At 63.9% G+C, this 98,262-nt stretch carries 96 protein-coding genes and 1 tRNA gene (1 of these 97 cut by a window edge); 47 read left to right on the top strand and 50 right to left on the bottom strand.

The genetic code is table 11. From position 1 onward, the window contains the following. Window positions 1-334: 334 nt before the first annotated feature. Both B2P87_RS05180 and B2P87_RS05175 read left to right on the top strand, forming a co-directional pair. Window positions 335-718, top strand: a complete 384-nt coding sequence (locus B2P87_RS05180) for a hypothetical protein (protein ID WP_141890459.1) — start codon at window positions 335-337, stop codon at window positions 716-718. 126 nt (window positions 719-844) lie between these two features. Continuing rightward, window positions 845-1,036 (top strand): hypothetical protein, encoded by a 192-nt coding sequence (locus tag B2P87_RS05175; RefSeq protein WP_286852090.1) that lies wholly within the window; start codon window positions 845-847, stop codon window positions 1,034-1,036. A 96-nt stretch (window positions 1,037-1,132) separates the two neighbouring features. On the opposite strand, the gene B2P87_RS05170 is transcribed toward B2P87_RS05175, so the two are convergent. Continuing rightward, window positions 1,133-1,474, bottom strand: a complete 342-nt coding sequence (locus B2P87_RS05170; RefSeq protein WP_141890460.1) for a hypothetical protein — start codon at window positions 1,472-1,474, stop codon at window positions 1,133-1,135. A gap of 43 nt (window positions 1,475-1,517) precedes the next feature. Then, window positions 1,518-1,697: a peptidoglycan-binding domain-containing protein gene (locus tag B2P87_RS20040; protein WP_414671957.1), complete on the bottom strand. Its 180-nt coding sequence runs from the start codon at window positions 1,695-1,697 to the stop codon at window positions 1,518-1,520. On the opposite strand from B2P87_RS20040, the gene B2P87_RS05165 reads away from it, so the two are divergent. From B2P87_RS05165 to B2P87_RS05155, 3 genes are all read left to right on the top strand, one after another. After that, on the top strand, window positions 1,623-2,453 hold the full coding sequence (locus B2P87_RS05165; RefSeq protein ID WP_244940813.1) for a DUF2303 family protein: 831 nt from the start codon (window positions 1,623-1,625) through the stop codon (window positions 2,451-2,453). The genes B2P87_RS20040 and B2P87_RS05165 overlap by 75 nt on opposite strands. A 71-nt stretch (window positions 2,454-2,524) precedes the next feature. Then, complete coding sequence (locus B2P87_RS05160) at window positions 2,525-2,728, top strand: helix-turn-helix transcriptional regulator (protein WP_141890462.1); 204 nt, start codon at window positions 2,525-2,527, stop codon at window positions 2,726-2,728. Beyond that, window positions 2,722-3,732 carry a site-specific integrase gene (locus B2P87_RS05155; RefSeq protein WP_141890463.1) on the top strand — a complete coding sequence of 337 codons (1,011 nt, stop codon included), beginning with the start codon at window positions 2,722-2,724 and terminating at the stop codon, window positions 3,730-3,732. Before B2P87_RS05160 ends, B2P87_RS05155 begins: the two co-directional genes overlap by 7 nt. A gap of 96 nt (window positions 3,733-3,828) precedes the next feature. On the opposite strand, the gene B2P87_RS05150 is transcribed toward B2P87_RS05155, so the two are convergent. Then, a tRNA-Leu gene (locus B2P87_RS05150) sits at window positions 3,829-3,913 on the bottom strand. Between the two features lie 219 nt (window positions 3,914-4,132). Here B2P87_RS05150 and B2P87_RS05145 point away from each other — a divergent pair. Further along, window positions 4,133-4,660, top strand: a complete 528-nt coding sequence (locus B2P87_RS05145; RefSeq protein ID WP_141890464.1) for a Hint domain-containing protein — start codon at window positions 4,133-4,135, stop codon at window positions 4,658-4,660. Between the two features lie 3 nt (window positions 4,661-4,663). On the opposite strand, the gene B2P87_RS05140 is transcribed toward B2P87_RS05145, so the two are convergent. After that, a complete protein-coding gene (locus B2P87_RS05140) occupies window positions 4,664-6,316 on the bottom strand; it encodes an NAD(P)H-hydrate dehydratase (protein ID WP_141890465.1) in 1,653 nt (550 codons plus the stop codon). 171 nt (window positions 6,317-6,487) lie between these two features. On the opposite strand from B2P87_RS05140, the gene B2P87_RS05135 reads away from it, so the two are divergent. Both B2P87_RS05135 and glnA read left to right on the top strand, forming a co-directional pair. After that, the gene (locus B2P87_RS05135) at window positions 6,488-6,826 is read left to right on the top strand and encodes a P-II family nitrogen regulator (RefSeq protein WP_008554830.1); all 339 of its coding nucleotides are present in this window, start codon (window positions 6,488-6,490) and stop codon (window positions 6,824-6,826) included. Window positions 6,827-6,872: 46 nt separating this feature from the next. Next, window positions 6,873-8,279, top strand: coding sequence for a type I glutamate--ammonia ligase (gene glnA / locus B2P87_RS05130; RefSeq protein WP_141890466.1), 1,407 nt, complete (start codon window positions 6,873-6,875; stop codon window positions 8,277-8,279). Between the two features lie 81 nt (window positions 8,280-8,360). Here the strand turns inward: glnA and B2P87_RS05125 are convergent, their stop codons facing one another. Further along, window positions 8,361-9,836, bottom strand: a complete 1,476-nt coding sequence (locus B2P87_RS05125; RefSeq protein WP_141890467.1) for a globin-coupled sensor protein — start codon at window positions 9,834-9,836, stop codon at window positions 8,361-8,363. Between the two features lie 229 nt (window positions 9,837-10,065). Here B2P87_RS05125 and B2P87_RS05120 point away from each other — a divergent pair, with 229 nt between their 5' ends. From B2P87_RS05120 to B2P87_RS05110, 3 genes are all read left to right on the top strand, one after another. Further along, the gene (locus B2P87_RS05120; protein ID WP_141890468.1) at window positions 10,066-11,313 is read left to right on the top strand and encodes an Hsp70 family protein; all 1,248 of its coding nucleotides are present in this window, start codon (window positions 10,066-10,068) and stop codon (window positions 11,311-11,313) included. A 94-nt stretch (window positions 11,314-11,407) separates the two neighbouring features. Further along, window positions 11,408-12,202: a lytic murein transglycosylase gene (locus tag B2P87_RS05115; protein ID WP_141890469.1), complete on the top strand. Its 795-nt coding sequence runs from the start codon at window positions 11,408-11,410 to the stop codon at window positions 12,200-12,202. Window positions 12,203-12,648: 446 nt separating this feature from the next. After that, complete coding sequence (locus B2P87_RS05110) at window positions 12,649-13,410, top strand: hypothetical protein (protein WP_286852073.1); 762 nt, start codon at window positions 12,649-12,651, stop codon at window positions 13,408-13,410. On the opposite strand, the gene B2P87_RS05105 is transcribed toward B2P87_RS05110, so the two are convergent. Beyond that, entirely contained in the window at window positions 13,407-14,180 is a 774-nt protein-coding gene (locus tag B2P87_RS05105; RefSeq protein WP_141890471.1) for a heme-dependent oxidative N-demethylase family protein, read from the bottom strand. The two genes, B2P87_RS05110 and B2P87_RS05105, sit on opposite strands and share 4 nt — an antisense overlap. Before the next feature lie 149 nt (window positions 14,181-14,329). On the opposite strand from B2P87_RS05105, the gene dddP reads away from it, so the two are divergent. Then, on the top strand, window positions 14,330-15,673 hold the full coding sequence (gene dddP, locus B2P87_RS05100) for a dimethylsulfonioproprionate lyase DddP (protein ID WP_141890472.1): 1,344 nt from the start codon (window positions 14,330-14,332) through the stop codon (window positions 15,671-15,673). Between the two features lie 54 nt (window positions 15,674-15,727). Here the strand turns inward: dddP and B2P87_RS05095 are convergent, their stop codons facing one another. Then, window positions 15,728-16,276: an NUDIX hydrolase gene (locus tag B2P87_RS05095; protein ID WP_141890473.1), complete on the bottom strand. Its 549-nt coding sequence runs from the start codon at window positions 16,274-16,276 to the stop codon at window positions 15,728-15,730. A gap of 95 nt (window positions 16,277-16,371) precedes the next feature. Here B2P87_RS05095 and B2P87_RS05090 point away from each other — a divergent pair, with 95 nt between their 5' ends. The 6 genes from B2P87_RS05090 to B2P87_RS05065 all read left to right on the top strand — a co-directional run bounded on the left by B2P87_RS05090 (window position 16,372) and on the right by B2P87_RS05065 (window position 22,668). Beyond that, complete coding sequence (locus tag B2P87_RS05090) at window positions 16,372-17,604, top strand: bifunctional alpha/beta hydrolase/OsmC family protein (protein ID WP_141890474.1); 1,233 nt, start codon at window positions 16,372-16,374, stop codon at window positions 17,602-17,604. A gap of 248 nt (window positions 17,605-17,852) precedes the next feature. After that, window positions 17,853-18,110, top strand: a complete 258-nt coding sequence (locus tag B2P87_RS05085; RefSeq protein ID WP_141890475.1) for a DUF6455 family protein — start codon at window positions 17,853-17,855, stop codon at window positions 18,108-18,110. A 341-nt stretch (window positions 18,111-18,451) separates the two neighbouring features. Next, a complete protein-coding gene (gene purB, locus B2P87_RS05080) occupies window positions 18,452-19,756 on the top strand; it encodes an adenylosuccinate lyase (protein WP_008554435.1) in 1,305 nt (434 codons plus the stop codon). Between the two features lie 155 nt (window positions 19,757-19,911). Further along, the gene (locus tag B2P87_RS05075; RefSeq protein ID WP_141890476.1) at window positions 19,912-20,445 is read left to right on the top strand and encodes a tetratricopeptide repeat protein; all 534 of its coding nucleotides are present in this window, start codon (window positions 19,912-19,914) and stop codon (window positions 20,443-20,445) included. Window positions 20,446-20,520: 75 nt separating this feature from the next. Further along, the gene (locus B2P87_RS05070) at window positions 20,521-21,630 is read left to right on the top strand and encodes a flagellar motor switch protein FliG (RefSeq protein ID WP_058287081.1); all 1,110 of its coding nucleotides are present in this window, start codon (window positions 20,521-20,523) and stop codon (window positions 21,628-21,630) included. Window positions 21,631-21,783: 153 nt separating this feature from the next. Continuing rightward, window positions 21,784-22,668, top strand: coding sequence for a lysophospholipid acyltransferase family protein (locus B2P87_RS05065; protein ID WP_141890477.1), 885 nt, complete (start codon window positions 21,784-21,786; stop codon window positions 22,666-22,668). Between the two features lie 39 nt (window positions 22,669-22,707). Here the strand turns inward: B2P87_RS05065 and B2P87_RS05060 are convergent, their stop codons facing one another. Further along, entirely contained in the window at window positions 22,708-23,409 is a 702-nt protein-coding gene (locus B2P87_RS05060; protein ID WP_141890478.1) for a DUF1223 domain-containing protein, read from the bottom strand. Window positions 23,410-23,631: 222 nt separating this feature from the next. Here B2P87_RS05060 and acnA point away from each other — a divergent pair, with 222 nt between their 5' ends. Continuing rightward, window positions 23,632-26,406 (top strand): aconitate hydratase AcnA, encoded by a 2,775-nt coding sequence (acnA, locus tag B2P87_RS05055; protein ID WP_141890479.1) that lies wholly within the window; start codon window positions 23,632-23,634, stop codon window positions 26,404-26,406. Between the two features lie 98 nt (window positions 26,407-26,504). On the opposite strand, the gene B2P87_RS05050 is transcribed toward acnA, so the two are convergent. Continuing rightward, window positions 26,505-27,290, bottom strand: a complete 786-nt coding sequence (locus tag B2P87_RS05050) for a substrate-binding periplasmic protein (protein ID WP_141890480.1) — start codon at window positions 27,288-27,290, stop codon at window positions 26,505-26,507. Window positions 27,291-27,554: 264 nt separating this feature from the next. Between B2P87_RS05050 and B2P87_RS05045 the strand changes: the two genes are divergently transcribed. The 3 genes from B2P87_RS05045 to B2P87_RS05035 all read left to right on the top strand — a co-directional run bounded on the left by B2P87_RS05045 (window position 27,555) and on the right by B2P87_RS05035 (window position 28,639). Next, the gene (locus tag B2P87_RS05045; protein WP_141890481.1) at window positions 27,555-27,839 is read left to right on the top strand and encodes an antibiotic biosynthesis monooxygenase; all 285 of its coding nucleotides are present in this window, start codon (window positions 27,555-27,557) and stop codon (window positions 27,837-27,839) included. 88 nt (window positions 27,840-27,927) lie between these two features. Then, a complete protein-coding gene (locus tag B2P87_RS05040) occupies window positions 27,928-28,266 on the top strand; it encodes a DOPA 4,5-dioxygenase family protein (protein WP_141890482.1) in 339 nt (112 codons plus the stop codon). 73 nt (window positions 28,267-28,339) lie between these two features. Continuing rightward, a complete protein-coding gene (locus tag B2P87_RS05035) occupies window positions 28,340-28,639 on the top strand; it encodes a putative quinol monooxygenase (RefSeq protein WP_141890483.1) in 300 nt (99 codons plus the stop codon). A 14-nt stretch (window positions 28,640-28,653) separates the two neighbouring features. Here B2P87_RS05035 and B2P87_RS05030 read toward each other — a convergent pair whose 3' ends face one another. The 10 genes from B2P87_RS05030 to yajC form a co-directional block, all read right to left on the bottom strand. Beyond that, window positions 28,654-29,193, bottom strand: a complete 540-nt coding sequence (locus tag B2P87_RS05030; RefSeq protein WP_141890484.1) for a DsbE family thiol:disulfide interchange protein — start codon at window positions 29,191-29,193, stop codon at window positions 28,654-28,656. Continuing rightward, the gene (ccmD, locus tag B2P87_RS05025; RefSeq protein WP_008556119.1) at window positions 29,186-29,341 is read right to left on the bottom strand and encodes a heme exporter protein CcmD; all 156 of its coding nucleotides are present in this window, start codon (window positions 29,339-29,341) and stop codon (window positions 29,186-29,188) included. The genes B2P87_RS05030 and ccmD overlap by 8 nt, the downstream gene beginning before the upstream one ends. Further along, window positions 29,341-30,072: a heme ABC transporter permease gene (locus B2P87_RS05020; protein ID WP_008554610.1), complete on the bottom strand. Its 732-nt coding sequence runs from the start codon at window positions 30,070-30,072 to the stop codon at window positions 29,341-29,343. Before B2P87_RS05020 ends, ccmD begins: the two co-directional genes overlap by 1 nt. A gap of 46 nt (window positions 30,073-30,118) precedes the next feature. Continuing rightward, window positions 30,119-30,775, bottom strand: coding sequence for a heme exporter protein CcmB (gene ccmB, locus B2P87_RS05015; RefSeq protein WP_058287090.1), 657 nt, complete (start codon window positions 30,773-30,775; stop codon window positions 30,119-30,121). Next, complete coding sequence (gene ccmA, locus B2P87_RS05010; protein WP_141890485.1) at window positions 30,772-31,386, bottom strand: heme ABC exporter ATP-binding protein CcmA; 615 nt, start codon at window positions 31,384-31,386, stop codon at window positions 30,772-30,774. The genes ccmB and ccmA overlap by 4 nt, the downstream gene beginning before the upstream one ends. 88 nt (window positions 31,387-31,474) lie before the next feature. Further along, window positions 31,475-31,828, bottom strand: a complete 354-nt coding sequence (locus B2P87_RS05005) for an Mth938-like domain-containing protein (RefSeq protein WP_141890486.1) — start codon at window positions 31,826-31,828, stop codon at window positions 31,475-31,477. An 11-nt stretch (window positions 31,829-31,839) separates the two neighbouring features. Then, the gene (locus B2P87_RS05000) at window positions 31,840-32,592 is read right to left on the bottom strand and encodes a TSUP family transporter (protein ID WP_141890487.1); all 753 of its coding nucleotides are present in this window, start codon (window positions 32,590-32,592) and stop codon (window positions 31,840-31,842) included. Beyond that, window positions 32,585-33,553, bottom strand: coding sequence for a protein translocase subunit SecF (gene secF / locus B2P87_RS04995; protein WP_058287094.1), 969 nt, complete (start codon window positions 33,551-33,553; stop codon window positions 32,585-32,587). Before secF ends, B2P87_RS05000 begins: the two co-directional genes overlap by 8 nt. 1 nt (window position 33,554) lies before the next feature. Then, a complete protein-coding gene (gene secD, locus B2P87_RS04990) occupies window positions 33,555-35,216 on the bottom strand; it encodes a protein translocase subunit SecD (RefSeq protein WP_141890488.1) in 1,662 nt (553 codons plus the stop codon). Window positions 35,217-35,249: 33 nt separating this feature from the next. Continuing rightward, entirely contained in the window at window positions 35,250-35,534 is a 285-nt protein-coding gene (gene yajC / locus B2P87_RS04985) for a preprotein translocase subunit YajC (protein WP_058287096.1), read from the bottom strand. Between the two features lie 312 nt (window positions 35,535-35,846). On the opposite strand from yajC, the gene B2P87_RS04980 reads away from it, so the two are divergent. Together B2P87_RS04980 and serS are read left to right on the top strand one after the other, a co-directional pair. Continuing rightward, window positions 35,847-36,263, top strand: a complete 417-nt coding sequence (locus B2P87_RS04980) for an SET domain-containing protein (RefSeq protein ID WP_141890489.1) — start codon at window positions 35,847-35,849, stop codon at window positions 36,261-36,263. Window positions 36,264-36,433: 170 nt separating this feature from the next. Continuing rightward, a complete protein-coding gene (gene serS / locus B2P87_RS04975; protein WP_141890490.1) occupies window positions 36,434-37,726 on the top strand; it encodes a serine--tRNA ligase in 1,293 nt (430 codons plus the stop codon). A gap of 72 nt (window positions 37,727-37,798) precedes the next feature. Here serS and B2P87_RS04970 read toward each other — a convergent pair whose 3' ends face one another. The 5 genes from B2P87_RS04970 to B2P87_RS04950 form a co-directional block, all read right to left on the bottom strand. Beyond that, window positions 37,799-38,362: a helix-hairpin-helix domain-containing protein gene (locus tag B2P87_RS04970; RefSeq protein WP_141890491.1), complete on the bottom strand. Its 564-nt coding sequence runs from the start codon at window positions 38,360-38,362 to the stop codon at window positions 37,799-37,801. Window positions 38,363-38,431: 69 nt separating this feature from the next. Continuing rightward, window positions 38,432-39,385 carry a fatty acid desaturase gene (locus tag B2P87_RS04965; protein WP_141890492.1) on the bottom strand — a complete coding sequence of 318 codons (954 nt, stop codon included), beginning with the start codon at window positions 39,383-39,385 and terminating at the stop codon, window positions 38,432-38,434. Between the two features lie 312 nt (window positions 39,386-39,697). After that, complete coding sequence (der, locus tag B2P87_RS04960) at window positions 39,698-41,161, bottom strand: ribosome biogenesis GTPase Der (protein WP_058287101.1); 1,464 nt, start codon at window positions 41,159-41,161, stop codon at window positions 39,698-39,700. 72 nt (window positions 41,162-41,233) lie between these two features. Further along, a complete protein-coding gene (locus B2P87_RS04955) occupies window positions 41,234-42,556 on the bottom strand; it encodes a PQQ-like beta-propeller repeat protein (protein ID WP_141890493.1) in 1,323 nt (440 codons plus the stop codon). A gap of 52 nt (window positions 42,557-42,608) precedes the next feature. Continuing rightward, on the bottom strand, window positions 42,609-43,280 hold the full coding sequence (locus tag B2P87_RS04950; RefSeq protein WP_141890494.1) for a hypothetical protein: 672 nt from the start codon (window positions 43,278-43,280) through the stop codon (window positions 42,609-42,611). 290 nt (window positions 43,281-43,570) lie between these two features. Between B2P87_RS04950 and B2P87_RS04945 the strand changes: the two genes are divergently transcribed. From B2P87_RS04945 to B2P87_RS04935, 3 genes are all read left to right on the top strand, one after another. Continuing rightward, window positions 43,571-44,686 carry an efflux RND transporter periplasmic adaptor subunit gene (locus B2P87_RS04945; protein ID WP_141890495.1) on the top strand — a complete coding sequence of 372 codons (1,116 nt, stop codon included), beginning with the start codon at window positions 43,571-43,573 and terminating at the stop codon, window positions 44,684-44,686. Continuing rightward, on the top strand, window positions 44,683-48,519 hold the full coding sequence (locus B2P87_RS04940; protein WP_141890496.1) for an efflux RND transporter permease subunit: 3,837 nt from the start codon (window positions 44,683-44,685) through the stop codon (window positions 48,517-48,519). Before B2P87_RS04945 ends, B2P87_RS04940 begins: the two co-directional genes overlap by 4 nt. A 450-nt stretch (window positions 48,520-48,969) precedes the next feature. Beyond that, window positions 48,970-51,138 (top strand): methyl-accepting chemotaxis protein, encoded by a 2,169-nt coding sequence (locus B2P87_RS04935; protein WP_141890497.1) that lies wholly within the window; start codon window positions 48,970-48,972, stop codon window positions 51,136-51,138. 86 nt (window positions 51,139-51,224) lie between these two features. Here B2P87_RS04935 and B2P87_RS04930 read toward each other — a convergent pair whose 3' ends face one another. Both B2P87_RS04930 and B2P87_RS04925 read right to left on the bottom strand, forming a co-directional pair. Continuing rightward, window positions 51,225-53,054 (bottom strand): ABCB family ABC transporter ATP-binding protein/permease, encoded by a 1,830-nt coding sequence (locus tag B2P87_RS04930; protein ID WP_058287107.1) that lies wholly within the window; start codon window positions 53,052-53,054, stop codon window positions 51,225-51,227. 97 nt (window positions 53,055-53,151) lie between these two features. Then, complete coding sequence (locus B2P87_RS04925; RefSeq protein ID WP_244940814.1) at window positions 53,152-54,756, bottom strand: LysM peptidoglycan-binding domain-containing protein; 1,605 nt, start codon at window positions 54,754-54,756, stop codon at window positions 53,152-53,154. Between the two features lie 124 nt (window positions 54,757-54,880). Between B2P87_RS04925 and B2P87_RS04920 the strand changes: the two genes are divergently transcribed. After that, a complete protein-coding gene (locus B2P87_RS04920; RefSeq protein ID WP_141890498.1) occupies window positions 54,881-55,432 on the top strand; it encodes a TIGR00730 family Rossman fold protein in 552 nt (183 codons plus the stop codon). Here B2P87_RS04920 and rarD read toward each other — a convergent pair. The 11 genes from rarD to B2P87_RS04865 form a co-directional block, all read right to left on the bottom strand. Then, window positions 55,369-56,280, bottom strand: coding sequence for an EamA family transporter RarD (gene rarD / locus B2P87_RS04915; protein ID WP_141890499.1), 912 nt, complete (start codon window positions 56,278-56,280; stop codon window positions 55,369-55,371). The genes B2P87_RS04920 and rarD overlap by 64 nt on opposite strands. A gap of 71 nt (window positions 56,281-56,351) precedes the next feature. Beyond that, window positions 56,352-56,807 (bottom strand): host attachment family protein, encoded by a 456-nt coding sequence (locus B2P87_RS04910; protein WP_058287111.1) that lies wholly within the window; start codon window positions 56,805-56,807, stop codon window positions 56,352-56,354. 4 nt (window positions 56,808-56,811) lie between these two features. Continuing rightward, a complete protein-coding gene (locus B2P87_RS04905; protein ID WP_058287291.1) occupies window positions 56,812-57,006 on the bottom strand; it encodes a hypothetical protein in 195 nt (64 codons plus the stop codon). Window positions 57,007-57,161: 155 nt separating this feature from the next. After that, complete coding sequence (locus tag B2P87_RS04900; RefSeq protein ID WP_058287112.1) at window positions 57,162-57,764, bottom strand: superoxide dismutase; 603 nt, start codon at window positions 57,762-57,764, stop codon at window positions 57,162-57,164. A 171-nt stretch (window positions 57,765-57,935) separates the two neighbouring features. Continuing rightward, window positions 57,936-58,424 carry a hypothetical protein gene (locus B2P87_RS04895; protein ID WP_141890500.1) on the bottom strand — a complete coding sequence of 163 codons (489 nt, stop codon included), beginning with the start codon at window positions 58,422-58,424 and terminating at the stop codon, window positions 57,936-57,938. Between the two features lie 46 nt (window positions 58,425-58,470). Continuing rightward, a complete protein-coding gene (locus B2P87_RS04890) occupies window positions 58,471-58,887 on the bottom strand; it encodes a hypothetical protein (RefSeq protein WP_141890501.1) in 417 nt (138 codons plus the stop codon). 156 nt (window positions 58,888-59,043) lie between these two features. Beyond that, entirely contained in the window at window positions 59,044-59,373 is a 330-nt protein-coding gene (locus B2P87_RS04885) for a hypothetical protein (protein WP_259965484.1), read from the bottom strand. A gap of 304 nt (window positions 59,374-59,677) precedes the next feature. Continuing rightward, on the bottom strand, window positions 59,678-60,244 hold the full coding sequence (locus tag B2P87_RS04880) for a sarcosine oxidase subunit gamma (protein WP_141890503.1): 567 nt from the start codon (window positions 60,242-60,244) through the stop codon (window positions 59,678-59,680). Further along, window positions 60,237-63,269 carry a sarcosine oxidase subunit alpha family protein gene (locus B2P87_RS04875; RefSeq protein WP_141890504.1) on the bottom strand — a complete coding sequence of 1,011 codons (3,033 nt, stop codon included), beginning with the start codon at window positions 63,267-63,269 and terminating at the stop codon, window positions 60,237-60,239. The genes B2P87_RS04880 and B2P87_RS04875 overlap by 8 nt, the downstream gene beginning before the upstream one ends. A 49-nt stretch (window positions 63,270-63,318) precedes the next feature. After that, on the bottom strand, window positions 63,319-63,660 hold the full coding sequence (locus B2P87_RS04870; protein ID WP_039169867.1) for a sarcosine oxidase subunit delta: 342 nt from the start codon (window positions 63,658-63,660) through the stop codon (window positions 63,319-63,321). A 33-nt stretch (window positions 63,661-63,693) separates the two neighbouring features. After that, complete coding sequence (locus tag B2P87_RS04865) at window positions 63,694-64,938, bottom strand: sarcosine oxidase subunit beta family protein (RefSeq protein WP_141890505.1); 1,245 nt, start codon at window positions 64,936-64,938, stop codon at window positions 63,694-63,696. A 188-nt stretch (window positions 64,939-65,126) separates the two neighbouring features. Here B2P87_RS04865 and ccmI point away from each other — a divergent pair, with 188 nt between their 5' ends. Genes ccmI through B2P87_RS04850 form a run of 3 tightly spaced genes read left to right on the top strand, consistent with a single transcriptional unit; the run spans window position 65,127 to window position 67,073 of the window. After that, window positions 65,127-66,365 carry a c-type cytochrome biogenesis protein CcmI gene (gene ccmI, locus B2P87_RS04860; protein WP_141890506.1) on the top strand — a complete coding sequence of 413 codons (1,239 nt, stop codon included), beginning with the start codon at window positions 65,127-65,129 and terminating at the stop codon, window positions 66,363-66,365. Then, window positions 66,362-66,835 (top strand): Holliday junction resolvase RuvX, encoded by a 474-nt coding sequence (ruvX, locus tag B2P87_RS04855; protein WP_141890507.1) that lies wholly within the window; start codon window positions 66,362-66,364, stop codon window positions 66,833-66,835. The genes ccmI and ruvX overlap by 4 nt, the downstream gene beginning before the upstream one ends. A gap of 4 nt (window positions 66,836-66,839) precedes the next feature. Then, a complete protein-coding gene (locus tag B2P87_RS04850; protein WP_141890508.1) occupies window positions 66,840-67,073 on the top strand; it encodes a DUF1289 domain-containing protein in 234 nt (77 codons plus the stop codon). Window positions 67,074-67,308: 235 nt separating this feature from the next. Here B2P87_RS04850 and B2P87_RS04845 read toward each other — a convergent pair whose 3' ends face one another. From B2P87_RS04845 to dusA, 3 genes are all read right to left on the bottom strand, one after another. Beyond that, the gene (locus tag B2P87_RS04845; RefSeq protein ID WP_141890509.1) at window positions 67,309-68,106 is read right to left on the bottom strand and encodes a hypothetical protein; all 798 of its coding nucleotides are present in this window, start codon (window positions 68,104-68,106) and stop codon (window positions 67,309-67,311) included. A 10-nt stretch (window positions 68,107-68,116) separates the two neighbouring features. Then, on the bottom strand, window positions 68,117-68,971 hold the full coding sequence (locus tag B2P87_RS04840) for a sulfite exporter TauE/SafE family protein (protein WP_141890510.1): 855 nt from the start codon (window positions 68,969-68,971) through the stop codon (window positions 68,117-68,119). A gap of 86 nt (window positions 68,972-69,057) precedes the next feature. Then, window positions 69,058-70,083: a tRNA dihydrouridine(20/20a) synthase DusA gene (gene dusA, locus B2P87_RS04835; RefSeq protein WP_141890511.1), complete on the bottom strand. Its 1,026-nt coding sequence runs from the start codon at window positions 70,081-70,083 to the stop codon at window positions 69,058-69,060. Between the two features lie 300 nt (window positions 70,084-70,383). Here dusA and B2P87_RS04830 point away from each other — a divergent pair, with 300 nt between their 5' ends. The 7 genes from B2P87_RS04830 to B2P87_RS04800 are packed head-to-tail and all read left to right on the top strand — an operon-like array spanning window position 70,384 to window position 76,208. Next, a complete protein-coding gene (locus B2P87_RS04830) occupies window positions 70,384-71,262 on the top strand; it encodes a MurR/RpiR family transcriptional regulator (protein WP_141890512.1) in 879 nt (292 codons plus the stop codon). A 31-nt stretch (window positions 71,263-71,293) separates the two neighbouring features. Continuing rightward, window positions 71,294-72,070, top strand: coding sequence for an ABC transporter substrate-binding protein (locus B2P87_RS04825; protein WP_141890513.1), 777 nt, complete (start codon window positions 71,294-71,296; stop codon window positions 72,068-72,070). A 33-nt stretch (window positions 72,071-72,103) separates the two neighbouring features. After that, a complete protein-coding gene (locus tag B2P87_RS04820; RefSeq protein ID WP_141890514.1) occupies window positions 72,104-72,811 on the top strand; it encodes an ABC transporter permease in 708 nt (235 codons plus the stop codon). A gap of 1 nt (window position 72,812) precedes the next feature. Next, entirely contained in the window at window positions 72,813-73,547 is a 735-nt protein-coding gene (locus B2P87_RS04815) for an ABC transporter permease (protein WP_141890515.1), read from the top strand. Continuing rightward, window positions 73,544-74,302, top strand: a complete 759-nt coding sequence (locus B2P87_RS04810; protein ID WP_141890516.1) for an ABC transporter ATP-binding protein — start codon at window positions 73,544-73,546, stop codon at window positions 74,300-74,302. The genes B2P87_RS04815 and B2P87_RS04810 overlap by 4 nt, the downstream gene beginning before the upstream one ends. 44 nt (window positions 74,303-74,346) lie before the next feature. Beyond that, window positions 74,347-75,480, top strand: a complete 1,134-nt coding sequence (gene menC, locus B2P87_RS04805; RefSeq protein WP_141892077.1) for an o-succinylbenzoate synthase — start codon at window positions 74,347-74,349, stop codon at window positions 75,478-75,480. Then, the gene (locus tag B2P87_RS04800; RefSeq protein WP_141890517.1) at window positions 75,477-76,208 is read left to right on the top strand and encodes a GNAT family N-acetyltransferase; all 732 of its coding nucleotides are present in this window, start codon (window positions 75,477-75,479) and stop codon (window positions 76,206-76,208) included. Before menC ends, B2P87_RS04800 begins: the two co-directional genes overlap by 4 nt. Window positions 76,209-76,420: 212 nt before the next feature. On the opposite strand, the gene B2P87_RS04795 is transcribed toward B2P87_RS04800, so the two are convergent. The 3 genes from B2P87_RS04795 to B2P87_RS04785 form a co-directional block, all read right to left on the bottom strand. Next, window positions 76,421-77,824: a TRAP transporter large permease gene (locus tag B2P87_RS04795; RefSeq protein WP_058287151.1), complete on the bottom strand. Its 1,404-nt coding sequence runs from the start codon at window positions 77,822-77,824 to the stop codon at window positions 76,421-76,423. 5 nt (window positions 77,825-77,829) lie between these two features. After that, window positions 77,830-78,495, bottom strand: coding sequence for a TRAP transporter small permease subunit (locus B2P87_RS04790; RefSeq protein ID WP_058287152.1), 666 nt, complete (start codon window positions 78,493-78,495; stop codon window positions 77,830-77,832). Window positions 78,496-78,575: 80 nt separating this feature from the next. Next, entirely contained in the window at window positions 78,576-79,592 is a 1,017-nt protein-coding gene (locus B2P87_RS04785) for a C4-dicarboxylate TRAP transporter substrate-binding protein (protein ID WP_058287153.1), read from the bottom strand. A gap of 503 nt (window positions 79,593-80,095) precedes the next feature. Between B2P87_RS04785 and acs the strand changes: the two genes are divergently transcribed. The 8 genes from acs to B2P87_RS04745 all read left to right on the top strand — a co-directional run bounded on the left by acs (window position 80,096) and on the right by B2P87_RS04745 (window position 89,539). Continuing rightward, the gene (acs, locus tag B2P87_RS04780) at window positions 80,096-82,057 is read left to right on the top strand and encodes an acetate--CoA ligase (protein ID WP_141890518.1); all 1,962 of its coding nucleotides are present in this window, start codon (window positions 80,096-80,098) and stop codon (window positions 82,055-82,057) included. A gap of 7 nt (window positions 82,058-82,064) precedes the next feature. Next, the gene (locus B2P87_RS04775) at window positions 82,065-82,748 is read left to right on the top strand and encodes an adenylate kinase (RefSeq protein WP_141890519.1); all 684 of its coding nucleotides are present in this window, start codon (window positions 82,065-82,067) and stop codon (window positions 82,746-82,748) included. 182 nt (window positions 82,749-82,930) lie between these two features. After that, window positions 82,931-83,215, top strand: a complete 285-nt coding sequence (locus B2P87_RS04770; protein WP_141890520.1) for a DUF4212 domain-containing protein — start codon at window positions 82,931-82,933, stop codon at window positions 83,213-83,215. A gap of 1 nt (window position 83,216) precedes the next feature. Further along, a complete protein-coding gene (locus B2P87_RS04765) occupies window positions 83,217-85,001 on the top strand; it encodes a sodium:solute symporter family protein (RefSeq protein ID WP_141890521.1) in 1,785 nt (594 codons plus the stop codon). Between the two features lie 107 nt (window positions 85,002-85,108). Beyond that, window positions 85,109-86,932, top strand: coding sequence for a DUF294 nucleotidyltransferase-like domain-containing protein (locus B2P87_RS04760; protein WP_141890522.1), 1,824 nt, complete (start codon window positions 85,109-85,111; stop codon window positions 86,930-86,932). A 76-nt stretch (window positions 86,933-87,008) separates the two neighbouring features. After that, on the top strand, window positions 87,009-87,527 hold the full coding sequence (locus B2P87_RS04755) for a hypothetical protein (RefSeq protein ID WP_141890523.1): 519 nt from the start codon (window positions 87,009-87,011) through the stop codon (window positions 87,525-87,527). Window positions 87,528-87,529: 2 nt separating this feature from the next. Beyond that, entirely contained in the window at window positions 87,530-88,939 is a 1,410-nt protein-coding gene (locus B2P87_RS04750; protein WP_058287160.1) for a 3'-5' exonuclease, read from the top strand. Window positions 88,940-89,038: 99 nt separating this feature from the next. After that, entirely contained in the window at window positions 89,039-89,539 is a 501-nt protein-coding gene (locus B2P87_RS04745; RefSeq protein WP_141892078.1) for a flavin reductase family protein, read from the top strand. A 30-nt stretch (window positions 89,540-89,569) separates the two neighbouring features. Here B2P87_RS04745 and B2P87_RS04740 read toward each other — a convergent pair whose 3' ends face one another. The 7 genes from B2P87_RS04740 to B2P87_RS04710 form a co-directional block, all read right to left on the bottom strand. Continuing rightward, a complete protein-coding gene (locus tag B2P87_RS04740) occupies window positions 89,570-90,406 on the bottom strand; it encodes a 4Fe-4S binding protein (RefSeq protein ID WP_244940816.1) in 837 nt (278 codons plus the stop codon). A 295-nt stretch (window positions 90,407-90,701) separates the two neighbouring features. Continuing rightward, window positions 90,702-91,688 (bottom strand): ABC transporter substrate-binding protein, encoded by a 987-nt coding sequence (locus B2P87_RS04735; RefSeq protein WP_027244121.1) that lies wholly within the window; start codon window positions 91,686-91,688, stop codon window positions 90,702-90,704. A 149-nt stretch (window positions 91,689-91,837) separates the two neighbouring features. Next, on the bottom strand, window positions 91,838-92,683 hold the full coding sequence (locus tag B2P87_RS04730) for an ABC transporter permease (RefSeq protein WP_141890524.1): 846 nt from the start codon (window positions 92,681-92,683) through the stop codon (window positions 91,838-91,840). An 85-nt stretch (window positions 92,684-92,768) separates the two neighbouring features. After that, on the bottom strand, window positions 92,769-93,686 hold the full coding sequence (locus tag B2P87_RS04725; RefSeq protein WP_058287163.1) for an ABC transporter permease: 918 nt from the start codon (window positions 93,684-93,686) through the stop codon (window positions 92,769-92,771). A gap of 99 nt (window positions 93,687-93,785) precedes the next feature. Further along, on the bottom strand, window positions 93,786-94,625 hold the full coding sequence (locus tag B2P87_RS04720; RefSeq protein WP_141890525.1) for an ABC transporter ATP-binding protein: 840 nt from the start codon (window positions 94,623-94,625) through the stop codon (window positions 93,786-93,788). 60 nt (window positions 94,626-94,685) lie between these two features. Continuing rightward, window positions 94,686-96,140, bottom strand: a complete 1,455-nt coding sequence (gene hydA, locus B2P87_RS04715) for a dihydropyrimidinase (protein WP_141890526.1) — start codon at window positions 96,138-96,140, stop codon at window positions 94,686-94,688. Window positions 96,141-96,271: 131 nt separating this feature from the next. Next, window positions 96,272-97,522 carry a Zn-dependent hydrolase gene (locus B2P87_RS04710; protein ID WP_141890527.1) on the bottom strand — a complete coding sequence of 417 codons (1,251 nt, stop codon included), beginning with the start codon at window positions 97,520-97,522 and terminating at the stop codon, window positions 96,272-96,274. A gap of 270 nt (window positions 97,523-97,792) precedes the next feature. On the opposite strand from B2P87_RS04710, the gene B2P87_RS04705 reads away from it, so the two are divergent. Beyond that, a protein-coding gene (locus B2P87_RS04705) for a TetR family transcriptional regulator C-terminal domain-containing protein (RefSeq protein ID WP_058287167.1) crosses the window boundary here: on the top strand, window positions 97,793-98,262 show its 5' portion. Its footprint extends 145 nt past the window's final position; the window shows 470 of its 615 coding nt (coding positions 1-470); it begins with the start codon at window positions 97,793-97,795; the stop codon falls past the right edge of the window.

Below are 98,262 nucleotides of genomic sequence, written 5' to 3'. Positions count from 1 at the left end.
GACCAGCGGGGGGCAGGTCACAGCCATTCCTACCTATCCCCGATTGTCTTCTGTTTGCTGCCGTTTCAGACCGCACTGCGTTTGCATAGGCTTCTTTATCTCCGACGATGAGTGAATTGTCACGGGCTGGAAATATGCACTGCAGCCTAAGCGGCCGGAAGTCCTACGACCGTCACGTCGGAACTTGCAGGACGTCGGACGGTCGCGATGTGGGTTCGGTACTGATCGCTGAGGGTGTCTGTCAGCACTGGCGATAGTCGTGCAGAAACCGCCGAGTTTTTGTGGTATACTTGGGCGTCTACTCAGTATTTCGATTACAACAGGAGGAATAGTGATGAAAATTCACGTAGCGCTTTTGGTGTCGTTGGTTCTGTCTGCGCCCAGCCTTCCGGTTTACTCACAGGAACACACAGACGAAGAGCGTGCAGAGTTTTATAAGCAGTGTCTTCTAGGCCCGGAAAACAACGATTTTTATGTAGCAAATTGCTGCGATCACTTGACCGTTGCCGCAGCAGAGTTGGTCTGCGCCTGCGCTTCCTCTTGTGCTGCTCCGAAGCGTAAAAAGGCTTATAAAGAATGTGTCTTTTGGAGAAACAAGGCAAACAAAAGGGATGCACAAGACGGCAACAAACTGCCGTCATGGACTACGGCTTGTTGCGATCATCTTACCGACGGTGACGCACAATCTCTAGGAGTGTGCCGTTACGGGTCAGGCTGAACACAAAGTGTTTGAACTTTTGATGATATGGCTTCCCGGGTCAGCGATCGATCATTACCGGGCTTTACTATGGACCAATTGCACCGCGTTTCGCCTTGGTTTCGGTCACTTGCCCCGGACGCCGGAATGATCGAATACAGACGTTACGGCGATGATGGGCACCTTCATGCTGCGACACCGGCTCTTAACCGTATCATTTTGACGCAGCGCGCCTGCGCTGCTCGAAGCCCAGTCGATAGCTGCGGCAGCCTCATTTCCACCATGGACCACATGGCCAAGGCGATGCGGGCGCACACCCCGGCCGTGCTTATGAACTGAATACACACTATCGCGGCAGCTGATCCAACAAATGCCCTAAAAAAAGAAGGCCCCGGCGGTCGCCGGGGCCCCTCTCTTTCTGCCTGTACGCAAGCTCTACTCCCGGGCATGCCGCACGGCCTCGGCAATCTTACCGCGCGCCAGGCGCTGCAGGACGGGCACCGAGGGGTTGAGCGCCCTGAAGGCATCAGGCACGGATTCGAGGGCGTGTTTGATCGCCTCATCAATCAGAACGTCCGTGGCAGCCTCCCTGCCATCTTCCAGTGCAGCCTTGATACCGCTCATCAGGGCGCGGTGCAGATCATCCTGCAGCGCCTTGCCAATCTGGACGCCAAAGTGCTTCCGCACAGTCAGAGCTGCAGCGCCAATCAGCGATGACAGGACCAGCGCCAGGGCTTGTATCAGCAACGGCGTCAGATCCGGCAGAATTCCGGTCAAGTTCATAAGTCAGTCCTTTCAGTTGGAGAAAGGCTCCGGCAGCTCAGCGAGCTACCAGAACCAGGAAGCGGCGAAACCAATGCGGCAGCCGCGAAACAGGTTCAGGCATCTGAGGCCGGGAGATTGGCGGCAGGGAGCACAGCGCCTTGTGCATAGCTACGCGCGTGTTAGGTCCGAACCGCCCGTCAGCTTCCAAGCCGGAAGCGCGCTGAAACGCCCGCACACCGCTGACCGGATAATCACCGGCGCTGACGGACGGCAGCACGCTTTCATCCCCGAGGGTTTCGACCTCAAGGATATTTCCGACCCGAACCGCCTGCCCGAGCACATCAGCCAGGCCGTTATCCTCGACGACCGGGAATCCCTGACCAACTACGTCAACCGGTTCAGCGATGGCCGATCAATCCTGATCGCGGACTATGACGCCGGGCTGATCCGTGCGCACCTGGACTGGCACAATGACAACAGCACCGACTTGCAGCGCCAGCACGCATCCCACACAGCAACGCTGAAACTGCGCAACAGCGAGGAATACGACCGCTGGAACAAGATGGAAGGCGAAATGCACTCGCAAGAGTCATTCGCCCTGTTCATCGAAGAGAACGTTGCGGATATCAGCGACCCGGATCATTTGGTGATGCTGGAAATCTGCCGCGACCTCGAAGCCACTCAGGACGTTTCTTTCAAGAGCGGCATCCGGCTGGAAAACGGCGACCGCACCTTTGTCTACGAGGATGAAACCAAGGTCAAAGGCGACATGACCGTACCCACGGAAATCGGCCTCTGCATCCCGCTCTACCAGGGCGAGGAACCGACAGATATCCGCGCCAAGTTCCGCTTCCGGCCCACCGCCAGCGGCCTGATGCTGGGCTTCCGCTGGCACCGCGTCGAATACATGCGCCAGGCCACCTTTGCTGCGATGGCCCATCAGACAGCCGAGAACACCGGCCGCCCCTATTACTTCGGCCGCACGTCCTAACCCCATCGGGTTTCTCTTTCTGCCCCCTCATCGATCGAGGGGGCATTGACGGAAATCAGGAGGCGAATTTCGTGGCCACAGCAAACCCAATCCTAGCGCGCGAAAGCACAGCAGCTAAGATGCTGGATATGCCGCTTAAGGAATTCCGCGCTCTGGTGGCAGCGGGCAGCCTGCCCAAGCCGGTCAAGATCGGTGGCAAGGTTGAACGATGGTCCGTGAAACAGCTTGAAGCGATTAGCTCAGGCGCCATGCTGAGCGAAGATTTCGAATGGTAAAGAAGAACTCAAAACCCTACTTGGCCCGCATCGCGCGCGGCGGAAAAGACTACTGGTATTTTCGGAAGGGAAAGACCCTGATCCGCCTGCCCGACGATCCAGACAGCGAAGAATTTGACCGGGAGTATTGGACCATCAGGTCCGGCCGGCACCAGGGGACTCTCAAAACTACCTTTGACGCCCTGATTACCAGCTACTACCAGACACCGCGCTTCAAAGGACTGAAAGCAAGCACCAAAGCCGAGTACCGCCGTACGCTGGAACTACTCCGCGAAAAGAACGGCCCAAAGGACTTCACCAAACTGCGCCGCAAGCACGTTATCGCAGCGCGGGACAAATATGCAGACCAATGGCGCAAGGCAAATGCCATGGTCGAACAGCTTTCAATTCTGGCCCGTCACGCGATTGATCTGGAATGGATCACCGCCAACCCTGCCCAGGGGGTCGAGAAACTGAAAGGCGGCAGCTATGAAGCCTGGCCGGAACCAAAGCTGGCGGCATTTGAGCGCTACTGCGAGCAGCATGGCTTGACGATTGAGCGCGCGATCTATGAACTCTGCATAGGCACCGGACAGCGCATAGGCGATGTGGTTGCCATGGAATGGGCGCACTTCCAGGGCGGCTATATGGAGGTTGTGCAGGAGAAAACCGGCGCCCGGCTTTCAATCTTCTGCCCGGAGCGGCTGCAATCCTTCCTTGAGCTCCTGCCGCGCACTGGGAAACACATCCTGGCCAAAAACCTGACCCAGCACCTCAGTAAAAGGCGCGCTCAGAGCCTTGTGGCCGAGGTCCGCAAGAAGATCGAGGCCGAGGACTTTGTTATCCACGGCTGGCGCTACACCGCCGCGAAAGAGCTGGCAGAGGCCGGTTGTTCCGACACAGAAATTCAGTCTGTGACCGGCCACAAGTCGCTGGAGATGGTCAAAAAGTACCGCCAGCAAGCCAGGCAAAAGCAGCTGTCCAAAACGGCCCAGCTGCGCCGGAACAGAACAAAAACAGAATAAGAACAGAACCAAGAGTGTAAAACGAAGAGTAAAACGCTCTGGTTCACCCGCCGCATTCCGCGTGATACAACCCAAGTTTTTCTTTTAAAATCAAGTTGGTGCGGGTGAAGGGACTTGAACCCCCACGCCTTGCGGCGCCAGAACCTAAATCTGGTGCGTCTACCAATTCCGCCACACCCGCACGGCACAAAGGTCTGCCCCTCGTGTGACGCGCTGAATAGCAAAGCTTGGCGGCGGATGCGAGCGGAAATCGCGCCGCCGCGGCCGTTGTGCAAAACAGCAACAATCCATCCGGAATATCGCAACGATGAGCGGGTTTCTGCGCAATAAGGCTGGGCCTGGAATCCGGTTGTGCCGTAGTTTGGCAGAAAAGTCTGAGGCAGACAAAGCGAGCAACAACATGAAACCGTTTGGAAATGCGGCCCTGCGCGCGCAATTGGCGATGCGCGGGCAGGCACAGCCCCGGCGGCTGTTTCAGGGCAGCCAGAACATCAGCCTCTTGCGCGGCACCGCTGTGCTGACCCGCGAGGGGGAGCGCGCAGCAGAAGACATCACGGCAGGCGACAGCCTGATCACCCGCACCCAGGGCATGGCCCGGGTCGAGGCCGTCCGCAGCCGCCGCGCGATGCTGCAGGCGGTCTGCATTGCTGCCGGTTCTCTGGGCGATACCGGGGGCGAAGGCGGCCTCACCGTGCCGTGGGACCAGCGCATTCTGGTGCGCGACTGGCGCGCCAAGGCGATGTTCGGCCAGCCGCAGGCGGTGGTGCCGGCCTATGAGCTGGTGGACGGCGAGTTCATCCGCGACCTCGGCCTGCAGATGATGGATCTGACGGTGCTGGAGTTCTCCCGCCCGCATGTGATCTACGCAGGCGGTCTGGAGCTGGCCGCGGCCGCCGCGCCGCAAGAGGACCTGCGCCCGGCGGCCTGATCCTTAAAGCCCCAGTTTTCGGAACACCGCGGGGATCTGCTCCGGCAGGTCCTCGGCAATCAGGCCGGGGCCGAATTCCAGCGCGCATTCGACATGGATATAGGCGGCGGTCTCGGACGCCTGCATCGGGGAAAACCCGCGCGCCAGCAGCCCGGTGATAAAGCCCGCCAGCACGTCCCCCGACCCGGCGGTGGCCAGCCAAGGCGCGGACCGCTCGTAATGGGCGGAGTTCACGGAACAGCGCCCGTCCGGCGCGGCGATCACCGTATCCGGCCCCTTGAACAGCACCACGCAGCCTGCGCGTTTGGCGGCCTCGCGGGTGGCGTCGACCTTGGAATAGGCGGGGCCGGTGGTGGCGGGCGCGTTCAGTTTTTCAGCCAAGTCCGGGAACAGCCTGGCAAATTCACCGCCATGCGGGGTGAGCACGCAGTTTTCGTGAAGGGCCTCGAACAGCGCCTCCGGCTTCAGCTCAAACCGGGTGAGCGCATCGGCATCCAGAACGGTTGGCCGCTTTTCCTTCAGCGCCGCAAAGACCATCGCCTGAGTGTCCGCGCCGCGGCCCATGCCCGGCCCAAGGCAGAGAGCGCTGAGGCGGTCGTCTTCCAGCAGTTCCGCAAGCCCATGCGCGCCGTCGATCTGGCGCAGCATGATGGCGGTCAGGTTGGCAGCGTTTTCGAACATCGCCGAGCGCGGCGAGCCGACAGTAACCAGCCCCGCCCCGATCCGCAGGGCGCCGCGGGCGGCAAGGCGCGCTGCTCCGGTTTTGCCGTAACCGCCGGAGAGGATGAGGGCGTGGCCGTGGGCGTATTTGTGGTTTTCCCTGTTTTTCGGCAGAGAAGTTGTCTGCCGGACGTCATCAACAAGCCTAACTAAACCCTCACCGTCCTTTCCTCCGCCTCCATTCGATTCTGGGAAATTGCCAAGCCAAGGCTGTGTCACATTGCCATTTTTCAACCCGGCCAACCCAATATCTATGGTTCGCAAGTTCCCGCAGTAGCCCGGCCCTTCATCTACGAAATGCCCGATTCGAGGCCTGTGAAAGGTGACTGTAAGCCAGCTCCAATTACCACCATATTCCTGGCACAGAGCGCGTCCGCTGTTCATGCAAAGGCCCGTAGGTGCGTCAACCGCTACCATCCGGCCAAAAGTTCTGCCCTCAGTGTACAATTTGGTCAGCGGTTCAAGAATGTCGCTCTCCGGCGCACGTGATAATCCGGCACCAAAGATTGCGTCCACAAAAAGGTGCCCCTCCGCGTTGCCAACAGCGGTTTTGCTCCATGTCTGCACTGCGCCTGACCCCAACCGCTCATAGTTCACCTTCGCATCTGGCGGCAGCTTGTCCGGGTCGCCGTAAAGGAACACCTCCACCGCCCAGCCGCGCTCTTTCAAGAGCCGCGCCACCACAAAGCCGTCGCCGCCATTGTTGCCAGGCCCGCACAGGACCACCGCCCGGCGCGGCGTTTCATCTTTCCCCAAATACTCCGGGGGTGCGGGGGCCGGCCCCCGCTCATCCGCCAGTTCCGGCCATTGCTCGAAAATGGCCTCGACCACCCCCTGCCCGGCCCGTTCCATCAGTTCCAGCCCGGTGACTTCCCCGGACTCGATGGCGGTCTGCTCAATCGCCCGCATCTGGGCTGCGGTCAGCAGTTCGGTCATGTTTTGCCCTTCCCCGATTCAATTCTGCGCATTTTCCGGGCGCAGTGCTTAATTTTTAGGCAGCTACGATCAAATCCTGCCTGCAATTGCCGCAGCGGCCCAAGCGCGCATTGCTGCCCTCATTTAGAAGTGAAATGACATCCCCAACAAGCTTGCGAGGAGCCTAAGCCGATGAAAAAGATCGAAGCCATCATCAAGCCTTTTAAACTGGATGAGGTGAAGGAAGCGTTGCAGGACGTTGGCGTCCAAGGCCTCTCCGTGATCGAGGTCAAGGGCTTCGGCCGCCAGAAGGGCCACACCGAGCTCTACCGCGGTGCCGAATATGTGGTCGACTTCCTGCCCAAGGTGAAGGTCGAGGTTGTGCTGGACGACGATCAGGTCGACCAGGCAATCGAGGCCATCGTCGATGCCGCCAAGACCGACAAGATCGGCGACGGCAAGATCTTTGTCTCGCCCGTCGAGCAAGCGATCCGCATCCGTACCGGCGAGACCGGCCCGGACGCACTCTAAGACACCAACGAAAATCCTTACATCTCTGCAAAAAAGGACCGAGGGAATGAGCGTAGACGCAGTTCTCAAGACACTTAAAGACGAGGACGTCGCCTATGTCGACATCCGCTTCACCGATGTGCGCGGCAAGCTGCAGCACGTGACCGTGGACGTGGACCTGGTCGACGAAGACTTCCTGGAAGAAGGCTTCATGTTCGACGGCTCGTCGATCGCCGGCTGGAAGTCGATCGAAAACTCCGACATGAAACTGATGGCGGACACCAACTCCGCTTACATCGACCCGTTCTATGCGGAAAAAACCCTGTGCCTGCACTGCTCCATCGTTGAGCCGGACACCGGCGAAGCCTATGAGCGCGACCCGCGCGGCACCGCCCAGAAAGCCGAGGCTTACCTCAAGTCCTCCGGCATCGGCGACGTGGCCTATATGGGCCCGGAAGCGGAATTCTTCCTGTTTGACGACGTGCGTTACTCCAACACCATCAACAAGGTGTCCTACGAAGTTGACGCAACCGACGGCTCCTGGAACACCGACGCCGAGTTCGAAATGGGCAACATGGGCCACCGCCCGGGCCTGAAGGGCGGCTACTTCCCGGTCAACCCGACCGATGAAGCGCAGGACCTGCGGTCCGAAATGCTTTCGACCATGAAGCGTCTGGGCATGAAAGTGGACAAGCACCACCACGAGGTCGCGTCCTGCCAGCACGAGCTGGGCCTGATCTTCGACAGCCTGACCAAACAGGCCGACGAGATCCAGAAGTACAAATATGTGATCCACAACGTGGCGCACGCCTATGGCAAGTCGGCAACCTTCATGCCGAAGCCGATCTATGGCGACAACGGCTCTGGCATGCACGTGAACATGTCGATCTGGAAAGACGGCAAGCCTCTGTTTGCAGGCGACAAATACGCCGACCTGTCCCAGGAAGCGCTGTATTTCATCGGCGGCATCCTGAAGCACGCCAAGACCCTGAACGCCTTCACCAACCCGGGCACCAACTCCTACAAGCGCCTGATCCCGGGCTTCGAGGCCCCGGTTCTGCGCGCATACTCCGCCCGCAACCGCTCCGGCTGCGTCCGGATCCCGTGGACCGAAAGCCCGAAAGCGAAGCGCGTCGAGGCCCGTTTCCCCGATCCGAGCGCAAACCCCTACCTGTGCTTTGCCGCGCTGCTGATGGCCGGCCTGGACGGCATCCGCAACAAGATCGATCCGGGCGAAGCCATGGACAAGAACCTGTACGACCTGCCGGCCGAGGAGCTGGAAGGCATCCCGACCGTCTGCGGCTCGCTGCGCGAAGCGGTTGACGCGCTGGCCGCCGACCACGACTTCCTGCTGCAGGGCGATGTGTTCACCAAGGATCAGATCGACGGCTACATCGCGCTGAAGATGGAAGAGGTCCACAAGTACGAGCACACCCCGCACCCGGTTGAGTTCGGCATGTACTACAGCTGCTAACAGCTGGAAATTCAAAGGAAAAGGCGCCCTTCGCGGCGCCTTTTTCTGTTTTCCGACCGGTGGCAGTGGCGGTTCAGCGCGTCAGCCGGCCAGGCGCAGGCTGCCGCCTCTCTCCGCGCCGGGCGCCCTAACCGGGGCGGTTGTTTGGGCAACTTTGAACGATTTGACCAGATCGGCCAGCGCCTGCGCATCCTGGCGCATGGTGACCGTGGCGGCCGTCGTCTGCTCGACCATGGCCGCGTTCTGCTGGGTGACCCCGTCCAGATGCGAAACACCGGTGTTGATCTCCGTCAGGCCGGTGGTCTGCTCGCTTGTGGAGGCGGAGACCGACGCCGACAGCTCCGACACCCGTTTCACATCGGTCACGATCCGGGTCAGCACTTCGCCGGCCCGGTCGACAAGCGAGACGCCTTCGTCCACATGGCCTGAGCTGATGTTGATCAGTTCCTTGATTTCCTTGGCGGACACGGCGGCCCGCTGAGCCAGCCCGCGCACTTCGGAGGCGACAACCGCAAAGCCGCGCCCGGCTTCGCCGGCGCGCGCTGCCTCCACCCCGGCGTTCAGCGCCAGCAGGTTGGTCTGGAAGGAAATATCGTCAATCACGCCGATGATCTGGGAGATCCGGTCAGACGAGTCGGCGATTTCCTTCATCTTGCTCACCGCGTCCGTGACCACTGCAAAGCCGTCCTCGGCGCAGGCTTGCGCGGTTGCGGCAACGGTGCTGGTTTCCTTGGTCGCTTCCGAAGAAGACCGCATGCTGGAGGTGATTTCCTCAACCGCCGCCGCCGTTTCCTCCAGCGTTGCAGCCTGGGTTTCGGTGCGCTGCGACAACTCCTGCGCGGCGTCGGAGATTTCGCCGGCGGTGCTGTTCAGGCCCTCGGCGGAGTCCTGGATGCTGCCGATCACGCCGGCCAGGCTGCCCATCAGCCGGTTGAACGTGACCCGCACCGCGTCGTAACGCGCGGGGTAGTCGCTTTCGCCGGGGGCCGGGATTATCTGGGAGAGATCGCGGGCTTCCATCCGCTCAATCCCGGACGTGATATAGTCAAAGGCGGTGTCCTGCTCCGCGCGCTGCGCCGCGAAGTAGGCGTCGATCACGAAATAGGTGTCCATCGCGAACACCCGGTTCAGCGCCCCTAGCATGGCAAACAGCTTGCGCCGCCCGCCTGGGGTGACTGCAGCACCGAACCTGTCGCCAAGAACCTGCTGAATGTGGGAGGTCGCCCGAGCATAGGCAGACAGGTAAAGCTCGAAGGGGAGCTGGATCTTGAAGTGGACCGCGCCGACGCGCTCTGCCGACGCAAAGTATTCCTCCGGGAAATCGCCTCTCAGCAGCAGTTCCCAATGCCGCTTTTGCGACGTTCTGGCGTGGGTGAGGATTTCCTCATTGGTGAAGAACTTGCTTGCTTCCCGGTCGGACTGGGCAAAGGCATAGAACTTGTCGAGGATCACATCGAAGTAAGGCGCCAGCAGGGAACTTGCGCGCATCAGGTCCTTTTGATGGTCTCCATCAAGCGCAAATTTCGAGATGATGCGCTGGTTATCAGTTTTACTCATCTTCCAAACTCCAAAGACCCTGCTCTGGGCAGCAGGTAAGAAAAGTGTGATATTCAGGAATTAAGATACTTTTACGGCGGGTTTACTGATGATATTTGAAGGACTTGTACCTCCTGCGGCAATCCGCCCTGTGGCAATTCCCGGGCGGCGGGACATGGGTGATTCGCCTTGATCGAAGCCGCCACTTGCTGTACCCGCGGCGGTTCCGCTTGGCCTGCAGGAGCGCGCTATGACTGCCCCGAACACTCTTGGTATCGACTTTGGAACCTCCAACTCCGCCGCCGGGATCGCGGTTTCCGGGCGCCCCTGGCTGGTGGAGATGGAACCCGGAGAGCTGACGCTGCCCACCGCAGTCTTCTTTGCGGAGGGCGCGCGCCAGATGCGGATCGGGCACAGCGCCGCCCGGGCCCTGATCAGCGGCGAGGAAGGCCGTTTCATGCGGGCGCTCAAGAGCCTGCTCGGCACCTCCCTTCTGCATGAGGAGCGGCGGCTGGGCGGCGAGCGGATCAGCTTTGCCGCCATCATCGCCCGCTTTCTGGCGGAACTGAAACGGCGCGCCGAGGCCGCCACGCACATGCAGTTCACCCATGCCCTGTCGGGGCGGCCGGTGCGGTTTCACTCCAACGACCCCGGCCGCAACGCGCAGGCGGAGAAGGATCTGCGCGCCTGCTATCTTGAGGCCGGTTTCGAGGACGTGCTGTTCATGTACGAGCCCGAAGCCGCGCTGCGCGCCGCTGCGCCATCGCCGGGTCTGGGGCTGATTGTCGACATCGGCGGCGGCACCTCGGACTTCACCGCTTTTGAGCAGGGGGCAGACGGCGCCGCGCGCATCCTGGCTTCGCACGGGATCCGTCTGGGCGGCACCGATTTCGACCGGCAGCTGAGCATTCAGCATGTGATGCCGCTGCTGGGCCGCGGCAGCCTGATCCGCAATACCTTCGGCGGCGGCACCCTGCCCGCGCCGAACCGGCTGTTCAACGACCTGGCCACCTGGCAGATGATCCCGTTTCTGTACAGCCCCGAAAGCCGCCGGGCCGCGAAGGATCTGGCCGCCAATGCAGCGGAGCCGGAGAAGCTGGCGCGGCTGGTTACCGTGCTGGAGGACGAACTGGGGCACGAATTGGCCTTTGCGGTCGAGCGCGGCAAGATCCGCGCCAATGACGCCGGAGACAGCGCGGCCATCGACCTCAAGCTTTTACAGCGCGGGTTGTCCGTGCCGCTGCCCGGCGCGGAGATGATTCAAACGCTGGCGGACCAGACCCGGGCAATCGGGGTGTGCGCAGCCGAAACCCTGGACCAGGCAGGTATCGAAGCGGTGCGAGTGGACCGGATTGTCATGGTCGGCGGCTCGTCGCTGCTGGCGCCAGTGCAGGCTGAGATGCGGCTGCTGTGCCCGAATGCCCGTGTTGAAACGGAAAACGCGATGACTGCAGTGGCCGCGGGGCTGGCACTGGCCGCCGGAACAGCTTTTTCCTGAACAGATGGGAACCTTTGGCGGGATTTCCCGTTAGACTTAGGCCGCCATCACGCTAGGCTGCAAAGACACGAGTCACATTTCGAGAGTTTCATTCATGCGCCGGCTGCTTGCCCCTGCCCTGATTTCCGCCCTCCTTGCCTCCCCCGCCGTGGCCGCGACCTGCGGCAATACCTCCGCCGGGTTCGATGCCTGGAAACAGGCCTTCAGCGCCGAGGCCAAACGCGCCGGGGTGCGGAAGGCGGGGCTGCAGGCGCTGGCCAATGCGCAATACGCCAGCCGCACCATCTCCGCCGACCGCAACCAGAAGAGCTTCAAGTACTCGCTGGAGAAATTCATGCAGGTCCGCGGCTCTTCCACCATTGTGGCACAGGGCCGCAAGCGCAAGGCGCGGAACCCGGATTTCTATGCCGCGCTTGAGCGCAAGTACGGCGTGCCCGCGGGGGTCCTGATTGCCATTCACGGGATGGAGACCGCCTTTGGCAATTACATGGGCGACAGCCAGGTGGTCTCAGCCATCGTGACCCTGACCTATGACTGCCGCCGATCCGACTTTTTCCGCCCGCACGCGTTGGGGGCGCTGAAACTGGTGGACCAGGGCGCCATCACCCCGGCCACCCTTGGCGCCAAGCACGGCGAGCTCGGCCATACCCAGTTCCTGCCCGGCAATGCCTTGCAATACGGCCAGGACTGGGACGGGAACGGCCGGGTGGATTTCTACAACATGGGCGATGCGCTGGCCTCCACCGCCAATTACCTGCGCCAGAAGGGCTGGAAACCCGGCAAGGGTTATCAGCCGGGTGAGCCGAACTATCCTGTTCTGAAGCAATGGAACGCCGCGACTGTTTATCAGCAGTCGCTGGCGATCATGGGGCGCCAGATCGACGGCTGAGCGCCCGCCGCCAACCCCTCCGCGTACCCCGCCGGCAGCCCTGCCGCAAGTGGCCTGCACCGCACCTGTGCCTGCCTGCACGGCGGCCGCAGCGGCCAGTTGCGCACGCGGCCGGGAACAGTGGCCGCGATTCCCGCGGCATTGTAAGGCCTAAGGCATCAATGTGTCCGGCGCGTGCCACAGTTGAGCCGTATTCCGCCGACCGGCTTCGCAAAGCGAACGTGAAATCCAATAAAAACAGACACTTAAATAGTTTCGGGTTTTTTAACGCCCGATCCGCAATCTTTGCCGCCGGGCCGTGATTTCCGCCCAACTTTCAACCCGTTCCAAATTTATTCTTATTTTATCGGCACCCTGAATGGAGGATCCGGACGGTGGCAGAGAACGTGCAATATGCGGGCAGGCTTGGGCTCGAAAGCCGGAATGCGGCAACCCTCCCGGCTGCAGTGTCCGCTGTCGTGGACACGCTTGAAGACTTCGGCCACCCGGCAGATGCCATCGAGGCCCGCGCCGAGAATGCCGTCCGGCTGCAATGCGACCACTATCTTGTGACGGTGCGCCTGCGCCGGGTACCGCTGCGGCGTTCCAGCAAGCTGACCGGCGGTATGCTGCAGCCTGTCAGCCTGCTTGAAGTGGCGCTGTCCCCGCTGCACGAGGACCATTGCGACCAGGAGATTGCAGAATTGCTGCTGGCCGAAATGCTGCGGCGGACGCTGCCCGTGGTCGATGCCACCTCGGTTGAATGGCTTAAGTCCAACGTGGCGCTGACCTGCGACCAGTTCCTGGGCGTGTTTGAACCGCAGCAGGCCGGGCCGGCCCCGGCGGAGCGCGAGGCTGCAGCCAGCCGTCCGGTTCAGCCGCCGCGCGCCCGCCCGCGCGGACGCGCCTGTTTCAAACCGGTTGAGCAAACGGCAACTGCGCTGGAGGCGCATTGCGAGCGCGCCTTTCAGGCTGCCGTCAACCGCTCTGCTGGACCGGGCGCAAGTGCGGCCGCGACGCAGGCCCGCGCCCGGATGCGCAAGACCGTGCCAGCCGGGCCTCACGGCGGCGGCTGGGGCGGTCCGTTGCAGGCCTCCGCGCTGTCCGCGACCATCCTGGCACCGCGCCGCCGCCTGCGCTTTGTCAGCCACCTGCTGCTGGTGGCCGCCCTGTTCCTGTTCCTGGACAGTGCTGGAATGGTGCAGGCTGCACGGCCGCTGTTCCCCTAAAGCCGGGCTCCGCCATCGTCCTGCGGCGCGCGCCACTGACGCATCACATCTGCCCGCGCAAGCACGCGTGTGTGAATGGCAAACACCACCGCGCGGGTCTGCGGCAGCCGCATAATCACCTGCTTTTCGCTGCGCAGATAGCCGGCCCTGCTGCGGTGCGGCCGGTCCCGCGGCGCAAGCTGGCTGCGCGGCTGGAACAGCGCCGGATCGTGATACCACAAGGCGTTGAACCGCCACAGCGGCCGCCCCGCCTGCACCCCGTCAAACAGCCGCTGCACCCGCGCTGCGATGCCCGCGTTGTAGCTGTCCACCGGCACGTGAATGCCGGTGAGCGGCTGCAGGTATTTCTCCGCCAGCGTCCAGCTTGCCGGAAAGCACAGCACCGCGCCGGTCAGAACGTGCTCCGGCGCGCCTTCTGGCTTTTGCAGAATGCAGAAATCCTGCTGCGCGAAACGGCCCAGGGTGCCCAAAGGATCCTCCCAATCGACCGGAACCCGCACGCCATCCGGCCGCAACGCGGTGTCGCCCGCGCCGGGGTCCAGCGCGTCCAGCGCCATGTGCAGCAGCTCTTGCGCCGCCGCCATCGCGCGGGCGTCCAGCTGCAAGACCTCGTCCCGCCGGCTTGCCAGCAGCCGCTCCCGCTCTGCCATCTGGCCCGCATAGGCGTCATCGGCCATCAGCCAAGCCTCCGGTGCGAGCGGCTGGATGCCGGGGAGCTTCTTCTCCTCCAGCGGATTGTAGGGAATGGTCTTCTGAAGAATCGCCGTCATCCATTTGCGATAGCATCCAAACCGGCGGGAAACAGCCGCAACGTTGCATCACAGGTCAGAAATGACCCGAAAACCTGTCGCTTTCCGCAGCGCTTTTCCCAGCCACCGGCGCCACACTGGACAGGACTGTGCAGCAAGGACCTTCCGGCATGAACGAGCATTACCGCGACATCCGCAAGATCGACCCCACCCGCGGCGCGAGACTGGGCGACAACACCCCGAACGACAATGACCGGGTCGAGATCGGCCCGACCCAGCTGGCCTTTGCCGAATGGGCCGAGGCCGGGCTGCAGTTGCCGGACCTGCAGGCGCTGCGCAGCTTTCGCTGGGAGCGGCTGACGCGTTTCATCAACGACCGCGGTTATGGCGGCCTTCTGGTCTTTGATCCGCTGAACATCCGCTATGCGACCGACAGCACCAACATGCAGCTCTGGAACACCCACAACCCGTTCCGCGCGCTGCTGATCTGCGCTGACGGCTATATGGTGCTGTGGGACTACAAGCAGTCGCCCTTCCTTAGCGAATTCAACCCGCTGGTGCGCGAGCAGCGCGCCGGGGCCGACCTGTTCTATTTCGACCGCGGCGACAAGATCGACGTGGCAGCGGACAAGTTCTCGAACGAAGTGCGCATCCTGCTGGAAGAGCACAGCGGCAGCAACAAGCGGCTGGCGGTGGATAAGGTGATGCTGCACGGCCTGCGCGCACTTGAGGCACAGGGGCTGGAGATCTTCCCCGGTGAGGAGCTGACCGAGAAATGCCGCGCCGTGAAGGGCCCGGACGAGATCCTGGCAATGCGCTGCGCCCATCACGCCTGCGAAACTGCGGTGGCAGCAATGGAGACATTCGCCCGCGAACAAGTGCCCGGCGGCAATATCTCCGAGGATGACGTCTGGGCGGTGCTGCACGCGGAAAACATCCGCCGCGGCGGCGAGTGGATCGAAACCCGGCTCTTGGCCTCCGGCCCGCGCACCAACCCGTGGTTCCAGGAATGCGGCCCCCGCATCATCCAGAACAACGAGATCATCAGCTTTGACACCGACCTCGTCGGCTCCTACGGGATCTGCATCGACATCTCCCGCAGCTGGTGGATCGGCGATGAAAAGCCGCGGCCCGGCATGATTTACGCCATGCAGCACGGGCTGGAGCACATCCGCCACAACATGGAGATGCTGAAGCCCGGCGTGAACATCCAGGAGCTGTCGCGCGGCTGCCACCCCCTTGATGCGCAGTTCCAGAAGCAGAAGTACGGTTGCATGATGCACGGCGTCGGCCTGTGCGACGAGTGGCCGCTGGTGGCCTATCCGGACAAGATGGTCGAGGGCGCTTTCAACTATGAGCTGGAACCGGGCATGGTTCTGTGCGTCGAGGCGCTGGTGTCCCCCGAGGGCGGCGACTTCTCGATCAAGCTGGAGGACCAGGTGCTGATCACCGAGGATGGGTATGAGAACCTGACCAGCTACCCGTTCGACAAGGCGCTCTTGGGCGAAGCCTGATACCGCACCGCCGGTCCCTCCCGACAGGAGGGGCCGGGACAGCCTGCGGCGCCGTCAGGCGCCTCCGCTTAAGAACGGCGCCAGCTTTTCGCGCAGCACCAGCACGCCGGGCGATTCCGTTACTTCTGCCAGCTGGGTCAGCGGAACCCGGGCCAAGGCGTGGGATTCCCCGCTGGCGGCGATCTCTCCGGCCTCGGCCTGAAACAGGTAACGCACGTCATAGTGCAGATGCGCGCAGTCGCGGCCATTGGCCGGGATTTCGTGGATATCGACGTCGAACACCCGGTCCGACAGCGGACTGATGCTGGCCAGCCCGCTTTCCTCATAGGCTTCCTTCAGCGCCACAAAGCGCACGTCGGCGATGCCGTCGCAATGGCCGCCCAGCTGGAACCAGCGGTTGAGTTTCTTGTGATGGGTCAGCAGCACGCTGTTCCTGTCCGGCGACAGCACGAAGGCGGAGCCGGTCACATGGCCGGTTTGCGGGTTGCGGCCAAAGGCTTGTGGTTCAGTTCCGCAAAACGCCTGCAAACGCCGCCACATTTCCCGGTCGCGCGCGCTTTGCGGGCTGTAACACCCCATGCCTATAAGAGTGCTGCTGCTCATCTGGCTTCACCTTCCCGTGACGTTCCGTCCCGCTGCCTTGTTCAGGCCCCGTCGAACGCTCAATCTATGCGGAACACCCAAAAAAGGCCACGCCCATGCCCACGGAACGGATCACCTTCACCGGCCACGCCGGAAACACCCTTGCTGCCCGCCTCGACCTGCCCGAGGGGCCGGTGCTGGCCACAGCACTTTTTGCCCATTGCTTCACCTGCTCCAAGGACATCCCGGCTGCGCGGCGGATTTCCGGGCGGCTGGCGGCGATGGGAATCGCGGTTTTACGATTCGATTTCACCGGGCTGGGCCATTCCGAGGGCGAGTTCGAAAACACCACCTTCAGCTCCAACGTGGCGGATTTAATCAAGGCGGCGCAGTACCTCGCGGCGCGCGACATGGCGCCGGCCCTGCTGATCGGCCATTCGCTGGGCGGGGCGGCGGTGCTGCGGGCGCGGGCGGGCATCCCATCGGTCAAGGGGGTGGTGACGCTGGCGGCACCATTTGATCCGGGCCATGTCTCCCACCACTTCGAAGCCGCTCTGCCGGAGATCGAGGCCAAGGGACGCGCCGAGGTCTGCCTGGGCGGGCGGCCGTTTGTGATCGGCAAGGAGTTTGTCGACGACATCAGCGCCGAGGCGCTGGCGCCTGCGATTGCAGAGCTGAAGGCGGCGCTGCTGGTGCTGCACGCGCCGCGCGACGAGACCGTGAGCATCGACAATGCGGCATCGATCTTCACCGCTGCCAAACACCCCAAGAGCTTTGTCACTCTGGATGACGCCGACCACCTGATTTCCCGCCCGGCGGACGCGGAATATGCTGCCGAGGTCATCGCCGCCTGGGCCGGGCGCTATATCGGCATGGCCCCGCCCGCACCGCCGCCCGGCGCGCCGGAAGGCATTCTGCGGGTGACGGAGGCGGATCCGGACGGGTTCCTGCAGGACGTGCAATCCGGCCCCTACCACCACGCGCTGGCGGACGAGCCGCTGGCCTATGGCGGCACCAACCGCGGCATGTCTCCCTATGGGTTTGTGGCTGCGGGTCTGGGCGCCTGCACCTCGATGACGCTCAGGATGTATGCCCGCCGCAAGGGCTGGCCGCTGGAGGGGATCAGCGTTGATGTGAGCCATGACAAGGTCCATGCCCAGGACGCCCTGCCCTCCGGGCCTGCCAAGATCGACCAGTTCACCCGGGTGGTGCGCCTGTGCGGCCCCTTGAGCGGAGAGCAGCGCAGCCGGCTCTTGGAAATCGCCGACAAATGCCCGGTGCACCGGACGCTGGAAAGCGGCGCCAGGGTGGTGACCCGGCTGGAGACCACGGAGCATTCCGGGGCCTGAGCGCCGAAAACTCCGGCGCTGCTCCCGCCCCCGGACCGTGCAGGAAACCTGCACCGCCAGCGGCCTTGGGCCCGGCGCCGCGCTGAGCGCGGCGCCGGGCCTAACTGCGGCAGGTCTTCGGCAGAAGGCCGCAGCGCAGGCGGGAGCCGCTGCCCGCGGCTGAAGTTTGCGCCAAATCAAAGTGCCACCGCGCATTCGCGCACATGCTGTTCCCAGTCCCGGCGCCGGCCGGGCTATGGAGGAGACACATGGGACTTTTTGCAAAACTCGCACGCAGCAGCGATCTGGTGCAGGGCATGGCCAGCCGTCTGGGCGTGGACTATGGCGAAATCGTTGCTGCAGACCCGCAGGCGCAGGGCCGGAAATACATGCGCGCCGTCCTGCGCTGCAGCACTTGCGGCAATCAGGACGGCTGCAGCAGCTTGCAGCGCGAGGCGGCAGAACTGAACGAGGCGCCCTCCTACTGCCGCAACGCCCGGCTGCTGTCGCATCTGCGCGGGGACTGATCCCCGCCTTCCCGGCCATTCCTGACCGCCGCAAGCCGGGGGCTGTTGCGGCGCTTGTGTCCTTACGCCCGCTTGGTCCGCAGGCCTGGCGGAGCGCCCCCAAGCGCTGAGGGCCTGCCAGGCGCCGCTGCCGCAAACCGGCCTGCGCCACTTTTGCGCCGCCTGCACCTCCCCGCCGCTGAACCTCCGCCCTTTGCCCGCCGCAACCGGCACTGCCCCGGATGATACCGCAATCATCAGGGCAAACTGCCTCATGCGCCCCGGCCAGCCTTGCTGTCCAGCCTGTCCTGATCTAAGAGGCCGGGCATCTGCTGCGCAATCACACAAAGGTGCCTTCGCCCATGATCCCCCGCTATTCCCGCCCCGAGATGGTCGCAATCTGGTCGCCCGAGACCAAATTCAAGATCTGGTACGAGATCGAGGCCCATGCCTGCGAAGCCATGGCCAACCTGGGGGTGATCCCGCGCGAGAACGCCGACGCGGTGTGGAAAGCCAAGGACGTGGAATTCGACGTCGCCCGCATCGACGAGATCGAAGCGGTGACCAAGCATGACGTGATCGCCTTCCTGACCCACCTGGCGGAGCATGTGGGCTCCGAGGAAGCCCGGTTTGTGCACCAGGGCATGACCTCCTCCGACGTGCTGGACACCTGCCTGAACGTGCAGCTGGTGCGCGCCGCCGACATCCTGCTGGACGGTGTTGACAAGGTGCTGGCGGCTCTGAAGAAACGCGCGCTGGAGCACAAGAACACCGTGCGCGTCGGCCGCAGCCATGGCATCCACGCCGAGCCGACCACCATGGGCCTGACCTTTGCCCGCTTCTATGCGGAAATGGACCGCAACAAGAACCGTCTGGAAAAGGCCCGCTGGGAAGTCGCCACCGGCGCGATCTCCGGCGCGGTCGGCACCTTTGCCAACATCGACCCGGCGGTTGAAGAGCACGTCTGCGAGCAGCTGGGCCTGCGCCCCGAGCCGATCTCCACCCAGGTGATCCCGCGCGACCGCCACGCGATGTTCTTTGCCACGCTCGGCGTCATCGCGTCGTCGATCGAGAACATTGCTGTGGAAATCCGCCACATGCAGCGCACCGAAGTGCTGGAAGGCGCGGAGTTCTTCTCGATGGGCCAGAAAGGCTCCTCGGCGATGCCGCACAAGAAGAACCCGGTGCTGACCGAGAACCTCACCGGCCTCGCGCGTCTGGTGCGGATGGCGGTGATCCCGGCGATGGAGAACGTGGCGCTGTGGCATGAGCGCGACATCTCGCACTCCTCCGTCGAGCGCGGTATCGGCCCGGATGCGACCGTGACCCTGGATTTCGCCCTGCACCGCCTGGCCGGCGTTGTCGACAAGATGCTGGTGTTCCCGGAGAACATGCTGGACAACATGAACAAATTCCCCGGCCTGGTGATGTCGCAGCGGGTTCTGCTGGCCCTGACCCAGGCAGGCGTCAGCCGCGAGGATGCCTATGCCATGGTGCAGCGCAACGCCCTGAAGGTCTGGGAAGAGCGCGTCGATTTCCGCGAGCTGCTGCTGGCCGATGCCGATGTGGTTGCCGCCCTTGGCGAAGACGCGATCAACGAGAAATTCGACATGGGCTACCACACCAAACATGTCGACACGATCTTCAAGCGCGTGTTCGGCGAATAAGCCTGCCTGAGCGCGAAGTTTATCACGCCCCGTCATCTCGGCGGGGCGTTTTGCGTCTTGCAGCCGGGCAAACGCCTTTGTGAACAAATTTACAGATCCAGACCGGTCTTCCGGGGTTACAGTGGGCAAAACATACTGCGTCTGGAGTTTCCGATATGCGTTTCCTTGCCCTGGCCGCCGCCCTGACCCTTCCGGTTGCCGCCCTTGCCGCCAGCGGCAACAGCTGGAACCCGCCCAAACCCACCGAGACCACCAAGACCTGCAAGGGCAAGCGGGTGTGGGATGAAACAAAGAAGCGCTGCGTGCGGCCGCGGAAATCCTCGCTGAACCAGGATCAACTGCTGGGCGCAGCCCGCGAGCTGGCCTATGCGGGCCGTCAGCAGGATGCCCAGGCGGTGCTGAGCGCGATGGCGGATCAGCAGGATTCCCTTGTGCTGACCTACTGGGGCTTCACCCACCGCAAACTGGGCCATTTGGATCAGGCGCAGGCCTATTACGATCATGCGCTGGCACGCGATCCGGATAACCTCCTTGCCCGTTCGTATATGGGCCAAGGCCTTGTGCAACAGGGCAAATACGGCGCCGCCCTGATACAGTGGAAAGAGATCAGGGCACGGGGCGGCGACGGCACCTGGGCCGAAGCCGCGCTGCGCAGCGCGCTGGAAACGGGCGCGTCTTACAGCTACTAGGCTTCAGGCTTTCTTTACGGCTTGCGGCCTATTCTGCCCTCCATGATCGAGAAGAATCTTTGGTAGGGTGCGAGAATGCCTCAAGACAACATGCTGGCGCTTCCAATGGCAACTGGCGGTTCCGACTTCGGCGGGTTTTCCGCCCCGGCGCCGATGGGCGGCGGGACCAGCAGCGGCCTGAGCGGCAAGGCCAAGGCCGCGATCATTGTCCGGCTGCTGCTGAACGAAGGCGCGGAGATCCCGCTGGAGGAGCTGCCGGACGATCTGCAGCTGGAACTGACCCAGCAGATGGGCAAGATGCGGATTGTCGACCGCGACACCTTGCATGCGGTGGCGGGTGAATTTGCCGACCTTCTGGACAATGTCGGCCTGCATTTCCCCAACGGCCTGGCCGGCGCCTTGAACGCGATGGAAGGTAAAATCAGCCGCTATACCCACAGCCGCCTGCGCAAGGAGGCCGGGGTGCGGCAGTTCGGCGACCCCTGGCAGCGGCTGAAACAGCTGCCGCCGGAAGATCTGGCGTCGCTGGCGGAGGCCGAAAGCACGGAGGTGGCCGCGGTGCTGCTCTCCAAGCTGGACACCGCCAAGGCGGCGCAGATGCTGGTCCACCTGCCGGGCCCGGTTGCCCGGCGCATCACCTATGCGGTGAGCCAGACCGCCAATGTGACGCCCGATACCGTTGACCGGATCGGCCTGTCGCTGGCGGCCCAGGTTGAGGCCCGGCCGGAGCTTGCCTTCAACGACACCCCGGGCCAGCGGCTGGGCGGTATCCTGACCGAAGCCGCCGCCGCCAAGCGCGATGAGGTTCTGACCGCGCTGGACGAGGAGGACGAGGATTTCGCCGTCAAGGTGCGCAAGGCGATCTTCACCTATGCGCTGATCGGCGAGCGGATGCAGCCCATCGACGTGCCCAAGCTGATCCGGGTCCTGTCGCAGCCGGATCTGGTCACTGCCATGGCCTTCGCCTCGGACGAGGAAGACGTGGCGACCAACGAATTCCTGCTGAAGAACATGTCGAGCCGGATGGCCGACAACATCCGCGAGGAGGTGGCGGAGCGCGGCAAGGTCAAGCGCACCGACGGCGAAGCGGCGTTCAGCATGATCATCTCGGCCATGCGCGACCTGGTGGCAACCGGCGAGATCGAGCTGAAGTCCGACGACGAGGAAAACGGCGGCGAGGACTGACTCTGCCGCCCGCCCCCGGCGCGGAATGCATCACCGGCTGCCGCCCTGCTCTGACGGGGCGGCGGCTGGGTGCGACCTGCTTGTGCCCGCCGGCGCGGCTGCTTATGATGCAGCCTTCCAGCCGCATTTTCGCGCCGCAGCCACCCAGATGCCATGCCAGTAGACCCTTCCGAGCTCTCCACCTGGAGCCATGTCAAATATTTTGGCAGCAACCTGTTTCTGCGCGGGCTGCTGCTGGGCGCCGGGCTGATCCCTTACCGGCTGCGGGTTCCGATGATGGGCCGCCTGGTCACCGCCATGGGGCGGCTTGCCGGCTTTGACAAGCGGGTGCGCAACAACCTGCGCCATGTCAGCCCAGAGCTTTCCGGGCTGGATCCGGAGCAGCTCTACCGCGATGTCAGCGACAATGCCGGCCGGATGATCGCCGAGCTGTACGACGGGCAGACCTTCCATGAGAAGGCCAGATCGGCCCCGATCACCGGCCCCGGGCTGGAAGCGCTGGAGACCGCCCGCGCCGCCGGGCGGCCGGTGCTTCTGGCCACTGCGCATTTCGGCAATTACGACGCCGCCCGCGCGGCGCTGACCGCCCGCGGCCACGACATGGGCGCGCTGTACCGGCGGATGGCCAACCCCTATTTCAACGAGCACTATGTCGCCGCAATGAAAACCACCGGCGAGCTGATGTTCGAACAGGGCAAGCGCGGCATGGTCGAGCTGGTCCGGCATTTGAAAAAGGGCGGCATCGCCGCCATCGTCACCGATCTCTATGCCCAGGGCGGCGAGCCGATCGACTTTTTCGGCAAGCCTGCGGTTACTTCAACCGTGCCCGCGGAACTGGCGCTGAAATTCGGCGCCGTGCTGATCCCGGTTTACGCGGTGCGCCAGGAAAACGGCCTGGATTTCGAGATTATCATGAACGCCGAAGTTCCCCCTTCGGACCCTCTGACCATGACCAAGGCGCTGACGGCCGATCTGGAATCCATCGTGCGCAAGCACACCGGCCAGTGGTTCTGGATCCACCGGCGCTGGAAAACCTGACCGCCGCTGCCGCGCCCCTGCTGGCGCGCCGCGCCGGGGTCAGTCCGCCCGCGCGGCGGCGATGACCGGACCGAACGGCGCTTCCTGCACCAGCACCGCGGCGGGCTGGCTGCCGGTCAGCGGCACCGTCAGTTCCAGCGGCTCTGCGCCGTCCCACTCTGCCGCCAGCTGCCAGTCCTCCACCACATTGGCATAGCTCAGGGTTTTCCCGGCCAGCTCGCCGCGGGTGATGCTGACGGTGCGTTCCGGGGTAAAGCGCACCAGCTGCACCAGCAGCCGGGACTTAGGCATCCGGGACCGGGGCTTCAGACGGATCACCAGTTCCCCGCCCTGCCGCCGCAGCGTCAGCGCCACCGGGCGCGGCTTCTTCTGGTGCTTCCTTATCGCGCTCTCCACCTGCACGGCATCGGCGCCGACCACGTCCTCCTGGCCCATGATAACCATCTGCGGCGTGTAGATCATCCGGCGCCCGCCGGCCTGGGCGTAGCCCTTTTGCCGCCGGGTATGGGCAGGCTTGGCGAACTTGTCCTTCCAGCCGATGTAATCCCAGTAATCCACATGCAGCGCCAGCGGCAGCACGTCATCGCGGGCGGCCAGCTTATGCAGCAGCGCATCTGCGGGCGGGCAGGACGAACAGCCCTGCGAGGTAAACAGCTCCACCACCACGGGGTCTGCTGCGGATTGGCCATGCACCGGCAGGGCCAGGGCCAGAACCGTCATGATCGACGCCAGAAATTTCATGAATCGCCTTCTCTGCTACTTAGCCCACTGGTCTAAAGATGTGCCGGGGGTTAGGCCAATCAATCATTTTTGAGGCCCGAGGGCAGCGGCAGCGCGGCCAAAAATGTGTACAATCGCATACAAAACTGCCCCTGCGGCGTTTGAACTATTGAATGCAGCGCTTACCTCATGCATTTAACAAGCAGCGAATTCCCAAGTTCAATTTCTTGAGGGAGGCCACCCATGCCTATCACCGTCGGACAGGACAACGCCAGCGCGCGCCGCACTCTCAGCGTCAACGGCAAAACGATCTCCTACTATTCCATTCCCGCAGCCACCGAAGCAGGCTTTGGCGACTTTTCCAAACTTCCCGCCGCGCTGAAGGTGGTGCTGGAAAACATGCTGCGCTTCGAGGATGGCGGTTTTTCCGTCTCCACCGATGACATCAAGGCCTTTGGCGAGTGGGCCGGCAAGGGCGGCAAGAACCCGCGCGAGATCGCCTACCGCCCGGCCCGCGTGCTGATGCAGGATTTCACCGGCGTGCCCGCGGTGGTCGACCTGGCCGCCATGCGTGACGGCATCGTCGGCCTCAAGGGCTCGGCGGCCAAGATCAACCCGCTGGTGCCGGTGGATCTGGTCATCGACCACTCGGTGATGATCGACGAATTCGGCAACCCGCGCGCGTTCCAGATGAACGTCGACCGCGAGTATGAGCGCAACATGGAGCGCTACCAGTTCCTGAAATGGGGCCAGAAAGCGTTCAACAACTTCCGCGTGGTGCCGCCGGGCACCGGCATCTGCCACCAGGTGAACCTGGAATACCTGGCCCAGACCGTCTGGACAGATGTGGACCAGAACGGCGAGGAAGTCGCCTATCCCGACACCCTCGTCGGCACCGACTCCCACACCACCATGGTGAACGGCGCTGCGGTTCTGGGCTGGGGTGTTGGCGGCATCGAGGCCGAGGCGGCAATGCTGGGCCAGCCGATTTCCATGCTGATCCCCGAAGTCGTCGGCTTTGAGCTGACCGGCGAGATGACCGAAGGCACCACCGGCACCGATCTGGTGCTGAAAGTGGTAGAGATGCTGCGCGCCAAGGGCGTGGTCGGAAAATTCGTCGAGTTCTTCGGCGACGGCCTGGACCGGCTGCCGCTGGCCGACCGGGCGACCATTGCCAACATGGCCCCCGAATACGGCGCCACCTGCGGCTTCTTCCCGATCGACGACGAAACCCTCCGCTACCTGCGCAACACCGGCCGCGACAAGGACCGCATCGCGCTGGTTGAGGCCTATGCCAAGGAAAACGGCTTGTGGCGCGACGAAAGCTACAAGCCGGTCTATACCGATACGCTGCATTTGGACATGGGCACCGTCGTGCCCGCGATCTCCGGGCCGAAACGGCCGCAGGACCACATAGCGCTGGATAAGGCAGCCACCACCTTCCACGACTACGTCGAAGGCCAGCGCGGCGGCAAGGATGCAGGCGAACGTGCCGAAAGCCGCTGGGAGGCGGAAGGCGGGCAGCCGGAACCGCAGAATATTCCCGGCGACAAGGGCCACCACAAGTCCGGCTTCGTGAGCACGGACGAGCACAACTACCAGCTGCACGACGGCTCCATCGTGATCGCCTCGATCACCTCCTGCACCAACACGTCGAACCCCTATGTGATGATCGGCGCAGGGCTGGTGGCCAAGAAGGCGCATGAGCGCGGCCTGACCCGCAAGCCCTGGGTCAAGACCTCGCTCGCACCGGGCTCGCAGGTGGTGTCCGAGTATCTGGAGGCGGCCGGCCTGCAGGAGCATCTGGACGCCATCGGGTTTAACCTCGTGGGCTACGGCTGCACCACCTGCATCGGCAACTCCGGCCCGCTGGCCGATGAAATCTCCAAGTGCATCAACGACAACGACCTGATCGGCGTCTCGGTGCTGTCGGGCAACCGCAACTTCGAGGGCCGCATCTCGCCGGACGTGCGCGCCAACTACCTGGCTTCGCCGCCGCTGGTGGTGGCCTATGCGCTGGCCGGCGACATGAACATCGACATCACCACCGCGCCGCTGGGGCAGGATCAGGACGGCAACGACGTCTTCCTCAAGGACCTGTGGCCGACCCAGAAGGAAATCGCCGACCTGGTCGAAAAGACCGTGACGCGCGACGCCTTCCAGTCGAAATACGCCGATGTCTTCAAGGGCGACGAGAAGTGGCAGGCGGTGGAGGTCACCGACGCGGAAACCTATGACTGGCCCGCAAGCTCCACCTACATTCAGAACCCGCCCTACTTCCAGGACATGGGTCCCGAGCCGGGCACCATCGAAAACATCGAAGGCGCCAAAGTTCTGGCGATCCTGGGCGATATGGTCACCACCGACCACATCTCGCCCGCCGGTTCCTTTGCCACCACCACGCCCGCAGGCCAGTACCTGCTGGAACGCCAGGTGCAGCCGCGCGAATTCAACTCCTACGGCTCGCGCCGCGGCAACCACGAGATCATGATGCGCGGCACCTTTGCCAACATCCGCATCCGGAACGAGATGCTGGACGGCGTCGAGGGCGGCTATACCAAGGGCCCCGATGGCGAACAGACCTCGATCTACGACGCCTCGATGGCGCATCAGGCCAACGGCACTCCGCTGGTCGTGTTCGGCGGCGAGCAGTACGGCGCGGGCTCCTCGCGCGACTGGGCGGCCAAGGGCACCGCGCTCTTGGGCGTCAAGGCAGTGATCGCCGAGAACTTTGAGCGGATCCACCGCTCCAACCTGGTGGGCATGGGCGTGATCCCGTTCGAATTCACTGGCGGCGATACCCGCAAGACCCTGGGCCTGACCGGTGAGGAAACCGTTACGATCCGCGGCCTGGACAGCATCAAACCGCTGCAGGAAGTGCCGTGCGAGATCACCTATGCGGACGGGTCGGAAAAGACCATCACGCTGAAGTGCCGTATCGATACCGCGCCGGAGATCGAATACATCGAACACGGCGGCGTGCTGCACTATGTGCTGCGCAACCTGGCCAAGCAGTAAGGCCAGCCGCCGCCAGACCGTCGAGGGCGCCCGTTCGGGCGCCCTTTTCCATTGGATACGGCGTCTGCATTCAGTCAGGAACCGCCCGGCGGTCCCGGCTAATGGCTGTAGTTGCGGCTGTGCAGGATCCGGCCGATCTCCCCTTCGGCCTTCAGCTCCCTGATCGCGCGGTCGAACTCTTCCAGGTAGGCCGCTGCGCCGCTGGCGCGGGACAGTCCGAAGTGCGACATGCGGCTGGAGACCGGTTTCCCGGCGGCGGCAATCCGGTCATGCCAGCCGTTCAAGCCCACGTGATACCGCCCGACGGCATCGTCGATGGCAATCAGGTCCAGCTGGCCGAACAGAAGCATTTGCATCAGACCGGCCGCATCGCCGCTTTTGACGATCCGGTTGCGGGCGCTGAACGCGGCTTCCATCTCCGGGTCGATGACGCTGCCGTTCACCATTCCCAGCCTCAGGTGCGACACACCGGCATAGCCCGCGCTCCATGCCAGCCCGTCTGGAAAGCGGCCCCGGTTGTACCAAAGCGTGTTTGTCTGCTGAAAGGCGGGTTCGGTAAAGGCCAGGAAGGCCTCGCGCTCCGGGGACTTGTACAACGGCAGGATGCCATCTGCCTCTCCTGACTTTGCCTGGGCGAGGCAGCGCTGCCAGGGCAGCAGAACGGTGACCGCGCTGAGGCCGCCGATCCGCTCCATCACCGCGTCCAGAAGGTCCACCTTCAGCCCGCCGGACGGGATGCTGCCGGTTCCCAATGTGTAGGGCGGATAAGGATCGTAGCAGAAGGTCAGGACTGTTTCCGCCCGCGCAGCCGCGGCAAAGAGGAAGGCGGCCAAAACGCAGCCCAGTCCTGTTTTCAAATACCTTGCGGGATCAATCGCTTTCATCTCTTTCCCGGACAACGTGTTTGGCCGGCACGCAGTGCCGCGAAACCCTGAATTTCTTAACTATAAAATCCTGCAGCATTCCGCGGCAGATTGAAAGTGTCTGCTAGAATGCCCGCCCCCGTACCCGCGTGCCGGCCCGAAGCCAAAAAAGCTATCTGTTCCCGCAGCGTTAGCTGCTATAACAGTCGTTAATTTTGTGTTAATATATATCGTAGATAGATCTTTTCCCTTTTAGGGCGCATTCAGAGGCCGCACGCAGAACGTATGAAAGAAGCCGCATTTGCCGTTATTTATCCGGACATAGACACTTTTGAAGACCATGCTAAGGCGGTGGCGGCAATGATCTGCGAGACCCGGAGCTTTCCCGGCTGCATCGAGGCCCATGCCGGCATCAACCGCGCGCGCCATGAAATTGCAGTTTTTCACTACTGGGAATCAAACGATCACCTGGACCGCTACCTGACCTGGCGCGCCGAACGCGGCGACCTGGACGCCCGCAGCGCCACGATGCGGCGCGAACAGGATTTCCGCACTTACTCCGTGCCGTAAGACCTGCGCGGGCCTGCCGCCGCCTGCACAATATCTGTTCGCAAACCGCAGATTGCCCCGCCGCGCCGGGCGCGGCAATAGTGGGGCCATGAAACAGACCAGCAGCATCACCGGCTATCACGCCCACGTCTATTTCGGCGAAACCACCGCCGAAGAGGCCCGCACCCTTTGCCAGCAAGCGGCTCAGCAGTTCGGCGTTCAAATGGGCCGGATGCATCAGAAAAACGTGGGCCCGCATCCAAGGTGGTCCTGCCAGCTGGCCGCCAGCCCGGAGCAATTCGCCAAGCTTCTGCCCTGGCTGGCCCTGAACCGGGAGGGGCTGATCGTGTTTGCCCATCCGGAAACCGGCGACGCCCTGGCGGATCATCGCGATCACGGTATCTGGCTGGGGGCCGGACTGCCTCTGGATCTCAGCATTTTCAGCTGATATGCGGCGCCTCCAGCAGAAATTTCCGGGCAGCCGGCCAGGCCGCTGCCCCTTTTGACACGCGGAGCTTCCATTGACCGAAGCAGTAATCATTGAGCTGCAGCCACTGCCGGGGCAATACACCCGGCTGGCGGTACTGGTGAAACAGATGGTGGAACAGGTCCGGGATTATCCCGGCTGCCTGCAAGCGGACACGCTGCTTGCCCCGGACCGGAACGAAATTGCCATCTTCCAGCGCTGGGAAACTGCCGAGGCCTTCAGCGACTATCTGATTTGGCGCTCCAAGCAGGAAGATTTCGCGCAGCTCCACACGCTGCTGGCGGCGGAGCCGGGCTTCAAGAGCTTTGCCTTGGGCATGGGCATGGGCGCCTGACGCGCCCTGCCCGGTTACTGGCCTGCGGCCTTCTCCATCGCCGGGCGCAGGGTGTTTTCGATCACCCGCTGGGTCACAGGCCCGGCAAAGCGCAGCACGATTTTGCCTTCGCCATCCACCACATAGGTCTCCGGCACACCATAAAGGCCCCAGTCGATTGCCATCCGGCCCTTCTCGTCCCGGCCAATGGCCGTGTAGGGATCGCCGAGCTCCTTCAGGAAGGCCTCCGCATTGGCCAGTTGGTCCTTGTAGTTGATGCCGTAAATCGGAATGCCTTCGTTGGACAGCGCCTCAAGGTTCGGATGCTCCACCCGGCACGGCGCGCACCAGCTGGCCCAGTAGTTCACCAGTTTCACATTGCCGTCGCGCAGGGTTTCGTCGCTGAACATTTCCTTGCCGGGAAACTCATCCAGTACAACCGGCGGTGCGGGCTGGCCCTCGCGGGCGGAGGGCAAGCTGTTGGGGTCTTCGCGGAACATGCCCACCAGCGCCAGGCCGACAAAGCCTGCAAACACGAGGCCAGGGACCGCCATCAGCGGAGAGATCTTAGCCATTGCGCTTTACCCTGCTTTCCAGAGTTTCCATCTCCCGGCGGACCTTGCGGCCGCGCCAGATCGTCAGCACCACCAGCGCCACCAGTAAAAGCAGCGATGCGGCGTAGGCCGACAGCACCGTATCGGCGTATTTTCCAAGATCGGGCATCAGGCCTCCAGCCGTTCGCGCGCCATCAGAGCCTTGATGCGGCGGGCGCGGATTTCAGTTCCGGTGCGGTAGAACACCAGCGCGATGAACAACAGCACAAACCCCGCCATGCAGACATACAGCGGATTGGAAAACGCATCGGCGACGTTTTCCTTCTTGTCCAGCGACAGTGACGCGCCCTGGTGCAGCCCCTGGTTCCAGAAGTTCACCGCGTAGCGGCTGAGCACGGCAAACACCGAACCCACCAGGCACAGGATCGACGTGAGGTCGGCGGCGGTGTCGGGATTGTCGATCGCCTCCCACAGGGCGATGTAGCCGAGGTAGAACAGGAACAGCACCAGGAAGGAGGTCAGACGCGGATCCCAGGCCCACCAGGTGCCCCACATCGGCTGGCCCCAGATAGCCCCGGTGATCAGCGCAATCACCGTCATCACCACGCCCACAGGCGCGGCGGCCCGGGCCGCCAGCGCGCTGACATGATGACGGCGGATCACCCAGACCAGCGAAGTGACCAGCATCATGAACCACGCGTTGATCGCCATCAGCGCCGAGGGCACATGCAGGAAGATGATCTTGACGGTTGAGCCCTGACGGTAGTCATCAGGCGTGAAGAAAAACCCCCAGACCAGCCCCACGGTGATCAGCACCGCTGAGCCGGCCCACAAGGCCGGCATCACCTTTTCGGTGGTGGCCAGGAATTTCTTCGGGTTGGCGTATTCCCATATCGACATGGTGGCTATTTAGCTCTTGTTCTCGGGTTTCTCAATTGGCTGGCCCCTAGCGCAAATTGACGCGCAGGACGGCAGCACTGGCAAAGGGCAGCAAGGCGATGGAAGCGGCGGAGATCCCGGCCAGCAGCAGCAGCGGCGTCTGCACCGCCATGCCCTCGGCGCCGCGGCGGGCCACCTCCGAACCGAAGATCAGCGTCGGCACATAGAGCGGCATCACCAGGAGCGACATCAGCAGGCCCCCGCGTTTCAGCCCCACCGTCAGCGCGGCGCCGAAGGTGCCGATGACGGACAGCGCAGGCGTGCCCAGCAGCAGGGAGATCACCAGCCATTGAAAGCCGGCGGCCGGCAGATTCAGCAACACGCCGAGCACCGGCGCGGCCATCACCAGCGGCAGCCCGGTGGTGATCCAATGGGCCAGCGCCTTGATCGTGACGGTGCTTTCCAGCGGCAGCGGTGCGGTGGCCAGAAGGTCGAGCGAGCCGTCCTCCCAATCCAGCGCCAGCAGCCGGTCGAGCGACAGCAGGCAGGCGAGAAGCGCCCCCAGCCACAGCACGCCGGGCGCGATACGGGCCAGCAGTTCGGACTGCGGGCCGACGGAGAACGGCACCATCACGGTCACGATCAGAAAGAACGCAAGGCCCAGGCCAAAGCCGCCGCCCGCACGCAGGGCAAGCTTGAGATCCCGCAGGAGAAGCGCAATCACAAGAAGTCTCCGTCAAAGTCGTCGATCTCCGGCGGCTTGGCCTTGTAGGGGCCGACGTCCAGCACCTCTGCCTCCAGCCCCAGATCGATGTGGGTGGCAATCAGCGCCGAACCGCCCTGCCCCAGATGCGCCCGCACCGCATTTGCAAACATCGCGACCGAGGCCGTGTCGAGGCTCACCGTCGGTTCATCCATGATCCAGACCGGGCGGCCCGTGACCAGCATCCGGCTGAGGCCCAGGCGGCGTTTCTGTCCAGCCGACAGCGCACCGGCTTGCCGGTCGCGCAGGGTTTGAAGGTCGAACCCGTCCAGCGCCTGTTCAATGCCATTGCGGCCAAAGACACTGGCCCAGAAGGTCAGGTTCTCTGCCACCGTCAGCGTCGGCTTCAGCCCGTCGGAATGGGCGGCATAGGCGATCTGGTCCTCAGCGCCCTCAACCTGCCCCCGCAGCGGGGGTTGCAGGCCTGCGACGGTGCGCAGCAGCGTGGTCTTGCCGATGCCGTTGGGGCCGCGCAGGATCAGCGCCTTGCCGGAAGCCAAGGAAAAACTCAGCCCCTCCAGCACCGGGATACCTCCGCGGGCCACGCTCAGATCCGTCACAGTTACTGTCATGAAGCCCGCTTATCCCATTGTGCCCGCGCATGAAAAGACCATTTAGCCGCGGCCCGCTTTGCGGCAGGTCAAAAGACTCTGCACAAAATCAGACCGGCAGCGCCGCCATGGCGATCCGCCGGCCCTCTGACAGCAGAACATTGTAAGTGCGGCACGCGGCAGGCGAATTCATGATCTCCACCCCCAGACCGGCTTGCTCCAGCGCGGCGCGCAGCTCTGCGGGGATATGGGCGATCTCTTCGCCGGTGCCGATGAACAGCACGTCGATCTCCCCGGCCAGCGCCAGCAGCGGCTCTGCATCACCCAGCCCGCCCCAGGCCGCGGTGCCGGCCGCCGATGTCAGAACCGCCCCCTGATGCACCTGCCCGCCGATGCGGAAGAACCCCGCGCCATAGCCGTCAATCGGCTGCGCGTCGCTATAGCTCACTTCATTCAGGCGCATACGCGGTCCTTTCAGTCAAATACAGGGAGGCTGGATACCACGGCCAGCCCGATCACGGAATAGGAGGCAAAGCGGTAGAGCTTCTCCAATCCGGGATCGAACAGCGCCTTTCCGGTGAGCGTGGTGATCACGTAAGGCACGCCCAGGAGGCAGGCCAGGATCACCGCCTTGAGGCTGGCCATGCCGCCAAAGATCAGGTTGGCAGCGATCACCACGTCAAGCGCCGCAAGGAACACGATGGTATTGGCTCGGACCCTCGCCACGTCGCGCACATTGGCCAGGTAAAAGACGATGATCACCGGCCCGGTCAGCCCCGTCATGCCGCCGACCACGCCCGCCGCGCCGCCGATGGCAAACCGTCCCGGCCAGCCCAGCCGCCCCTGCCAGCGCCAGCCGGAGATCACCGCGGCCAGCGTCACGCCGATGACCGCGGCTGCCAGCCAGCGCAGCGTCAGGGCATCCAATTGCGACATGACCCACAGACCCGCAGGCACCGTGACCGCCGCCGCCATTGCCAGCGCGCCGACCTCTGCTTTGTCAGCCGTGCTCCAGGCCTGCGGGAACAGGGTGATGGTGGAAAACACCCCCATCAGCACCATCAGGAACACGACATCCGCCGCGGGCAGGAACTGCGCGCCGACGGGGACAAAGATCATCGCGGTGCCAAAACCAGTGAAGCCGCGGACAAGACCCGCGGCTCCAATGGTCAGGAACAGCCAGAACAGCCCCGGTGTGTCCAGGGCTGCCTGAAAGGCCTCAAGCATCGATGTTCGAAAACTGGTTGCCGGTGGTGTTCGCCTGCTTCGACCAGTCGCGCTTCACCCCCAGCTTCAGCAGGATGGTGGAGGCCACGAACACGGACGAATAGGTCCCGACCAGCACCCCCCAGATCATCGCAAAAACAAAGCCGCGGATCACGTCGCCGCCCAGCACGTACAGCGAGATCAGCGCCAGCAGCGTGGTGACAGAGGTCATGACCGTCCGGCTGAGCGTCTCGTTGATCGAGATGTTCAGAACTTCGGCCAGATCCTTCTGCTTGTAACGGCGCAGGTTCTCGCGCACCCGGTCGAACACAACCACGGTGTCGTTCAGCGAGTAACCGACGATGGTCAGCAGGGCGGCAATGATCGCCAGGTCGAAACGGATCTGCAGCTCCGAGAACACGCCGATGGTCAGCACCACGTCATGCACCAGTGCCGCCACCGCACCGAGGGCAAACTGCCACTCGAACCGCAACCAGATGTAGACCAGCACCGCCGCAATCGCCAAAGCGACCGCAATCACCGCCGTGGTGATCAGCTCGCCCGAGACCTTGGGACCGACGGATTCAACCGAGACAAATTTGATGCCCGGCGCCACGGCGTCCAGCGCGGTTTTCAGCGTTTCGATCATCTCGCCGGAGATCGCCTCGCCGTCGTCCTGTGCCTGAATGCGGATCATGGCCACATGCTGGTCTTCCTCGAACGACGGGTCGAACACCTCGGTGATCGACACATCGCCCAGCTCATGCACCGCCAGCGCGTCGCGGTAGGCGCCGACATCCACAACTTCGGATGCCTCGGTGCGGATGGTGGTGCCGCCGCGGAAGTCGATGCCGAAGTTCAGCCCCTGCCACAGGAAGGAGGCCATCGCCACCACCATCATCAGGGCAGAAATACCCAGCCACAGCTTGGCGCGTTTGAAGAAATCGAAAGAGGTTTCCTGGGGAACAAGTCTCAGCCGCATATCACACCTCAATCGTTTTCGGACGGCGCCGTTCAAACCACATGACGATCATCAGGCGGGTGACAAAGATCGCGGTGAAAACCGAGGTCAGAATGCCCAAACCAAGGGTGATCGCAAAGCCGCGCACCGGGCCGGAGCCGATAGCGAACAGGATCACCGCAGTGATGAAAGTGGTGATGTTGGCGTCGAGAATGGCGCTCAGCGCCTTGGAGTAGCCTTCGTCGATGGCCTTGGCCGGGCCGCGGCCCGATTTCAGCTCCTCGCGGATACGTTCGAAGATCAGCACGTTGGCGTCCACCGCCATACCGACCGTCAGCACGATGCCGGCGATGCCCGGCAGCGTCAGGGTGCCGCCGATCAGGCTGAGCATGCCGAAGATCAGTGCAATGTTCAGGATCAGCGCCACATTGGCAAACAGGCCGAACAGGCCATAGCTGAGGCCCATGAACACCAGCACCGCGACAAAGGCCACAATGGTGGCAATCTTGCCGGCATCGATGCTGTCCTGGCCCAGCTCGGGGCCGATGGTGCGCTCTTCCAGGAATTCCAGCCCGGCAGGCAGCGCGCCTGCGCGCAGCAGCACGGCCAGATTGGTGCTTTCCTCGATGGTGAAGTTGCCGGTGATGATGCCGGAGCCGCCGGGAATGTGCGACTGGATCACCGGGGCAGAGACCACCTCGTCATCGAGCACGATCGCAAAGGGCGAGCCGATGTTTTCGGCGGTGTAGTCGCCAAAGCGGCGCGCGCCGGAGGTGTTGAAGCGGAAGGTCACCGCAGGCCGCCCGTTCTGGTCATAAGACGGCTGGGCATCCACCAGGTCCTCGCCGGTCACAACGGCGGCGGCTTCGATGGTGTAATAGGCGCCTTCCTCATCCAGCGACGGGATCACCTTGTTGCCCATGCCGGGGGCAGCGTCGGGGTCGCTGCCGCGGCCCACAACCGGGTTGAAAGTCAGCTGCGCGGTGGTGCCGATGATCTCCTTCAGTTCCGACGCGGACCCGATGCCGGGAACCTGGATCAGGATCCGGTCTGCGCCCTGGCGCTGGATGGTCGGCTCGCGGGTGCCCACCTCGTCGATGCGGCGGCGCACGATTTCCAGCGACTGGCGCACGGTGCGGTCGTCGGAGGCAATCATTTCCTCCTCACTCAGGCGCACCACCAGGATGTCGCCCTGGGCCGAGACCTCGATGTCGTTGGCGCCGACGCCGGTCAGCGTGGTGATCGGGTTGGCAAGGCCGCGCACGATTTCCAGCGCGCGGGCCATGCCATCGGGTTTGGAGAGCTTCAGGCGAATCTCATCCGCAGGCCCCGGCTGGCGGCGGAAGGTGCCGACGGTATCACGCTCCGGCCGCAGCGCATCGCGCACCTCCGGCCACAGCGCATCCATGCGCGCCTCATAGACGTCCTCAACCTGCACTTCGGCCAGCAGATGCGCGCCGCCCCGCAGGTCAAGGCCCAGGTTCACCAGACCCGACGGCAGGAACGACGGCCACTGGCCGGCCGTTTCCAGCCGCTCCGGCGTTTCGCCCTTGGCGATGATATCGGCGGCCGCGTCGTTGGACTGTTCGACGCGGGTGTAAAACCCGTTTGGCAGGGCAAGCATCAATCCAGCTGCGCACACCAGCCAGATCAGCACCCTCTTCCAGAGATCAATTTGCAGCATTGCCCTGCCTTTTCAGATGGTTGCAAGGGGCGCTTAAGCTGCCGGCTCGGTCTTGTTCAGAACCTGGGCAATGGTCGCCTTGACCACGCGCACCTTGACGCCCTCGGCGATTTCCACCTCGATCTCGCCGTCTTCCTTGACCTTGGCCACCTTGCCGATCACGCCGCCCTGGGTCACCACCTGGTCACCGCGGCGCAGGCCGTCCACCATCGCCTGATGCTGTTTCATCTTCTTCTGCTGCGGGCGGATCAGCAGGAAGTACATGATCGCGAAGATCAGGATAAGCGGGAGAAATTGGCCGATTGCGCCAGCGTCCATGGGATATTCCTTCTGTCAAAGCGGCAAGGTGTTCATGCCGGAAATTTGCAGCGGAACCTATGCGCTGGACCGGGGGTTTGCAAGGGAACGCTGCAGCCCCGCAGAGGCGGAGTGCAGGCCACGGCGGCACCGGCTCCGGCAGGTGGCGCAAGAAAGCGTCAACAGACACCGCCGGAACGCGGATTTTGATTGCAAAACAGCGTGATTCGGCGCTTTGCTTTCCCGTGCGCAAGCCGCCAGGCGCGGGGCTTTGCCCCCCCTCTTTCCGGTCCGGATGGCGGCCCGGCCATTCCTGAAAGAAGGAACAGGCGCATGATGATGGTGCGCTGCTATCTCGCCCCCTCGGCCATCGAAGGTCTGGGCGTTTTCTGCCATGACAACATCACCAAGGGCGACATTGTCTGGCGTTACGACAGGATGCTCGACACCACCTTCCCCGAGAGCAAGCTGGACAATGTCGAACCGCACATGAAGGAGTTCCTTGAACGCTACTGCTTCCCGGATCCCTGCCGCCCGGGCTACCTGATCCTGCAATGCGACGAAGGGCGTTTCCTGAACCACTCCATGTACCCGAACCTCGATTTTTCCGACGGGGTATGGGGCCGGGCGCTGGCCAATGTTCCGGCCGGCACGGAACTGACTTTCGACTATGCCGACTTCCTGACCGGAGAGATCCGCATGCAGCCGCCGCGGCATCACGTGCACACGCTGCCGATGGCCGCGGAATAAGCAAAATGAGGCCGGGTCCAGCACCCGGCCTTAGCAATTCCGCAGCCACCGGGCTGTGACCGAATAACCCGCTTGCAGACAGACCGCACGCCCCCCTTCCCCTTTGTTCACCCTTGCGTCATAGGATGGGCCTACTGATTCAATTGTTTGCAACGCTAGGAGAGACTCTCATGCATGACATCCGCGCTATCCGCGAAAATCCTGCCGCTTTCGACGCCGCTGTGGCGCGGCGCGGGGATGCGGGCGTGTCATCCGAGATCCTGGCGCTGGATGAGGCGCGCCGGGCCAAGATCCTGGCGGCGGAAACCGCGCAAGCTGAGCAGAACAAGGCCTCCAAGGAAGTCGGTGCTGCCAAGGGCCGCGGCGATGAGGCCGAATTCGAACGCCTGCGCGCGCTGGTGGCCGAAAAGAAGGCCGAAGTGGCGGCCATGAACACCGAGGCCAAGGAACTGGACCAGCAGTTGAACGACATGCTGGCCACCATTCCGAACCTGCCTTTCGACGATGTGCCGCTGGGCGAGGACGAAGACGACAACGTCGAAATCCGCCGCTGGGGCGAGCCGAAGGCGCTGGAGTTCGAGGCCAAGGAGCATTTCGAGATCGAAGGCGTGAAGCCGGGCATGGACTTCGAGGTTGCGGCCAAGCTGTCGGGCAGCCGGTTTGTGGTGCTGTCCGGTGCGGTGGCCCGTATCCACCGGGCGCTGGCGCAGTTCATGATCAACACCCATGTGGACGAAAACGGCCTGACCGAGACCTGGACCCCGGTGCTGGTGCGCGAAGAGATGATGTACGGCACCGGCCAGCTGCCCAAGTTCGGCGAGGACAGCTACAAGACCACTGACGGCTGGTGGCTGGTGCCGACGGCGGAGGTCACGCTGACCAATATCGTGAACGGCCTGACGGTTGAGGAAAGCTACCTGCCGCGCCGCTATGTGGCCCACACCCAGTGCTTCCGTTCCGAGGCGGGTTCGGCCGGCAAGGACACCGCCGGGATGCTGCGCCAGCACCAGTTCGAGAAGGTCGAAATGGTCTCTGTCACCCATCCGGACAAGAGCGTTGAGGAGCATGAGCGCATGACCCGCTGCGCCGAGGACATCCTTGAGCGTCTGGGCCTGCCCTACCGCACCATTGTCCTGTGCACCGGCGACATGGGCTTTGGCGCCCGCAAGACCCACGACATCGAGGTCTGGGTGCCCGGGCAGAACACCTACCGCGAGATCTCCTCGGTCTCTGTCTGCGGCGATTTCCAGGCCCGCCGGATGAATGCGCGCTTCAAGCCCGCGGATGGCGGCAAGCCGCAGTTCGTGCACACGCTGAACGGCTCCGGTCTGGCCGTCGGGCGCTGCCTGATTGCGGTGCTGGAAAACGGCCAGCAGGCCGATGGCTCGGTCAAGCTGCCCGAGGTTCTGGCGCCCTACCTTGGCGGCAAGCTGACCCTGACCGCCGAGGGGCAGCTGGTCTGACCCAACCCAGCCCCAAACAAGAAAACCGGCGCCATCTGGCGCCGGTTTTTATTTGAGATCAAAGGCCAGACGTTACTTCTTCGCCTTCTTCTTTTTCTTCTCGCCGGTCTTCCCCTCCAGGATCGCCTGCGCCTTGGCCTTCTCCTTTTCGATGGCCTTCTTGGCCTTGGCCTTCATCTTCTTGGCCTTAAGCTTGGCCTTGATTTTCGCGGCCGCAAATTCCTCCGACAGATTGGCGGCCTTGCGCTTGGCCTTGGCGGCCTTTGCCTTGGCTTTTGCCGCCTTCTCCTCCGCTGCCTTGCGGGCCGCTTCGGCTTCGGCAAGCTTTCTGTCCATCTCTTCCTGCGACGGCTGCGCCTGAGAGGCCTCCGCCTGGCCGCCGCCCGTGCCGGGGGCAGCATTGCCGTTCACCGGCTTGACGGCGGCAGCCTGAGCCGGGCGGTCCTCCGCTCCGGTGTCCGCAGCTTCGCTGGCCAAGGCCGTCAGCGCTGCCGCGCGGCTTGCTCCGATACCCGGGATGCCGCGCAGGCCGGCGTCATCCATCCCGGCCAAGTCTTCGACGGAACGCACGCCATGGTCCTGCAGCACCTTGGCCAGCGCCGGCCCGACCCCGCGCAGCTTGTGAATTGGTGTCATGCCTGATCTATTCCCTTCTGTTCATCGCTTTATCTTTAATATCCCGGTGCAGGGATCGCCCGGCTCCGCCTAGGCAGGAAAGGGCACGAGGCATTTTTTGTCTTCATCCCAAAGCTTTAGCGTCAAAGCCCGCACCGCTTCCGGGAACTTGATCCGGCGCAGCCCCAGCTCCGGCGGCAGGCTGTAATGGCACTGCCGCAGCCGGTAGGACGGGATGCGCGCATTGTAATGGTGGATGTCATGCAGGGTGATATTCGCCACCGCCATGTCGAAAAACCAGCCGAAATCCAGGCAGGACGATCCCTGCAGCGCCGCCACCTGCGGGTTCAGGTCCGGGCGGCGGTCCCAGTAGGTGTCCTCGAAATTGTGCTGAAGATAGACCAGGAACACCCCGATCATGCCGCCAAGGAAGGAAAACACCAGCCAGATCCAGATGCCGGTCATCCCCGCCGCCCAATAAAGCAGCGCCAGCATCGCCACGATCACCAGATTGTGCAGGACCACGCCCCAAACCCCGAACCGCACGGTGTTCTTGGGCCAGCGGTAGCGGATGAAATAGGTGAAGGCAGACCCCAGCGGCACCAGCACAAACGGGTTGCGGTAGAGCCGGTAGCCCAGCCGCTCCCAAAACCCGGCCGCCTTCCACTCCCGCACCGTCATGGTGTGGATTTCTCCGGTTTCGCGGTGCTCCAGATTGCCGATGTTGGAATGGTGCAGGTTGTGGTTCTGCTTCATCACCTCAAAAGGCGCAAAGGTGAAGGGCGACAGCACATGGCCCGCGATCTCATTCTGCAGGCGTGTCTCAAACAGCGAATGGTGCCCGGTGTCATGCTGCAGCACGTAAAGCCGCACCGCGGCAAAGGCGAAAACCGCCCCGGCAGACAGCATGACATACCAGCGGTCCGCATGGGCGACGGCCAGATACAGCGACAGGAAATAGACTGCAAATGTCCCGAAATAGCTGAGCGATGCCAGACGGTTGTCCTTTTCGGTGAACTTGCGCGTGTGTGCCCTCAGATCCATAAATTCACCCATAAATGCGCGATGTGACAGGCATGCGAACAAAGGCGCAGCCCGCCCAAGATTAAACTGAGATAATCCCGGCCATTCCAAAAGCAAGACGGCCGCGTCCAGACGCCTCAACCCTAAGGATAACACTCTGCCGCGCGTGATGAAACAGGCCCGTTGCGGACAGCGCTGCACGGCAGAGCCCCGCCGAAGCCGCGGCGGGCGCAACGAAAAAGCGCCGCCCGTCAGGGCGGCGCCGGGCCCAACGGGCCAAGGTATTCTGTGAATGCCGCGAGGCCGGGCGGGAGCCGTCCCGCGCTTGCCGCGTCAGCTGCCGCGCTTGTTCAGGTGCTTGGCCAGGGCTCCGGCGTTCTTGGCGCGCTTGCCCTTATAGGGGTTCTTGTCCCCCTGCCCGCGCATATAGAGGCGGATCGGCGTTCCCGGCATGTCGAAATCTTCGCGCAAGCCATTGACCAGATAGCGGGTATAGCTTTCCGGCAGCTTGTCGGGGTGCGAGCACATCACCACAAACCCCGGCGGGCGGCTCTTGGCCTGGGTCATGTAGCGCAGCTTGATGCGCTTGCCCTGGGGCGCTGGCGGCGGGTGCTGCTCCAGCATGCCAACCAGCCAGCGGTTCAGCGCGGCGGTGGGCACCCGGCGGTTCCAGGTGGCATAGGCGCGCATGATCGCATCATGCAGCCGGTCCAGCCCCTTGCCGGTCTTGGCCGACACGGTCACCAGCGGTGCGCCGCGCAGCTGCGGCAGCAGGCGGCCGAAGGCTTCCTTGAGGTCGCGCAGCTTGTCCTGCTTGTGCTCTTCGGCGTCCCATTTGTTGACCGCAACCACAACCGCGCGCCCTTCGCGCTCGGCCAGGTCGGCAATCCGCAGGTCCTGCTGTTCAAACGGGATGCTGGCGTCCAGCAGCACCACCACGACCTCGGCGAACTTCACCGCGCGCAGGCCGTCAGAGACCGAGAGCTTTTCCAGCTTCTCCTGCACCTTGGCCTTCTTGCGCATGCCGGCGGTGTCGAACACCCGCATCGGCACGCCGTTCCAATTGATCTTAAGCGAGATCGCATCGCGGGTGATCCCGGCCTCAGGCCCGGTCAGCAGCCGCTCCTCGCCCAGGATCTTGTTGATCAGGGTCGATTTGCCCGCGTTCGGGCGGCCCACCACGGCGACCTGAAGCGGCTTGGCGTCGGTCGGAACCGGAACCACCTCTTCCTCGTCCTCGCCGATCTCTTCATAGAGCTCGACATCGGTGTCCGGCGAATGATCCACGGCCTCGGCCTCGAACTTCTCCGCCAGCGGCTGCAGGATGCCGTAAAGGTCCGGCATCCCCTCGCCGTGCTCGCCCGACAGGCGCAGCGGCTCGCCCAGGCCCAGGCCGTAGGCCTCCAGCACACCCGCCTCGGCGGCGTTGCCCTCGGCCTTGTTCGCGGCCAGGATCACATGCGCGGACTTGCGGCGCAGGATGTCGGCGAAAACCTCGTCGGTCGGCGTCACCCCGGTGCGGGCGTCGATCATGAACAGGCAGATGTCGGCCATATCCACCGCCCGCTCCGTCAGGCGGCGCATGCGGCCTTCCAGCGAGTTGTCGGTGGCGTCTTCCAGACCGGCGGTGTCGATCACGGTAAAACGCAGATCCCCCAGCCGTGCCTCGCCCTCGCGCAGGTCGCGCGTCACGCCCGGCTGGTCGTCGACCAGGGCCAGCTTCTTGCCCACAAGGCGGTTGAACAGGGTGGACTTGCCCACATTGGGACGGCCCACGATGGCGAGGGTAAAAGACATCAGACCAGCTTTCTGCGATTCAGACGCGGCTCATAGCGCATTCGCGCGGCATCCGCCACCCGCAAACACGGATCAGCGGTATGCCAGCAATTCACCGTTGGAGGAAACCACATAGAGCGTGCGTCCCGCAACCACCGGCGCGGTGGTGGCGCCGCCCGGCGCCTCAACGGTCCGGGTCAGGCTGCCGTTCACCGGGTTGAAGAACCGCAGCAGACCGTCATTGGAGGCCAGCACGATCTGCCCGCCCGCCAGAACCGGGCCGTGATGCACATAGATCTTGCCGCGCTTGCCCGGCTTGTCCTTCACGAAACCCGGCAGGTCCACGGCCCAGATCACCTCGCCTGTGCCCGCGTCCAGGCGCAGCAGCTGGTTGAGGTCGCTCACCTGGAACAGGCTCCCGCCCGCGGGCCAGGCGGGACCGGACGCGCCTTCACGCGCGGTCCACAGGCGGTCGCCGGTGTCCAGGTCGATGGCAACGGTGCGGCCCGAGTTGTTGCCTGCATAGAGACGCTTGCCCGCAACCACCGGCGCGCCGGTCACATCGCTGATCCGCGACAGCGTCTGGCCAACGCGCTGGCCGGCCACCGACGCGCTCCAGCGGCGCAGGCCGCCACGGCGGAAGGTGGCGATCAGATCGCCGGAGCCAAAGGCAAAGATGGCAAGATCATTGGTGACCACGGGCGCCGGCGCGCCCAGAACGTTGGCGGCTGAGGGCGAGGCCTCGATCTGCCAGGCGATGCGGCCGTCCTTGGTGTTGACCGCCCAGCCGGTGTCGTCGCCCGCCACCAGATAGACCAGCCCGCCGCTGACCCGCGGCTGGCCGGAGCCGGTGGCCCCCAGTTCCTGCCGCCAGATCAGGCCGCCGTTAGCGGCGTTCAGCGCCGTCAGCACCCCGAAGCCGGAGGAGACATACAAGACACCGTTGTCATAGGCCAAACCGCCGCCTGTCGCCTGACCTTCATCATCCGCCGCCGGGATCAGTTCGCTTTGCCACAGCACTTGGCCTTGCGGCGAAACTGCGGACACCTGTGCCCCGCTGTCCAGTGTGTAGATGCGGCCGCCGCCAACCACCGGCGTCGCGGTAATGCGCTGGCGGCGGCTGTCGCCTTCACCGATCCGGGCAGACCAAATGCGCTGCGGCGCGGCAGAGAGGGCCGGATGCGCGGTGCGGCCCGCCTCGGCGCCATGGCCCTGGGCCCACTCCGCATTGGCTGCCTGCGCAGGCAGCGAAATGGGACGGGCCTGGTTCACCACCTCCACGGCAGCGCCGGGCCGGATATCCTCGCGCTCGCCGCGCAGAATGATTTCCTCTTCCCCGCAGGCGGCCAGCACGGCCAAAGCTGCGGTTGTGCACAGAAGACCCCGTGCCCGGGAGAAAGTCTTGGTTATTGTCATTGCCCTGCCCTGTCTGCCGTAGTCTTCCGCAAGTTCCCATCCGCGGAGCGCCCTACCCCTCTGGCGCAGCGTCCCCCTCCAGGGAGCCGCCGAGCGCCACAATCACCTGAGATGCGCGGTCTTTCAAGTCTCCGCTTACGGCGGCATCGGCCGCAATATCCCGCAGCCGGGCAATCGCAGCGTCGTTGTTGCCTTCTTCGATGTCCAGCAGCGCCAGCTGTTCGGACGCCAGCAGCGCCAGCGGCGCGCCGGGCTGCGCAAGGGCTTCGTATTGCAGGCGGCGGTCCGCCACGCTGAGGGTCTCCGCCTGCAGCGACAGGGCCTTGAAGCTGGCGATATGGCGGTAGATCAGCGGCAGCTCGCCATCAATGGCCACGGCCTCCAGCCGGGCCGCTGCCTCGGCGGTTTTGCCTGCTTCGGCCAGCGCGCCCGCTTCCAGCATCGCAGCGATCGCGTGGCCGCCGGCACCCGGGGCTGTCACCGCCGCCAGCGCCGCGGCCTGATCTTCGCTGCCCTCAACCTTCAGCGCCGCCGTGATCTGGTCGCCCAGATCCTCAGCCGCCGCACGCTCCTGCGCCTTGTTGTATTCGCGAAACGCCGCGCCGCCGACGATCAGCGCCACAGCCACGCCGCCGATCCAGCCATAGCGCTTCAGCATCAGGAAGAGCCGGTCACGGCGAACCTCTTCGGTCACCTCGTCGATAAAGCTGTCGGTATCGCTCATGAAAAGCCCCTGGTATGCGCGGCCCGGGCCTGCGCCCCTGCCGGTATTGAATGCGTCGCGCCCCTCTTACCCCGGCTCAAACGCCAAGCCAAGTGGCCCGTTTGCATCAGAAACATCCGTATTTGCGCCGCAAATGCAAGAAATGTGAACTAAACCACTTAGTTTAGAATGGACATATCCTATATCAGGCCTATCACATACGCGCGACTCTCCTTGTAATCAGGCCCTGCCGCCCGGCGGCACCAGAGCACAGCACACAGGGAGCTGACAGAAATAAGGAAAGGCCCGACATGCGTATCATTCCGATGCTGACCGCGGTGGTGGTGACAGCCAGCCTGTATATGGTGGTCATTCAGCGTGACGAACTGATGGCCTTTGCCCGCGGCGAAGATGCCGCGGACGCCGCTCAATCCGAAACGGCGGAGGGCAAAGGCCAAGCCCTGGCCCAGGCGGAGGAGACGCGTGTGGGGGTTGTAGCGCTAAAAAGCAAGGCGCGCACCATCGGCAGCGCGGTGATCCTGCGCGGCCAGACCCAGGCTATCCGCCAGGTGGAGTTGAGGGCCGAAACCACCTCGACCGTGATTTCCGAGCCGCTGCGCAAGGGCACCCATGTTAAGAAGGGCGATGTGCTGTGCCAGCTGGATCCCGGCACCCGCAACGCCGCGCTGCAGGAAGCGCAGGCGCGGCTGAAAGAAGCCGGAATCAACCTCACCGCGGCCTCGAAACTGTCCGAAGGCGGCTATGCCTCTGAAACCCGTCTGGCCGCCTCCGAAGCCGCAGAACGCACCGCCATTTCCGCGGTTGCGGCCGCGCAAAAGGAACTGGACCGGCTGACCATCACCGCCCCCTTCGTGGGTCTGCTGGAAAGCGACACGGCCGAACTGGGCAGCCTGCTGCAGCCCGGCAGCCTCTGCGGCACAGTGATCCAGCTCGATACCATCAAGCTGGTGGGTTACGTGCCGGAGGCTGAGGTCAACAAGGTGGAACTGGGCGCAACCGCAGGTGCGGAACTGTCCACCGGCCAGACGGTTCAGGGCAAGGTCACCTTCCTCAGCCGGTCTGCCGATCCCACGACCCGCACCTTTGAGGTCGAGATTACTGTGCCGAACCCGGACCTCAGCATCCGTGACGGCCAGACCGCAGACATCGCGATTTCCTCGGCCGGCTCGCTGGCGCACAAGCTGCCGCAATCGGCGCTGACGCTGAACAACGAGGGCCAGCTGGGCGTGCGCGTTGTCGGCAACGACAGCACCGTGGTATTCTATCCCGTGCAGCTGCTGCGGGATGAGGCCGACGGCGTTTGGCTGGGCGGCCTACCCGAAACCGCGGATGTGATCGTCGTGGGGCAGGACTTTGTGACCGAAGGCGTCGCCGTGGCGGCCACCTACCGGGAGACTGAACAGTGATTGGCATCGTCGATTGGGCCGCCGGCCGCGCCCGGATGGTCCTCGCCTTCATCGCAATTTCGCTGCTTGTCGGCGGCTTCGCCTATTCGATGCTGCCCAAGGAGGGCGAGCCGGACATCGAAATCCCGGCCCTGTTCATCTCCGTCCCCTTCCCCGGCATTTCCGCCGAGGACGCCGAATCCCTGATGGTCAAGGTGATGGAGACCGAGCTTGCCGACCTCGACGGGCTCGACAAAATGACCTCCACCGCCGCCGAGGGCTATGCCGGGGTGGCGCTGGAGTTCGAATTCGGCTGGGATAAGACCGCCATCATGGCCGACGTGCGCGACGCCATGGACAAAGCCGAGGCCGAATTCCCGGAAGGCGCCGAGAAATACTCGATCACCGAGATCAACTTCTCTGAATTCCCGATTGTCATCGTGAACCTGACCGGCGCCGTGCCGGAGCGGACAATGGCGCGTATCGCCAAAGACTTGCAGGACGACCTTGAGGCGCTGGATGCGGTTCTGGAGGCCGGTATCGCCGGCAACCGCGACGAGATGGTCGAGGTGCTGATCGACCCCTTGCGGCTGGAAGCCTATAACGTCACAGCACTTGAGCTGATCAATGTTGTCCAGAACAACAACCAGCTGATTGCCGCCGGCGAGGTGGAAACCAGCCAAGGCGCGTTCTCGGTCAAGATCCCCTCCTCCTTTGACGATGTGAAGGACATCTACCAGCTGCCGGTCAAAACCAATGGCGACCGGGTGGTCAAGCTGGGCGAGCTGGCACAGATCAACTTCACTTTCGAGGACCGGGAGGGCACCGCCCGCTTCAACGGCGAGGACACGGTTGCCCTGCAGGTGGTCAAGCGCAAGGGCTACAACCTGATCGACACCGTGAACCTGGTGAAGGCGACCCTGGAAGAGTCCAAGTCCAAATGGCCGCCGGAACTGCAGGCCGCAGTTGAGGTCGGCACCTCCAACGACCAAAGCCGGGTTGTCGGATCGATGGTCAGCCAGCTGGAAGGCTCGGTTCTGACCGCCATCGCGCTGGTGATGATCGTGGTGCTGTCGGCGCTTGGCAGCCGGGCGGCGCTGCTGGTGGGTTTTGCTATCCCGACGTCGTTCCTTCTGTGTTTCGCGCTGCTGGCGCTGATGGGCATCTCGATTTCCAACATCGTGATGTTCGGCCTGATTCTCGCCGTCGGGATGCTGGTCGATGGCGCCATCGTGGTGGTCGAATACGCCGACAAGCGGATCAAGGAAGGCACCGGCCCGATGCACGCCTATGTCGAGGCGGCGCAGCGGATGTTCTGGCCCATCGTTTCCTCTACCGCGACCACGCTCTGCGCCTTCCTGCCGATGCTGTTCTGGCCCGGCGTTCCGGGGGAGTTCATGGGCATGCTGCCTGTGACCCTGATCTTCGTTCTCTCGGCCTCGCTGGTGGTGGCGCTGATCTACCTGCCCGTCATGGGCGGCGTCACCGGCCGCATCAGCCGCACGTTCGAGTGTGCCTCCCACGGGCTGCGGACGCTGGCGCCCTGGTGGCTGCGCGCCGCTTTGGTGCCGGTGTCCATGTGGGGCATGTTCGCTGGCGCCATGCAGATGCTGAACCCCTCCTACCTGCTGGGTGACGGCACCGGCCCGATGGCGGGTGTCCTGTTCGGCGGTCTGGTCTTCACCCTTGCCGCCTTTGCCGCGTCCATCACCCTCAGCGCCGTCAAGATCGAGCGCGAGGAAAAGGACGTCGCCCCCGGCTACCATCACACGCCGTTCGGCCACGTTATCAAGTTCATCGCAGGCAACCCGGTGATGCCGGTGGTGACCATTGCCGCGGTGGGTTTCGCCATCATGACCGTGTTCTCGATGTTCAGCGAGAACAACTACGGGGTTGAATTCTTCGTCGACTCGGAACCGGAACAGGCCACCGCCTATGTCCGCGCCCGCGGCAACATCTCGCTGCAGGAAAAGGACAACATGGTCCGCGCCGCCGAAGAGGTCATTCTGGAACACCAGGCGGTGATCAACGTCTTCTCCTTTGCAGGCGACGGCGGCCTCAACACCGACAGCTCCGGCGCGCAGCTGCCGCCGGATACCATCGGGCAGGTCCAGTTCGAGATCATCCCGTGGGAAGAACGCCCCACCGACAGCGAGCCGCTGGACGGCTGGTTCGGCGGGCTGCTGAGCAAATACCTGGGCTTTGAGAAGGAAATCATCGCCGAGGACTATGACGGCAACACCGTGATCGACCAGCTGAACGCCCAGCTTGCCAAGCTGCCCGGGTTCGAGGTTGAGGTCCGCGCCCTGGCCCAGGGTCCCGCCTCCGGCAAGCCGGTGCATCTGCGCCTGCGCGGCGACGGCTGGGAGGATTTGACCGCCGCCACCCTGACCGCACGGGAGAAGTTCGAAAACACTCCCGGCCTGGTCCTGATCGAAGACAGCCTGCCGCTGCCCGGCATCGACTGGCAGATCGACGTGGATGTCGAGAAAGCCGGCCGCTACGGCGCCGATGTGGCGACCGTGGGCGCGATGGTGCAGCTGGTCACCCGCGGCATCCTCTTGGACACCATGCGGGTCGACAGCTCCGACGAGGAGATCGAAATCCGCGTCCGCCTGCCGGAACAGGACCGGGTGCTGTCGACGCTCGACAACCTCAAGGTCCGCACCTCCGACGGGCTGGTGCCGCTGTCGAACTTCGTCTCCCGCCAGCCGGTGCCGAAACTGGCCAAGATCAACCGCATCGGCCAGGAACGGTTCTATGACGTCAAGGCCGATGTCGAGGCGGGCCTGAACAAGGTCATCGTGGAAAACCCGGACACCGGCGAGATGACCCGGCTCGCCCTGCTGAAGGAAGTGCCGGAAGGCACGGCGGCCAACGGCGACAGCCTCACCGCGCCGAACGGCCGGGTGATGGAGCTGGTGACGCTGACCGGCGCGGAAAGCTTTGACGCGGTACTGGCAGCGCTGGACAATGGCGCCAAGATCAGCCCGGTGAACCCGAACGAGCGGATTGCCGTCCTCACCGAATGGCTGGAAACCGACCCGCTGCCGCTCAGCATCGGCTGGGAATGGACCGGCGACCAGGAGGAGCAGGAGGAATCCGGCGCCTTCCTGTCCAAGGCCTTTGCCGGTGCGCTTGCCCTGATGTTCGTGATCCTGCTGGCCCAGTTCAACAGCTTCTACAACTCGGTGCTGGTGCTGCTGGCGGTGGTGCTGTCCACCACCGGCGTGCTGATCGGCATGATGGTGATGCAGCAGCCGTTCTCGATCATCATGACCGGCACCGGCATCGTGGCGCTGGCGGGCATCGTGGTGAACAACAACATCGTGCTGATCGACACCTATCAGGAGTTCAGCCAGCAGATGCCGCGGATCGAGGCGATCATCCGCACCGCCGAGGCGCGCATCCGTCCGGTGCTGCTGACCACCATCACCACGATGGCGGGCCTCACCCCGATGATGTTCGGCGTCAGCCTGGACTTCATCAACGGCGGCTACTCCATCGACAGCCCCACCGCCCTGTGGTGGAAACAGCTGGCAACCGCCGTGGTCTTTGGCCTGGGCATCGCCACCGTGCTGACCCTGGTCGTCACCCCGTCGCTGCTGGCAATCCGGGTGTGGTTCTCCACCTACATGCGCGCCCTGGGCCGGCTGCTGTCGCGCCTCACCCGCGGCCGCTCCAGCCGGATCGCGCAGGACTCGCGCCTGTTCAAAAAGGCCCGCGCGCTGCCGACCACGGAAATCCTGTGGGAGGGCGGCGAAACTCCCGCCGCGGCGGAGCCGGAGCCGCAGGCCGAGGATGGCGATGAGCCTTCGCCTCCCTCCGAGGGCCGGCTGCGCGCCGCCGAATAACCAGCGCCCCGCCATTTGGCGGGGCGTTTTCATTTCAGCCTTCGAATCTGCCTCAAGCCCGCCGCATAGCACCGGCAAAGGCACCGCGTCCCGGCAGCTTGCTGCACCGCCGGGGAGATTTTTCCCGAAAATTGCGCTTACCCGGAAAAAATCTTCCCCGCCTCCAGCTTTCAAAGCATTCGACCGCAACCCGCTGAAAACCGTGAAATTTCCAGAAATCCCCGGACCGGCGGCGCATCGCAAAAATGACTCCCGATCACACCTTTGCACCGGTTTGCGTCAGCGGCCGCCGCTGGATGTCGCAATCGGGGCGCCCGGAATTTCCGCGTGATTTCAAAGGTTTTCAGGCCAATTCCACCGTTCACGGTTTATTAGCCCCTGCGTGCAACGCAGCGGCAGGAGCCGGGATACTGCCGCTCCGCGTTTTCTTACTGGTTGGGAAAAAGAAGAATGTCACTACGCTCGCAAATTCTGGCGCTGATCATAATCCCGCTTCTTGCATTAACCGCTGTCGGAGGCCTCAAGGCGCTGTCGGACTGGGACCGCTTTCAGGACGCGCAACTGACGGAGTCCGGAACGCGGGACTCCGTAGCCTTGATGAATGCCGTTCACGACCTGCAGGTCGAACGCGGCCTGTCTGCGGTCTTTTTGTCCTCCGGCGGCACGGCGGCCTCCCGCGCGCTCACAGAGGCCCGCGCCAAATCCGACAGCGCCATCCGGCAGGTGCCGCAGGCCGCCGCCGCCTCCTTGAAACATCTGGACGGGCTGTCCGCCCTGCGCGAAGCCGTGACCAGCCGCCAGCTCCAGCCGGGCCAGATGGGCGCGCGCTATTCGGAGGCAATCGCCAGTGTCCTGCGCGATGTCAGCATCCGGCTGCTGCACCCCAAGAATGCCGAACTGGCGCAGCTTGGCGCCGGGCTGGTTAGCCTCGCCTACGCCAAGGAAGCCGCAGGCCAGCAGCGCGCTGCCGGGGCCTCCGGTTTCGGCCAGGGCAGCTTTTCCCTGGAAACCTACCGCTGGTTCACCCGCACAGGCGCGGTTGAGGGCCAGCTTCTGGACATCGCCGCGCATGCCTTTGGCCAAAGCCTCCCGGCGCTGGATCTGCGCGCAGGCCTGGCCCCCAGCGGCCTGCCCGGCATCCGCGACCAGGTTCTGGCCGCAGGCCCCGGCGCCCCGGCCCCGGAAGTCGCCGTCACAGACTGGTTTGAGCGGGCAACGCGCTGGGTCAGCTCCCTGCGGGCGGCAGAAACCGCCGTCACGGACGCGATGATGGCCCGCGCGCAGCAGGAGGCGTCGCAAGCCCGCCAGGCGCTGATCGTGACCGTGGCGGCGGTTGCGCTTGCCCTGATCCTCAGCGGTTTGACGGGCCTGCGCCTGATCCTGTCCTTCACCCGGCAGTTCGGCAGCCTGCAAGCGGACCTGGACCGGCTGGCGCGCAAGGAGTTCGACTTTGAACCGGCCTATTTGAACGACCGGACCGAAGCCGGCGGCCTGAGCCGTGCGATGGAAAAAACCCGCGCCGCCCTGGCCGAGGCCGAGGACCGGCTTGCCTCCATCGAGGCCAGCCGCATCGCCAACCGCGGCGCCGTCGTGGGCACGCTGGACGACCATCTCTCGCGCCTGTCCCGCCGCGATCTGGACTGCACCATCGAGGAGGCCTTTCCGGAGGAATACGAACAGCTGCGGCACAGCTTCAACACCACCGTGGAAACGCTGAAGGACACCATCCAACAGGTGATCGCGGCAACCGGCAGCATCCACAACGGGGCCACCGAGATCAGCTCCGCCTCTGACGATCTGTCCAGCCGCACCGAAAGCCAGGCCGCAACGCTGGAACAGACCGCCGCGGCGCTGGAGGAGATGACTGCCTCGGTCAAATCCTCCGCCAATGGCGCCCGCGATGTCGAGCGCACCATGCAGGAAGCCCGCCAGGAAGCCGAGGCCAGCGGCGAGGTTGTCCGCAACGCGGTCTCCGCGATGACCGGGATCGAACAGTCGTCGGTCCGGATTGCCCAGATCATCTCCGTGATTGACGACATCGCCTTCCAGACCAACCTGCTGGCGCTGAACGCAGGCGTTGAGGCGGCGCGGGCGGGCGAGGCCGGCAAGGGCTTTGCCGTCGTTGCCTCCGAGGTGCGGGCGCTGGCGCAGCGCTCTGCCGATGCCGCGACCGAGATCAAGGCGCTGATCACCGACAGTTCCGCGCATGTGAAGCAGGGGGTCGACCTTGTCGGCAAGACCGGCGACGCGCTGACCAGCATCGCCGCCCGCGTCAACACCATTGCGGAACTGGTCTCCAACATCGCCGAAGGCGCTGCGGAGCAGTCCACCGGCCTTGGCGAGATCAACACCGGCGTCAGCCAGCTGGATCAGGTCACCCAGCAGAACGCCGCCATGGTCGAGGAAGCCACCGCCGCGGGCCACATGCTGCACACCGATGCCAGCAAACTGGCGGAGCTGATGGGGCAGTTCCGGATAAACGGCGCGGCCGGCGCCGCCACGCCCGCCGCATCCGCCCAGGCGCCTGCGGCCCCAAGCGCGCATGGCGAAGACATCGCATTCGGCGACGCCGTTCCGATGCCCGCACAGGCCGCAAACGCCGCTTGGAGCAGCTTCTGAGGCCTTCCGGCAGATCAGTAAAATAAAAGGCCGGTCTCAGGACCGGCCTTTTCGTTGGACGCAGCAGGCCCGGGCCAAACCCGGTTTCAGGCCGCGTCCTGATCCGCCTGCTGGCGCTGCCACAGCCGGGCGTAGCGGCCGTCCCGGGCCAGCAGTTCTTCGTGGGTGCCGGTTTCGGCAATCTCACCCTGTTCCAGCACCACGATCCGGTCCGCTTCGGCGATGGTCGACAGCCGGTGGGCAATGGTCAGCACCGTGCGCCCCTGCCCGGCGCGGGCCAGCGCCTCCTTGATCTCCTGCTCGGTATCGGTGTCCAGCGCCGAGGTCGCCTCGTCCAGCAGCAGCACCGGCGGGTTCTTCAAGAGCGTCCGGGCAATCCCCACCCGCTGCTTCTCCCCGCCCGACAGCTTCAGGCCGCGCTCGCCCACCTGGGTGTCATAGCCCTCCGGCAGCGTCACAATGAAGTCGTGGATCTGCGCATCGCGGGCCGCCTGCTCCACCTCTTCCTGGGTGGCGCCATCCCGGCCATAGGCGATGTTGTAACGGATCGTGTCGTTGAACAGCACCGTGTCCTGCGGCACCACGCCGATTGCCTGATGCAGGCTTTTCTGGGTCACGTCGCGGACGTCCTGACCGTCGATCTTCAGCGCCCCGCCGGTAACGTCGTAGAACCGGAACAAAAGCCGCCCAATGGTCGATTTGCCCGACCCGGTGGAGCCGACAATCGCCACGGTCTGGCCCGGCTCCGCCTGCAGCGAGACGCCTTTCAGGATCTCGCGCCCGGCATCATAGGAGAATCGCACATTCTCCAGCGTGATCCGTCCGCCATTGACCTTCAGCTTCCCGGCGCCGGGCCGGTCGCTCACATCGGCGGGCTGTTCCAGAAGGTCGAACATCTCCCCCATGTCCACCAAGCTCTGGCGGATTTCGCGGTAGACGGTGCCAAGGAAATTCAGCGGCACGGTGATCTGGATCATGTAGGCGTTGACCATGACAAAATCGCCGACGGTAAGCCTGCCCTGCTCCACCCCGATGGCCGCCATCACCATGACCCCGATGAGGCCCCCGGTGATGATCACGCTCTGGCCGAAATTCAGCGCCGCCAGCGAATAGGCGGTCTTGAGCGCCGCCCGCGCATAGCCGCGCATGGCGCTGTCATAACGCTCGGCTTCCCGCTCCTCGGCGACGAAATACTTGACCGTCTCAAAGTTCAGCAGGCTGTCGATGGCCTTCTGGTTGGCATCGGTGTCCTGCTGGTTCATCTCCCGGCGCAGTTTCACCCGCCATTCGGTGACGGCAAAGGTGAACCAGACATAAAGCCCGATGGTCACGGTCACCACGACCAGATACCAGGCATCAAACAGCACCGTCAGGATCACCGCGACCAGCGTCAGCTCCAGGATCAGCGGGCCGATGGAAAACAGCATGAAACGCAAGAGAAACTCGACGCCCTTCACCCCGCGCTCGATGATCCGGCTGAGACCGCCGGTCTTGCGGGTGATGTGATAGCGCATCGACAGGCGGTGGATGTGAGTAAAAGTCTCCAGCGCCAGGCGGCGCAGCGCCCGCTGGCCCACCGGCGCAAACACCGCGTCGCGCAGCTGCTGAAAGCCGGTGGTCAGGACCCGCGACACGCCATAGGCCACGGTCAGGCCAACCGCCCCCAGCGCCAGGGGCGGCACGCCCTCGCCTGCCAGGCTGTCCACCGCGCCCTTGTAGAGCATCGGCGTATAGACCGCGATCAGCTTGGCCAGCACGAGCACCGCCAGCGCCAGCACCACCCGCACCTTCACCGCACGGTTTCCCTCGGGCCACAGATACGGCCCTACTTTACGCAGGGTGCGCAGGCCGGAGCGGCGCTCTTCCTTGGCGATGTCTGCTTGGGACGGCACGGCCGCCTGGTCTGTCTGGGTCATGGCGTTTCCTGGCTAGACCGCTTCAGATATTCACCTGTTCACGGATTTGCGAGGGGCAGGCAGAAAAAACGCGCCGCAAAGGCGCGTTTTCCCGGGTTTAATCGGGGATGGTAAAGACCTGCCCCGGATAGATCAGGTCCGGATTGCGGATTGCGCCCTTGTTGGCCTCAAACACCCGCACATACAGGAAGCCGCTTCCGAATTTCTCTTGCGAGATTGCCCAAAGCGTGTCGCCCTTCTGCACTGTCACCGCCCGCACCAGCGGCACCGGCTGATCCGGTGCGGCATCGCCCGCAGGCTGCGGCAGCGCATCCGGCGCCTCGCGCTTGAATGGGGTTTCCAGGCGGCTCACGACCTTGCCGCTGCCCGCCTCGATTTCATCGACGCGCAGCGTGTAGAGACCGGGTGGCACATTCTCCAGCTCACCTTTCCAGCGGCCGTCGTCAGCCGTGTCAATCTCGGCAACCTGCGCATTGTCGACATAGACCCGCACCCGCGACTTGGGCCGCGCCCGGCCCGTCAGCTGCACCGCGCCGGCACCGTTATAGCTGATCGCATCCAGTGCCACCTCGTCGCTCAGCTCCGGATCATCCGGGACCGCGGGCTGCACCATTTCAATCCCGTCCTGCCCGGCGCGCAGCACGGCAACAGCCTGGCCCTGCAGCTGCGGCGCGGCAGGGTCAGCAGCAACCGCCGGGGTCTGCGCTGCCGGTGCGGTGCCTTGCTGGTCGCCGGCCGCAGCTATGCCCGCGGCCTCTGCGGTTCCGTCTTCTGCTGCGCCAGCGCCATCCGGTTCCGCCTCAACTGCAGGTGCAGCCGGCTGCGCTGTTTCCGCTCCGGCCGCCGGTTCCAGCACCGCAACCTGATCCGGGGAGGCGGGCGCGGCAGCTGCCGCCTCTGCCGGAACGCCGGTGCCCGCGCCAGAGGCTATTTCCGCCGCCGCCGGGCTGACCGGCGCCAGAATGAAGGTGTCGCCTGAGGCGCTCTGCTGGCCGCCGTGCTCTGCCAGCAGCGACACCACCTGCGCATCGGCACTTGGGGCAATGGTGGTCAGCGAGACAAATTCGCCGCCAGCCGGAACCTCCAGCTGCTCCAGAACCTCGCCATCCAGCAGCACCGAAACCCGGACGCCCGCCTGCGCGCGCCCGGCAATCACCACCGCGCCGTCGCGATCCACCCGCACCAGATCCAGCTCCGGTGCTTGCAGGACAAAAAGGTCTTCCTTGCTCTCATCTGCCGCAGGATCAGAGGGCGCGGCCAGGGCAACCTCATCACCCTCCCCAGGGCCTTCAACCGGCGCGATTTCTGTTTCTGCACCAGCTGTTACCGGCGGCTCTTCAGCCGCAGCCGCCGTGTCTGGGTCCACGGAAACCGCCGTTTCCTCCGCCGCAGGCTCCTTTGAAACCGCTGCGTTTTCCACCGGCTCAGCCTCCGCAGCTGCGCTGTCATCCTCCGCGTCCACCGGCGCGTTTGCTGTGCGGTTCTGCAACGGCTGGCCCGACTCCTCGCCGTCGCCCGTGAACTCTTCACTGCCGCGTGCCGCCTGGCCGCCAGCCTGCCCGTTCGCGGCGTCGCCGTCCGGCTGGCCGGTGCCGAACACGCCCAGCTGGAACAGCACCACTCCGCCCAGCACCACGGCTACCCCGGCAACAGCGCCAAGTGTGAGAGCCCCCAGCCCCCCGCTTCCAGATGCATCCGCCATGTCTTCCCCTTCGACGTTTGCGGAATGTTCCCTTCCGCTTAGTTGAGCAAACCTACCAATCCCGCTATCACGGGTCAAAACAGCAATTGCGTTTCATCTTGAAATTCCACGGAAAGGCTGGCCGATGAGCATCAAATCCGTCTGTGTTTATTGCGGATCGCGCGCGGGCGCGCGGCCCGCCTATACCGAAGCCGCCCGCGCCCTGGGTGCCGCGCTTGCCAGCAACGGCATGCGGCTGGTCTATGGCGCCGGTGATGTCGGGCTGATGGGCGAGGTTGCCCGCGCGGCCCAGCAGGCCGGCGGCGAAACCTTCGGTGTGATCCCCAGCCACCTGGAACGGCGCGAGGTCGGCAAGTCGGATCTCACCACCTATGTGGTGACCGAGACCATGCACGAGCGCAAGAAGGTGATGCTGTGGAACGCCGATGCGGTTATTGTGCTGCCCGGCGGCGCCGGCTCTTTGGATGAGCTGTTCGAGGCGCTCACCTGGCGCCAGCTTGGCCTGCATTCCAAGCCGATCGTGATCCTGAACACAGCCGGCTACTGGGACAAGCTGCGCGCCCTGGTGGAACAGGTCATCGGCGAGGGCTTCGCCGGGCAGGACCTTGCGGATTACCTGATCTGGGCCGACACCCCGGTGGCCGCCATCGCCGCCCTGCGCGACGCCCGCTCCTGACGCAAGGCCGAGTAGGAAAACACCGCAACCGCGCTCCAGATCAGCGCAAAGGCAGCGCCGTGCCAGGGCGTGAAAGGCTCGGCAAACAGCAGCACCGCCACCAGAAACTGCAGCGTCGGGTTCAGATACTGCAAGACGCCCACGGTGCCCAGCCGCACCCGTTTGGCGGCAAAGCTGAACAGGATCAGCGGCAGCCCTGTCAGGATGCCGGAGAACGCCAGCATGGCCGCATCCGCCGGGCCGCCGAAGAAGCCCGCGCCGCCGGTCAGCCAGATCACCGCCAGCGCCACCGGCAAGATCAGCAGAACCTCAGCGGTGACCGACACCACCGGCCCCAGGGAAAGCCGTTTCTTGGCAACACCATAAAGCGCAAAGCTGACGCTCAGCACCAGCGGGATCAGGGGCGCAGCACCCAATCCGAACGACAGCACCGCAACCGCGGCGCCGGCCAGCAGCACCGCCAGCAGCTGCGCCCAAGCCAGCCGCTCGCCGAACACCAGACGCCCCAGCAGCACGCTTAGCAAGGGAAAGATATAATAGCCCAGGCTGGCCTCAGTCGCATGGCCGGTCTGGACGGAAGAAATGAACACGAACCAGTTCAGCGAGATCATCGCGGTGGCAAACGCCAGCAGCAGCGCGCCGCGCCGGTCCGAGAAGGCCGCCCGCAAGGCGCCGATCCGCCCCTGCACCAGCAGCACGCCCGCAAAGAACAAAAACGACCACAGCACCCGGTGCGACAGCACCTGTTCCGGCGGCACGTGCGACAGCGCCTTGTAATAGATCCCCGACAGCCCCCAAACCACGCAGGCCGCGATCATCGCCATGACGCCTAACTGTGTGTCCCGCATGATTTGCCCCTGCCCGTGCGCCCTTTGACAGACACCGGACAGGGGCAAGGGTCAAGCCCCCGGCTCAACCGTCAGCCGTTCTCAAGCGCGTCTTTCACCATCTCCTCGATCTTGCTGGTCTCGTGGTTGGTCAGGTTCTTTGCGACCTCGGCCACCACGCGGTCGGCAACCTCCTTGTGAAGGTTCTTGCGCAGCTCGCCCAGTACCTCGGGGGCTGCCACCAGAACCAGCCGTTCAAACTGGCCCTTATGCGCCATCTTGTACAGCCGGTCCGCCAGATCCGACGCGAAGCGTTCCTTGGCCAGCTGGTGCCAGTCGGTGTCATCCACCGCCGAACGGTGCACGCTGGGGCCGTCGTTGAACCGCCCCGGCCGGTTTGCCGACTGCTCGCGATTGGAGGGGTTTTCCTGCTCGTCCTTGCGCCGCACCTTCAGGTTCGGGTTCTGCGCGTCCGTGGTGTTTTCGAGAAACAGCGCTTTTTCGCTGTCCGCAACCAGCACCCAGGTGCCCTGCGTCAGAAAGGTCATGATGTCACTCCTCCTCCTTGGATTTCGTCACGCGTGTTGATCCCGCCGGACGCTCCTTGGCCCGTTTCAGCTCGTCTTCAGAGGCGATATCGCGCTGCAGCCCGCCGCCAGCCCGGCCTTGCTGCGAGACGCTCCCTTTCGCACCGGGGATCTCGTCCGTCTCGCGGCGTCCATCCGTCGATCGTTTGCGTTCAGCCATGGGAGCCTCCTTCTTATTGCACATGTGGAAGTTCAACGCGCAGCAGCAGGCCCTTGTTCCTAAGACAACCACGAAAAAGCCCGCGCAGCAACGCTGCGCGGGCGGAATCTTCTGATGCGGTGCCAGCCTGGAAACCGGCTTCCGCTCCTGCTGCCTTATCCCAGGCGGGAGGCGACGTTTTCCCAGTTCACCAGGTTGTCCAGGAAATTGGTCAGGTAGGCCGGACGCTTGTTGCGGAAGTCGATGTAGTAGGAATGCTCCCACACGTCACAGCCCAGCAGCGCGGTCTGATCAAAGCACAGCGGGTTCACGCCGTTTTCGGTCTTGGTCACCGCCAGCGAACCGTCTGCCTTCTTGACCAGCCACGCCCAGCCGGAGCCGAACTGGCCTGCGCCTGCGGCAGAGAATTCTTCCTTGAACTTGTCGACCGAGCCGAAGCTTTCGGTCAGCGCCTTCTCCAGCTCACCCGGCATCTTGCTCTCGCCCGGGCCCATCATTTCCCAGAACTGGTTGTGGTTCCACAGCTGCGAGATGTTGTTGAAGATGCCGTTCTGGGCAACCGCGTTGGCGTCGTAGGTGCCCTTGATGATTTCTTCCAGCGACTTGCCTTCCCACTCGGTGCCGGCGATCAGCTTGTTGCCGTTGTCGACATAGGCCTTGTGGTGCAGGTCGTGGTGGTATTCCAGGGTTTCCGAGGACATGCCCTTGGATGCCAGAGCGTCGTGGGCGTAGGGAAGATCGGGAAGTTCAAAAGCCATTTTGGGCCCCCTGTCAAAATTGTTTGCGTTCCTGCGCAGATACATGCTGTGTGCGCGCTATCAGGTCAAGAGGCCAAGGCGCGAAAACCGTGCAGGCCCAATGTTCATCTATCCTCTCAGATGCTCAGGCAGTAGGTGCCTAGCCGCGCAGGGACACAGCCGCTTTCGAAGTCAGTATTGCAACTGATCGAGGCCGGGAATTTCGCTTTGAGCAATCTGCTCGCACTTCAGATCGCCACGGATCCTTGAATGGTATCCGAGAGACACTTTCGCCCGCATTACACCCGTTTTGGCTTGGGGATCTACCTCTGCGCGAAAGCCTACTGGTGTCCAGATGTCTAAGCTTGTCGGGCGGCTAATCCGCCATTTGAACTTCAGCCTCCCATCTTTTAACTGTTTCACTTTTGCTTCGGCCTTTCCTTCCCGAGAAGTCACAACGCGTGAATCGATAACCTGTACCTGCCGCCAATCGTCAGAGAACTCAAAATAAGCCTGGGCGGGAAGCCATCCGCCACCGCCTTCAGACGTGGGTTTACCTCCGCCGAACCGGTCAATCTCACAACGAAAAACAGCATCCACTCCCGAAGCGCCAACCGCCGCCGGAAACCCCAGCAACAGCACGCTGACAACACCGGTTGCAACAAATATTTCCTTAATCATTCTTTTCGTCCCAAAACTGTTTGCCGCAAAAAGTTAGCCAAGCGTATCAACCCTGCTGGACCTTGCACTTCCCGCGCCCGCGCGGCGCGTTTGCAAAGCCGGTGATCACACCCCGGATCGACAGAGTGCTTTTGTCCATGTCAAAGACGGCCGAATACAGCCCGTCCACCTTGGTCCGCGCGTTGGAAACCGGGATGTCATTCACCCGCCACGCCAGGTCATAGGAATTTCCTTTCCGGTGTTCGACCTTGGCGGACAAGGGTTCACCGACCAGTTGGTGAATGTAGCCGTCATAGACCTTTGCAGTTTTAGTGCTGTCGTCCCACAGCACCATAACCCGCGGCGCAATCCAGCCGTTGTTTGTAAACACCTTGATGTCGCAGTCAAAAACGGTCTCAGCCGAGACCGCTTGACCAAGAAAACCTGCTGCCGCAAGACAGCCAGCCTGAACGAAACACTTCATTTGCCGTAGTCCTCAAATCAGTTCCTGAAAACCGAATGCAACCCGGTTGAGAAAAATGCAACCACGCTCCCGGGTAAGTTGGATAAAAAAGCTGCAATAGGCGATCCTGCGACAAGCCTTGTCCGCTCGCGGTGCCGCGGCACCCCAAGGCACCAGTTATTGCAAATAGACCTGGTACTGCGCCAGCAGCGACAGCGAGTCCAGCCGCTCGCAGCTGCCGGAGCCGCGGGGCAGCATCGTGCCCTCTTCCGGGCGGATCGACTGAATGCTCATTTTCAGGTTGGACATATTGAGCACCGCCCGGAACCGCGGCTCAGCCCCGCCGCTTTCCATCAGCACCGCAAGCCCCGGCAGCGACCAGCTGAGCGCATATGACGATCCGCTGCGTTTGACCACCTTGGCGGGCACAGAGACACCAAAGGCGGCATCGGTGATCTGCGCCGTTTTGAAATCATCGGAGAAATTGATCGCGATTTTGCTGGGCACCCAGGCGTCGCCGGAAATCGGTTCAAGGTTGCAGCGGAAACTGGAACCCGCTGCGGCAGCCGCCCCGGCAAGCGTAAAAAATAGTGCAACATAGCTGCAATTCAGCAGACCCATCAACCGCCTCCGAAACATCTTCACACAGCCGCCCCACAGACAGGTAACCGGCTGTTAAATATAACGTTTTCAATCCCTGCGAAGGAACATCTCCAGCGGCATCGGTTCAAATAAAAAGGTGCCCCGGATCATCTCCAGGGCACCGTAGTTGACGCGTCATGGCGTCACAAGCAAAAAGCGAGTGGTAATTTTAATAAACACCCACTTTACTTTGCGGGTGAGCGGCCGCGCTCAGCAGTTTGAACACGTACTCGCCCACAGAGCGGAAACAGACGATGCAGAAGCTGCCGTCCTCGTTCAGCCAGTAGGCGCCAGCCACCTGTGCCAGGCGCGACCGGCGGAACTGGCCGGGGGCGAAGGCGGCAGCGTCAAAGTCGACCGGGCTCACCTTGCCCAGCACCTCGCGCGCGCCCTCACCGGACAGGCGGAAGAACGCTCGTGCGTCGGAGACGTTCACCGCCAGAGCGTGCTCGCCCTTCAGCGCCTCGGCCACTTCGGCGGTCTTGGCAACCGCATCCTCGTAAGGCACCAGCAGCAGCAGCTCATCCGGGGACATCCAGGCGGCGGCCCCGTTCTCGGCAACCGAGATGGCGCCCTGTTCCGGAACCCCGGCGCCGGTGGCGGCCTTGACGGCTGCCTTCAGCGCTGCGGAGTCCAGATCGCCGCGCAGGGTGATCATACCCTGCAGACCGGCATCCTCGACCTTGGCCAGCCCGGAGTACTGGGCGCCGTTCAGTACGGAAACAGCCTTAGACATTCTGCTTCTCTCCATCCTTGTCGTAGAAGACCGGGTCAACGATCTTGGCTTTGTAGGTCTTGCCGTCGGTGCCCGGGAACTCGATCACTTCACCCATCCGCTTGGGACCGTGCTTGACGAGGCCCATGGCGATGCCGCGGCCCAGCGTTGCGGAGTGATAGGTCGAGGTCACCCGGCCGATCATGTTGCGCTGGCCATTGGCATTGACGCCTTCACCCAACGCATAGGCGCCGTCGGGCAGCACCGATCCGTCCACGGTTTCCAGGCCAACCAGCTGCCAGCGGTCCGGATCCGTCATGTGGGAGCGCGCTTGCGCGCGTTTGCCCAGATAGTCGTCCTTCTTCTTGGACAGCGCCCAGTGCAGCCCCAGATCCTGCGGGATCACGGTGCCATCGGTCTCATCGCCGATCATGATGAATCCCTTTTCGGCGCGCAGGATGTGCAAGGTCTCGGTGCCATAAGGCATGACGCCGAATTCCTTGCCCGCGTCCATCAGCGCATCCCAGAACGCCTGGCCCTCAGAGGCCGCGACCGCGATCTCGTAGGACAGCTCGCCCGAGAAGGAGATCCGGTAAGCGCGGGCGTCGAAGCCGCCGATCTGACCGTCACGCCACTCCATGAACGGCAGCGCCTCTTTGCTGACATCCATGCCGCCGCCCGCTTGCGCGTTCAGCTTCTCCAGCACCTTGCGGGCATTGGGGCCGACCACGGCGATCTGCGCATACTGCTCGGTCACGTTGGCAACGTAGACTTTCCAGTCCCACCATTCGGTTTGCAGCCATTCTTCCATGTGCCCATGGATGCGCTCGGCGCCGCCGGTGGTGGTGTGGCACAGGAAGGTGTCCTCGTCGATGCGGGCCACCACGCCGTCGTCCATCAGGAAGCCGTTCTCGGTGCACATCAGGCCATAGCGGCATTTGCCCGGCTTCAGCGTGGACATCATGTTGGTGTACAGCATGTCCAGGAACTTGCCTGCATCGGGGCCCTTGACGATCAGCTTACCCAGGGTCGAGGCGTCCAGCAGGCCAAGGTTCTCGCGGGTGTTCTTCACCTCGCGGTTCACCGCAGCATGACGGTCCTCACCGGGTTTGGTGATCGCAAACGGGCGGCGCCACTGGCCGACCGGCTCCCAATCCGCGCCGTTCTTGTCGAACCAGTCGTAGATCGGCGTCTTGCGCACCGGCTGGAAGATCTCGGCCCGCGCCTCACCCGCGATCGCGCCCAGCGAGATCGGGTGGTACGGCGGACGGAAGGTGGTGGTGCCCACCTGCGGGATTTCCGAGTTCAGGCTGTCGGCCAGAATGGCCAGGCCGTTGATGTTCGACAGCTTGCCCTGGTCGGTGGCCATGCCAAGCGTGGTGTAACGCTTGGTGTGCTCGACGCTTTCATAGCCTTCGCGGGCCGCCAGCTGCACGTCCGACACTTTCACGTCGTTCTGGTAGTCCAGCCAGGACTTCATGCGCAGCTTGATGTCCGCCTTGGCGGGCATCAGCCAGACCGCTTCCATCTGTGCTTCCGCCTCGGACTCGCCTTTGGCAGCCGCCACGGATTTCGCCGGGAAGCCGGCTGCTTCGGCAGCTTTCGAACCAGCAGCTGCTGCATCTTCCAGCAGCGCGCCCAGGCCGAACTCGCCGTTCGCGGCACCTGCCGGAACCACAAAGCCGTTGCCGTCATGGCCCAGCGGCGGGCGGGAGGCATCGGGACGGAAGTTGGCGTTCACCTCGTCCCAGATCAGCTTGCCGCCGCAATGGGACCACAGGTGGACCACCGGCGACCAGCCGCCGGACATGGCAACCGCGTCGGCCTGCACGACCTCACGCGCACCGCCTTCGCCGTTCTGGGCGCAGATGGCGACCTCGGTCACGCATTTGCCGTCCTTCACCTTGGCGATGGCGCGGCCCAGCTCAACCCGGATACCCTTTTCGCGGACCGCTTCCATCAGCGCGCCGCCGCCGGTTTCGCGGGTGTCAACCACGCGGACCACTTCGACGCCCGCGTCATGCAGCACAAGTGCTGTGCGGTAGGCGTCGTCGTTGTTGGTGGCAACCACGACCTTGTTCCCCGGGTTGATGCCCCAGTTCACCAAATAGTCGCGCATCGAGGCCGCCAGCATAACGCCCGGCACATCGTTGCCGGCAAAGGACAGCGGACGCTCGATCGCACCGGTCGCGGTGACGATCTGGCTCGCACGGATCCGCCACAGGCGATGGCGCGGGCCGCCCTGGCCCGGCGCGTGGTCGGTCAGGCGCTCATAGCCCAGGGCATAGCCGTGATCATAGACGCCGGAGCCCATGCAGCGGTCGCGGAGCGTAACGTTGTCCATCCCGCGCAGCTCTGCCAGGGTCTTCTCGATCCAGGCCTCGGGCGCTTCGCCGTCAATGGTGCCGCCGTCAACCGGCGCGCGGCCGCCCCAGTAGTTGTTCTGCTCCAGCACCAGAACCTTGGCGCCGGATGCCGCCGCCGCCTTGGCGGCCTGCAGGCCGGCAACGCCGCCGCCGATGACCAGCACATCCGCGAAGAAGTAGAAGTGCTCGTAGGTGTCGGCGTCCTTCAGCTCCTTGTCGGGGGCTGCGCCCAGTCCTGCGGACTTCCGGATGATCGGCTCATAGACGTGCTTCCACAGCGGACGCGGGTGGATGAACATCTTGTAATAGAAGCCGGCGGTCAGGAACCGGGACAGCTTGTTGTTGATCGACAGGACGTCGAACTCCAGGCTCGGCCAGTGGTTCTGCGACTGCGCGGTCAGGCCTGAGAACAGTTCGGTGGTGGTAGCGCGCTGGTTGGGCTCATAACGGTCGCCCACACCCAGCTGCATCAGCGCATTAGGCTCTTCCGAGCCGGATGCGACAACGCCGCGCGGGCGGTGGTATTTGAACGAGCGGCCCATCATCACCTGGCCGTTGGCCAGCAGGGCGGATGCGAGCGTATCGCCGGCATAACCCTTCATGGACTTGCCGTTGAAAGTGAAGGCGATCTGTTTGGAGCGGTCGATCAGCCGGCCGTGCTTGGCAAGACGCGTGCTCATGTGCGCAGACCTTTCAAGAGAAAAGCGGGTGTTTCAGTCAGGCGGCGGTTCATTTCTTGCCGTCCGCAAATTCGCGCCAGGTCCAGCCCGGGCGTTTGGCAGCGATCTTGTCCAGGATCTCCTGCGTCGGCACAGAGGTCTGCGCGGTGTAGGTGCCAAAGACCTCCAGCGTCATGGTGCAGCGGGCGGCGTGAAACCACTTGCCGCAGCCGTTGGCATGGCGCCAGCGTTCAAAGTGAACGCCTTTGGGGTTTTCACGCATGAACAGGTAGTCATGGAACTCGTCATCCGAGGAGCCGGGGCCAAAGCGCTTCAGATGCGCTTCGCCGCCCGCGGCCAGTTCGGTTTCTTCGGCTTTGACGCCGCAATAGGGGCATTCAAGGATCAGCATGGTGCTTGCTCCGTAAAATTGAATTTTGCAGCGTTAGTGCGCCACACCGGCGGCGACGCTCTCGTCGATGAACTTGCCTTCCTTGAAGCGCATCATCGAGAACTCCTCGGTCAGCGGCGAATGGCCGGTGGCCATCAGTTCCGCCATTGCCCAGCCGGAGCCCGGGATCGCCTTGAAGCCGCCGGTGCCCCAGCCTGCGTTGATGAAGCAGTTCTGGACCGGGGTCTTGGAGATCAGCGGCGAGCGGTCGCCGGTCACATCCACAATGCCGCCCCACTGACGCAGCATCTTCAGGCGGCTGACCATCGGGAATGTTTCGACCAGCGCGCGCACGGTTTCCTCGATGTGGTGGAAGCTGCCGCGCTGGGTGTAGTTGTTGAACCCGTCGGTGCCGCCGCCGATCACCATCTCGCCCTTGTCGGACTGGGACATGTAGCCGTGCACGGTGTTGGCCATCACGACCACGTCCATGCAGGGTTTGATCGGCTCGGACACCATCGCCTGCAGCGCCACGGATTCCATCGGCAGGCGGAAGCCAGCCAATTCAGCCAGCACAGAGGCGTTGCCCGCCACAACCATGCCCAGCTTGTCGCAGTCGATCGGGCCCTTGGTGGTGTCCACACCCACGGTGCGGCCGTTCTCAACGCGCACGCCGGTGACTTCGCATTTCTGGAGGATGTCCATGCCCATGTCGGAACACGCCCGCGCATAGCCCCAGGCCACCGCGTCGTGACGGGCGGTGCCGCCGCGCTCCTGGTACAGGCCGCCCAGCACGGGATAGCGGGGACCGTGCAGGTTGATGATCGGCACGATCTCCTTCACGCGCTCAGGCGTGATCCACTCGGTCTGCACACCCTGCTGCTGGTTGGCATGCGCGGTGCGCTTGTAGCCGCGGATCTCATGCTCGGTCTGGGCCAGCATGATCACGCCGCGCGGGCTGAACATCACGTTGTAGTTCAGGTCCTGCGACATGGTCTCATACAGGCTGCGGGCCTTTTCATAGATCGCAGCAGACGGATCCTGCAGGTAGTTCGAGCGGATGATGGTGGTGTTCCGGCCCGTATTGCCGCCGCCCAGCCAGCCTTTCTCGATAATCGCGACATTGGTGATGCCGAAATTCTTGCCCAGGTAATAGGCGGTGGCGAGGCCGTGCCCGCCCGCGCCCACGATGATCACATCGTAGTGGCGTTTGGGTTCCGGCGAGCGCCAGGCGCGCTCCCATCCGGTGTGATAGCGCAGGGCTTCCCGCGCGACAGCAAAGACTGAATAGCGTTTCATGAGCGAATCCGATGGTTCGTGTCTGTTAGCGGGTATGCCTGAAACGCATGGCCGGCCAGTGCCGTTTATCGCCCTGTTTCTGCGCTATTGCGACATAGACCCATGACGCATTGCAGCATCCCGCGGCAGTTTGGCCCTTTTGTTCGGGCCGCCCCGCATATAGATGAAAACCAAACTTCGGAGACGGCATGGTTTTCTGGACAGTCACCGCCCTTATCGCATTCTCGGCAGCGCTGCTGCTGGCAATGATCATCATTCGCGCCCGCGAGCAAGGCGAACCTGCTGCGGCCTATGACCTGCGGGTCTACCGCCAGCAGCTGCGCGAGGTCGACAAGGACCTGGCGCGCGGCGTCATCAATGAAGGCGACGCAGAGCGCATCCGCACCGAAATCTCGCGCCGCATTCTGGCGGCCGACGCCCAGCTGCAACAGCGCAAGTCCGGCCACGCCCAGCCCAAATCCCTGTCGCTGGTCTCTGCCGGTGCCATCGCGCTGCTGATCACCGGCGGCACCCTGGGCCTTTACTGGCAGCTTGGCGCGCCGGGGTATGGCGACCTCGGCCTCAAGGACCGCATCCGCATGGCGGGCGAGCGCGCCGAGAACCGCCCCTCGCAGGCGGAGGCCGAAGCCGGCATTCCCGCCCTGCCGGAACCGCAGGTGGAGGAAGGCTACATCAAACTGGTCGAACAGCTGCGCAAGACCGCAGGCGAGCGCGAAGGTGACGCCCGCGGCCAGGCGCTGCTGGCACAGCACGAGGCCAACCTCGGCAACTTCAAAGCTGCCTATGAAGCCAAGGCCAACTACATCCGCCTGGCCGAAGGCAAGGTCAACGCCCGCGATTTTACAGAACTGGCCGAGCTCAAGATCATGGCGGCCGGCGGCTATGTCTCCCCCGAGGCGCAAACCGACCTGCAGAAGGCCCGCGCGATTGACCCCGCCCACGGCCCGGCCCGCTATTACTGGGGCCTGATGCTGGGCCAGATCGGCCGCCCGGACCTCGCCTACCGCGAATGGGCCGCTACCCTGCGGGACGGCCCGGCGGACGCGCCGTGGGTCAAGGGCATCCAGGGCCAGATCGAGGAGATGGCCTTCCGCGCCGGTGTGGAATACCGTCCCATCGCGCCCGGCGGCGGCACCGCACCCGCCCTGCCCGGCCCCAGCGCCGAAGACATGGCCGGCGCCAGCGAACTCTCCGCCGAAGAGCAGCAGGAGATGATCCGCGGCATGGTCACGCGCCTGTCGGACCGGCTGGCGAGCGAAGGCGGCAGCGCCGAGGAATGGGCCCGCCTGATCGGCGCCCTGTCGGTCCTTGGCGAAACCGAGCGCGCCCGCACCGTCTATGCCGAGGCCCGCGGTGCGTTTGAGGCTGACGCCGAGGCGCTGGCCCTATTGGAAACCATCGCCGCCCAGTCCGGAATTGCAGAATGATCCACGACGTCTTTGAAGACTTCGCCGCCGCCCTGCCGCCGATGAGCGCGCTGATGGGGCTGGACCTCGGCACCAAGACCATCGGCGTCGCCGTCTCCGACCGTATCGGCGCGGTGGCAACCCCGCTGGAGACGGTGAAGCGCAAGAAGTTCTCAGCAGACGCCGCGCGCCTCCTGGAGATCATCCAGGCCCGCGACATCAGCGGCATCCTTTTGGGCCTGCCGCGCAACATGGACGGCACAGAGGGCCCCCGCTGCCAGTCCACCCGCGCCTTTGCCCGCAACCTGATGCAATTGACCGACCTGCCGATCAGCTTCTGGGACGAGCGCCTCAGCACTGTGGCGGCAGAAAAAGCGCTGCTTGAGGCGGATACGACACGCAAACGCCGCGCAGAGGTTATCGACCACGTCGCTGCCTCCTATATCTTGCAAGGCGCATTGGACCGGATGCGGCATTTGAAGAACGGGTGAAGGCATGAGCGACGACGTCTGGAAACGGGACGAGATCCAGTCCCCCTGCATCAAGATCTGCGTTGTCCACCCCGAGGCCCGCATCTGCACCGGCTGCTACCGCTCCATCGACGAAATCCGCGACTGGTCCAAGATGACCAATGACGAGCGCGCCGGCATCATGAACGACCTCCCCGCCCGCGCCAGCAAACTGGCCAAGCGCCGCGGCGGCCGCGGCGCGAGGCTCAAACGAGGTTAACGCGGCGCGCGGTCAGGTAACCGTTTGCAAATCATGCGGAATAAGCACTGACCCAATGTTTCGCGCGCGAAACATTCAGGCAGGATTGCTGACCTTTTCACCAAGGTGGCGATGGCCATAGCGAGGCTGATTAGATACCTTGCAACCTCCCAGCGGACCGGCGTTCAAAAAGTGCAACTCAGCCAGGACCTACGTCGGGATTCCACCGGACGGTCTCTGATCGGTTGAGGTAAGACTACCCTTCCGCCAGCCACCCCTTGGTCCAATCCGCCAGCTCCGGACGGAAATAGGCGATCATACGCCCCTCTTCCGGCGCGCTGGCCCCCTCGCCCCAGGGCGCAACCCCGTGCAGGCACAGCCGGTGCATCAGATAGGACTCGCCGGGTTTGGCATGAACGGTGATCCGCAGGCAGGTCTCGAACACCTCGGCGCGGGCTGCTGTGTAGGCATCGGTCACATCCACATCTGCCCAGTCCGCCTGCGGCACGCCTTCAAACGCGGTGGCAAAGGCGCGGCGCATGATCCTGTGGCTGCCCTCCCAGACTACCAACGGCGAAGCATCCGGGCTGCTTTCATTGAGCGGGATACCCAGCACCCAGGCATGCGGCTCCTCCACCTTGCGGCGGCGGTGCTCGCCATACATCTTGACCCCGTCCACATGCGCCGCATCGCGCTTGACGCGGTAGCGGAAGGCGGCCTCGCCCTCACCCGGACGCGGGCGCGGATAGCCGGGAAAGACCGAGGACACCTGCGCCCGGTGCAGGTCCGGAATGGGCCCGAGGTGCTGTGTGATGAAATCAATAGGCGCCCCCGCCAGCGGCGGCCCTTCAGGCACGCGTCCTGCGGCGTCGTTTGGCAGCGCATCGACGCCGATGAACCAGGTGCGCTCGCACTGGAACCAATCGGCGTTTGACGGGTCGTGCAGCGCCTTCACCCCATGCGGCAAGGCATCCGCCGCCCAAGCCGCGATCTGCGGATCATGGGCAAACCGCACCCAGCCCTTATCCCGATACTGCGCAAACGGATCTTGCATCTTCACGCCCTCAGTAGCCAAAAGCTTTGCGCAGCATATTCAGCGCCACCAGCACCAGGAACGCCCCGAACACCCGCTTCAGCGGTTTGGGATCCATCGCATGGGCCAGCTTCACCCCCCAGGGCGCGGTGATCAGGGTCATGGCAATCACGATGAAAAAGGCCACCAGATTGACCGCCCCGATGGTGAACGGCGGCCGGGTTGCGGGGTCCACCTCCAAGAGCAGAAACCCGGCAACCGAAGGCACCGCAATGATCACGCCAAAGCCCGCAGCGGTGGCCACCGCCCGGTGCACCGCCACCCCGTGCAGGGTCATCAGCGGCACCCCGAAGCTGCCGCCGCCGATGCCCATCAGCACCGACAGGAAGCCGACAGCCGGCGACAGCACCACCCGCCTGATGCCCTTGGGCATCGCCTCGGCCAGCCGCCACTCCGACCGGCCCAGCCCCAGGTAGCAGCCAATGACCAGCGCCAGCCCGCCGAATACCCCCTGCAGCACGGTGGAACGCAGGGACGACGCCGCCAAGACGCCCGCAACGGCGCCAATGGCAATGCCGATCCCCCAGCCGCGCAGGATGTCCCAATCCACCGCGCCCTTCTTGTTGTGGCTCATGACAGAGCGCACCGAGGTCACGATGATCGTTGCCAGAGAGGTCGCCAGGCAGATCTGCATCAGCTGATCGCCGCCATATCCAAGTGTCTGAAACGCATAGAAAAACGCAGGCACCAGCACGATGCCGCCGCCGACGCCTAGTAGCCCGGCCAGCACGCCCGCAAAGGCGCCGATCACCACAAGCAGCACCGCCATCTGGATCAGCAAGGCGGGCTCTGGCCACAGGGCGGCTGTCAGGGCGGGATCGGTCATGCGGAGCACCTCGGGCTTTGGTTCACCGGCAAAGGGTTAGCCGCCGCTCCCCGCTTGCACAAGGCACTAGCGCGTGAGGCGTACCGTCACGCTGCAGTGCGCTTGCCGAGCTGCGCTAGCGCCTCCTCTACCAGCTCCGGCCCGGCCCCGGCCCGGCAGGCGCCCTCGGAGAGCATCCGCCGCCACTGCCGCGCCCCCGGCTTGCCCGCAAACAGCCCCAGCATGTGGCGGGTGATCTGGTTGAGCCTGGCACCCTCGCTCAGCCGCGCCTCGATATAGGGCAGCATCTGCCGCACCGCCTCTGCCGGGTCGCTGACAGAGCCTGTGCCATAGATCTCCGGGTCCGCCGCACACAAAACATCGGCAGGCTGGTGATAGGCCGCACGCCCCACCATCACCCCGTCCAGGCCGCGGTCCAGATGCGCCTTGGCCTCCGCCAGCGTTGCTATGCCGCCGTTGAGCGAGACATGCAGATCCGGGAACGCCGCCTTCATCCGGTGCACCAGCTCATAGTCCAGCGGCGGAATGTCCCGGTTCTCTTTCGGAGACAGCCCCTGCAGCCAGGCCTTGCGCGCATGAATGGTCACCCGGCCGCAGCCCGCGGCGCGGATCTTTTCCAGGAACTCCGGCAGCACCTCTTCCGGCTTCTGCTCATCCACACCGATGCGGCATTTGACGGTGACTTCCACATCCACCGTTTCCCGCATCGCCGAGACGCAATCGGCCACCAGTTCCGGCGTCTGCATCAGCACCGCCCCGAAAGCGCCGGATTGCACCCGGTCGCTGGGACAGCCGCAGTTGAGGTTGATCTCATCATAGCCGGTCTCCGCGCCCAGCCGGGCGGCCTCTGCCAGTTCCCCCGGATCCGAGCCGCCCAGCTGCAGCGCTACCGGATGCTCCTCGGCATTGAACTCCAGCAGATGCAGCGCCCCACCGCGCACCAGGGCCGGCGCGGTCACCATTTCGGTGTAAAGCAGCGTTTCCCGGCTCAGCAGCCGATGCAAATAGCGGCAGTGCCGGTCGGTCCAATCCATCATCGGCGCAACGGACAGACGCGCAGCGCGCTGGACATCGGAAAACCCTGATCTTTCGCGGTTTTTTGAATTCGCCATTTTGTGCGGCTTCCCCGTTTCGGCCCCATTCAGCCCCGTTTTTGACAGCGCTGCTGCAGAACGCAGCGCCGACGCCGCCGCTTAGCACTTTTTGCACCCCAAGTTCCAGCACCCCGCTGCGGGCACTGCCGGGACGCCGCCCGGCAGGCCGGAAACTGCTCCGGAAAAATCCCCATTTATTTCAGCGCCTTATGTGTCACCCTCTGGCGCGGATGTAAGTTTTTTAAATTACCTTGACCGCATGACAGTTTTCTTGCAATTTCACTCAAACGGTTCATCCCCATCGCAAGGTCCGCTACGTTGCCCGCCCCTGTCCGCTCAAAACTTGCCCATGCCCTTGAAACCGGTTCGAAAGCCGAGCGGGCCATTGCCAACTATATGCTGAGCGCCTTGGAGCAGGTTCCGTTTGAGACCGCCGCCAGCCTCGCAGAGAAAGTCGGGGTGAGCGAAGCTACTGTTGGCCGGTTCTGCCGCAGCAACGGATACGCCAGTTTCAAGGACTTGAAAGAGCACCTGAAGGACGACTTGGGCGATCATCCGTGGCTGGTGAGCGACCGGCTGAATGAACTGCGCACTACCGCCCGCGACGACGAGGGCCATCTTTCTCAGGGAATGGAGCTGGAAATCGCGGCCGTCGTGCGGATCTATGAATATGCCCGGTCCGCTGAGTGGCAAAATGCGGTTGCCAGGCTGGCCAGGACGCAGCACGTCTACGTGGCCGGTTTCCAGACCGAACGCGGGCTTGCCCAGTATTTTGCCAATCAGATGCAGTACCTGCGCGACGAGGTAACCCTGATTGACCTGGCGGCGGGAAACTTTGCCGAAATACTGGCCTCCGGCCGGGAGGCCTGTCTGGTGATCTTCGAGGCCCGCCGCTATTCCCGGCTGGCCAAGATTCTGGCGCGCGAGGCGAAGACCGCCGGCATTCCGGTGACTCTGATTACCGATGTGTTCTGCGACTGGGGCCGCGAAACCGCCGACGAGGTTTTTGCCGTACCGACCCAGTTCAACCAGTTCTGGGATTCCACGGCGCAGATGGCGAGCCTGTCCAATCTCCTCATCAATGGCGTGTGCATGGAACTGGGGCCGCAGGTCGAAGAGCGTCTGAACCGGATTGCAGAGCTTTACGGCCGCTTCACCGGCCATGTCGGCGATCCGGTCGCCGCCGTCGAAAAATAATCAAAACTTGGAAATGACAGGAGGAACTCCCATGACATTGAAGAAGACACTGGCACTCGCCCTGGCGTCCGCGGCGATGGCCGCCGGCACAGCCTCGGCGGACGGATTGCGGCTGGGCACCGAGGGCGCCTACCCGCCGTTCAACTACATCGAATCCGATGGCAAGATTGCCGGCTTCGACGTTGAGATCGGTCTGGAGCTGTGCAAGCGCATCGGCGAGGAGTGCACCGTGGTGGCGCAGGATTGGGACGGGATCATTCCCGGCCTTCTGGCCAGCAAGTATGACTTCATCATCGCCTCGATGTTCATCACCGAAGAGCGCAAGAAGCAGGTCGATTTCACCGATCCCTACTATCTGGCGGCGATGACCCATGTCGTGCCGAAAGGGTCGGACATCACGGAATTCACCAATGAAGCGCTGGCCGGCAAGGTGATCGGCGCGCAGTCGGGCACCACCCAGGCCGATTATATCGAAGCCGCCTACCCGGATGCCGACATCCGCCTCTATCCGACCCAGGACGAGGTGAACCTGGACATGGCCTCGGGCCGCATCGACCTGCAGGTCGGGGACATGCTGCCGATGCTGGACTGGACCAAAAAGTCCGATGACGGCAGCTGCTGCGAACTGGCGGGTGAGCCGATCACCGATCCGGCCTTCGTTGGCGATGGCGTGGGCATCGCCGTGCGCCAGGAGGATGACGCGCTGCGCGAGAAGCTGAACACCGCCCTCGCCGAGATCCGCGCCGATGGCACCTACAAGGCGATCAACGACAAGTACTTCGACATCGACGTCTACACGATGAAGTAAACGGAATGTCCCCTCAGCCTGAAAAGGGTATCCATGTTTGAACTGTTCTCATATGGCGATGCAGGCTGGGGGGACGAAATCCTGCGGGGTCTTGCGATCACGGTGCAACTGGCGATCGTCACTCTCCCCGTCGGGCTGCTCCTCGGGTTCCTGGCCGCCGCCGCCTCGATGTCCCGGCTTTTGCCGTTGCGGCTGCTGGGGTTCGGCTACACCACTGTCATGCGCGGCCTGCCAGAGATCCTGACCCTCTTTGTGGTTTACAACGGCGCTGGCCTGCTGATCAATGCGGTCCTGCGGTGGTGGGCGCCGGAGGCCGCGCCCACGGACTTCAGTCCCTTTGCGGCCGGGGTGGTGGCTCTTGGCATGGTATTCGGCGCCTTTGCCGCCGAGGTGCTGCGCGGGGCGTTTCAGTCGCTCGACAACGGCCAGGCGGAAGCCGGGCGGGCGATCGGCATGACCGGCCGCCAGATCTTCCTGCGCATCCGGCTGCCGCAGGTCTGGCGCTTTGCGCTGCCGGGCCTGGGCAACCTGTGGATCAACATGCTGAAAGACACCGCGCTGGTCTCGGTCATTGCGCTGGACGACCTGATGCGCATGACAAAGGTCGCCGTGGGCGTGACCAAGCAGCCCTTCACCTTCTACCTGATGGCCTGCCTGATCTACTGGGCGATGTGCGTTTTGTCCGAACTGGTGCTGGCGCAGATGGAACGCCGCGCCAATCGCGGCATCCGGAGGGCCTGAGATGAACCCGCTCGACATCCTCGCGCAGTACTGGCCCCGGCTGCTCGACGGCACCCTGATGACGATCAAGCTGACGCTGCTGGGCGCGCTGATCGCCGCCTTGGTGTCACCGGCCCTTGCGCTGATCCGCGTCCACGCCTCCCCGATGGCGCAGGCGCCGCTCCGGCTCTATGTCTCGTTCATGCGCGGCACGCCGATCCTGGCGCAGCTGTTCCTGATCTTCTACGGCTCGGGCCAGTTCCGGCCGCTGCTTCAGGAGTGGGGGCTGTGGACCTTCTTCCGCGACCCGTTCAACTGCGCGCTGCTGGCGTTTGCGCTCAACTCCACCGCCTATCAGACCGAGATCCTGCGCGGCGGCATCCTCGGCGTTCCGCGCGGCGAGATCGAAGCCGCCAAGGCGATCGGAATGAGCCGGATCACGGCGCTGCGCCGGGTGGTGTTCCCGCATGCCTACCGCATCGCCTGGCCCGCGCTCGGCAACGAGGTGATCCTGCTGATGAAGGCCAGCGCGCTGGCCAGCGTGGTCACGGTTTTTGACGTGATGGGCCGCACCCGGCAGATCTTTTCCAAGACCTTCGACTTCTCGGTCTATCTCTGGGCGGCCCTGATCTATCTCTGCATCACCGCGGTCTTTGTTCTGCTCTGGCGGCAGGCCGAACGCCGCCTCAGCCGCCATATCGGCGCCCGGCATCAAGCCCCAGCCACCGTCCAGCCTTTGAAGGAGACACGGGCATGACCCCACCGGACATCATTCTCAAAGCCGAAGACATCCACAAATCCTTCGGTTCCGTCGAGGTTCTCAAGGGCATCTCGCTCGCGGCCAGAAACCATGACGTGATCTCCATCCTCGGATCGTCGGGCTCGGGCAAATCGACCTTTCTGCGCTGCCTGAACTTCCTGGAGACACCGACCTCGGGGAAGGTCACCGTGCATGGCGAAGAAATCCTGGTGAAGAACGGCAAGCCGCAGAATGCGCGGCATATCGAGGCGATCCGCGCCCGGCTGGGCATGGTGTTTCAGCAGTTCAACCTCTGGACCCACCGCACGGTTCTGGAAAACGTGATGGAAGGCCCGGTCCAGGTCAAAGGCGAACCCAAGGCCGAGGCCCGCAGCAAGGCGGAGGCTTTCCTGAAGCGGGTCGGGCTGGAAGAGCGGATGCACATGTATCCCTCCCAGCTGTCCGGCGGCCAGCAGCAGCGCGTCGCGATTGCCCGCGCCCTGGCGATGGAGCCCGACGCGATCCTGTTTGACGAGCCGACGTCGGCCCTTGATCCCGAACTGGTGGGCGAGGTGCTGAAGGTGATGCAGGATCTTGCGGCCGAAGGCCGCACCATGATCGTCGTCACCCACGAGATGGGGTTCGCCCGCGAAGTGTCCTCCGAAGTGGTCTTCCTGCACGAAGGCCGCATCGCCGAACAGGGGCCGCCCGACGAGATGTTCACCAATCCCAAAACAGAAGAATTCCGCCGTTTCATCGCCAAGGCGATGTGACCCCGGCCCCTATTCAGGTTTCAGAAATGACCAGCGATTCACCCATGTCCCCCGCCCCCTCGCGCCCCGGCATCCGCATCGAAAGCGCCGAGCTGCGTATTGTCAGCCTGCCGCTGCTCACCCCCTTCGTGATTTCAACCGGCACCATGACCGCCAAGACCTTCCCCCTGCTGATCCTGAAGGGCGAAGGCATCGAGGGCGTGGCCGAAGCGGTGATGGACCCGGCCCCGGATTACCTGGAGGAGACCATCCCCGGCGCGATGGCCTTCCTGCGCGAGGTGCTGCTGCCGCAGATCGTCGGCAAGCGCTTTGCCTCGCCCTACGAGCTGCAGCCGATCCTGTCGCCCTGGCGCGGCAACCGCATGGCCAAGGCGGCGGTGGAGATGGCGTTCTGGGATCTCTGGGCCAAGAGCCTCGGCCTGCCGCTGAAAGCCGCCCTGGGCGGCACCGGCGATCATGTCAGCGTGGGGGTGAGCCTTGGCATCGCGCCGATTGAAACCACGCTGGAACGGGTCAGCACCGCGGTTGAACAGGGCTACAAGCGCACCAAGCTGAAAATCGCCCAGGGCCACGACGTCCGGATCGTAGAGGCGGTGCGCGCCGAATTCCCGGACATCAAGCTGACGGTCGATGCGAATACCGATTACGGGCTGCCGGATCTGCCGAAGCTGCAGGCGCTGGACGCCTTCGCACTGGATTACATCGAACAGCCGCTCGCCCATGACGACATCCACGATCACGCCAACGTGCAGCGCGCGCTTAAGACCGCGATCTGTCTTGATGAAAGCATCCGCAGCGCCAGCGACGCGCGCAAGGCGCTGGAAACCGGCGCCGCGCGGGTGATCAACATCAAGGTCGGCCGCGTCGGCGGCTTTGCCGAGGCGCGCGCCATCCACGACACCTGCGCCGCCTTCGGGGTGCCGGTCTGGTGCGGCGGCATGCTGGAAAGCGGCATCGGCCGGGCGCATAACATCCACCTTGCAACGCTCGCCAACTTCACCAAGCCCGGCGACACATCCAGCGCCAGCCGCTACTTCGCGCGGGACATCACCAACGAACCGCTCGAAGCCTCCTATGGCGAAATGCCGGTTCCTGTCAACGGGCCGGGCATCGGCGTGACCCTGGACCGGGATTACCTCGCGTCTGTCACGGATCACGCCGAGGAGATCACTGCATGAACATGGTGAGTACGGGGCTGGTTCTGCGCGAACTGAACGGCGTGGCCGAACACAAGCACGCGGAGTGGTTTCAGAAAGAGGTCTGGGGCAAGGACGACCCGCCGGACAACTCCGACTTGATGCTGGCGATCCAGCATGAAGGCGGCCTTGTGGCGGGCGCCTTCAAGGACGGGCGGATGCTTGGGTTTCTGTTCGGCTTCCCCACCGGGCAGCCGCATATCCAGCATTCACACCGGCTGGCCGTGCATCCCGACAGCCGCGGCATGGGGCTGGGGCTGAAACTGAAATGGTTTCAGCGCGACTGGTGCCTGAAGCGTGGCGTGACCTTGGTCCGCTGGACGTTCGACCCGCTGCGCCGCGTCAACGCAGGGCTGAATATTGCCCGTCTGGGCGGCTCTGCCAGAACGTATTACGAAGATTATTACGGTGAAATGGTCGGCATCAACGCTGGCATTCCCTCAGACCGTCTGTTGGTCGACTGGACCCTCACGTCACCCCGTGTTGAGGCGCTGGCGAAAGGGTGGAAAACGGTCGCGCCCGCCGGGGCAGCGGAAACCATGACAGTGGAGATCCCCAAGGACCTGGACGGGCTGCTGGCTTCGGATCTTGACGCAGCAGTTGCCGAGCGGCTTCGCGTGCGGGAAGAAATGACTTCGGCCTTCGCGCAGGGGTACAAAGTTGACGGATTTGACATTGAAACCTGCCGTTATCGTTTGACCAGGTCCTAAGGCGGAGAAGGGTCCCGATTGCGCCGATCAGCTGATGGCGAAGGCTCCCCTGTCCTTGAGCATCCATTTTCAAAAGCACTTGTGACCGGAGACCGGGTACAGGGGGCAATTTCTGTCATGCCGCGCCAAACCGGCCCCGTGCAGCCGCCTGCCAAGCCGGTCTCCATCTGCTTTGGTGAGCCCTGAGCGCCCGTCCTGTCCGCGCCCGTCTTCTACCCGGCCAAGGACGGCAGGTAGAGCACAATCCCCGGGAAGGCCACCAGCAGCGCAATCGTCACCGCGTCCGCCACAAAGAACGGCATCACGCCCCTGAACACATCCTGCACGCTCAGGTCGTCGCGCACGCCGGCCACAACGAAACAGTTCAGCCCGATGGGCGGGGTGATCAGGCAGAACTCGGCCATCTTCACCACCAGGATGCCGAACCAGATCGCGCACATGGTGCCGCTCATGCCAAAGGCGCTGTCGGCCGCCGCAACGCTTTCGCCGCCGTTCAGCGCCATCACCGCCGGGTAGACCACCGGCAGGGTCAAAAGCAGCATGCCGATAGCGTCCATAAACATGCCCAGCACCGCATAGGCCAGCAGGATACAGATCAGGATCACCATCGGGCTCATCTCCAGCGTGGTGATCCAGTCCGAGAACGCCCCCGGCAGATCCGCAAAGCCCAGGAAGCGCACATAGATCAGCACCCCCCAGATGATTGTGAAGATCATCACCGTCAGCTTGGCGGTTTCCAGCAGCGCAGACTTCAGCTCCGCCCATTTCATCCCTTCCTTCAGCGCATAGAGGAACACGATGAAGGCGCCGATGGCGCCGCCTTCGGTCGGGGTGCCCCAGGCGTCGCCGCCAAAGGGGTTGTAGACGAAGCAGATGATGATCACGACCACCAGGATGATCGGCAGCGCCCCAGGCAGCGCGGCAAAGCGCTGCCCCCAGGTGAAGCCCTTGACCGGCGGGCCGACGGATTTGAAGACCACCGCGATGCCGACGATCAGCAGACCGTAGATCACTGCCGAAAACGCCCCGGGGATGAACCCCGCCAGCAACAGCTTGCCCACGTCCTGTTCAACGATGATGGCATAGATCACCAGAATGGCCGAGGGCGGGATCAGCGAGGCGAGCGTGCCGCCCGCCGCCACCACGCCTGCCGCGAAGCGCTTGTTGTAGCCGATGGCCAGCATCTCCGGGATGGCGATCCGGGCAAAGACGGCGGAGGTGGCGACCGAGGCCCCCGACACCGCGGCAAAGCCCGCGGTGGCAAAAACGGTGGAGACCGCCAGCCCGCCCGGCAGCCAGGCGATCCAGCGTTTCGCGGCAGTGAACAGCGCCCGCGTCAGCCCGGCGTAATAGGCCAGGTAGCCGATCAGGATGAAGGTGGGGATCAGCGACAGCGCCTGGCTGGACACCTTGGAGTGCGGCACCTGCCCCGCAATCTTGACCGAGACGGTCAGCGCCTTGCCGAACCGGGCCGGGTCATAGCCGAACTTGGCCCAGAAAATCCAGATCAGACCGATGAGCCCTGCAAGGCCCGCCGCAAAGGCCACCCGCATCCCCAGGACCACCATCGCCAGCAGGCCGCCCGTGACCCACAGGCCGATTTCAATCGGTTCCATATTGCTTACCCCTGCCCGCCAGTCGCGTTATCACCTGCGCTGCTGTCATGGCCTTGCATCTGCTCGGCCTCTGCCGCCGCCAGTTCGGCGGCGCCTTGCACCAGCGGCACTGCTACCGGCGCCTCCAGCCCCAGCACCAGCGCCCGGCCATAGCCCCAGATCTGCAGCACCAGCCGCAGCGCCAGCACCGCAAAGGCCACCGGCGCCAGCAGCTTGGCGGGCCAGATCGGCAGGCCGATGTCGATGGAGCTGTCACGGCTCCACATCGGCGCGGCAAAGTCGAAGGAACGCTGGAAATGCGCCCAGCTGCCCCAGACCATTGCCAGAATCAGCAACAGGATCAGCAGCACCGACACCAGCTCAAACAGCCACAGCGCCCGGCCGCGCAAAGCACCGATGAAGATGTCCATGCGGATGTGGCCGCCCTGGCGCTGCACATAGGCGATGCCCATGAAGGCAATCAGCGGCATGATCTGCTCGATCCAGTCGACATAGCCGGGCAGCGGCGCGTTGATCGCGTTGCGCCCGCCGACCGAGACCACCGCCAGGATCATCAGAGAAAACACCGCGATCCCGCTCAGCAGTGCCAGCAATCGTTCGGCCTTCAATAAACCGCGGTCCAGCCTGCTGATCAGGCTGCCGTCCTCCAGGACTGCTGCGCTGCCTGCCATGCCCTGCCCCCATGTTCCAGAATTTCAAAGACAGAAAAGGGCCGGAACTGTCCGCCCGGCCCTTCCGTATCATGTCAGGCTCAGCTGCCCGAGCGGTGATCGCTGAGGGTCTTCTGCACCAGATCGTACAGCTCCTGCGCCGGCAGGCCCTGCGCGCTCATGTCCTTGATCCACTGTTCGCGGATCGGGTCGGCGGCCACCTTGCGGAATTCGGCCAGCTGCTCGTCAGAGATCATCACCTTCTCGACGCCCTTCTCGTCCAGGACGCTGTCCCATTTGGTCAGCAGCGCGCCGTAGTTCTCCAGGTAATGGGCAATCGCTTCCTCCACCGAGCTGTCCAGCGCCTCGCGCTCGGCATCGCTCAGCGCCTCATAGGCGTCAGTGTTGACCACCACCGGGCAGTTCACGGTGCCGGGGTTCAGGTTGGCGGTCCACCAGTCGGCCTTGTTGATGGTGCCAAAGCTGAGATGCGCATGCTGGGCAAAAGCAACGGTGTCAACAACGCCGGATTCCATCGCGTTATAGGCCTCGGTTGCGGTCACCGAGGTCGGCACCGCGCCCACGGCGGAGAAGGCCTGGCCGATGCCGCCGGTGGCGCGCACCCGCATGTCCTTGAACTCCGCCAGCTCATCGCGCGGCTCGCCGGTGCCGACGATATTGTACTGCGGCATCGGCGAGGTCATCAGCAGCTTGGCGTTCCAGCGGTCCAGATCCGCCTCTACCGCCGGGTGGGCGTAAACCGCGTGGGACACGGCCACCTCTTCCTCCAGCGTGTTCACGCCCAGGAACGGCAGTTCCAGAACGGTGATCGAGGGGTTCTTGTCACGGTGGTAGCCGGCGCAGAACTGCGCCATTTCAAACGCCCCGATGGAGATGCCGTCGAGGTTTTCCTTGTTCTTGCTGAGACCGCCATAGCTGATGTTCAGAGTGAACTCGCCATTGGTCTTCTCGCTGACCAGCTCGGCCAGTTTCTCCACATGTTCCGTGAAGGCGCGGCGCTTGCCCCACAGGGACACGTTCCACTCGGTCGCCGCGGCCTCGCCCGCCATTGCAACGCCAGCAGTCGCCGCCACAGCGGCGGTCAGAAATCTGTTCATAATCTAACTCTCCCGGATTGCGCCCTTTTTGCCTGCCGCACATGCGCCAGGCGGACGCTTGCCCGACAGGCTAGCCGCAAGGCCGCGCCCTGCCAACCCCCACGGCAGAAACGTGACGCAGTGACTCGCGTTCAGGGCACCGGGGCGCTCCCGTCCGCCCGCCGCGGGCCGGCCTGGCACAATATGCCGCAGCGCGATTGGGCCTGTTTCCGCCGCTCAGGCTGCCCTTTGGTCAATCTGCCCCGGCTTCAACCGCAAAATGACCGCAAAAGCGTTTACACCTAAACTGTTGTTTTTCCCAAATGCAGCGTTTGCGGGTGTCAAAACATTTACAGACACGTTGACTAGAGGGAAATTCGTTGACAATGAAATGCTTAAAAACCGGTCGCTTATTCACAAATTTTCAGCACGCGGTATTATCAGTGCCTAGGAGGAAACGGTTTGACAGCCACGGCACAGCGGTGTCGTTTGTCTTGCCAATAAAATTTCTGGGAGGAAACCGAATGAACGCGCTGCACGCAGACGCTGTCTATCCGCCATCCGACGAAACCGTTGCCCGCGCGCATGTCAATGCCGCGAAATACCAGGAAATGTACGACGCCTCAATGAACGACCCGGAAGGCTTCTGGGGCGAACAGGGCAAGCGCATCGACTGGATCAAGCCGTTCACCCAAGTGAAGGACGTGAACTACAGCTTCGGCAATGTTTCGATCAACTGGTACGCAGACGGCACCCTGAACGTGTCCGCCAACTGCATCGACCGCCACCTGGACACCCGCGGCGACCAGACCGCGATCATCTGGGAACCGGATGATCCGAACGAGGACGCGCAGCACATCACCTATAAGGAGCTGCACCGCCGCACCTGCCGGATGGCCAATATCCTGGAATCGATGGGCGTGCGCAAAGGCGACCGGGTGGTGATCTACCTGCCGATGATCCCCGAGGCGGCCTATGCCATGCTGGCTTGCGCCCGCATCGGCGCCATTCATTCCATCGTCTTTGCCGGCTTCTCCCCCGATGCGCTGGCGGCCCGGATCAACGGCTGCGACGCCAAGGTGATCATCACCGCCGACGAGGCGCCGCGCGGCGGCCGCAAGACCCCGCTGAAGTCAAACGCCGACGCCGCCCTCTTGCACACCAAGGACACGGTGAAATGCCTGGTGGTCAAGCGCACCGGCGGCCAGACCACCTGGGTCGACGGGCGTGACTATGACTACAACGAGATGGCGCTGGAAGCGGATGATTACTGCAAACCGGCCGAGATGAACGCCGAAGATCCGCTGTTCATCCTCTACACCTCCGGCTCCACCGGCCAGCCCAAGGGTGTGGTGCATACCTCTGGCGGCTATCTGACCTATGCCGCGCTGACCCACGAAATCACCTTCGATTACCACGACGGCGACATCTACTGGTGCACCGCGGACGTGGGCTGGGTCACCGGCCACAGCTATATCGTCTACGGCCCGCTGGCCAATGGCGCCACCACCCTGATGTTCGAGGGCGTGCCGACCTACCCCGATGCCTCCCGCTTCTGGCAGGTCTGCGAAAAGCACAAGGTGAACCAGTTCTACACTGCCCCCACCGCCCTGCGCGCACTGATGGGCCAGGGCAATTCCTGGGTCGAGAAATGCGATCTGAGCGATCTCAAGGTGCTGGGCACCGTGGGCGAGCCGATCAACCCCGAAGCCTGGACCTGGTACAACGAGGTTGTCGGCAAGGGCAAATGCCCGATCGTCGACACCTGGTGGCAGACCGAGACCGGCGGCCACCTGATGACCCCGCTGCCGGGCGCCCACGCGATGAAGCCGGGCGCGGCGATGAAGCCGTTCTTCGGCATCCAGCCGGTGGTGCTGGACCCGCAATCCGGGGCTGAGATCGAAGGCAACGATGTCGAAGGCGTGCTGTGCATCAAGGACAGTTGGCCGGGCCAGATGCGTACCGTCTGGGGCGACCATGAGCGGTTCGAGAAGACCTATTTCTCGGACTACAAGGGTTACTACTTCACCGGTGACGGCTGCCGCCGCGACGCGGATGGCGATTACTGGATCACCGGCCGCGTCGACGACGTGATCAACGTCTCCGGCCACCGCATGGGCACGGCTGAGGTCGAAAGCGCCCTGGTGGCCCACGCCGCCGTCGCCGAGGCCGCCGTGGTCGGCTACCCGCATGAGATCAAGGGCCAGGGCATCTATTGCTATGTCACCCTGATGAACGACCGCGAACCCTCGGATGAGCTGCTGAAGGAACTGCGCACCTGGGTGCGGACCGAAATCGGCCCGATTGCCTCTCCGGACGTGATACAGTGGGCGCCGGGCCTGCCGAAAACCCGCTCCGGCAAGATCATGCGCCGTATCCTGCGCAAGATTGCCGAGAACGATTTTGGCTCCCTGGGCGATACCTCGACCCTGGCCGATCCGTCGGTGGTCGAAGACCTGATCGAAAACCGCGCGAACAAGGGGTGATTTAACGATGAATATGGCAGTTATGACCCGTCCCGCCGTTCTGATCCTGCTGGGGCCTCCGGGCGCCGGCAAGGGCACCCAGGCGCGGATGCTTGAGGAAAAATTCGGCTATGTGCAGCTGTCGACCGGCGACCTGCTGCGCGAGGCGGTTGCCGCGGGCACCCCTGCGGGCCTTGCGGCCAAGGCGGTTATGGAAGCGGGCCAGCTGGTCAGCGACGAGATCGTGATCAACATCCTGCGCGACCGCCTGGCAAAACCCGATTGCGCCAAGGGCGTGATCCTTGACGGCTTTCCCCGCACCACCGTGCAGGCAGAGGCGCTGGACGGCCTGCTGGCGGAAACCAATCAGAAGATCAACGCCGCGATCAGCCTGGAAGTGGACGACGCGGCCATGGTCGAGCGGATTTCCGGCCGCTACACCTGCGGCGGCTGCGGCGAGGGCTATCACGACAGCTTCAAGCAGCCTGCAAAGGCCGGCACATGCGACAAATGCGGCGGCACAGAGATGAAGCGCCGCGCTGACGACAATGCAGAAACCGTTGCCAGCCGGCTGGAGGCCTATCACGCGCAGACCGCGCCGCTGATTGCCTACTACGGCGGCAAGGGCGTGCTGCAAACCACGGATGCCATGGGCGGTATCGACGACATCGCCCAGGACATGGCGGCCATTGTGACAAAGGCCACCAGCTAACGAATAAGAAGCGGGGCCTGCCCTGACCGGCAGAATCCCGCCCCCCGGACAATGAGATACCCGATGGACCTGCCTTGGCAGACCAAAGGAGTCATGCCTGCGCGCCGCGACCCGGCTGCTGGCAAACGGAGAGAGTCCGCCCGGTCCCCGCGGCGGCTCAGGAGGAAGAAGGAGGAGCCGCCATGGCGGATCAAACCACAAATGCGGCAAAAACCGCCGAAGCCGACAAAGGCTATTGGGCGGCAAACGTGCGCATTATTCTAATCAGCCTGGTGATCTGGGCTGTCGTTTCATTCGGCTTCGGCATCCTGCTGCGCCCGATGCTTTCGGGCATCAGGGTTGGCGGCAGCGATCTGGGCTTCTGGTTCGCCCAGCAAGGCTCGATCCTGGTGTTCCTGGCGCTGATCTTTTTCTACGCGTTCCGGATGAACAAGCTGGACCGCGAATACGGCGTGGAGGAAGAATAAGATGGATCAGTTTACCATCAACCTGATGTTTGTGGGCGCGTCTTTCGCGCTTTACATCGGCATCGCGATCTGGGCCCGCGCGGGCTCCACATCGGAGTTCTATGCCGCGGGCCGGGGCGTTCACCCCGTCACTAACGGCATGGCCACCGCAGCCGACTGGATGTCGGCGGCGTCTTTCATCTCGATGGCGGGCCTCATCGCCTTCACCGGCTATGACAACTCCACCTTCCTGATGGGCTGGACCGGCGGCTACGTGCTGCTGGCGCTGCTGCTCGCGCCCTACCTGCGCAAATTCGGCAAGTTCACCGTGTCCGAGTTCATCGGCGACCGGTTCTACTCCCCGACCGCGCGCGTGGTGGCTGTGATCTGCCTGATCGTCGCCTCGACCACTTACGTGATCGGCCAAATGACCGGCGTTGGCGTGGCCTTCGGCCGCTTCCTGGAGGTCTCCAACACCGCGGGCCTGCTGATCGGCGCTTGTGTGGTCTTCGCCTACGCCGTGTTCGGCGGCATGAAGGGCGTGACCTACACTCAGGTGGCCCAGTACGTCGTGCTGATCATGGCCTACACCATCCCGGCCATCTTCATCTCGCTGCAGCTGACCGGCAACCCGATCCCGGCGCTCGGCCTGTTCGGCGATCACGCAGCCTCCGGCGAGCCGCTGCTGGCCAAACTGGACGCCATCGTGACCGAGCTCGGCTTCAACGAGTACACCGCGCATCACGCCGACACCTTCAACATGGTGCTGTTCACCCTGTCGCTGATGATCGGCACCGCCGGCCTGCCCCACGTCATCATGCGCTTCTTCACCGTGCCGAAAGTGGCTGATGCCCGCTGGTCGGCCGGCTGGGCGCTGGTGTTCATCGCGCTGCTCTATCTGACCGCTCCGGCAGTTGGCGCCATGGCCCGCCTCAACATCACCGAGATGATGTGGCCGAACGGCGGCATCGAAGGCGGCGCCGTGACCGTGCAGCAAATCGAAAACGATCCGCAGTACGACTGGATGGCGACCTGGCAGCAGACCGGCCTCCTGGGCTGGGAAGACAAGAACGGCGACGGTGCGATCCAGTACTACAACGACCAGAACGCCGATCTGCAGGCCACTGCCGAAGCCAACGGCTGGGCCGGCAATGAGCTGACCAACTTCAACCGCGACATCCTGGTTCTGGCCAATCCTGAGATTGCCAACCTGCCGGGCTGGGTCATCGGTCTGGTGGCGGCTGGCGGCCTGGCGGCTGCACTGTCCACCGCTGCGGGCCTCTTGCTGGCGATCTCCTCGGCTGTGTCGCACGACCTGATCAAAGGGTCGATCAACCCGAGCATCTCGGAAAAAGGCGAACTGCTGTCGGCCCGGATCGCCATGGCCGTGGCCATCGGTGTGGCAACCTACCTGGGTCTGAACCCGCCGGGCTTTGCCGCGCAGACTGTGGCGCTGGCCTTTGGCCTCGCGGCTGCCTCGATCTTCCCGGCGCTGATGATGGGCATCTTCACCAAGGTGAACAACAAGGGTGCCGTAGCCGGCATGCTGGCAGGCCTGATCGTGACCCTGGTCTACATCTTCCTGCACAAGGGCTGGCTGTTCATTCCGGACACCAACTCCTTCACCGATGCAGATCCGCTGCTGGGCACCGTCAAATCCACCTCCTTCGGTGCGATCGGCGCGATGGTGAACTTCGCGGTGGCCTTCCTGGTGTCGAAATCGACCGAGGCGATCCCCGCCGAGATCGAAGAGCTGGTGGAAAGCGTCCGCATCCCGCGCGGCGCCGGGGCCGCACAGGACCACTAACCTCCCCTGGGCGGGCTGCCTCCCAGCGGCCCGCCTCTTTCCTCATGGTCCCGTCCGGTTCACACTCGGCGGGACCATTTTTTTCCTGATTCCATGCAGGTACGCCCATGCCCCTTTCTGATGCCGCGCTGCTCCGCTTTCTGACTTCGGTCCACCCCTACGACAGCCTGGAACCGGCGCTGCTGCAGGCGCTGGCCCCCAAGTTTCGCCTGATCGATGCAGCTGCAGGCGATGCTGTCTATGCGCTGAACGAGGATCTGGAAGGGCTGTACCTGGTCCACACCGGCGAGGTGGAAGTGACCGATGAGAACGGCATTCCCGTTTCCATCCTCGGCCCCCGCAATTCCTTTGGCGAACGCGGGCTGACCCGCGGCGGCCGGGCGGTGACCTCTGCGCGGACCACCAAGGACACGCTTCTGCTGCTGCTGCCCAAGGCGGATTTCCATGCCCTGATGGCCGGCCAGCCAAAGGTCGCCAAATTCTTCGACCGCCGCCGCCCCGGCAGCCAGGTTTCCGGCAGCCTGGCCACCACCCGGGTTGAGGCCATCATGGCGCGCGCGCCCGTCACCTGTTCCGGCGGCCTGACCTGCCAGGGCGCCGCGCAGCTGATGCGGGACCGCCGCATCTCCTCCGTCTGCGTGACCGACGGGGATCATTTGCAAGGCATCCTGACCACCCGCGACCTGACCGCCAAGATCCTCGCCGCAGGCAAGCCGATCTCCACCCCGGTCTGCAACGTGATGACCCCGGACCCGCTGACCCTGGCGCCCTCCGCCATCGGCTCCGACGTGCTGCACATGATGATGGAGCATGGCATCGGCCACATCCCGGTGGTCGAGGCTGGAAAGCTCGCAGGCATCGTCACCCAGACCGACCTCACCCGGTTCCAGGCCGTCAGCTCAGGCGAGATGGTGTCGAGCATTGCCCGTGCCGCGTCGGCTGAAGAGATGGCCAAGGCCACCGCCGAAATCCCCCGCCTGCTGGTGCAGCTGGTGGCAGGCGGCAACCGGCATGAGGTGGTGACCCGGCTGATCACCGACATCGCCGACACCGTGACCCGCCGCCTGCTGGCATTGGCGGAAGATAAACATGGCCCGGCCCCGGTGCCCTACCTGTGGCTCGCCTGCGGCTCGCAAGGGCGGCGCGAGCAGACGGGCGTGTCCGACCAGGACAACTGCCTGATCCTGTCCGACGATCTGGCCCCGGGCGATGAGGCCTATTTCGAACAGCTCGCCAAGTTTGTCTGCGACGGGCTCAACACCTGCGGCTACGTCTATTGCCCCGGCGACATGATGGCCTCCAACCCGCGCTGGCGGCAGCCGCTGCGGGTGTGGCGCGACTATTTCCGCGGCTGGATCGTCAAGCCGAACCCGGAAGCGCAGATGCTGGCCTCGGTGATGTTCGACCTGCGCCCCATCGGCGGCGACGCCGCGCTGTTTGCCGACCTGCAGCAGGAAACCCTGCAGGCGGCCAGCGCCAATACCATCTTCACCGCCCATATGATCGCCAATTCGCTGAAACACACGCCGCCACTGGGCCTGTTGCGCGGGCTGGCCACCATCCGCTCGGGCGAGCACCGCAACACGCTGGACATGAAGCACAACGGCGTGGTGCCGGTGGTGGATCTGGGCCGGGTCTATGCGCTGCAGGGGAAACTGGCCGAGGTCAACACCCGCGCCCGGCTGGAGGCGGCGGAGGCCGCGGGCGTGCTCAGCCCCTCCGGTGCGCGGGATCTGACGGATGCCTACGACCTGATCGCCCAGACAAGACTGGAGCATCAGGCCGCGCAGATCCGCGGCGGCCAGGCACCGGACAATTACCTGGCGCCCTCGGACCTGTCGGATTTTGAGCGAAGTCATCTGCGCGACGCCTTTGTTGTGGTAAAGACGATGCAATCGGCAGTTGGGCACGGTAAGGGAATGCTGAGCTGACGGCTGCGCGTGCGGGAGCCTGCGGCGCGAGTATTTCGGGAAAGATGACAAGGCCGGTGGCCTGCGGGGAGATGGGATGTTTCTGGAACTGATTGCGGTGATTTTTGCAGGGATCGCGGCGGCGGGCGTGGTGATGCTCTTGAACCGGACGCTGAAGGGGCGGCTGCCGAGCTGGATGGCGCCGGTGGCGGCGGGGCTTGCGATGATCGGCGTCACCATCGCCTCCGAATACGGCTGGTACGGGCGCACCAGGGCCGCCCTGCCGGAAGGGGTGGAAGTGGCGGAAACGGTTCAGAACAAAAGCTTCTACCGGCCCTGGACCTATGCCGTGCCCTATGTGGACCGGTTTGCCGCCATCGACACCGCCACCATGAAAAGCCACGAGGCGCATCCGCAGGTTTATCTGGCCGAGGTCTATTTCTTTGGCCGCTGGGCCCCGCTCAGCAAGCGGCCTGCGGTGCTGGACTGCGGCAAATGGCGCCGCGCGCTGGTGGCGAACGGCACCGTCTTTTCCGGCAACAGCCTGCCCGCGGGGCTCGATTGGGTTGCCGGTGCCCCGGAGGACGCGCTGCTGACCACGGCCTGCGGAGGATAACGATGCTGTCACGCCTCAGCCTGCGCCTGCGGATCTTTCTGTTCTTCTGCCTGCTGGCGCTTGGCGGCATCGCCGTCACCGGCGGCGCGCTGTGGCTTGGCTACAGCCGCGCGGGCCAGCCCGCCCTGACCGATGCCTTCATCTTTTCCGGCCTGCTGAGCAGCTTTGCCATGCTCGGGCTGAGCGCCGGGGTCTGGCTGCTGTTTGACGAGAACGTCGCCAAGCCGATCGAACGGCTGGCGGCAGGCATGCGCGCCCGCGCCCACGCCGGGGTGAGCAAGGAGCTGGACACCCACAGCGCCCGCTACCTGGGCGACCTGGCGGCCGCTGCCGAGGGGCTGGCGGGCCAGCTGGGCGCCTCTGCCCTGTCCGCGGCCGAAGCCATCGCCCGCGAGACCGAGCATCTGGAAGCCGAGAAAGCCCGCCTTGCGGCGTTGCTCACCGACATTCCGGTTGCCACCGTCATGGCCAGCCCGGCGCATCAGATCGTGCTCTATGACGGCCAGGCCGCCGCGGTGCTGGCGCAGGAAGCGCCGCCGCGGCTCAATGCGCCGCTGTCCGATTACCTGGACCGCACCGGGCTGGAGGCCGCCTACGGCCGGCTGGTGCGCAGCGGGCTGGAGGTTCTGGCCGAGGTGAAAAGCGCCAGCGGCAGCCAGGTGTTTGATCTGCGGCTGAAACCGCTGGGCGGCGCGCCGGGTTACATCATCCTGTTCGAAGGCGCCCATGCGGACCTTGCCCCCGGCGACTCGCGGCCGCTGGTCTATGATTTTGCCCTGCTGGACACCGAGCACGCGGAACTGGACAGCCGCAAGCTGTCAAACCTCAGCTATGTGGTGTTTGACACCGAAACCACCGGCCTCCTGCCGCATAAGGACGAGATCGTCCAGATCGGCGCCTTGCGGGTGGTGCGCAACAGGATAATTGCTGGCGAGCAGTTCGCCACGCTGGTCGATCCCGGCACGCCGATCCCCGCCGCCTCCACCAAGGTGCATGGGATCAGCGATGCCATGGTGCAGGGCGCCCCGGACATCGGCAAAGCCGCCCGCGCCTTTCACAGGTTTGCCTCCGATGCGGTGATCGTCGCCCATAATGCACCATTCGACATGGCTTTTTTGCGCCGCCATGCCAAACGTGCGGGCGTCAGCTGGGACCAGCCGGTTCTGGATACCGTGCTGCTGAGCGCGGTGCTGTTCGGCGCCTCGCAGAGCCACACGCTGGATGCGCTGTGCGAGCGGCTGGAAGTGACCATCCCGCCTGCCCTGCGCCATACCGCAATGGGGGATGCTCAAGCCACGGCAGAGGTGTTCTGCAAAATGCTGCCAATGCTGGAGGCGCGCGGCCTCGGCACCTTTGGCGCGGTGATTGAGGAGACCCGCAAGCACGGACGCCTGTTAGAGGACTTGAATTAGCACCTGTATTTGCCGCCTGATCTACGAAATACAGGTGTAAGGTGGACAACCGGCCCCATGCGTGGCAGGTCACTGCCGAACGAAAAAGAGGCGCGCGACATGGCCGACACCAGCTTTATCCCCGGGCCGGAGACCGCCCGGGCCTACCGCGATGCGCTCGGCTGCTTCGGCACCGGGGTGACGGTTGTCACCACCCAGACCGCGCGCGGCCCGCTGGCGATCACCGTCAACAGCTTCACATCCGTCTCGCTGGAGCCGCCGCTGCTGTTGTGGTGCCCGGCCAAAGCCTCGCTGCGCCATGACGCCTTTGTCGGCGCCGAGCATTTCGCCATTCACGTGATGGCAGAGGACCAGCTGGACCTGGCCAAGCATTTCGCCGCCAACGGCGAGGATTTCTCTGCCGCCGCCTGGCAGCCGAACGCGCAAGGTTCGCCGGCCCTGGAGGCGGTGATTGCCCGTTTCGACTGCCGCCGCTTTGCTGCTCATCCGGCAGGCGATCACACCATCGTCGTCGGCGAGGTGGCCAGCGTCACCACCCGGCCCGGCAAGGGGCTGATATTCAAGCGCGGCCAGTACGGCGGTTTTCTGGAACAGAGCTGAGCGCCCTGCGGCGCTGCCGCGCGGGCATCCTCATCCGGCGGGCAAAACCGGCGGTAGGCTGGCGGGCAGCTCCTCGGCAGGGCCGGCCTCGGCCCCCGCGGCATTGCCGCACCCCTCCGCAGTCCCGTCCAGCAGATGCGGCAGGACCGCTGCCGCGGACAGGTCCATCCCCGGCGCCATGCGCAGCGCCCGCTGCGGGCAGATCGACACACACAGCCCGCATTGAAAGCACAAGGACTCCACAAAGCTCAGCGCGCCGCCGTTCTCCGTCAGGCTCAGCGCGTCCGACGGGCAGACCCAGACGCAGCTGCTGCAATGCGTGCAGCGATCGGCGTCCAGGCTGACAGCCCCGTAGGGGGCCTGCTCCGGCAGCGCGATATTGCCTGCCTTGGCCGGCAGCAGGGCCGCGGCGCTGGCCCGTGCGGTATCCCTGCGGCTGCCCACCGCAAGAACGTCCGGCGAGACGGAGGCAAACGGAAAGATCCCGGCCTCCAGACGCCGCGCCAGGGTGCCGCCGTCCCCGAACAGCAGGATCCGGCCCAGCCCGCCCAGCACATGCGCCAGCTCCACTTGCCGTTCCTGCTGCGCCAGTCCGGCAGCGCCGGCGCAGGATTGCAGGTGAATGACGTCAAAACCGCAAGCCAGCGCGTGCAGCAGGTCGGCATGGCCGATTTTCTGCACGCAGCAAACCTGGACCGGGATCACATCCGCCGCGGCTTCTGTCGGCGGGGGAAGGTCCACGGCTTCCGGCACAACCGGCTCCACCTCATAAAGAATCAGCACCTGGGCGCGGCCGGTTTCATGCTTGCGCTGATGCGCCGCCCGGCACAGCGCCATCAGCGGCAGTTCGCAGCTCCTGCTGGCCACATCCAGCAGCGCCGGACGCCCGCGCGGCGCATGCCGCGCATTGCAGGAAGGGATCTCGGGCCGCCGGCAGAAACAAATATAATGCGGCGGGTGCCCGTCTGCCGTCTGCCCTTCAAGGATATCAGCGCAAATCTCTCCCATTGGAAGATGCTAACACAGAAAAACTCATCCAAGACGTGTATTTCATCTTGACGGCGGAATTGTCGAAATTTTTACAAAAAACGGCTCAAAACAAAAAAGGCCCGCCGGACGGCCAAGTCCGGCGGGCCTTGGTTTCGCAGTCAGCAAAGACGGCTCAGTTCAGCGCCGCATCGGTAATCGCATGGGTCCAGGCGCCTTCCGGCTGCTTGGTGATCACCGGATCGGAGCCGCCGCCCATCAGCGTCGACACGGTCCGCTCGTAATCGGCCGGGTCCAGCGCCCCGTTGCTGCCGGCGGTCAGCTTGGCAATCTCGCCCATCATCCGCTTCTGGTGCTCTTCGGTCTGCGCACCCGATGCATCATTGTCCAGCACGATGCCGGCCGCTTCGTCCGGGTTCTCCTCGGCATATTTCCAGCCCTTCATCGAGGCCCGCACGAACCGCTCCATCTTGTCCGCAAACTCAGCGTTCTCGAGGTTCTCCTCCAGCACATAGAGACCGTCTTCCAGCGTCGCGACGCCCTGATCCTCATATTTGAAGGTGACCAGCTCCTCCGGGCTGACGCCCGCGTCGATGACCTGCCAGTATTCATTATAGGTCATGGTCGAGATGCAGTCCGCCTGGCGCTGCAGCAGCGGGTCCACGTTAAAGCCCTGTTTCAGCACCTCGACACCGTTTTCGTTCTTGCCATCTGTGCCGATGCCCAGCTGGCTCATCCAGCTCATGAAGGGGAACTCGTTGCCGAAGAACCAGACCCCCAGGGTGCGGTTCTTCAGGTCTTCCGGGGTTTCGATGCCGGCATCCTTCCAGCAGGTCAGCATCATGCCGGAGGATTTGAATGGCTGCGCGATATTGACCAGCGGCAAGCCCTTCTCGCGCGCGGCCAGCGCCGCGGGCATCCATTCCACCGTCACATCAGCGCCTCCGCCGGCAATCACCTGGGTCGGCGCAATATCCGGGCCGCCCGGCAGGATGGTGACATTCAAGTCCTCTTCTTCGTAAAACCCCTTGTCCAGCGCCACGTAATAGCCCGCGAACTGCGCCTGGGTCACCCATTTCAGCTGCAGCGTCACATCATCCGCCGCCTGCGCCGCTCCGGTTGCCCCCAGCGCTAGAGCCGCCGCAGTCATAATATGTTTCATGTCTTATTTCTCCCTATTGATTATGATGTGAAGCTTGCCCGGGTTTGACCTGTCGTTCAAAGTTTTTCGTTATATGGCCTGCCCTTGAGAGGCCCCCGCGCAAGATTTCGGCAAAGCCGCCCCGCGCCCGGCGGGATGACTTCTTGCTGTCAGCCCCGCTGCGACGGGTGCCAGAAGGTAAAGCTCTTCTCGATCAGCGCCACCAGCCCGTAGAAAGCGGACCCCGCCAGCGCCGCCACCACGATCTCGGCCCAGACCATGTCCAGCGCCAGCTGGCCGACGCTGGTGGAAATGCGAAACCCCATGCCGACGGTGGGCGAGCCAAAGAATTCCGCCACAATCGCGCCGATGAGAGCCAGCGTGGTGGAGATCTTGAGGCCGTTGAACACAAACGGCAGCGCCGCCGGCAGCCGCAGCTTGAAGAAGGCCTGCCAGTAGGTCGCCGCATAGGTCTGCATCAAATCGCGCTGCATGGCGGAGGTCTCGCGCAGGCCTGCCACGGTGTTCACCAGCATCGGAAAGAACACCATCACCACGACCACCGCGGCCTTCGACTGCCAGTCGAACCCGAACCACATCACCAGGATCGGCGCGGTGCCGACAATCGGCAGCGCCGCGACAAAGTTCCCCACCGGCAGCAGCCCGCGGCGCAGGAAATCGCTGCGGTCGACCAGGATCGCGGTCAGGAACGCCGCGCCGCAGCCGATCACATAGCCGCCAAGCGCGCCTTTCAGGATGGTCTGGGCGAAATCCTCCCACAGGATCGGCAGGCTGGCCGCAAAGCGCGCCGCAATCACCGTGGGCGCCGGCAGGATCACCAAGGACACCTCCAGCCCGCGCACCAGCAGTTCCCAGACCACCAGCACGGTAATCCCGAAGATCGCAGGCACCAATAGCTGCACCGCGCGGGTTTTCGAGGCCGGGCTGTTCGCCAGCCGGCTGTTCAACCACCAGCCGCCGCACCAAACAAACACGGCAAGCACCACCATCATCATGACAGGACCCCCCTGTTCTTCTGGCCGGAAATATCCCGGGTGAGCCGCGCAGCGGCGAGGGCAGAGCCCTCAATCCAAACCTCCATCATGCCCGCACCCCCATCCGGCTCAGCACCAGCTTCTCGATCAGCCCCAAAAGCGCCACCAGCGCCGCGGCCAGGATTGCGGCGGCAAACAGCGCCGACCAGATCTGCACGGTCTGCCCGTAATAGCTGCCCGCCAGCAGCCGCGCGCCGAGCCCCGCAACCGCGCCAGTCGGCAGTTCCCCCACGATGGCCCCCACCAGGGAGGCCGCAATGCCGATCTTCAGCGAGGCAAACAGATAGGGCATCGAGGACGGCAGCCGCAGCTTCCAGAACCCTTGGCTTGTATTGGCATTGTAGGTTTTCAGCAAATCAAGCTGCATCGCATCCGGCGCGCGCAGCCCCTTCACCATGCCGACAACCACAGGGAAGAAGCTGAGGTAGGCCGAGATCACCGCCTTCGGAATGATCCCCTGCACCCCGATGGAATAGAGCACCACGATGATCATCGGCGCCAGCGCGATGATTGGGATGGTCTGGCTGACAATCGCCCAGGGCATCACCGACATATCCATGACGCGGCTGTGCACGATCCCCACTGCCAGCAGAATGCCAAGCCCGGTGCCAATGGCAAAGCCCAGAAGTGTGGCCGACAGCGTCACCTGCGCGTGATAGATCAGGCTGCGTTTCGAGGTGATCTTCTTCTCTACCGTTGTCTCCCACAGTTCCACCGCCACCTGATGCGGCGCGGGCAGCCGCGGGCGGTCCTGCACCCAGGTCTCGCCAATGGCAAAGCTGTTGTTCGCCACCAGCCCGATCTCGCTCATGTCCCGGCGCGCCTTGGCGGTGGCGGGGGTGACTTCGGCCCCTGCCCGCTCCGCCTGGTCCAGCACGCCCTTGATGTTCATCGGCACGCAGGCTGCGTACCAAAGGGCGATGATGGCGGCGAGCACAGTGAGGACGGCAACAAGGCTTTTCATAGCTGTGCCCTCCGCAACCGGCAGCCGCACGGTGCACAGGGGGTGTACAGGGGGTGCACGCGTGACACCCTCCGGTTCCGGCGGGTCGTGCTGGCAGAATCAATCATCGCCATGCCCCGCCCGCAGGCCCTCACGCACCCGGTGGGCGATCTCGATGAACTCCGGGCTGTCGCGGATATCCAGCGGCCGTTCCTTGGGCAGCGTGCTGTCGATCACATCGTGGATCCGCCCCGGCCGCGGTGACATCACCACGATCTTGGTCGACAGATAAACCGCCTCCGGGATTGAGTGGGTCACAAAGCCGATGGTCTTGTTGGTCCGCGCCCAAAGCTTCAGCAGCTGCTCGTTCAGGTGATCGCGCACGATCTCATCGAGCGCCCCGAAGGGTTCATCCATCAGCAGGATGTCGGCATCAAAGGCCAGCGCCCGCGCGATGCTGGCCCGCTGCTGCATCCCGCCCGACAACTGCCAGGGAAACTTGCCGCCAAAGCCTGACAATTCAACAAGTTCCAAGACTTGGTTAACGCGCTTTTCCTGCTCCGCCCTGGAGTAGCCCATGATTTCCAGCGGCAGCTTGATGTTCTTGGAGATGGTGCGCCACGGGTACAGCCCCGCGGCCTGAAACACATAGCCATAGGCCCGGTTGCGCCGTGCCTCATCCGGGGTCATGCCGTTGACGCTCAGGCTGCCGCCGGTGGGCGTTTCCAGCGCCGCGATACAGCGCAGAAAAGTAGTCTTGCCGCAGCCCGACGGTCCGATGAAGGAGACAAAATCGCCCTTGCTGATCTTCAGGCTCACATCCTTCAGCGCATGCACCGGCCCGTCATTTGTCTGAAAGGTCAGGTCCAGGTTCCGGGCCTCGATCACGCAGTCTGCGGGGGCAGGTGCGGACGCGGCGGCCTCGGGGCGGATTGCCTGGGTGGTCGGTTCCATATTCATATCTTCGCCTTGATTTCACACAGGAAAACGGGCCGCCGTTTCCGGCAGCCCGCTCCTGATTTACACGCCTGTCGCCGGGATGCCGGTGCGCTCTACCGGACGCGGCGCGGTCAGCTCTTTCCAGGTCGACAGCGCCTTGTTCACCGTGGTGTTGGCCTCCCGGGCGACAAACTTGCCGTGGCCCTCCTGGCAGCGGATCTCACCATCATGCACCGCCACATGGCCGCGCGTCAGGGTAAAGCGCGGCAGGCCCTTCACCTCATGCCCCTCGAACACGTTGTAGTCGATGGAGGACTGCTGGGTATCCGCGGAAATCGTCTTACGCTTCTCGGGGTCCCAGACCACCAGATCGGCATCCGCGCCCACCAGAACCGCGCCCTTTTTCGGGTAGCAATTCAGGATCTTGGCGATATTTGTTGAGGTGACGGCCACAAATTCATTCGGCGTCAGACGGCCGGTCTCCACCCCGTGCGTCCACAGCATCGGCATCCGGTCTTCCAGCCCGCCGGTGCCGTTCGGGATCTTGGTGAAATCGCCCACACCCGTGCGCTTCTGCTCGGTGGTAAAGGCGCAATGGTCGGTGGCCACGACAGACAGAGAGCCCGACTGCAAACCGGCCCACAGGCTGTCCTGATGCTGCTTGTTACGGAACGGCGGCGACATCACCCGGCGGGCGGCGTGGTCCCAGTCCTTGTTGAAATACTCGCTCTCATCCAGCGTCAGATGCTGGATCAGCGGCTCGCCCCAGACCCGCTTGCCCTGCATCCGGGCACGGCGGATGGCCTCGTGGCTGTCCTCGCAGGAGGTATGCACGACGTACAGCGGCACACCTGCCATATCGGCAATCATGATCGCGCGGTTGGTCGCCTCGCCTTCCACCTGCGGCGGACGGGAATAGGCATGCGCTTCGGGGCCTGTGTTGCCTTGTGCCAGAAGCTTGGCCGACAGCTCCGCCACCACATCGCCGTTTTCGGCATGCACCATGGCAATGCCGCCCAGCTCCGCCAGCCGCTGGAAGGAGGCATAAAGCTCGTCATCATTCACCATCAAAGCGCCCTTGTAGGCCATGAAATGCTTGAAGGTGTTGATGCCGCGCTCCTGGATCACGGTCTTGATATCGTCAAAGACCTGCTCGCCCCACCAGGTCACCGCCATGTGGAAGGAATAGTCGCAGTTGGCGCGGGTCGACTTGTTGTCCCAGCGTTTCAGCGCATCCAGCAGGCTCTCGCCAGGGTTGGGCAGCGCAAAATCCACCACCATGGTGGTGCCGCCCGCCAGCCCTGCGCGGGTGCCGGACTCGAAGTCATCCGAGCTGTAGGTGCCCATGAAGGGCATCTCCAGGTGGGTGTGCGGGTCGATCCCCCCCGGCATTACATAACAGCCGGTGGCGTCCAGCTCCTCACTGCCTTTGAGGCCCTGGCCGATCTGGGTGATCACTCCGTTCTCAATCAGCACATCCGCCTTATAGGTCAGATCGGCGGTCACGATGGTGCCGTTTCTGATGACTTTACTCATTGCTATAACTCCCTGAACCGGGGCGTATTCTTACGCCTCCATTTGTCTCTTCCGCTGTCTGGCGCAGCTCTTTTCATCTTTCCGGAAATACTCCGGGGGAGCGGCCCGCCGGGCCGCGGGGGCAGCGCCCCCTACTCCACGATCTCCGCTGTCTCCACCACCGCATGGAACAGCACATTGGCGCCGGCCTCGGCCCATTCCTTGCTGATCTCTTCGGCCTCGTTGTGGCTCAGGCCATCGACGCAGGGGCACATCACCATGGCAGTCGGCGCCACCCGGTTGATCCAGCAGGCGTCGTGTCCCGCGCCAGAGATGATATCAAGATGGGAATAGCCCAGCCGTTCCGCCGCATTGCGCACCGCGCTGACGCAGCCCTCGTCAAAGGCCACGGGGTCAAAGCCGCCCACCTTCTCGAACTCGATCTCCACCCCCATCGCCTCAGCGATTTTGGTGCCCTGCTCGCGCAGGCGGTTTTCCATGTCGGTGATCACGCCGAGTTCCGGGCTGCGGAAATCGACGGTGAAAACGACCTTGCCCGGGATCACGTTGCGCGAGTTCGGGTAGACGTCGATATGCCCCGCCGCGCCCACCGCGTGCGGCGCATGGCTCCAGGCGATTGCGTCCACCGCCTCCAGGATCCGCGCCATCGCCAGGCCCGCATTGCGGCGCATCGGCATCGGGGTGGAGCCGGTATGGGCATCCTTGCCGGTGACCGTCACCTGCGTCCAGCTGAGGCCCTGGCCGTGGGTCACAACGCCGATATCCTTGCCCTCGGCCTCCAGGATCGGGCCCTGCTCGATGTGCAGCTCGAAAAACGCGTGCATCTTGCGGGCGCCGGTTTCCTCCTCGCCGCGCCAGCCGATGCGATTCAGCTCATCACCGAATGTCTTGCCCTCGGCATCTGCCCGGCCGTAAGCCCAGTCCTGGGTATGCACACCGGCAAACACCCCCGAGGACAGCATGGCCGGCGCGTAGCGGGTGCCTTCCTCATTGGTGAAGTTGGTGGCCACGATCGGGTGCTTGGTCTTGATGTTCATGTCGTTGAGCGAGCGGATCAGCTCCAGCCCCGCCAGCACCCCGAGAACACCGTCATACTTGCCGCCCGTGGGCTGGGTATCCAGATGCGAGCCGACATAGACCGGAAGCGCGTCCGGGTCGGTGCCTGCGCGCATCGCAAACATGTTGCCCATCTGGTCCAGCCCCATGGTGCAGCCTGCCTCCTCGCACCATTTCTGGAACAGGGCGCGGCCTTCGCCATCCGCATCCGTCAGCGTCTGGCGGTTGTTGCCGCCTGCGACTCCGGGGCCGATTTTGGCCATCTCCATCAGGCTGTCCCACAGCCTGTCACCATTGATTTTCAGATTCTGTCCAAGCGACGTCATCTCGAGCTTCCTTCCCTGTGCGCCCGTCTTTGCAGGCTGGCTCCGGCTTGGCGCCGTGTTAGGTGGCTTCGAATGCTGGTCCGTTGCAAAGCCGGGCCGTTTGCGGCCCGGACATTGATTTGACCAACTGGTCAAACTCACGCTATCACGGGTTCACCACCAGTCAAGAAATTGCCGCAGGACCCTTGCAAAAATCGGCGCCTTAGCCGGAAACAGGTGAAAATCCGTGCTTTCGCCCGCCGCAGGCGGCAGAACCAGACAAGGACGACCATGCCCGCAGACCGCGCGCCCACCCGCATTCAGAAGAAGAATCGCGCTGCCATTCTCGAAGCGGCGCTGGACGTGTTTTCAAGCCACGGCTTCCGCGGCTCCACCGTGGATCAGATCGCCAAGGCGGCCGGGCTGTCGAAACCGAACCTGCTTTATTACTTCCCCTCCAAGGAAGCGATGTTCAACGAGCTGATGGCGGGGCTGCTGGACACCTGGCTCGATCCGCTGCGCGGTCTCGATCCTGAGGGCGAGCCGCTGGAGGAAATCCTTGCCTATGTACAGCGCAAACTGCAGATGAGCCGGGACTACCCGCGCGAAAGCCGTCTTTATGCCAATGAGATTGTGCAGGGCGCGCCGCGGCTGCGAGAGGTGATCGCCACCGATCTCAAGGTTCTGGTGGAGGAAAAGGCGCAGCTGCTGCAGGACTGGATGGATGCCGGGCGGATCAACCGGGCGCACCCCCAGCATCT

This window comes from Leisingera sp. UBA4491 (genome assembly GCF_002388965.1).
Lineage (GTDB): Bacteria > Pseudomonadota > Alphaproteobacteria > Rhodobacterales > Rhodobacteraceae > Leisingera > Leisingera aquaemixtae.
Note: the sequence above shows the minus strand (reverse complement) of the source record. Positions and strands in the feature narration are given on the sequence as shown.

Excerpts from the sequence above, each read along its gene's own strand:
- B2P87_RS04870 (WP_039169867.1), bottom strand. The coding sequence starts at position 63,660 with ATGCTGATCCTTGAATGCCCCTATTGCGGCGTCAAAGCCGAAGAAACC.
- B2P87_RS04950 (WP_141890494.1), bottom strand. The coding sequence starts at position 43,280 with ATGAGCGATACCGACAGCTTTATCGACGAGGTGACCGAAGAGGTTCGC.
- B2P87_RS05140 (WP_141890465.1), bottom strand. The coding sequence starts at position 6,316 with ATGACCGAACTGCTGACCGCAGCCCAGATGCGGGCGATTGAGCAGACC.
- B2P87_RS04730 (WP_141890524.1), bottom strand. The coding sequence starts at position 92,683 with ATGATGATGGTGGTGCTTGCCGTGTTTGTTTGGTGCGGCGGCTGGTGG.
- B2P87_RS04755 (WP_141890523.1), top strand. The coding sequence starts at position 87,009 with ATGTTTCTGGAACTGATTGCGGTGATTTTTGCAGGGATCGCGGCGGCG.
- B2P87_RS04790 (WP_058287152.1), bottom strand. The coding sequence starts at position 78,495 with ATGGCAGGCAGCGCAGCAGTCCTGGAGGACGGCAGCCTGATCAGCAGG.
- B2P87_RS05105 (WP_141890471.1), bottom strand. The coding sequence starts at position 14,180 with ATGACGGCGATTCTTCAGAAGACCATTCCCTACAATCCGCTGGAGGAG.
- hydA (WP_141890526.1), bottom strand. The coding sequence starts at position 96,140 with ATGAGTAAAGTCATCAGAAACGGCACCATCGTGACCGCCGATCTGACC.
- ccmA (WP_141890485.1), bottom strand. The coding sequence starts at position 31,386 with ATGACAGTAACTGTGACGGATCTGAGCGTGGCCCGCGGAGGTATCCCG.
- menC (WP_141892077.1), top strand. The coding sequence starts at position 74,347 with ATGTCCCCCGCCCCCTCGCGCCCCGGCATCCGCATCGAAAGCGCCGAG.
- B2P87_RS05060 (WP_141890478.1), bottom strand. The coding sequence starts at position 23,409 with ATGAAATTTCTGGCGTCGATCATGACGGTTCTGGCCCTGGCCCTGCCG.
- B2P87_RS04725 (WP_058287163.1), bottom strand. The coding sequence starts at position 93,686 with ATGAAAAGCCTTGTTGCCGTCCTCACTGTGCTCGCCGCCATCATCGCC.
- B2P87_RS04920 (WP_141890498.1), top strand. The coding sequence starts at position 54,881 with ATGAGCATCAAATCCGTCTGTGTTTATTGCGGATCGCGCGCGGGCGCG.
- B2P87_RS05115 (WP_141890469.1), top strand. The coding sequence starts at position 11,408 with ATGCGCCGGCTGCTTGCCCCTGCCCTGATTTCCGCCCTCCTTGCCTCC.
- B2P87_RS04970 (WP_141890491.1), bottom strand. The coding sequence starts at position 38,362 with ATGACACCAATTCACAAGCTGCGCGGGGTCGGGCCGGCGCTGGCCAAG.
- B2P87_RS04930 (WP_058287107.1), bottom strand. The coding sequence starts at position 53,054 with ATGACCCAGACAGACCAGGCGGCCGTGCCGTCCCAAGCAGACATCGCC.
- B2P87_RS05050 (WP_141890480.1), bottom strand. The coding sequence starts at position 27,290 with ATGAAAGCGATTGATCCCGCAAGGTATTTGAAAACAGGACTGGGCTGC.
- B2P87_RS04775 (WP_141890519.1), top strand. The coding sequence starts at position 82,065 with ATGAATATGGCAGTTATGACCCGTCCCGCCGTTCTGATCCTGCTGGGG.
- B2P87_RS04825 (WP_141890513.1), top strand. The coding sequence starts at position 71,294 with ATGACATTGAAGAAGACACTGGCACTCGCCCTGGCGTCCGCGGCGATG.
- B2P87_RS05155 (WP_141890463.1), top strand. The coding sequence starts at position 2,722 with ATGGTAAAGAAGAACTCAAAACCCTACTTGGCCCGCATCGCGCGCGGC.
- B2P87_RS05030 (WP_141890484.1), bottom strand. The coding sequence starts at position 29,193 with ATGGCTAAGATCTCTCCGCTGATGGCGGTCCCTGGCCTCGTGTTTGCA.
- B2P87_RS04710 (WP_141890527.1), bottom strand. The coding sequence starts at position 97,522 with ATGACGTCGCTTGGACAGAATCTGAAAATCAATGGTGACAGGCTGTGG.
- dusA (WP_141890511.1), bottom strand. The coding sequence starts at position 70,083 with ATGGCGAATTCAAAAAACCGCGAAAGATCAGGGTTTTCCGATGTCCAG.
- serS (WP_141890490.1), top strand. The coding sequence starts at position 36,434 with ATGCATGACATCCGCGCTATCCGCGAAAATCCTGCCGCTTTCGACGCC.
- der (WP_058287101.1), bottom strand. The coding sequence starts at position 41,161 with ATGTCTTTTACCCTCGCCATCGTGGGCCGTCCCAATGTGGGCAAGTCC.
- glnA (WP_141890466.1), top strand. The coding sequence starts at position 6,873 with ATGAGCGTAGACGCAGTTCTCAAGACACTTAAAGACGAGGACGTCGCC.
- B2P87_RS04925 (WP_244940814.1), bottom strand. The coding sequence starts at position 54,756 with ATGGCGGATGCATCTGGAAGCGGGGGGCTGGGGGCTCTCACACTTGGC.
- B2P87_RS05045 (WP_141890481.1), top strand. The coding sequence starts at position 27,555 with ATGAAAGAAGCCGCATTTGCCGTTATTTATCCGGACATAGACACTTTT.
- B2P87_RS04750 (WP_058287160.1), top strand. The coding sequence starts at position 87,530 with ATGCTGTCACGCCTCAGCCTGCGCCTGCGGATCTTTCTGTTCTTCTGC.
- B2P87_RS04980 (WP_141890489.1), top strand. The coding sequence starts at position 35,847 with ATGATGATGGTGCGCTGCTATCTCGCCCCCTCGGCCATCGAAGGTCTG.
- B2P87_RS04955 (WP_141890493.1), bottom strand. The coding sequence starts at position 42,556 with ATGACAATAACCAAGACTTTCTCCCGGGCACGGGGTCTTCTGTGCACA.
- B2P87_RS05040 (WP_141890482.1), top strand. The coding sequence starts at position 27,928 with ATGAAACAGACCAGCAGCATCACCGGCTATCACGCCCACGTCTATTTC.
- B2P87_RS04890 (WP_141890501.1), bottom strand. The coding sequence starts at position 58,887 with ATGAAGTGTTTCGTTCAGGCTGGCTGTCTTGCGGCAGCAGGTTTTCTT.
- B2P87_RS05000 (WP_141890487.1), bottom strand. The coding sequence starts at position 32,592 with ATGCTTGAGGCCTTTCAGGCAGCCCTGGACACACCGGGGCTGTTCTGG.
- B2P87_RS04850 (WP_141890508.1), top strand. The coding sequence starts at position 66,840 with ATGAGCGACGACGTCTGGAAACGGGACGAGATCCAGTCCCCCTGCATC.
- B2P87_RS04965 (WP_141890492.1), bottom strand. The coding sequence starts at position 39,385 with ATGGATCTGAGGGCACACACGCGCAAGTTCACCGAAAAGGACAACCGT.
- B2P87_RS04770 (WP_141890520.1), top strand. The coding sequence starts at position 82,931 with ATGGCGGATCAAACCACAAATGCGGCAAAAACCGCCGAAGCCGACAAA.
- B2P87_RS05095 (WP_141890473.1), bottom strand. The coding sequence starts at position 16,276 with ATGAGCAGCAGCACTCTTATAGGCATGGGGTGTTACAGCCCGCAAAGC.
- B2P87_RS04880 (WP_141890503.1), bottom strand. The coding sequence starts at position 60,244 with ATGTCTAAGGCTGTTTCCGTACTGAACGGCGCCCAGTACTCCGGGCTG.
- B2P87_RS05090 (WP_141890474.1), top strand. The coding sequence starts at position 16,372 with ATGCCCACGGAACGGATCACCTTCACCGGCCACGCCGGAAACACCCTT.
- dddP (WP_141890472.1), top strand. The coding sequence starts at position 14,330 with ATGAACGAGCATTACCGCGACATCCGCAAGATCGACCCCACCCGCGGC.
- B2P87_RS04800 (WP_141890517.1), top strand. The coding sequence starts at position 75,477 with ATGAACATGGTGAGTACGGGGCTGGTTCTGCGCGAACTGAACGGCGTG.
- B2P87_RS05085 (WP_141890475.1), top strand. The coding sequence starts at position 17,853 with ATGGGACTTTTTGCAAAACTCGCACGCAGCAGCGATCTGGTGCAGGGC.
- B2P87_RS04785 (WP_058287153.1), bottom strand. The coding sequence starts at position 79,592 with ATGAACAGATTTCTGACCGCCGCTGTGGCGGCGACTGCTGGCGTTGCA.
- ruvX (WP_141890507.1), top strand. The coding sequence starts at position 66,362 with ATGATCCACGACGTCTTTGAAGACTTCGCCGCCGCCCTGCCGCCGATG.
- B2P87_RS05005 (WP_141890486.1), bottom strand. The coding sequence starts at position 31,828 with ATGCGCCTGAATGAAGTGAGCTATAGCGACGCGCAGCCGATTGACGGC.
- acs (WP_141890518.1), top strand. The coding sequence starts at position 80,096 with ATGAACGCGCTGCACGCAGACGCTGTCTATCCGCCATCCGACGAAACC.
- B2P87_RS04795 (WP_058287151.1), bottom strand. The coding sequence starts at position 77,824 with ATGGAACCGATTGAAATCGGCCTGTGGGTCACGGGCGGCCTGCTGGCG.
- B2P87_RS04720 (WP_141890525.1), bottom strand. The coding sequence starts at position 94,625 with ATGAATATGGAACCGACCACCCAGGCAATCCGCCCCGAGGCCGCCGCG.
- B2P87_RS04760 (WP_141890522.1), top strand. The coding sequence starts at position 85,109 with ATGCCCCTTTCTGATGCCGCGCTGCTCCGCTTTCTGACTTCGGTCCAC.
- B2P87_RS05175 (WP_286852090.1), top strand. The coding sequence starts at position 845 with ATGATCGAATACAGACGTTACGGCGATGATGGGCACCTTCATGCTGCG.
- yajC (WP_058287096.1), bottom strand. The coding sequence starts at position 35,534 with ATGGACGCTGGCGCAATCGGCCAATTTCTCCCGCTTATCCTGATCTTC.
- B2P87_RS04820 (WP_141890514.1), top strand. The coding sequence starts at position 72,104 with ATGTTTGAACTGTTCTCATATGGCGATGCAGGCTGGGGGGACGAAATC.
- B2P87_RS04810 (WP_141890516.1), top strand. The coding sequence starts at position 73,544 with ATGACCCCACCGGACATCATTCTCAAAGCCGAAGACATCCACAAATCC.
- B2P87_RS05125 (WP_141890467.1), bottom strand. The coding sequence starts at position 9,836 with ATGAGTAAAACTGATAACCAGCGCATCATCTCGAAATTTGCGCTTGAT.
- B2P87_RS05120 (WP_141890468.1), top strand. The coding sequence starts at position 10,066 with ATGACTGCCCCGAACACTCTTGGTATCGACTTTGGAACCTCCAACTCC.
- B2P87_RS04895 (WP_141890500.1), bottom strand. The coding sequence starts at position 58,424 with ATGATTAAGGAAATATTTGTTGCAACCGGTGTTGTCAGCGTGCTGTTG.
- B2P87_RS04935 (WP_141890497.1), top strand. The coding sequence starts at position 48,970 with ATGTCACTACGCTCGCAAATTCTGGCGCTGATCATAATCCCGCTTCTT.
- B2P87_RS05065 (WP_141890477.1), top strand. The coding sequence starts at position 21,784 with ATGCCAGTAGACCCTTCCGAGCTCTCCACCTGGAGCCATGTCAAATAT.
- purB (WP_008554435.1), top strand. The coding sequence starts at position 18,452 with ATGATCCCCCGCTATTCCCGCCCCGAGATGGTCGCAATCTGGTCGCCC.
- acnA (WP_141890479.1), top strand. The coding sequence starts at position 23,632 with ATGCCTATCACCGTCGGACAGGACAACGCCAGCGCGCGCCGCACTCTC.
- ccmD (WP_008556119.1), bottom strand. The coding sequence starts at position 29,341 with ATGCCCGATCTTGGAAAATACGCCGATACGGTGCTGTCGGCCTACGCC.
- ccmI (WP_141890506.1), top strand. The coding sequence starts at position 65,127 with ATGGTTTTCTGGACAGTCACCGCCCTTATCGCATTCTCGGCAGCGCTG.
- B2P87_RS04735 (WP_027244121.1), bottom strand. The coding sequence starts at position 91,688 with ATGAAACATATTATGACTGCGGCGGCTCTAGCGCTGGGGGCAACCGGA.
- B2P87_RS04845 (WP_141890509.1), bottom strand. The coding sequence starts at position 68,106 with ATGCAAGATCCGTTTGCGCAGTATCGGGATAAGGGCTGGGTGCGGTTT.
- B2P87_RS05070 (WP_058287081.1), top strand. The coding sequence starts at position 20,521 with ATGCCTCAAGACAACATGCTGGCGCTTCCAATGGCAACTGGCGGTTCC.
- B2P87_RS05075 (WP_141890476.1), top strand. The coding sequence starts at position 19,912 with ATGCGTTTCCTTGCCCTGGCCGCCGCCCTGACCCTTCCGGTTGCCGCC.
- rarD (WP_141890499.1), bottom strand. The coding sequence starts at position 56,280 with ATGCGGGACACACAGTTAGGCGTCATGGCGATGATCGCGGCCTGCGTG.
- B2P87_RS04875 (WP_141890504.1), bottom strand. The coding sequence starts at position 63,269 with ATGAGCACGCGTCTTGCCAAGCACGGCCGGCTGATCGACCGCTCCAAA.
- B2P87_RS05020 (WP_008554610.1), bottom strand. The coding sequence starts at position 30,072 with ATGTCGATATGGGAATACGCCAACCCGAAGAAATTCCTGGCCACCACC.
- B2P87_RS04815 (WP_141890515.1), top strand. The coding sequence starts at position 72,813 with ATGAACCCGCTCGACATCCTCGCGCAGTACTGGCCCCGGCTGCTCGAC.
- B2P87_RS04745 (WP_141892078.1), top strand. The coding sequence starts at position 89,039 with ATGGCCGACACCAGCTTTATCCCCGGGCCGGAGACCGCCCGGGCCTAC.
- B2P87_RS04900 (WP_058287112.1), bottom strand. The coding sequence starts at position 57,764 with ATGGCTTTTGAACTTCCCGATCTTCCCTACGCCCACGACGCTCTGGCA.
- B2P87_RS04905 (WP_058287291.1), bottom strand. The coding sequence starts at position 57,006 with ATGGCTGAACGCAAACGATCGACGGATGGACGCCGCGAGACGGACGAG.
- B2P87_RS05135 (WP_008554830.1), top strand. The coding sequence starts at position 6,488 with ATGAAAAAGATCGAAGCCATCATCAAGCCTTTTAAACTGGATGAGGTG.
- B2P87_RS05180 (WP_141890459.1), top strand. The coding sequence starts at position 335 with ATGAAAATTCACGTAGCGCTTTTGGTGTCGTTGGTTCTGTCTGCGCCC.
- secF (WP_058287094.1), bottom strand. The coding sequence starts at position 33,553 with ATGCGGCTGAGACTTGTTCCCCAGGAAACCTCTTTCGATTTCTTCAAA.
- B2P87_RS05145 (WP_141890464.1), top strand. The coding sequence starts at position 4,133 with ATGAAACCGTTTGGAAATGCGGCCCTGCGCGCGCAATTGGCGATGCGC.
- B2P87_RS04765 (WP_141890521.1), top strand. The coding sequence starts at position 83,217 with ATGGATCAGTTTACCATCAACCTGATGTTTGTGGGCGCGTCTTTCGCG.
- B2P87_RS04840 (WP_141890510.1), bottom strand. The coding sequence starts at position 68,971 with ATGACCGATCCCGCCCTGACAGCCGCCCTGTGGCCAGAGCCCGCCTTG.
- secD (WP_141890488.1), bottom strand. The coding sequence starts at position 35,216 with ATGCTGCAAATTGATCTCTGGAAGAGGGTGCTGATCTGGCTGGTGTGC.
- B2P87_RS04865 (WP_141890505.1), bottom strand. The coding sequence starts at position 64,938 with ATGAAACGCTATTCAGTCTTTGCTGTCGCGCGGGAAGCCCTGCGCTAT.
- B2P87_RS04945 (WP_141890495.1), top strand. The coding sequence starts at position 43,571 with ATGCGTATCATTCCGATGCTGACCGCGGTGGTGGTGACAGCCAGCCTG.
- B2P87_RS04910 (WP_058287111.1), bottom strand. The coding sequence starts at position 56,807 with ATGACCTTTCTGACGCAGGGCACCTGGGTGCTGGTTGCGGACAGCGAA.